The organism is Bradyrhizobium sp. LLZ17 (assembly GCF_041200145.1).
GTDB lineage: Bacteria > Pseudomonadota > Alphaproteobacteria > Rhizobiales > Xanthobacteraceae > Bradyrhizobium.
Window position 1 is genome coordinate 5,469,263 of record NZ_CP165734.1, and the last position, 115,343, is coordinate 5,584,605.

Annotated in this window: 88 protein-coding genes, 1 tRNA gene and 12 pseudogenes (2 of these 101 running past the window's edge); 46 read left to right on the plus strand and 55 right to left on the minus strand. The window is 63.7% G+C overall.

The genetic code is table 11. From position 1 onward, the window contains the following. Positions 1-353, plus strand: partial view of a transposase gene (locus AB8Z38_RS26260; protein ID WP_369720638.1) — the 3' portion only. Its footprint begins 322 nt before the window's first position; the window shows 353 of its 675 coding nt (coding positions 323-675); the start codon falls outside the window, past its left edge; its stop codon occupies positions 351-353. An 863-nt stretch (positions 354-1,216) separates the two neighbouring features. Here AB8Z38_RS26260 and AB8Z38_RS26265 read toward each other — a convergent pair. The 3 genes from AB8Z38_RS26265 to AB8Z38_RS26275 all read right to left on the minus strand — a co-directional run bounded on the left by AB8Z38_RS26265 (position 1,217) and on the right by AB8Z38_RS26275 (position 4,807). Then, positions 1,217-3,358 carry a methyl-accepting chemotaxis protein gene (locus tag AB8Z38_RS26265; RefSeq protein WP_369720639.1) on the minus strand — a complete coding sequence of 714 codons (2,142 nt, stop codon included), beginning with the start codon at positions 3,356-3,358 and terminating at the stop codon, positions 1,217-1,219. A 180-nt stretch (positions 3,359-3,538) separates the two neighbouring features. Beyond that, entirely contained in the window at positions 3,539-4,264 is a 726-nt protein-coding gene (locus AB8Z38_RS26270) for an outer membrane protein (protein ID WP_369720640.1), read from the minus strand. A gap of 222 nt (positions 4,265-4,486) precedes the next feature. Further along, complete coding sequence (locus tag AB8Z38_RS26275; RefSeq protein ID WP_369720641.1) at positions 4,487-4,807, minus strand: hypothetical protein; 321 nt, start codon at positions 4,805-4,807, stop codon at positions 4,487-4,489. 295 nt (positions 4,808-5,102) lie between these two features. Between AB8Z38_RS26275 and AB8Z38_RS26280 the strand changes: the two genes are divergently transcribed. Further along, a complete protein-coding gene (locus tag AB8Z38_RS26280; RefSeq protein ID WP_369720642.1) occupies positions 5,103-5,393 on the plus strand; it encodes a hypothetical protein in 291 nt (96 codons plus the stop codon). A 23-nt stretch (positions 5,394-5,416) separates the two neighbouring features. On the opposite strand, the gene AB8Z38_RS26285 is transcribed toward AB8Z38_RS26280, so the two are convergent. Together AB8Z38_RS26285 and AB8Z38_RS26290 are read right to left on the minus strand one after the other, a co-directional pair. Next, on the minus strand, positions 5,417-5,626 hold the full coding sequence (locus AB8Z38_RS26285; protein WP_369720643.1) for a hypothetical protein: 210 nt from the start codon (positions 5,624-5,626) through the stop codon (positions 5,417-5,419). Then, entirely contained in the window at positions 5,623-5,787 is a 165-nt protein-coding gene (locus AB8Z38_RS26290) for a hypothetical protein (RefSeq protein ID WP_369720644.1), read from the minus strand. Before AB8Z38_RS26290 ends, AB8Z38_RS26285 begins: the two co-directional genes overlap by 4 nt. A gap of 342 nt (positions 5,788-6,129) precedes the next feature. Here AB8Z38_RS26290 and AB8Z38_RS26295 point away from each other — a divergent pair. Then, a pseudogene (locus AB8Z38_RS26295) lies at positions 6,130-6,400 on the plus strand (hypothetical protein). A gap of 17 nt (positions 6,401-6,417) precedes the next feature. On the opposite strand, the gene AB8Z38_RS26300 reads toward AB8Z38_RS26295, so the two are convergent. The 5 genes from AB8Z38_RS26300 to AB8Z38_RS26320 all read right to left on the minus strand — a co-directional run bounded on the left by AB8Z38_RS26300 (position 6,418) and on the right by AB8Z38_RS26320 (position 13,429). Beyond that, entirely contained in the window at positions 6,418-8,037 is a 1,620-nt protein-coding gene (locus AB8Z38_RS26300) for an ABC transporter ATP-binding protein (RefSeq protein ID WP_369720645.1), read from the minus strand. A gap of 2 nt (positions 8,038-8,039) precedes the next feature. Beyond that, positions 8,040-8,879 (minus strand): ABC transporter permease, encoded by an 840-nt coding sequence (locus AB8Z38_RS26305; protein WP_369720646.1) that lies wholly within the window; start codon positions 8,877-8,879, stop codon positions 8,040-8,042. Then, entirely contained in the window at positions 8,876-9,847 is a 972-nt protein-coding gene (locus AB8Z38_RS26310; RefSeq protein ID WP_369726612.1) for an ABC transporter permease, read from the minus strand. The genes AB8Z38_RS26305 and AB8Z38_RS26310 overlap by 4 nt, the downstream gene beginning before the upstream one ends. A 199-nt stretch (positions 9,848-10,046) precedes the next feature. Continuing rightward, on the minus strand, positions 10,047-11,597 hold the full coding sequence (locus tag AB8Z38_RS26315; RefSeq protein WP_369720647.1) for an ABC transporter substrate-binding protein: 1,551 nt from the start codon (positions 11,595-11,597) through the stop codon (positions 10,047-10,049). Positions 11,598-11,878: 281 nt separating this feature from the next. Beyond that, positions 11,879-13,429, minus strand: coding sequence for a winged helix-turn-helix domain-containing protein (locus tag AB8Z38_RS26320; protein ID WP_369720648.1), 1,551 nt, complete (start codon positions 13,427-13,429; stop codon positions 11,879-11,881). Between the two features lie 133 nt (positions 13,430-13,562). Between AB8Z38_RS26320 and mddA the strand changes: the two are divergent. Together mddA and AB8Z38_RS26330 are read left to right on the plus strand one after the other, a co-directional pair. Then, positions 13,563-14,352, plus strand: a pseudogene (gene mddA, locus AB8Z38_RS26325) (methanethiol S-methyltransferase). A 115-nt stretch (positions 14,353-14,467) separates the two neighbouring features. After that, on the plus strand, positions 14,468-14,890 hold the full coding sequence (locus AB8Z38_RS26330; RefSeq protein WP_369720649.1) for a GFA family protein: 423 nt from the start codon (positions 14,468-14,470) through the stop codon (positions 14,888-14,890). A gap of 211 nt (positions 14,891-15,101) precedes the next feature. On the opposite strand, the pseudogene AB8Z38_RS26335 reads toward AB8Z38_RS26330, so the two are convergent. Further along, positions 15,102-16,662 (minus strand): annotated as a pseudogene (locus AB8Z38_RS26335) (winged helix-turn-helix domain-containing protein). A gap of 387 nt (positions 16,663-17,049) precedes the next feature. Here AB8Z38_RS26335 and pcaB point away from each other — a divergent pair. Both pcaB and AB8Z38_RS26345 read left to right on the plus strand, forming a co-directional pair. Continuing rightward, positions 17,050-18,411, plus strand: a complete 1,362-nt coding sequence (gene pcaB / locus AB8Z38_RS26340) for a 3-carboxy-cis,cis-muconate cycloisomerase (RefSeq protein ID WP_369720650.1) — start codon at positions 17,050-17,052, stop codon at positions 18,409-18,411. A 197-nt stretch (positions 18,412-18,608) separates the two neighbouring features. Beyond that, positions 18,609-19,780, plus strand: a pseudogene (locus AB8Z38_RS26345) (aminopeptidase); the annotation flags it as partial. 78 nt (positions 19,781-19,858) lie between these two features. Here AB8Z38_RS26345 and AB8Z38_RS26350 read toward each other — a convergent pair. Next, a complete protein-coding gene (locus tag AB8Z38_RS26350) occupies positions 19,859-20,413 on the minus strand; it encodes a hypothetical protein (RefSeq protein WP_369720651.1) in 555 nt (184 codons plus the stop codon). Positions 20,414-20,647: 234 nt separating this feature from the next. Here AB8Z38_RS26350 and AB8Z38_RS26355 point away from each other — a divergent pair, with 234 nt between their 5' ends. After that, positions 20,648-21,103 (plus strand): cupin domain-containing protein, encoded by a 456-nt coding sequence (locus AB8Z38_RS26355; RefSeq protein ID WP_369720652.1) that lies wholly within the window; start codon positions 20,648-20,650, stop codon positions 21,101-21,103. A 73-nt stretch (positions 21,104-21,176) separates the two neighbouring features. Here AB8Z38_RS26355 and AB8Z38_RS26360 read toward each other — a convergent pair. The 8 genes and pseudogenes from AB8Z38_RS26360 to AB8Z38_RS26395 all read right to left on the minus strand — a co-directional run. After that, positions 21,177-21,389 (minus strand): annotated as a pseudogene (locus tag AB8Z38_RS26360) (amidohydrolase family protein); the annotation flags it as partial. A 140-nt stretch (positions 21,390-21,529) separates the two neighbouring features. Next, positions 21,530-22,051, minus strand: a complete 522-nt coding sequence (locus tag AB8Z38_RS26365) for a hypothetical protein (RefSeq protein ID WP_369720653.1) — start codon at positions 22,049-22,051, stop codon at positions 21,530-21,532. 66 nt (positions 22,052-22,117) lie between these two features. Next, the gene (locus AB8Z38_RS26370) at positions 22,118-23,071 is read right to left on the minus strand and encodes an EamA family transporter (RefSeq protein ID WP_369720654.1); all 954 of its coding nucleotides are present in this window, start codon (positions 23,069-23,071) and stop codon (positions 22,118-22,120) included. A 72-nt stretch (positions 23,072-23,143) separates the two neighbouring features. Beyond that, a pseudogene (locus tag AB8Z38_RS26375) lies at positions 23,144-23,961 on the minus strand (MBL fold metallo-hydrolase). A gap of 59 nt (positions 23,962-24,020) precedes the next feature. Beyond that, the gene (locus tag AB8Z38_RS26380; protein WP_369720655.1) at positions 24,021-24,425 is read right to left on the minus strand and encodes a type II toxin-antitoxin system VapC family toxin; all 405 of its coding nucleotides are present in this window, start codon (positions 24,423-24,425) and stop codon (positions 24,021-24,023) included. Next, the gene (locus AB8Z38_RS26385) at positions 24,422-24,676 is read right to left on the minus strand and encodes an AbrB/MazE/SpoVT family DNA-binding domain-containing protein (RefSeq protein ID WP_369720656.1); all 255 of its coding nucleotides are present in this window, start codon (positions 24,674-24,676) and stop codon (positions 24,422-24,424) included. The genes AB8Z38_RS26380 and AB8Z38_RS26385 overlap by 4 nt, the downstream gene beginning before the upstream one ends. Before the next feature lie 79 nt (positions 24,677-24,755). Continuing rightward, entirely contained in the window at positions 24,756-26,282 is a 1,527-nt protein-coding gene (locus AB8Z38_RS26390) for a permease (RefSeq protein ID WP_369720657.1), read from the minus strand. Next, a complete protein-coding gene (locus AB8Z38_RS26395; RefSeq protein ID WP_369726613.1) occupies positions 26,279-27,028 on the minus strand; it encodes an ABC transporter ATP-binding protein in 750 nt (249 codons plus the stop codon). The genes AB8Z38_RS26390 and AB8Z38_RS26395 overlap by 4 nt, the downstream gene beginning before the upstream one ends. A 275-nt stretch (positions 27,029-27,303) precedes the next feature. Here AB8Z38_RS26395 and AB8Z38_RS26400 point away from each other — a divergent pair, with 275 nt between their 5' ends. The 6 genes and pseudogenes from AB8Z38_RS26400 to AB8Z38_RS26425 all read left to right on the plus strand — a co-directional run bounded on the left by AB8Z38_RS26400 (position 27,304) and on the right by AB8Z38_RS26425 (position 34,086). Further along, a complete protein-coding gene (locus tag AB8Z38_RS26400) occupies positions 27,304-28,179 on the plus strand; it encodes a branched-chain amino acid ABC transporter permease (protein WP_369720658.1) in 876 nt (291 codons plus the stop codon). 5 nt (positions 28,180-28,184) lie between these two features. Further along, a pseudogene (locus tag AB8Z38_RS26405) lies at positions 28,185-29,334 on the plus strand (branched-chain amino acid ABC transporter permease). After that, on the plus strand, positions 29,331-30,089 hold the full coding sequence (locus tag AB8Z38_RS26410; RefSeq protein ID WP_369720659.1) for an ABC transporter ATP-binding protein: 759 nt from the start codon (positions 29,331-29,333) through the stop codon (positions 30,087-30,089). The pseudogene AB8Z38_RS26405 and the gene AB8Z38_RS26410 overlap by 4 nt, the downstream one beginning before the upstream one ends. A gap of 4 nt (positions 30,090-30,093) precedes the next feature. Beyond that, the gene (locus tag AB8Z38_RS26415; protein ID WP_369726614.1) at positions 30,094-30,882 is read left to right on the plus strand and encodes an ABC transporter ATP-binding protein; all 789 of its coding nucleotides are present in this window, start codon (positions 30,094-30,096) and stop codon (positions 30,880-30,882) included. A 92-nt stretch (positions 30,883-30,974) separates the two neighbouring features. After that, positions 30,975-32,810: pseudogene (locus tag AB8Z38_RS26420) on the plus strand (long-chain fatty acid--CoA ligase). Between the two features lie 76 nt (positions 32,811-32,886). Then, a complete protein-coding gene (locus AB8Z38_RS26425; protein WP_369720660.1) occupies positions 32,887-34,086 on the plus strand; it encodes an ABC transporter substrate-binding protein in 1,200 nt (399 codons plus the stop codon). 174 nt (positions 34,087-34,260) lie between these two features. Here the strand turns inward: AB8Z38_RS26425 and AB8Z38_RS26430 are convergent, their stop codons facing one another. Further along, positions 34,261-35,385 carry a lysozyme inhibitor LprI family protein gene (locus AB8Z38_RS26430; RefSeq protein WP_369720661.1) on the minus strand — a complete coding sequence of 375 codons (1,125 nt, stop codon included), beginning with the start codon at positions 35,383-35,385 and terminating at the stop codon, positions 34,261-34,263. A 193-nt stretch (positions 35,386-35,578) separates the two neighbouring features. Beyond that, positions 35,579-36,331: a transglutaminase-like cysteine peptidase gene (locus tag AB8Z38_RS26435; RefSeq protein WP_369720662.1), complete on the minus strand. Its 753-nt coding sequence runs from the start codon at positions 36,329-36,331 to the stop codon at positions 35,579-35,581. Positions 36,332-37,015: 684 nt separating this feature from the next. On the opposite strand from AB8Z38_RS26435, the gene AB8Z38_RS26440 reads away from it, so the two are divergent. Together AB8Z38_RS26440 and AB8Z38_RS26445 are read left to right on the plus strand one after the other, a co-directional pair. Continuing rightward, positions 37,016-47,380: a hypothetical protein gene (locus AB8Z38_RS26440; RefSeq protein WP_369720663.1), complete on the plus strand. Its 10,365-nt coding sequence runs from the start codon at positions 37,016-37,018 to the stop codon at positions 47,378-47,380. Between the two features lie 160 nt (positions 47,381-47,540). After that, positions 47,541-49,776 (plus strand): annotated as a pseudogene (locus tag AB8Z38_RS26445) (CHASE2 domain-containing protein). A gap of 358 nt (positions 49,777-50,134) precedes the next feature. Here AB8Z38_RS26445 and AB8Z38_RS26450 read toward each other — a convergent pair. Beyond that, a complete protein-coding gene (locus tag AB8Z38_RS26450; protein WP_369720664.1) occupies positions 50,135-51,730 on the minus strand; it encodes an ABC transporter substrate-binding protein in 1,596 nt (531 codons plus the stop codon). Positions 51,731-51,942: 212 nt separating this feature from the next. Between AB8Z38_RS26450 and AB8Z38_RS26455 the strand changes: the two are divergent. From AB8Z38_RS26455 to AB8Z38_RS26510, 12 genes and pseudogenes are all read left to right on the plus strand, one after another. Continuing rightward, positions 51,943-53,596 (plus strand): annotated as a pseudogene (locus tag AB8Z38_RS26455) (ABC transporter substrate-binding protein). A gap of 193 nt (positions 53,597-53,789) precedes the next feature. Next, the gene (locus tag AB8Z38_RS26460; protein WP_369720665.1) at positions 53,790-54,743 is read left to right on the plus strand and encodes an ABC transporter permease; all 954 of its coding nucleotides are present in this window, start codon (positions 53,790-53,792) and stop codon (positions 54,741-54,743) included. Between the two features lie 162 nt (positions 54,744-54,905). Then, positions 54,906-55,808: an ABC transporter permease gene (locus AB8Z38_RS26465; protein WP_369720666.1), complete on the plus strand. Its 903-nt coding sequence runs from the start codon at positions 54,906-54,908 to the stop codon at positions 55,806-55,808. Between the two features lie 185 nt (positions 55,809-55,993). Then, a pseudogene (locus AB8Z38_RS26470) lies at positions 55,994-57,051 on the plus strand (ABC transporter ATP-binding protein). Beyond that, on the plus strand, positions 57,048-57,245 hold the full coding sequence (locus AB8Z38_RS26475; RefSeq protein WP_369720667.1) for a hypothetical protein: 198 nt from the start codon (positions 57,048-57,050) through the stop codon (positions 57,243-57,245). Before AB8Z38_RS26470 ends, AB8Z38_RS26475 begins: the two are co-directional and overlap by 4 nt. Next, positions 57,242-58,657 carry an amidase gene (locus tag AB8Z38_RS26480; RefSeq protein ID WP_369720668.1) on the plus strand — a complete coding sequence of 472 codons (1,416 nt, stop codon included), beginning with the start codon at positions 57,242-57,244 and terminating at the stop codon, positions 58,655-58,657. The genes AB8Z38_RS26475 and AB8Z38_RS26480 overlap by 4 nt, the downstream gene beginning before the upstream one ends. After that, entirely contained in the window at positions 58,654-59,643 is a 990-nt protein-coding gene (locus tag AB8Z38_RS26485; protein ID WP_369720669.1) for an ABC transporter ATP-binding protein, read from the plus strand. The genes AB8Z38_RS26480 and AB8Z38_RS26485 overlap by 4 nt, the downstream gene beginning before the upstream one ends. 201 nt (positions 59,644-59,844) lie before the next feature. Next, complete coding sequence (locus AB8Z38_RS26490) at positions 59,845-60,114, plus strand: GlsB/YeaQ/YmgE family stress response membrane protein (RefSeq protein WP_369720670.1); 270 nt, start codon at positions 59,845-59,847, stop codon at positions 60,112-60,114. A gap of 263 nt (positions 60,115-60,377) precedes the next feature. Beyond that, a complete protein-coding gene (locus AB8Z38_RS26495) occupies positions 60,378-62,126 on the plus strand; it encodes a type I secretion system permease/ATPase (protein WP_369720671.1) in 1,749 nt (582 codons plus the stop codon). After that, positions 62,123-63,457: an HlyD family type I secretion periplasmic adaptor subunit gene (locus AB8Z38_RS26500; RefSeq protein ID WP_369720672.1), complete on the plus strand. Its 1,335-nt coding sequence runs from the start codon at positions 62,123-62,125 to the stop codon at positions 63,455-63,457. The genes AB8Z38_RS26495 and AB8Z38_RS26500 overlap by 4 nt, the downstream gene beginning before the upstream one ends. Positions 63,458-63,641: 184 nt before the next feature. Next, entirely contained in the window at positions 63,642-65,111 is a 1,470-nt protein-coding gene (locus tag AB8Z38_RS26505) for an AMP nucleosidase (RefSeq protein WP_369720673.1), read from the plus strand. A gap of 80 nt (positions 65,112-65,191) precedes the next feature. Beyond that, positions 65,192-65,473: a DUF1488 family protein gene (locus AB8Z38_RS26510; protein WP_369720674.1), complete on the plus strand. Its 282-nt coding sequence runs from the start codon at positions 65,192-65,194 to the stop codon at positions 65,471-65,473. Positions 65,474-65,641: 168 nt separating this feature from the next. On the opposite strand, the gene AB8Z38_RS26515 is transcribed toward AB8Z38_RS26510, so the two are convergent. Beyond that, complete coding sequence (locus AB8Z38_RS26515; protein WP_369720675.1) at positions 65,642-66,124, minus strand: CinA family protein; 483 nt, start codon at positions 66,122-66,124, stop codon at positions 65,642-65,644. Positions 66,125-66,290: 166 nt separating this feature from the next. On the opposite strand from AB8Z38_RS26515, the gene AB8Z38_RS26520 reads away from it, so the two are divergent. Genes AB8Z38_RS26520 through AB8Z38_RS26530 form a run of 3 tightly spaced genes read left to right on the plus strand, consistent with a single transcriptional unit; the run spans position 66,291 to position 68,895 of the window. Then, positions 66,291-67,349: an amidohydrolase family protein gene (locus tag AB8Z38_RS26520; protein WP_369720676.1), complete on the plus strand. Its 1,059-nt coding sequence runs from the start codon at positions 66,291-66,293 to the stop codon at positions 67,347-67,349. A gap of 23 nt (positions 67,350-67,372) precedes the next feature. Next, entirely contained in the window at positions 67,373-68,482 is a 1,110-nt protein-coding gene (locus tag AB8Z38_RS26525) for an amidohydrolase family protein (protein ID WP_369720677.1), read from the plus strand. Continuing rightward, on the plus strand, positions 68,482-68,895 hold the full coding sequence (locus tag AB8Z38_RS26530) for a Rieske (2Fe-2S) protein (RefSeq protein WP_369720678.1): 414 nt from the start codon (positions 68,482-68,484) through the stop codon (positions 68,893-68,895). The genes AB8Z38_RS26525 and AB8Z38_RS26530 overlap by 1 nt, the downstream gene beginning before the upstream one ends. Positions 68,896-69,011: 116 nt before the next feature. Here the strand turns inward: AB8Z38_RS26530 and AB8Z38_RS26535 are convergent, their stop codons facing one another. After that, on the minus strand, positions 69,012-70,358 hold the full coding sequence (locus AB8Z38_RS26535) for an MFS transporter (protein ID WP_369720679.1): 1,347 nt from the start codon (positions 70,356-70,358) through the stop codon (positions 69,012-69,014). Positions 70,359-70,499: 141 nt separating this feature from the next. Continuing rightward, entirely contained in the window at positions 70,500-71,399 is a 900-nt protein-coding gene (locus AB8Z38_RS26540) for a transcriptional regulator GcvA (RefSeq protein WP_369720680.1), read from the minus strand. Between the two features lie 110 nt (positions 71,400-71,509). Between AB8Z38_RS26540 and AB8Z38_RS26545 the strand changes: the two genes are divergently transcribed. Beyond that, on the plus strand, positions 71,510-71,713 hold the full coding sequence (locus AB8Z38_RS26545; RefSeq protein ID WP_369720681.1) for a DUF1127 domain-containing protein: 204 nt from the start codon (positions 71,510-71,512) through the stop codon (positions 71,711-71,713). A gap of 70 nt (positions 71,714-71,783) precedes the next feature. Further along, the gene (locus tag AB8Z38_RS26550; RefSeq protein WP_369720682.1) at positions 71,784-72,407 is read left to right on the plus strand and encodes an N-acetyltransferase family protein; all 624 of its coding nucleotides are present in this window, start codon (positions 71,784-71,786) and stop codon (positions 72,405-72,407) included. 159 nt (positions 72,408-72,566) lie between these two features. Here the strand turns inward: AB8Z38_RS26550 and AB8Z38_RS26555 are convergent, their stop codons facing one another. Continuing rightward, positions 72,567-73,397 (minus strand): enoyl-CoA hydratase, encoded by an 831-nt coding sequence (locus AB8Z38_RS26555; protein ID WP_369720683.1) that lies wholly within the window; start codon positions 73,395-73,397, stop codon positions 72,567-72,569. A gap of 217 nt (positions 73,398-73,614) precedes the next feature. After that, a complete protein-coding gene (locus tag AB8Z38_RS26560) occupies positions 73,615-74,316 on the minus strand; it encodes an SDR family NAD(P)-dependent oxidoreductase (RefSeq protein ID WP_369720684.1) in 702 nt (233 codons plus the stop codon). Between the two features lie 246 nt (positions 74,317-74,562). Between AB8Z38_RS26560 and AB8Z38_RS26565 the strand changes: the two genes are divergently transcribed. Together AB8Z38_RS26565 and AB8Z38_RS26570 are read left to right on the plus strand one after the other, a co-directional pair. Next, complete coding sequence (locus AB8Z38_RS26565) at positions 74,563-76,347, plus strand: acyl-CoA dehydrogenase family protein (protein WP_369720685.1); 1,785 nt, start codon at positions 74,563-74,565, stop codon at positions 76,345-76,347. A gap of 75 nt (positions 76,348-76,422) precedes the next feature. Then, on the plus strand, positions 76,423-77,511 hold the full coding sequence (locus tag AB8Z38_RS26570; RefSeq protein ID WP_369720686.1) for a Zn-dependent alcohol dehydrogenase: 1,089 nt from the start codon (positions 76,423-76,425) through the stop codon (positions 77,509-77,511). 138 nt (positions 77,512-77,649) lie between these two features. Here the strand turns inward: AB8Z38_RS26570 and AB8Z38_RS26575 are convergent, their stop codons facing one another. The 5 genes from AB8Z38_RS26575 to mbfA all read right to left on the minus strand — a co-directional run bounded on the left by AB8Z38_RS26575 (position 77,650) and on the right by mbfA (position 81,616). Further along, the gene (locus AB8Z38_RS26575) at positions 77,650-79,122 is read right to left on the minus strand and encodes an amidase (protein ID WP_369720687.1); all 1,473 of its coding nucleotides are present in this window, start codon (positions 79,120-79,122) and stop codon (positions 77,650-77,652) included. Positions 79,123-79,211: 89 nt separating this feature from the next. Then, positions 79,212-79,742, minus strand: coding sequence for a cytochrome b (locus AB8Z38_RS26580; RefSeq protein WP_369720688.1), 531 nt, complete (start codon positions 79,740-79,742; stop codon positions 79,212-79,214). A gap of 30 nt (positions 79,743-79,772) precedes the next feature. Next, a complete protein-coding gene (locus tag AB8Z38_RS26585; protein ID WP_369720689.1) occupies positions 79,773-79,946 on the minus strand; it encodes a hypothetical protein in 174 nt (57 codons plus the stop codon). Next, positions 79,943-80,635: a hypothetical protein gene (locus tag AB8Z38_RS26590; RefSeq protein WP_369720690.1), complete on the minus strand. Its 693-nt coding sequence runs from the start codon at positions 80,633-80,635 to the stop codon at positions 79,943-79,945. The genes AB8Z38_RS26585 and AB8Z38_RS26590 overlap by 4 nt, the downstream gene beginning before the upstream one ends. Before the next feature lie 9 nt (positions 80,636-80,644). Beyond that, positions 80,645-81,616 carry an iron exporter MbfA gene (mbfA, locus tag AB8Z38_RS26595; RefSeq protein WP_369720691.1) on the minus strand — a complete coding sequence of 324 codons (972 nt, stop codon included), beginning with the start codon at positions 81,614-81,616 and terminating at the stop codon, positions 80,645-80,647. Between the two features lie 183 nt (positions 81,617-81,799). Between mbfA and AB8Z38_RS26600 the strand changes: the two are divergent. Continuing rightward, a pseudogene (locus tag AB8Z38_RS26600) lies at positions 81,800-82,523 on the plus strand (hypothetical protein). 170 nt (positions 82,524-82,693) lie between these two features. On the opposite strand, the gene AB8Z38_RS26605 reads toward AB8Z38_RS26600, so the two are convergent. From AB8Z38_RS26605 to AB8Z38_RS26630, 6 genes are all read right to left on the minus strand, one after another. Continuing rightward, on the minus strand, positions 82,694-83,050 hold the full coding sequence (locus AB8Z38_RS26605; RefSeq protein ID WP_369720692.1) for a hypothetical protein: 357 nt from the start codon (positions 83,048-83,050) through the stop codon (positions 82,694-82,696). A gap of 112 nt (positions 83,051-83,162) precedes the next feature. Next, entirely contained in the window at positions 83,163-84,320 is a 1,158-nt protein-coding gene (locus AB8Z38_RS26610) for an alpha/beta hydrolase (RefSeq protein WP_369720693.1), read from the minus strand. A gap of 116 nt (positions 84,321-84,436) precedes the next feature. After that, the gene (locus AB8Z38_RS26615) at positions 84,437-85,303 is read right to left on the minus strand and encodes an MBL fold metallo-hydrolase (protein ID WP_369720694.1); all 867 of its coding nucleotides are present in this window, start codon (positions 85,301-85,303) and stop codon (positions 84,437-84,439) included. Positions 85,304-85,319: 16 nt separating this feature from the next. Further along, positions 85,320-85,931 carry a glutathione S-transferase family protein gene (locus AB8Z38_RS26620; RefSeq protein ID WP_369720695.1) on the minus strand — a complete coding sequence of 204 codons (612 nt, stop codon included), beginning with the start codon at positions 85,929-85,931 and terminating at the stop codon, positions 85,320-85,322. Between the two features lie 110 nt (positions 85,932-86,041). Further along, positions 86,042-86,884, minus strand: coding sequence for a fumarylacetoacetate hydrolase family protein (locus tag AB8Z38_RS26625; RefSeq protein WP_369720696.1), 843 nt, complete (start codon positions 86,882-86,884; stop codon positions 86,042-86,044). Positions 86,885-87,105: 221 nt separating this feature from the next. Then, positions 87,106-87,954 carry an MBL fold metallo-hydrolase gene (locus AB8Z38_RS26630; RefSeq protein WP_369720698.1) on the minus strand — a complete coding sequence of 283 codons (849 nt, stop codon included), beginning with the start codon at positions 87,952-87,954 and terminating at the stop codon, positions 87,106-87,108. Between the two features lie 127 nt (positions 87,955-88,081). Between AB8Z38_RS26630 and AB8Z38_RS26635 the strand changes: the two genes are divergently transcribed. Next, positions 88,082-88,558, plus strand: a complete 477-nt coding sequence (locus AB8Z38_RS26635; protein ID WP_369720699.1) for a DUF3775 domain-containing protein — start codon at positions 88,082-88,084, stop codon at positions 88,556-88,558. A 116-nt stretch (positions 88,559-88,674) separates the two neighbouring features. On the opposite strand, the gene AB8Z38_RS26640 is transcribed toward AB8Z38_RS26635, so the two are convergent. The 4 genes from AB8Z38_RS26640 to AB8Z38_RS26655 all read right to left on the minus strand — a co-directional run bounded on the left by AB8Z38_RS26640 (position 88,675) and on the right by AB8Z38_RS26655 (position 93,393). Next, positions 88,675-89,457 (minus strand): SDR family oxidoreductase, encoded by a 783-nt coding sequence (locus AB8Z38_RS26640; protein WP_369720700.1) that lies wholly within the window; start codon positions 89,455-89,457, stop codon positions 88,675-88,677. Between the two features lie 135 nt (positions 89,458-89,592). Then, positions 89,593-90,105, minus strand: a complete 513-nt coding sequence (locus AB8Z38_RS26645) for a CvpA family protein (RefSeq protein ID WP_369720701.1) — start codon at positions 90,103-90,105, stop codon at positions 89,593-89,595. A gap of 123 nt (positions 90,106-90,228) precedes the next feature. Further along, entirely contained in the window at positions 90,229-91,821 is a 1,593-nt protein-coding gene (locus tag AB8Z38_RS26650; protein WP_369720702.1) for a GMC family oxidoreductase, read from the minus strand. Between the two features lie 99 nt (positions 91,822-91,920). Then, positions 91,921-93,393, minus strand: coding sequence for a coniferyl aldehyde dehydrogenase (locus AB8Z38_RS26655; protein ID WP_369720703.1), 1,473 nt, complete (start codon positions 93,391-93,393; stop codon positions 91,921-91,923). A gap of 305 nt (positions 93,394-93,698) precedes the next feature. Here AB8Z38_RS26655 and AB8Z38_RS26660 point away from each other — a divergent pair. After that, positions 93,699-93,775, plus strand: a tRNA-Met gene (locus AB8Z38_RS26660). 140 nt (positions 93,776-93,915) lie between these two features. Here AB8Z38_RS26660 and AB8Z38_RS26665 read toward each other — a convergent pair. Both AB8Z38_RS26665 and AB8Z38_RS26670 read right to left on the minus strand, forming a co-directional pair. Beyond that, positions 93,916-94,956 carry an alginate lyase family protein gene (locus AB8Z38_RS26665; RefSeq protein ID WP_369720704.1) on the minus strand — a complete coding sequence of 347 codons (1,041 nt, stop codon included), beginning with the start codon at positions 94,954-94,956 and terminating at the stop codon, positions 93,916-93,918. Positions 94,957-95,370: 414 nt separating this feature from the next. Further along, the gene (locus tag AB8Z38_RS26670) at positions 95,371-95,775 is read right to left on the minus strand and encodes a four-helix bundle copper-binding protein (RefSeq protein WP_369720705.1); all 405 of its coding nucleotides are present in this window, start codon (positions 95,773-95,775) and stop codon (positions 95,371-95,373) included. A gap of 153 nt (positions 95,776-95,928) precedes the next feature. Here AB8Z38_RS26670 and AB8Z38_RS26675 point away from each other — a divergent pair, with 153 nt between their 5' ends. Further along, entirely contained in the window at positions 95,929-96,207 is a 279-nt protein-coding gene (locus tag AB8Z38_RS26675) for a hypothetical protein (RefSeq protein ID WP_369720706.1), read from the plus strand. Between the two features lie 121 nt (positions 96,208-96,328). Here AB8Z38_RS26675 and AB8Z38_RS26680 read toward each other — a convergent pair whose 3' ends face one another. Then, positions 96,329-96,640 carry an ArsR/SmtB family transcription factor gene (locus tag AB8Z38_RS26680; protein ID WP_369720707.1) on the minus strand — a complete coding sequence of 104 codons (312 nt, stop codon included), beginning with the start codon at positions 96,638-96,640 and terminating at the stop codon, positions 96,329-96,331. A 95-nt stretch (positions 96,641-96,735) separates the two neighbouring features. Here AB8Z38_RS26680 and AB8Z38_RS26685 point away from each other — a divergent pair, with 95 nt between their 5' ends. The 3 genes from AB8Z38_RS26685 (at position 96,736) to AB8Z38_RS26695 (ending at position 99,568) form a co-directional block, all read left to right on the plus strand. Beyond that, the gene (locus tag AB8Z38_RS26685; protein WP_369720708.1) at positions 96,736-97,488 is read left to right on the plus strand and encodes an SDR family NAD(P)-dependent oxidoreductase; all 753 of its coding nucleotides are present in this window, start codon (positions 96,736-96,738) and stop codon (positions 97,486-97,488) included. A 331-nt stretch (positions 97,489-97,819) separates the two neighbouring features. Further along, on the plus strand, positions 97,820-99,037 hold the full coding sequence (locus tag AB8Z38_RS26690; RefSeq protein WP_369720709.1) for an OpgC domain-containing protein: 1,218 nt from the start codon (positions 97,820-97,822) through the stop codon (positions 99,035-99,037). A gap of 42 nt (positions 99,038-99,079) precedes the next feature. Beyond that, on the plus strand, positions 99,080-99,568 hold the full coding sequence (locus AB8Z38_RS26695) for a DUF2059 domain-containing protein (protein ID WP_369720710.1): 489 nt from the start codon (positions 99,080-99,082) through the stop codon (positions 99,566-99,568). 9 nt (positions 99,569-99,577) lie between these two features. Here AB8Z38_RS26695 and AB8Z38_RS26700 read toward each other — a convergent pair whose 3' ends face one another. From AB8Z38_RS26700 to AB8Z38_RS26720, 5 genes are all read right to left on the minus strand, one after another. Further along, the gene (locus AB8Z38_RS26700; RefSeq protein ID WP_369720711.1) at positions 99,578-101,074 is read right to left on the minus strand and encodes a sugar ABC transporter ATP-binding protein; all 1,497 of its coding nucleotides are present in this window, start codon (positions 101,072-101,074) and stop codon (positions 99,578-99,580) included. Continuing rightward, on the minus strand, positions 101,071-102,168 hold the full coding sequence (locus AB8Z38_RS26705) for a hypothetical protein (protein WP_369720712.1): 1,098 nt from the start codon (positions 102,166-102,168) through the stop codon (positions 101,071-101,073). The genes AB8Z38_RS26700 and AB8Z38_RS26705 overlap by 4 nt, the downstream gene beginning before the upstream one ends. Then, positions 102,165-104,288 (minus strand): ABC transporter permease, encoded by a 2,124-nt coding sequence (locus AB8Z38_RS26710; protein WP_369720713.1) that lies wholly within the window; start codon positions 104,286-104,288, stop codon positions 102,165-102,167. Before AB8Z38_RS26710 ends, AB8Z38_RS26705 begins: the two co-directional genes overlap by 4 nt. 79 nt (positions 104,289-104,367) lie before the next feature. Beyond that, positions 104,368-105,384, minus strand: coding sequence for a sugar ABC transporter substrate-binding protein (locus tag AB8Z38_RS26715; protein WP_369720714.1), 1,017 nt, complete (start codon positions 105,382-105,384; stop codon positions 104,368-104,370). A 36-nt stretch (positions 105,385-105,420) separates the two neighbouring features. Then, complete coding sequence (locus AB8Z38_RS26720; protein ID WP_369720715.1) at positions 105,421-106,392, minus strand: ABC transporter permease; 972 nt, start codon at positions 106,390-106,392, stop codon at positions 105,421-105,423. Between the two features lie 599 nt (positions 106,393-106,991). Between AB8Z38_RS26720 and AB8Z38_RS26725 the strand changes: the two genes are divergently transcribed. After that, positions 106,992-108,617: an acyl-CoA synthetase gene (locus tag AB8Z38_RS26725; protein ID WP_369726615.1), complete on the plus strand. Its 1,626-nt coding sequence runs from the start codon at positions 106,992-106,994 to the stop codon at positions 108,615-108,617. 165 nt (positions 108,618-108,782) lie between these two features. Here AB8Z38_RS26725 and AB8Z38_RS26730 read toward each other — a convergent pair whose 3' ends face one another. Further along, positions 108,783-109,982 carry an MFS transporter gene (locus tag AB8Z38_RS26730; RefSeq protein ID WP_369726616.1) on the minus strand — a complete coding sequence of 400 codons (1,200 nt, stop codon included), beginning with the start codon at positions 109,980-109,982 and terminating at the stop codon, positions 108,783-108,785. A 182-nt stretch (positions 109,983-110,164) separates the two neighbouring features. On the opposite strand from AB8Z38_RS26730, the gene AB8Z38_RS26735 reads away from it, so the two are divergent. From AB8Z38_RS26735 to AB8Z38_RS26745, 3 genes are all read left to right on the plus strand, one after another. After that, positions 110,165-110,968: an MBL fold metallo-hydrolase gene (locus AB8Z38_RS26735; RefSeq protein WP_369720716.1), complete on the plus strand. Its 804-nt coding sequence runs from the start codon at positions 110,165-110,167 to the stop codon at positions 110,966-110,968. Positions 110,969-111,129: 161 nt separating this feature from the next. Beyond that, positions 111,130-112,146 (plus strand): alpha/beta fold hydrolase, encoded by a 1,017-nt coding sequence (locus tag AB8Z38_RS26740; RefSeq protein ID WP_369720717.1) that lies wholly within the window; start codon positions 111,130-111,132, stop codon positions 112,144-112,146. A gap of 15 nt (positions 112,147-112,161) precedes the next feature. After that, positions 112,162-113,109, plus strand: a complete 948-nt coding sequence (locus AB8Z38_RS26745) for a fatty acid desaturase (protein ID WP_369720718.1) — start codon at positions 112,162-112,164, stop codon at positions 113,107-113,109. Positions 113,110-113,165: 56 nt separating this feature from the next. Here the strand turns inward: AB8Z38_RS26745 and AB8Z38_RS26750 are convergent, their stop codons facing one another. From AB8Z38_RS26750 to AB8Z38_RS26760, 3 genes are all read right to left on the minus strand, one after another. Then, on the minus strand, positions 113,166-113,396 hold the full coding sequence (locus AB8Z38_RS26750; protein WP_369720719.1) for a hypothetical protein: 231 nt from the start codon (positions 113,394-113,396) through the stop codon (positions 113,166-113,168). A gap of 248 nt (positions 113,397-113,644) precedes the next feature. Next, complete coding sequence (locus AB8Z38_RS26755; RefSeq protein ID WP_369720720.1) at positions 113,645-114,430, minus strand: enoyl-CoA hydratase/isomerase family protein; 786 nt, start codon at positions 114,428-114,430, stop codon at positions 113,645-113,647. A gap of 12 nt (positions 114,431-114,442) precedes the next feature. Then, a protein-coding gene (locus AB8Z38_RS26760) for a cyclic nucleotide-gated ion channel (protein WP_369720721.1) crosses the window boundary here: on the minus strand, positions 114,443-115,343 show its 3' portion. Its footprint extends 209 nt past the window's final position; 901 of the gene's 1,110 nt are visible here — the last part of the coding sequence; its start codon lies beyond the right edge, outside the window — the gene reads right to left on this strand; its stop codon occupies positions 114,443-114,445.

Genomic DNA, 115,343 nt, shown 5'->3' on the forward strand with positions numbered 1-115,343 from the left:
TGGACGAGGCGCACCTCGCTGCTGCGCTGCGCTACGTCTCCCTCAATCCGGTGAGGGCTCGGCTCGTCGAACGGGCGCGCGACTGGCGCTGGTCCAGCGTCCGCGCCCATATCGGCGGCCGCGACGACGGCATCACCGCGATCGCGCCGATCCGCGAACGCTATCCGGACTTTTCGCATTTTCTGTCCGAGGAGAGCGAGGCTGGCATGATCGCGCAGCTACGCGGTGCCGAAACCATCGGTCGCCCGGTCGGCAATCCGAAGTTCCTGGATATGATCGAGCGGAAGACAAAGCGCGTTCTCAAGCCGGCCAAGCGAGGGCCGAAGCCGCGCGTGGATCGCGAGAAAAGTTAAATGCACTGTCACCGTAATCCCTGTTCGGCGCACTGCGTGCCGCAGAGAGCATCGGCCGACCGCTGGGAGACAGCCGCTTCATCGCCCGCATCGAGCGCCAGACCGGGCGTCTCCTCAAGCCGGCCAAGCGCGGGCCCAAGCCGTCGGCACCGGAGGACGATTGAGCTCTGGCGGTAATTAAGTGCACTGTCACCGTAATTCTAACGGGTATCCTAGCAACACTACTGGACTGCACCCCGTAAGTGAGAGAGGGGTTACAGCGACAGTGCGCGCAACAATCGACAGAAGCTTTTCCTAATCAAGGCCTGCTAGGTGAGGACGGCGCGCGACTTAGAATTCGTACGCTCCCAGGATCGACGCGCGCTGGCGCCGTTTCGACATCGGGGTGTGCGATCGCTGTGCTCCCAGGCTGGATTGCAAGCGCCTCACGAATCCAGCGGGGCCAGCTATCCAAATCCGATCCTGGTTTCACTGCTAGGGTGGTGTTGCTGACTGCGGTGGATGAAGGCGATACTTTGATCATGGCAATCTGTGCTCCGACATAAAAAAACCCGCGGCGGACTGCTCCGCGCGGGTGTGACGAACTTTCGATTTTGCCATTCTGCCAGTGTTTTGCCCGACGAGTCAACGACGCACGCGCGCAGCCGATGCGGGTCGCCGGCCGAGGAGCATTAGTCCAATGAGTTCAGTGCCCCGGCTACTGTGCATGGGGTTGTTTTCGATTTTTTTGGAAGGGCGGCTCCCGGCCCGGCAAAGGAGGGAGGGAGCCCGCGGATCAACTTCGGTGTTCTCGGGCTTTTCCTGTTCTGATGTCCTTAGTCCGGATTACGCTTCGTAGCGCAATCCGGGCTGCGGAACGGCGCTTACGCCGCCCGCATGTTGTTGAGGAACGCGTCGATCTCCCCGCGCAGCATGTCGGCCTCGCGGCGGAGCGCATCCGATGCGCCCAGCACCTCGCTCGCCGCCGCGCCGGCTTCGGCCGAGGCCGTCGAGACGCCGACGATGTTGCTGGAAACCTCGCTGGTGCCGCCGGCCGCATGCTGGATGTTGCGGGCGATCTCGCGGGTGGCCGCGCCCTGTTCCTCGACGGCCGCTGCAATCGTCGTGGTCACGTCGTTGATCTCGCCGATGATGCGGCCGATGCCCTGGATGGCGCCGACGGCAGACGTCGTGACCTGCTGCATGCTGGCGATTTGGGTGCGGATCTCCTCCGTCGCCTTGGCGGTCTGGCTCGCGAGGCTCTTCACCTCGGAGGCGACCACCGCGAAGCCGCGGCCGGCTTCGCCCGCGCGCGCCGCCTCGATGGTGGCGTTGAGCGCGAGCAGATTGGTCTGCGACGCGATGGTCTGGATCAGGTCGACCACGACGCTGATGCGGCTCGCGCTGTCGGCAAGCGTCTGCATCGTGGCGTCGGTGGCGCCGGCCTCGTCGACCGCCTTCCTGGCGATCGCGGCCGAGGTCACCACCTGCTTGCTGATCTCCTCGATCGAGGACGACAGCTGCTCGGTGCCGGATGAGACGGTCTGCACGTTGACCGAGGTCTCCTCGGCGGCCGAAGCCACCGCATTCACCAGCGCGTTGGACTGGTCGGCTGTGGTCGACATGCTCTGTGCGGTCGACTGCATCGAGTTGGCCGACTGCGCGAGATTGTCGAGTGCGGACCGCATCGCGCCCTCGAACTCGGCGATTTTCGCCTCCATATGCGCGGCCCGCTCGGCCTCGGCGACACGATCCTTGTCCTGCTCGCTCGCAAGCGCCCGGGCCTCGATCATGCTGTCGCGGAACACGGTCAGCGTCTCCTTCATCGCGCCGATCTCGTCATTTTGCCTGGAGCGGACGATCTCGGTGTCGAGGTCGCCGGCCGAGAGCAATTGCATCGCGCGCTGGAGCTCGCGGATCCGCCGCAGGATGCTGCGGCCGACATAGAGCCAGACGAACAGCGCCGAGCCCACCAGCGTCAGCGCACCCAGCGCCAGCATTGCCGTGGTCGCGAGCGATATCTCCTGCCGTGCCTGGAAGGTCGACGCGTTGGTCTCCTTCTGCACGCCGTCGACGAGCTGCTGCACGCTGATGCCGAGGCCGACATTGAGCTTGCGGGTCTCGTCCAGGATGGTCTGGCCGTAGTCGATCGAGTCGAGCTCCTTCTGCCGGATCTTGAACACGCCGGTCTTGCCCTCGCCGAAGGCGAACAGCTTCTGGATGGTATCGCGCACCGCCTGCATCGAAGGTATGTTCGGCAAGTCCTCGAGGTTGGACTTGACGCGATCGCGCGTCGTCTTGAACTCCTTCTCGATCGCCTCCAGCGTATCGCTGTTGTTGGCCGAAAGCGCCGCCATCATGTCGGCGGCCATCAGATTGCCGTTGGCCGAGACCGTCGAGATCTGGGCGACCGTGCGGGCCGCTTCGGTGGCATCGTCCGCGGAGAGGTCGACGGCGCCGAGGATGGCGTTCAGCCGCGTCTGCGTATCCAGCATCGCGGGGCCGGCCGCGCCGACGAAGGCGAGCTGCGCCTTGCGCAGCGCTTCATACTGCTTGTCGTGCAGTGCGCCGGTGTCGAGCCGCTCGCGTGCGGCCGATACCAGGCTCTGGGTCGCCTCGTCGATGCTCTTGGCGTTGTCGCGGAGCGCGGTCGCGATCTGCTTGTCGGCGCCGAGCTCGATGATCTCGCCGAGCTTGGCCATGGCGAGCTGCTGGATCTCCTGCACCTTCTTGGTGCGCTCGTTCAGCGCCTCGTCGGTGGGCGACGCCAGCACGCCCGGACCCTGCGCGGCGAGCGTTGCGCTTTGCGAGGCGAGTTGAAGGCTTGCGGAGAGCCGCGGAATGTCGCGGCCGCTCAGATCCATCATGGTCGAGCCCAGATGGTTGAACACCAGGCCGGCGCCGGCTGCGATCACCAGGGCCATACCCGCGATCACCGCGAAGGCCGCGAACAGGCTACCGCGCAGGCCCATTTTCGGCATTTTGAAACGAGGCTTGAAACGACCAAGGCTCAGACGGATCGCCATCGAAATTCCCCCACACCCGCACTCTCTTGTTTTCGGCGCGGAGTATGTCCGGGGCGGGTTAAAAAATCGCAAGTTGCCCAATTGCTTGTGCCAGTTCCGCAGAACGAAAAAAGCACAACGAAAAAAGAAAGGGCCGGCAACGGGGCCGGCCCTTGATGGTGAACAGATCGTGACGCGCGATCAGTAGCGCGCGACGGTCGAGTTTGCCCAGTTGAAGCGGTAGTTGACGCCCGCCTTGATGGTGTGGTCGTCGGTGGTGAAGTTGCCGGTGCCTGCCAGCGGGCCGCCCGTGAAGTGCGCGTCGCCGAAATTGTAATACTGGTACTCGGCCTTGGCCGACCAGCTCGGGGCGAACATGTACTCGAGGCCGGCGCCGACGGTGTAGCCGTTGCGGTGATCGCCAGTGATGACGAAGGCGGTTGGCACGCCGCCGACGGTCACCTTCTCGTTGTTGTCGGAATAGGCGTAGCCGCCCTTCACGTAGAGCAGGCCCGGACCCCAGGTGTAGCCGACCCGGCCGGTGATCGAGCCGAGGCCGCGCTGGTCGTTGGTGTAGGCGACACCGCCCGGGAATACCGCGCCGACATTGCCGGAGAGCCAGGAATACTGGGCTTCGGCGCCAACCACGAAGTTCGGGTTGAGCTGCCAGTCCGCGCCGGCCTGCAAGCCGCCGAGGAAACGGCCGTTGCCGTTGTTGCCGGTGGAGAGGCCGTTGAAATTGTTGTCGCTGGAGAACGCGCCGCCGACATGCGCACCGATATAGAATCCGGTCCAGTTGTAGATCGGCGCGGCATAGGCCGGCGCAGCCTTGTTGTAATAGGGCCGGGCACCGAGATCGGCGCCGACGGCCGGCGCAGCCGCGCCCAGCACGAGCAGAGCCGCGGTCGCAAACAGAATCTTCTTCATAGTCTTGAACTCCAACACTTTGTCCCCGGCGGGCGCGCTTTCAGCGCCGTCGTTGGTTTTGCAGATAGCTCGCTTTTGACGAAAATGCTGTCACATCCATGGCACTGCGGCCCCCAACCTAACTTGTTGGGCTGCAAATGCTTTTGTGCTTAATGGCCGCTTAAGAAATGCTGAAGGAAGACTTAATTCGAGAGCCGTCGCGTAACTTGTGCGCGGCTTTCATTAACCAAGACGCCGCCGCGCCTCGTCGCGCATCTGCTCGCGGAACGCCGCGCGCTTTGCGGGTCGGTCTTCCTCGCGGACGTCGTGGCGGTCGAAGACGTCGAATTTTTCCATGATCGGATAGCGCTCGCTCGCCATCGCGAGCACTTGAAGCACTTTGGTCGCCGCCACGGTCGGGCCGCTCACTTCCCAGCGCCTGATCGTGACGGCGCCGGTCGCCGCCGGCAGGCCACACAGCTTTGCCATGTCGGCGACCGTGAGCTCCCGGCCGAGCACCTCGGACAGGTCGGCCCGCAATTGCTTCAGTTCAGTGCCCGTCATCTCACCTCGATACGCGACGTCGTCGAGGTGAATGCAGTAACGCTGATTCGGGTCGATCCGAAGGCAGACATGATCGTGCTAGTGTGTCCGCGCCGGTCGAGCGTCAGCGAGGGAAATCGCAGGCCCGTGTTCAAGCTGCCCCTGTCGGGAGATGTCGTTCAATCCATTTATCCGAAGCGGCAGTGATGCTCGGCTTGTCGGCATTCGGCACATTTCCGCACAGATGGCGTTGTAAGCTCGGCGTCTACGGAGGCTGTCCGGCCAATGGACGCCTCGCATCAGGAAAGGATGAGCCATGACGGCAACCAGGCTCGCCATCGCGGCGTGCATCACCATCGGGCTGGTGGTGGCCCCCTTTGCGGCTGAAGCCAAGCGGCACAGATCCAGCAGGCATTCGACGACGACCGTCGTGGCCCCAACCTATAGAAGCCCCGGAGTGACCGCGCCGCAGCCCGGCGCCTACGGGTCGTCGGGCCAGTCGGTCGGGACGGTTACGGCACCTTCGATCGGAACTTATAACTGGCCATCTGTCGGCGTGACCAACTCAGTCCCGACCTGGAGCAACACCAACCCGCCCGTCAGATGAGGAGAGACCCGCGGTCTCTCACCTCAGGCGCCTCGGCCGCCCTGCTGACCCATCACGCAGCGCCATCCAGCCAGCCGTTCGGCTGGATGCTGGGTCATCCACTCCGCGAGTTGCGGCGCGCCCATCAGGCAGGACTGCATCGAGACATCGGCGAAGTCCGACGTGGTGACGATCTGCTCGTGACAACTCGCCGGTGAGGCAAGATTGCAGAGGCCGGCAATGATCTTGATCACGCGAGGTTGCCCCTGTCGTTCTGGTGCGCACTGGCTCCGCCCGGCTGCTCGCCGGCCGGATCAGTCGACGGGAAAATGCTGTCATAAATCGCACGCGCTTCCTGAATGAGGCGAATGCGCTCGCGCTCGGATTTCGAGACAAACTGAATAATCTGGCCCATGTCGGCTCCAATAAATCCTCGATCCATCATGAGATGATGGAAATAATTTTATTCGCATGTGGGGTGCCGGCTCGGGCCGCGCAGCCGCGCAGGCGGTCACGAGGGATAAAAAGCTCGTGACTATTCCGTTCCTGGGGCGGAGCGGGATACCTTGATGATGCGCCGATCATCTATCCGCCCGGACTCGCTTCGCAGCATCGTGATGAAGTGTTGAGCCCCACGTCGGGGCGGCACGGGGGCACATTTTCGCGCGGGTGGAGTTGTCAGTTTACTCAGTGCACGAGTGGTTCGCCTTGACGAACGGCCGTCGCGATTGAGAGATCGCACCCGAAAGGATCAGCCATGACAGGAACGAAACGCTCCATTGCGGCACTCGTCGCGCTCGGATTCTGCTGCTGCACCGTTCGCTGTGAACGCGCAAACGTCGGGGACGCCTGCACAGAGCAGCACCAGCGGGCGCACCGGAGCACCGGTACAGCAAGGGACGTTTGGAAGTTCGGGGCAGACTGTCGGGACGGTGACGGCGCCGTCGGTCGGAACGTCCAATCAGCCCTCCGTCGGTGTGACCAATTCAGTCCCGACCTGGAACAACACGAATCCTCGGACCAAGTAGAGCCGCGACCAGCTGACCTACGCTGCCGGCGCGCGTTCCTTCTGTCCCGGCACCGCTGCCAGCAGCTCGCGTGTATAGGGATGCTCGGGCATTGCGAAGAGCTGAGCCGTCGGCTTCAGCTCGACAATAGCGCCACGCTGCATGACCGCGATGCGGTCGCAGATTTGCGCCGCCACGCGAAGATCATGGGTGATGAACAGCATCGAGAGGCCGAGGCGTGCCTTGAGGTCTTCGAGCAGCCTCAAGACCTGTGCCTGTACGGAGACGTCGAGCGCGGAGACGGCTTCGTCGGCGACGATGATCTCGGGCTCCAGCGCGAGCGCGCGTGCGATGCCGACGCGCTGGCGCTGGCCGCCGGAGAATTCATGCGGATAGCGGTCGAGCGCGCCGGCGTCCAGCCCGACCATCTTGAGGAGATCGCGGGCGCGGTCGAACGCCATTCTTGGATCTGTACCGGCCGCGATCGGGCCGTCGGCAATGATGTGGCCGATCTTGCGGCGCGGATTGAGCGAGGCGAACGGATCCTGAAAGATCATCTGGATGCGATGGCGCTCGGCTCGCAGCGCCTTGCCCGCGAGCCGGGTGAGATCGGTGTCGCCGATCCGCACCGTACCGCGGTCGGCTTCGATCAGCCGCATGACGAGACGGGCCACCGACGATTTGCCGGAGCCGGATTCCCCGACCAGGCCGAGCGTCTCACCCTTGAGGATCGTGAAATTGACTTCGCGTGCGGCATCGACGCGGCGGTCTTCGCGAAACCAGCCGCCGGAGGTGACGTAGGTCTTGTCCAGCCCGATCACCTCGACGGCCTTGGCCCGATCGTCGAGCGGCGCGCGCGACGGCGGGGCCATCGTCGGCACCGCGGCCAGCAGCGCCTTGGTGTAGTCGTGCTGCGGATTGTTGAAGACGGCGCTGGCTGGGCCTTCCTCGACGACCTTGCCATGCCGGAGCACCAAGACCTGGTCGGCGATGTCGGCGACCACGCCGAAATCGTGGGTGATGAACATCACCGCCATGTTGCGGTTGCGCTGAAGGTTGCGGATCAGCTTGAGGATCTGCGCCTGCGTCGTGACGTCGAGCGCGGTGGTCGGCTCGTCAGCGACCAGCACGGCCGGTTCGAGCGCGAGCGCCATCGCGATCATGGCGCGCTGGCGCTGGCCGCCGGAGAGCTGGTGCGGATAAGCGCGCACGATGCGCTCGGGGTCGGGCAGGCCGACCTCGCGTGCCAGAGACAGGGCCTTGGCGCGGCGCTCCTTCGGCGTGAGCAGGCCGTGGGCCTCGAACATCTCGGCCATCTGGTCGCCGATCCGCATCAACGGATTGAGTGCGGTCATCGGCTCCTGGAAGATCATCGCGAGCCGGCGGCCGCGCAAATCGCGCCAGCCGTTGTCATCGAGCTTGAGCAGGTCGCGGCCTTCGAACTGGATCTCGCCGGAGGCGATGTCGACCGTATCAGGCAGCAGGCCCATCAGCGCATGCGCGCACATCGATTTGCCGGAGCCGGACTCGCCAACGACGCAGACGATTTTGCCCGGTCGCAGATCCAGCGAGACGCCGTCGACCGCGAAAGGACGTTCGCCGCCCTTGGGCAGCGCGATCCGCAAGTTCGTGATGGAAACGGCGGGCGGCGCGGTCATGATCAGCGCCCCTCCCGTGACAAGCGCGGATTGAGCGCGTCGTTGAGGCCTTCGCCGATCAGGTTCAGGCCGAGCACCGAGATCAGGATGGCGACGCCGGGAAACACGGTGATCCACCAGGCCTGGCGGATCACGGTGCGGCCGGCACCGACCATGTAGCCCCAGGAGATCAGATTGGGATCGCCGAGGCCGAGGAACGACAGCGAGGATTCCAGCAGGATCGCGGTCGCGACCATCAGCGAGGCCAGCACGATCACCGGCGACAGCGCATTGGGCAGGATCTCGCGCAGGATGATCCAGCTGTTACTCTGGCCGGTCACCACGGCCGCCTGGACATATTCCCGCGTCCGCAGCGACAGCACTTCGCCACGGACGAGGCGGGCGACCGGCGGCCAGCTCACCACCGCGATCGAGGTCACGATCGAATAGATCGAGGGCTGCAGGATTGCGACCAGCACGATCGCGAGCGCGAAGCTCGGAATGGTCTGGAAGAATTCGGTGAAGCGCATCAGGGCGTCGTCGACCCGGCCGCCGAAATAGCCGGCCATCGCGCCGATCGGTACGCCGACGATCAGCGCCACCAACGTCGAGATGAGGCCGACCAGCAGCGACACCCGCGCACCGAAGATCATGCCGGCAAAGACGTCGCGGCCGAGCGCGTCGGTCCCGAGCGGCACGGTCGAGAGCGTGAAGGGCGGCAGGAAAGGCCGCTGCACCATCCGCCAGGGCGAGTTCGGGAACAGTAGCGGCCCGAACACCGCGACCGAGATCGCAAGCAGCAGGATGACGAGCCCGATGACGCCGCTCGGACTCTTCAGCATCGATTTCCAGAACTGTTTCATGTGGCGTATTCGATGCGCGGATCGACCAGGCGATAGACCAGGTCGGTGATGAGGTTAAAGATCAGGACCATGACCGAGCAGGTCACGAACACGCCGAGCAGCAGATTGTAATCCCGCTGCAACAGCGCGTCGTACATCAGACGCCCGATGCCGGGCCAGGCGAACACGGTTTCGGTGATGACGGCGCCGCCGATCAGCGTGCCGGCATGCACGCCGGCAAGCGTCACGACGGGGAGCAGCGCGTTGCGCAGCACGTGGCGGCGCTGGATCACGGCGTCGGAGAGGCCCTTGGCGCGCGCGGTCTTGACGAAGTCGAGCCGCTGCACCTGCAGCATCGAGGCACGCGTCATGCGGGTGTAGGTCGCCATGAAGAACAGGCCGAGCGTCATCGCGGGCATGATCAGATGCGCACCGACGTCGATGATATGGGCAAGGCCGGTGAGGTTGGCGCCGACGGTCTCGTAGCCGAAGCTCGGCAGCCAATCGACCGTGACCGAAAACAGCAGGATTCCCATCAGCGCCACCCAGAAGATCGGCATGGCGTAGAAGATCAGTGCAAACACGGTGATGGCGGTGTCGAGGAAAGTTCCGGCAAAACGCGCGGCGAAGGTGCCGAAGAGGACGCCGAGGACGAGCGAAATCGCGAATGCCGTGAGCGTCAACAGCAGCGTCGCCGGCAGCCGTTCCATGATCAGCTTCGACACCGGCGCTTGCTGGCGGAACGAGAAGCCGAGGTCGAGATTAGCGATGCCCTTGACATAGATGAAGAGCTGCTCGGGCAGCGGCTTGTCGAGGCCGAACTTTTCCCGCAATTGCTGGACGAAGACTTGGTCACTGGCGCCGGCCTCGCCGGCCATCACGACGGCGGGGTCACCGGGCGCCAGCCGGATCAGGAAGAAATTGAGAACGACGATCGCGAGCAGCACGATGATGCCTTTCACGACACGTTGAGCGACGAAGGAGAGCATGATCAAATAGGGATGAAATCGGGGTGGTCGCGGCCGCGGCGGCGGTGCGCTCCCTCTCCGGCTTGCGGGGGAGGGCAGGAGAGGGGGTGCTTCCGCAGAGGGATTGCCAGGAGGAGAGAACCCTCACCCGCTACGCTCTTCGAGCGAAGCGACCTCTCCCGCAAGCGGGAGGGGTAAGGGGAGTTCGGAGCGCACGCCCTCACTTCTCGAGCCATGCGTCCTTGAAGCCGTCATTGACCCCGATCCCCGTGGTGATCAGGTTCTTGACGTTGCAACGCATGATGGTCGGGAATTGCAGCTCCAGCATCCAGGCCACCGGCACGTCCTCGACCAGGATCTTTTGCGCCTTCTCGTAGATCTCCTTGCGCTTGGAATCCGGCGTTGCGACCGCGCCGTCGGCGAACAACTTGTCGATCTCGGGATTGGAGTAGCCCTCGACATTGTTGAAGACCTGGCCCTTGGCGATGGCGCTGGAGACGTAGTTGCGGCCGACGCCGAGGGCTGGATCGCCATATTGGTAGAGATAGGTGAAGGCGATGTCGTAGTCCCAATCGCCGATCTTCTGGTTGCCGCCGGCAACGTCGGTCGAGATCGTCTCGATGTTCATGCCGACATCCATGAGGTTCTGCTTCACGGCCTCACCCCAGCGCTGCCAGGTCTCGCCGTAAGCGAGCGGCAAGATGCGGATCTTCTCGCCCTTGTAGCCGGCTTCCTTCAGCAGCGCCTTCGCCTTCGCGGGATCGTAGGGATATTTCGGCACGTCGTCGGTGTAGTATTTGATGGTCGAGGCCGACGGGCCCGTCGCGACCTTGCCGAGCCCGTTCCAGATCACGTCCTTGGCGAAATCGCGGTCGATCGCGTACATCACCGCCTGTCGCACCCGCTTGTCCGCGAGCGGACCCTGGCGATTGTTTAGCCACAGCCAGGCCAGCGGCGAGAAGAACTCCCAGCCCGCGCCGGTGACGCAGGTGTCCTTCAGCTTCGAGAGCCGCGGCACGTCGAAATTCTCGACCGAGCCGCCGGGCAGCACGTCGACCTTGCCGGTCTCGTAAGCCACCGAGCGTGCGGCGGCGTCGGGGATGACCTGCCAGTAGATATCGTCGAGATAGGGCTTTCCCTTCTCGTAGTAGTTCGGATTCTTGACCAGGCGGATGAACGAGCCCTTCTGCCATTCCTTGAACATGAAGGGGCCGGTGCCGACCGGCGCGTTGTTGTAGGGGTTGGTCTTCCAGTCGGTGCCTTCATAGAGATGTTTCGGCACCATCGGCATCGAGCCGACCTCGAAGATGCCGAGGAACGGCCCGAACGGCTGCTTCAGCGTGAACACCACGGTGTAGTCGTCGGGCGCCTCGACCTTGTCGACCTGCACCAGATTGTTGCGGGCACGCGCGTGGGTCTGCTTCAGCATCTCGATCGAGAACAGCACGTCGGCGGATGTGAAGGGCTTGCCGTCGTGCCAGGTCACGCCCTTCCTGAGCTTGAACGTGTAGGTCTTGGCGTCCTCGCTGATGCTCCAGCTCTCCGCCAGTTCCGGCTGCGGCTCGAGCTTGGGGCTGTAGCGCAGCAGGCCTTCGAAGATGTTGCCCGACACCATCTGGATCGGGCCGTTCTGGACCATCGCAAGCATCAGGCTCGGCGGCTCGGGCTGGATCACGGCCTTGATCGCGCCTCCCATTTTCGGCTCTTGCGCCAGCGCCGAGGCGGTGACGCCGCAAGCCAGAAGGACACCAAGCAACACTCGTTTCGGCATGTCGTATCTTTCTCAAGCGAGACCAGCCGTAACCGCTTCGCAACGTCCTCGCGCGCGAAGCGACGGCCGGCCCATCCCAGTCCCCATCCAGCATCGAGGCTCACATGGTCTCGTTCCGCGTCGCAAGATGAAAGTCTCGACAGTGTTCGCACAAAAAATGTACAGCGCGTCCTGTTTTGGCCTTTCAAGGCAGCGGGACGGCCGAAAGCGGCCACAGCGCTAAATCGATCAACGCTACGGCGTCCGATCGCCCCTCATCCCGCGAGAACAAGAAAAGGTTCTCACCGCAACCCTGCCCGCCGAAACCCTTCGAGATAATGCTCGCGATCCCTGTCATTGGCCCATGGCAATTGCGTCGCGATCCAATGCAGCGAAATGTTGGGCTGGGTGCGGCGGAGTTCGTCCAGCGCTATCCCGGCGAGCGCGGTGTCGCCGGTCATGCTGGCGGAGACCGCCAGCACGCGATAGGCGCCGGTGAGGTCGCCGCGATGCCGGATCGCTTCGCGCGCGAGCGCGATGGCCTCGTCGTAACGTCGCTCCGTGAAGCGGGCATAGCCGGCAATGCCGTGATAGATCGCCAACGACGGATCGCGCGGGCTTAGCCTTATCGCCTTCTGCGCCGCCTCGAACGAATCGTTCGATCGCCCGGCATAGGACAGCGCCAGCGCGTAGTATCCCTGCGCCAGCGAGAAGTTCGGATTGAGCGCGAGCGCCTGCTCGAACTCGGACAGCGCGTCCGCGAGCCGCCGCGTCGAGAAGCAGACGCTGCCGAGCGCGGCATGGGCCCAGGCGTCCTCGTGGTCGCAACGTACCGCGGCGAGCGCTGCCCTCTCCGCGATCGGTGCCGTCGTGGCGAGCTCAGCCCAGCCGAGATGCACGCCGAACATGTGGCTGGCCGCCAGCACCGACAACGCCTGGCCGTAATCCGGGTCGATCGCGATCGCGCGCTCAAGCAGCGTCTGCGCGGCGAGATGGTCCTGCGGCGTCACCCGCCAGTAGTGCGACAGCGCGCGCATGAGCAGGTCCCAGGCATCCAGGCTCGACGGCGGCTTGCGATGGGCGCGAAAATTCTCAGCGGCATGGATCTGCGGCTCGATCGCCGCGACGATCCGCTCGGTGATCTCGTCCTGCACGGCGAAGACGTCGACCAGCTCGCGGTCGTAGCGCTCGGCCCAGAGGTGACTGCCGGTGGCGGCGTCGTTGAGCTGCGCGGTGATGCGTACGCGGTTGTCCGCCTTGCGCACGCTGCCCTCGACGATGTAGCGCACGCCGAGCTCCTCCGCGATCTGTTTGATGTGAACGGCGCGCCCCTTGTAGGTGAAGGACGAGTTGCGGGCGATCACCATGAACCAGCGCTGCTTCGACAGCGCGGTGAGGATATCCTCGCTGATGCCGTCGCCGAAATATTCCTGCGCCGGATCACCGCTCATGTTCTCGAAGGCGAGCACCGCGATTCCCGGCCGGTCGGTCACAACGCGAGCGACGGCGGGCGTGGCCTCGGCTGGCGCAAGCACGGCTGCCGCTTCTTCCCGGACCTCGCCGACGAAGCGGAAGCCCTTGCGCGGGATCGTCTTGATCAGCCGCTGCGTCGCGCCATCGTCACCGAGCGCCTTCCGCGCGGCGTTGATCCGGCTGTTGAGCGCGGAGTCCGAGACGATGCGGTCGCTCCAGATCTCGCTGATCAGGTCATCCTTGCTGACCACCCGTGCGCGCTGCGCCACCAGGTAAAGCAAGAGGTCGAACACCTGCGGCTGCAACGGAATGGCCGCGCCGTCGCATGTCAGCTCGCGCAGCTCGCCGTCGAGCACATTGTTTTCAAAGAGAAATCGCACGTTTCTGTCGTCTCAAGCTAAAATCAAAGTCGTCTCAGGCAAAAATCAACCGTCTGCAAAAGTCACGGCACGTCCGATGCGGCATGGTGCAGCAACCAATGGAGTGCCGATATTTGGCACAACGGAGCTGCTTATGACCCAAATTGATCATCAGGTTCATTCCCTGCACCCCGAGGTTTCGAGCTCGAAGGCTTTCAAGTTCATCGCTTTTTCTGTACGGAATTGCGGCATATCTCGTGTTTTTCGTCACCATTCTCTACGCCATCGGTTTCGTGATGGGGTTGGTGGTGCCGAAAAGCATCGACACCGGCACCGACACGCCGACGGCCGAGGCTGTCATCATCAATCTCCTCCTGATGGGGCTGTTCGCCATTCAACACAGCGTGATGGCGCGGCAGCGCTTCAAGGCGTGGTGGACGCAGTTCGTCCCCAAGCCGGTCGAGCGCAGCACCTATGTGCTGCTGGCGAGCCTGTCATTGCTCCTCCTGTTCTGGCAATGGCGTCCGCTGCCCACGGTGATATGGGACGTCGCGAATCCGGATCTTGCCGTAACGCTGGTCACGCTGTCGTTGGCAGGCTGGGTGTTGGTTTTCCTCAGCACCTACCTGATCAACCACTTCGAATTGTTCGGATTGCATCAGGTGACCGATCATCTCGTCGGCAAGGAGGCCGCGCCGGCGCGCTTCAAGACGCCGCTGCTCTACAACTTCGTTCGTCATCCGATCTATCTCGGCTTCATCGTCGCCTTCTGGGCGGCGCCGACCATGACCGCCGGCCATCTCCTGTTTGCGGCCGTGACCACGCTCTACATCCTCGTTGGCATCGCGCTGGAGGAGCGCGATCTGATCGACCTGTTCGGCGACGAATACCGGCAGTACAAGCAACGGGTGTCGATGCTTATTCCCTGGCGGAAGTCAGTCTAGCCGTTGAGTCCCTCGCGGCGCGTCCGCCGAACGGAGGATGCGCCGAGTGCCAAGGGCGAGGAGATGGAACTCACTCGCCGAACCAAGCTTGATGTTCATCCAAGGAGAATACTCAATGAAACACGTTGGAAACTGCTTCTGCGGCGCCGTCACCATCGAGGTCACCGGCGAGCCCGCGGCGATGGGCTATTGCCATTGCCGCTCCTGCCGCTCGTGGTCGGGCGGACCGGTGAACGCCTTCAGCCTGTGGAAGCCGGAAGCCGTGCGCATCACCGAAGGCGCAGAGCACGTCGAGACCTTTGCCAAGACGCCACTGAGCCAGCGCAAATATTGCGGCAAGTGCGGTGGTCATCTCATGACCAATCATCCGCCGCTCGATCTGATCGACGTCTTCACCGCCACCATCCCCACGCTCGCCTTCGCGCCCGGCGTCCACGTCAACTATTCCGAAACCGTGCTGCCGATGCGCGACGGCCTGCCCAAGCTGAAGGATTTTCCCGCCGAGTTCGGCGGCAGCGGCGAGATGATGCAGGAGTAATCGAGACCGTGCACGCGTGGCCAAGCGCACGGTGTTCTTCCTTCTCCCCTTGTGGGAGAAGGTGGCGCGAAGCGCCGGATGAGGGTTCTATCCGCGATTTCACTCTAAGAGTTTCATCCGCGGAGACAACCCCTCACCCGGCTTCGATGCTTCGCATCAATCCACCCTCTCCCACAAGGGGCGAGGGTGCACCGCCATCGCTGCGTGAGATCTAGCTCAACCCGGCGCGGCGAAATCCTTCCAGATAATGCGCGCGATCCTCTTCCCGCAGCATAGGCAGCTCGCGCATGATCCAGACCAGCGAGACGCCTGGTTGGGCGCGGCGCAAGCCTTCCAGCGCGGAAGCGGCGAGTGCGGGATCCCCCAGCATGCCGGTGGCGGCGGTCAGCACGCGATGGGCACCGACGAAATCGCCGCGCTGCCGCATCGATTCTGCGCGCCATCTGCACGGCGCCGTCGTAATTGTGCCCGATGAACTGGGCATAGGCGGCCACCCCGCAATAGATCGCCGCGAGTGGATCGCGCGGGCTGAGCCGTAGCGCGCGGCGCGCGGCGGCATCGCCGTCCTGCCACCTCCCTGCGTAACACAGCGTCACGCCATGAAAGGCGTGCGCCATCGCGAAATTCGGATTGAGCTCCAGCGCCAGTTCGAACTCCGCGAGTGCGTCATCGAAGCGGCGGCGAAACAGGTAGCTATAGCCGAGGCCGCAATGGGCCCAGGCGTCCTCGCGATCGGCTTCCACCGCCGCATGCGCGGCGCGCTCGGCGACCGGGAGGGTCGCGGCCAGATCGGCCCAGCCCATGTGCGCGCCGAAGATGTGGCTGGTCGCGAGCAGGCCCAGTGCCTTGCCATAGGCGGGATCGATCGCGGTCGCCTTCCCGAGCAGTGCCTGCGCGACCGCATTGTCCTCGCGCGTGATGCGCCAGTAATGCGACAGCGCCCGCATCACGAGGTCCCAGGCATCCAGGTTGCCCGGCGGCTTCTGCTGCGCGCGAAAGCTCTCGGCGGCGTAGAGCTGCGGCTCGATCGCTGCGACGATCGCCTCGGTGATCTCGTCCTGCACGGCGAAAATGTCGGCGAGCTCGCGGTCGTAGCGCTCCGCCCAGAGATGGCTCCCCGTCACGGCATCGTTGAGCTGCGCCGAGATGCGCACGCGGTCGCCGCTCCGCCGCACGCTGCCTTCGACCACGTAGCGCACGCCGAGTTCGCGCGCGATTTCGTGGATGTGCACGGCGCGGCCCTTGTAGACAAAGGAGGAGTTGCGCGCGACGACGAAGAACCAGCGCAGCTTCGACAACGCGGTGATGACGTCCTCGCTGATCCCATCGGAGAAATAGTCCTGCTCGCGGTCTTCGCTCATATTGGTGAAGGGCAGCACGGCAATCGCAGGCCGCTCGGGCAGCGCAAGCGTGACCTGCGGCGCCTTGGCCGCATGTTCGAGGCTGGTCGCGGCTGCACCGGATTTCGTCTCGACGTCGCCGACGAAGCGAAAGCCCTTGCGCGCGATGGTGCGGATCACCGCCTGGCTGGCGCCGCTGTCGCCGACTGCCTTTCGCGCCGCGTTGATCCGGCTGGTGAGGGTGGATTCGGAGACGCTGCGGCCGTGCCAGATCTTGTCGATCAGCTCGTCCTTGCTCACCACCCGGTCGCGGTTTTCCATGAGGTGGACGACGAGATCGAAAACCTGCGGCTCCACGGCAACGGGAACCATCTCGCGGCTCAGCTCGCGGCGGTCGGTGTCGAGAAGGTGATCCCGGAACAGAAACTGCACGTCGAAAACTCAGACCTCGCTACAAACATCGGGCAATGATGAAATCAAAATGGATTTCGCACCGAGTCTGTGAGTCCGCTGGGATGTCTGTCCGGTTCACGGCAATCGCGAGATGGCTGCCATGCCATTTACGGAGGAATGCAACCTGAATTAAAATGTGGCGATGTCGGTCAAATTGTCGCCGACTACGCTCGCTCTCGTCATTCCGGGGGCGCGGAAGCGCGAGCCCGGAATCCATCATGCGCCAGGCCAAACTAGAGGAATGGATTCCGAGTTCGCGCCGAGTGGCGCGCCGCGGAATGACAGAAGTAGCGGCTTTGTCCATTGCCGAACACCGCCGCCTGCGTAAGCTGTCCCCACACAAACCCCAACCACGAAGAAACGCCGATGCCCGCCTTTCCTGGTTCGACCACCGTGCTCGATTCCATCCTGTTCCGCGACGCCTTCGGCACGCCGCAGATGCGCGAGGTGTTTTCCGACATTGCCCTGGTGGCACGTTACGCCGAGGTCGAAGTGGCGCTGGCGAAGGCGGAGGCTCGATGCGGCGTGATCCCGCAGCAGGCCGCCGAGCAGATCGCGGCGCGGACTGACGTAAGCGCATTCGATTTCGAGCTGTTGCGGCAGGAGACCGACGTGGTCGGCTATCCAATCCTGCCGCTGGTGCACCAGATGGTGAAGCAATGCGGCGAGGCCGGCCGCTACGTGCATTGGGGCGCGACCACGCAGGACATCATGGACACCGCCGTGGTCCTGCAGCTGCGCGCAGCGTTCGAAATCATCGAGAAGGATCTCGCCGAGCTCCGCAACATCCTGGCTGACCTCTCCAGGCGCCATCGCGACACGCCGATGGCCGGCCGCACCCATCTCCAGCAGGCATTGCCGGTGACGTTCGGCTACAAGACCGCGATCTGGCTCACGATGTTCGACCGCCACGCCGAGCGGCTGGCGCAATTGAAGCCGCGCGTCCTGGTCGGCCAGTTCGCTGGCGCGGCGGGCACGCTTGCTTCGCTCGGCGACAAGGGGTTTGAGGTGCAGGAGGCGCTCTGCGCCGAACTGAAGCTCGGCGTTCCCGCCTCGACTTGGCATGTCGCGCGGGACGGCTTTGCCGAGGCGGTGAACTTCCTCGCGCTCGTCACCGGCTCGCTCGGTAAGATCGCGCTCGATATCATGATCATGGCCTCGACCGAATTCGCCGAGGTCTACGAGCCCTTCGTCAAGGGCCGCGGCGCCTCCTCGACCATGCCGCAGAAGCGCAACCCGATCTCCTCGGAGCTGATGCTGGCCGCGTCCAAGGCGGTGCGCCAGCACGCCGGCCTCATGCTGGACGCCATGGTGCAGGATTTCGAGCGCGCCACCGGCCCATGGCACGCCGAATGGATGGCGATCCCCGAAAGTTTCGTGCTGACCGCAGGCTCCCTGCACCAGGCCAAGTTCGCGCTTGGCGGGCTGATCGTGGACGAGACCAAGATGAATGACAATCTCGCCGTCAGCCGCGGCCTGATTGTGGCCGAAGCGGTCATGATGGGACTTGCGCCGCAGATCGGGCGGCAGGAAGCCCATGACGTGGTCTATGACGCCTGCCGGCTCGCCAATGAGAAGGGCATGAGCCTTGCCGATGCGCTGTCGGCTGATCCGCGCGTCACCGCCAGAATCGATCGCGCAGGGATCGAGGCGCTGACTTCACCGAAAAATTACCTTGGCCTTGCGCCCGCCATGGTCGACCGGGTGCTGAAATCGGCAACGCGTTGAAAACCAAAATGCGTGAAACCGCGTAGCTTCTGCACATCTCAAGGTGCTCGCGTACTTGCGCCGTGGGATGCTAGACTTAGATTGAACGAGAGATTTTCGACAAAGGACCCGGCATGACCGAGCAACGCAATTCTGCAACTCCCATCGATCCCGTGAAGCTCGACCGGCTGGCCGAAGTGGCGGTGAAGGTGGGACTGGGCTTGCGGCCGGGACAGGACCTTCTTTTGACGGCACCAGCGATTGCGCTGCCTTTGGTGCGCCGGATCGCCGCGCACGCCTACAAGGCCGGCGCCGGCATTGTGACCCCGATCCTCTCCGACGAGGAAATGACGCTGGCGCGTTACCGCCACGGTCACGACAACAGCTTCGATCGCGCCGCCGGCTGGCTCTACGAGGGCATGGCGAAGGCGTTCTCGGAGAACACGGCGCGGCTTGCGATCGTCGGCGACAATCCAATGCTGCTGTCGAACGAGGATCCCTCGAAGGTGGCGCGCGCGAGCAAGGCCAATTCCATGGCCTATCAGCCGGCGCTGGAAAAGATCGTCAATTTCGACACCAACTGGAACATCATCGCCTATCCGAGCCCGTCCTGGGCCAAGCAGGTATTCCCCGACGATTCGAAGAGGTCGCAATCGGCAAGCTCGCGGATGCGATCTTCGCGGCATCCCGCGTCGACCGCGAGGATGCGATGGGCAATTGGGCCAGCCACAACGCGGTGCTGCGTGAGCGCACCAATTGGCTGAACGGCAAGCGCTTCCGCGCGCTGCATTACACCGGTCCAGGCACCAATCTCACCATCGGACTCGCTGACGGCCATGAATGGGAGGGCGGCGCCTCATTGTCTAAGAACGGCATCAGCTGCAACGCCAATATCCCGACCGAAGAGGTCTTCACCACGCCGCATTGCCGGCGCGTCGAAGGTCACGTCGTGAGCTCGAAGCCGCTGTCCTACCAGGGCACGCTGATCGACAACATCGCGGTGCGCTTCGAGGACGGCAGGATCGTCGACGCCAAGGCGTCCCGCGGCGCCGAGGTGCTGAACAAGGTGCTCGACACCGATGAGGGTTCGCGGCGTCTCGGCGAAGTGGCGCTGGTGCCGCATTCCTCGCCGATCTCGCAGAGCGGGCTGTTGTTCTACAACACGCTGTTCGATGAGAATGCGGCGTCCCACGTCGCGCTCGGCCAGTGCTATTCGAAGTGCTTCGTCAACGGCGCGCAGCTCACGCCGCAGCAGATCGCGGCGCAAGGCGGCAACCAGAGCCTGATCCACATCGACTGGATGATCGGTTCGGTCGAGACCGACATCGACGGCATTTTGGCCGACGGCAGCAAGGAGCCGGTGTTCCGCAAGGGCGAGTGGGCGAAGTAACTTCCTTCACCTCTCCCGTAGGGAGAGGTAAGCATCCGGCGACAGTCTTTCCTAGACATTTGCTCCAGCGTGTCGCCTTCATGCCGCCGCGTTGCGCAGCATCGGATTGCTGTCGATGCTGAAGCGGTTGAATAGCGTCGTGAACGGGCTGCCGTCGGTGGTCCGCACGATGGCGTCGGACGCCGCGACCGCCTCATAGAGCGCGCCAACCGGATCGTCCGGCTCCGGCAGGTTGAGCGCACCGCGGATTTCCTCGCGGGCTTGGTTGACCTCATCCTGGTCATCAAGCGTCGCCTCCAGCGCGCGGGCCGCGCGCCGCATCTCGGCCAGGTCGCCGCCCGCGGAGAATTTAAGGATGTCCAGCCAATAGGGGCAGGCGACGACGAGCTGGATGAACGCTTCGAAATCCTCGGCGATGACCCCGGCGCGGCCTTCCGACGAGACGTAGAGAACATCCAGCGCCGGGCGCAGCACGAAGGCGCCGCCGGAGGCGTCGCTGGCGATCTGGCGAGGCTTTTCGATGCCGTCGATGGCAAACCAGGGCTCTTCATCCGGCTCGAAGGAGAGATCGAAGGTCCCAAGCCATGCGACGACCTCGCTGTTGGCGCTCAGGCTCTCCGGGCTAAGGGGCATCGGCGCGGCCTTCCTGGTTGCTTCGTGCATTTTGTCGCACCCCGGAAAAGATGGGTTCATATGCAGGAATCTGAGGCAAATCGCAGCGTTAGGCCGTCGCTACATGCAACTTGCGGCTGATTTTCGCAGCCCAGCGTAAGAAAGAATTAAAAACCGACTACTACGGTTCCGCACATCTTTTGAAATAATCCGGGCCCCCGCCCGACCGTGTTTTATCCTGTCCTGGGGAAGCAGATGTCGCGCTCATTGATTGAAATCGCCAGTTGCAATGTGGATCTGGAGCTGCGGCCGATCGAGCCGGCCTGGGTCATCGAGGGTAACCCGGTCTCGCGCTCGCACATCCTCTCGACCAGCGCCGACGGCACCGCCTCGACCATCATCTGGTCCTGCACCGAAGGCCGCTTCAACTGGTACTATGATTTCGACGAGACCATCATGATCCTGGAAGGATCGATCGTGCTCGAGAGCGACGGTATGGCGCCGAAGCGCTACGGCGTCGGCGACGTGATCTTCTTCCGCGATGGCGCGCACGCCAAATGGCATGTCGAGGGCCACGTCAAGAAGATCGCTTTCTGCCGCAAGACCAACCCGGCGCTGATCGGCTTCATGGTCCGCGTCGTCAACAAGCTCAAGCGGATGTTCCTCTCGCCCGGCGAGCGCCGTCCCGCGACGCTGATGGGTGCCGGCTAGCCATTTCCAGGACGCTTCCCAGCGGCCACGACGGAAGAGGGGGCGGGACTAACGTCCCGGCCCCTGTTTCGCGTCAAGACGGGAGCTCGAGCCGGTAGACATTGATGGCGGTCTGCGAGAAAAGCGCCGTCTTCTCCGCTTCACGCAGAGGAGTGGCGATGCGCTTGAAGGCGTTGAAGATCACCTGATAGCTGCACTGGCCCTTGTCCGGCGGGAAGTTGCTCTCGAACATCGCCCGCGTCGGTCCGAACGCCTCAATGCAGGTCTCGACATAGGGCCGCCAAGCGTTGCCAGGCAGACCGCTTGCAGCCATTGGCGTTCGCTCCCCTCATGTTCTTTGTGAAGAGAGCCTAACATCTTGTCGTCGCGCGCAGCAGCGCGCTCTGTGCAACGGCGCCTGTCACCCCGAGCACACGGGAGCGGGGGTCAGGTTTCGCACCGTTTCGCCCGCACATCGACCACCAGCCGCCAATCGGTTGCAGCGGCCGGCTTGAGCTCGCCAAGCCAATGGAAGGAGCCGTCGGTGATCTCGGTAAAGCTCCAGCGCGTCAGGTCGCCGGATTCGGTCGTCCCTTCCTGCACGACATCCTGGCCACGCGGACGGCCGATCTGCTGGCGGAACACGCTGCGACCAGGATCGAACCAGGATACTCGCCAGGCCTCGATGGCCGGGTCGTAGACCCGCAACGTCGTGCCGTACCAATTGCCGGCGAGCGGAAATGCCGGAGCGCCGGCGGTGCGCGGGATGATCCAGACATCCTGGACGGCGCGGCCTTCCAGCACCCAGCCGAAATGGATTTCGCCGGGGGCGATGTGCTTCGTCCCGTCAGGTCCGTGAGCCGTGATCTCGGCATCCCAGTCGCCGATGAAACGGCCGTAAAGCTGCAATGCCTCCGCATGCTCGGGATTCGGTCCGTCCGCGTGCAGCAATTTCGCAAAGCCTGTCATGCCAATCTCCATTGTCGAGGGAAGATCAGCACCGGTCGGCCGCGGCCGTCTTGGAGAAAATTGCCGTCAATTGCTGTCAGGTTTTGTGCAATGACAAATGCCTCGTGCCTCGGTCGACCGCCTCGTGCGCGCGCAATCGCTCGACCGTTCAGCGCGCCAAATCACGATGACGGATACGATCACCAGGCCTGCGCCAAGCAAGCTGGCCCGTGAAAACGGCTCGCCGAGCAGAAGAGTTCCGAGCATCACGGCAATGACCGGATTGACGAAGGTATAGGTCGACACCAGCGATGTCGAAACGTTCTCCAGCAGCCAATTGTAGGCCGTAAACCCGATCACGCTGCCGAAGATGATGAGCCACAGCGCGGCTGCAATTGAAATCATCGAGACATCGCCGGGCCTGAAGCTGTCGAACTCACCTGTCAGCCAACTGAGCGCGAACAAGACGACGCCGCCGATCGACAGCTGCATACCTGAAAGCAGCGTCGGCGGAGCCTGGTCCGACATCCGTCGGGACAGGACGGTGCCGATCGACCACGACAAGGCTGAGGCGAGCAGCCAGATGATGGGAAGGATACTAATGCCGGCCAGCTTGACGTTTTGCCAGGCGACCAGGCCGACACCGAAGAAGCCGGGCACCAGCGCGAACAATGCAATGGGCTTCGGACGCCGGACGGTTGGGAACACGAGATCGATCAGCAGAATCCAGAACGGGATGGTTGCCAGGACGATGGCTGCCACGCCGGACGGAACCGATTGCTGGGCGAAAGCGAGTACGCCATGGCAGCCGACGAAGAACAACAATCCGCACAGGCCCGCCTGCAACCACGTCCCCAACGAGGCGCTCGCGATCTCCCGCCCGCTGACGGCGAGCAAGACGATGCCGCCGCAGAACGAGCGAAGTGCCATCAGGATAAAGGGCGGAATGGATTTCAGGCCCAACGCGATCGCGAGGTAGGTGGAACCCCACAGCAGGTAAATGGCCGCGAACGAACCAATGACCAGGAGTTTTCTACTCATGATTGCTCCGATCCAGACGACAATCGAAGCAATCAAGTCTGCGAATGGTCTTGGGTTCCGGTCTCGTCTGGATCACACGCCGTCGAGGATGATCACCGTCGGCGTCGTCGGCAGCGCGTCGCGCGATATGCGGAAACTGCGCTCGGTGCGGCGGTCGATCTCGAACTGCTGGCCGATCAGGCGCATGAATTCGTCGAGCGGGGTGGCGAAGCGGTGCATCGGCAGCACTATCGAGGCGCGCAGCCGTTTTGTGATTTCCGAGACGCCGTCGAGCGACATTGTATACGTGCCATCGATCGGCACCATCACGATATCGAGCCGTCCGATCTGGGCGAAATGGCTGTCGTCGAGTTTGTGGTGGAGATGGCCGAGATGGCCGATGCAGAGGCCCGCGACCTCGAAGATGAAGATGGAGTTGCCGTCGCGGATCATGTCGGTGCCGGAATCGTCGCCGAAATAGCGGCGGATGTCGGTCGTGACGTTGCGGATGAAGGTGTCGCCGATGCGTTCCGAAACGACGGCGGGCTTGCCGTCTTCGCCCCAGCCATGCAGCACATGCGGAATCCGCTTGTCCGGAGACAGAGAGTAGTGGGTGCTATGGGCACGGTTCATGGTGACGACGTCGGGCAACCGCCCAACCTGATATGCCCCCCGCTATAATCTGTCGCGATCCGCACGCCGCCCGGTGTGTCGATGAAATAGGTCGAGTGGCCGGCATAGGTGATCTCGACCTCGGCCGCATTCGCCGCCTGCCGGAAGGCGGCCGGCATGGCGCGGGGTGCGGCATTCGCCATCGCCAGGCATTCGCTGCGCTGAGGTGGCTGCTGGGTGAGGGCAGGCGTAGTCAGCCAGCCGAAAAATGCAAAAGCTGTCAGCAATGATCGAAACATGCAGAACCGTCCGCCGTTCATCGACGATCTGCTGAGTGTATCTACGAATTATCCTCGCGTCATGTGGTGCCAGCCACCCGAGCCAATCCGCCGCTTGCCTCGATCAGTTTCACGGCCTTCTTGTCGAAGGACACGAAGGTATCGGCTCCTAGCCAGTTGCCTTCGTGGGCGATGACACCATCGGCGAAATCGCCTCCGGCATCGAGGAGCGCCAATCCTGCTTCGGCTGCCGGCCGGTCGACGACCGCATTGGAGGCACTGATCAAGTGCCGGATCGAAGCCGCGATATTCACAGTGGAAGTTCGGTAGCCTCGCGAGAGGACCCAGACCAATTCGCACAATGCGGAGATCGAGATAGCGACTACCTCTGCCTTCTTGAGAACGGCTTCCGCCGCCTTGCTCTGTTCGGCATTGTCCCCGACCAGAACCCGTATCAGGACGTTGGTGTCGGCTGTTATCTTCATCGCTTGCCGGCCCAGCCGTCAGCAATAATCTCATTCATCTCTTCGATCGACAGCGATCGACCGTTCGTTTTTCCCTTCAGGAAGCCGAAGGCATCCGAAATCTTTCCGGTCGGCCGAACCGCTTTCACCTCAACTCGCCCCCCAGGAAGCTTTTCTATCGAGATTTTGTCGCCCGGATGCACACCGAGGTGCTCCAGGAGGTCCTTCCGCAGCGTAACCTGTCCCTTCGCCGTGACGGTGAGCGTGCCCATGCGATCCTCCTCGCGATCTCCAATAAGTAAGGCAATCTAGCCTTACTTTCAAGAGGAGTAGACCAAGGCGAAAGCGCCCTCACTCCCGCCGCGGACTGAACTTCCAGGTGATGGCGACGAGGCCGGCGGTGATCAGGCCGCTGACGAGGCCGGCGATCGGCAGAGCGAGCAGCAGCGCGGCAGTGGCGGCCCATCCGATCGAGGAGAAGGCCTCCGCGAAGGTGGCAAGCCGTGACGAGGTCTGGCGGCGGCGGAATTGACTGCGCCGGGCCTGGACGCGGAACCAGAGCTGGATCGCGGTGGCGGAGGCCGCGCTGATGATGATTGCAGCCGCAGTGATGGCGGCCTGGAACGGCGACGCGAAGGCCAGCACCATGACCAGCGGGCAGAAGATGACGGCGATCGCGATCAGCACCACCTCGATCTTGACGCGGGTGACGCCGGACGGCGTCAGCGGTGCGGTCGCGACCAGATCGGGCGCGTCCTCGCCCGAAATCGTCAGCCAGGCGAGCCCTCCGGCGAGCTGTCCCGCCGCCATCACCATGACGGGCGAGATCAGCGTCAGCGCCGCGGAGCTGTCGGCAAAGCTGCGCCACAGCAGCAGCGCCGGCGGCACCAGATAGAGCAGCTGCATCAGGGTCTGCGAGATCAGCCACGGGTCGCGCCACAGCAGAATGAATTCCTTGCGTCGCAACGCCTGCTGCCGCGATCCGCGGCGGAACGGCCGTTCCTTCGCGCTTTGGCGACTGGACACGCCGTAGGCAGCGGCGTCGATCGCGGTATCGGCAAAGCGACCCGAGAACATCGCCATCACGCTTCCGAGCAGCACGAGCCCGAGAGCGAGAAGCAACAGCAGCGCCTCGCTGTCGCCCATCGTCGCCCGCGCGGGCCACCACCACACGCTGTCGATATCCGGAGCATGGTCGGCCACTGTACCGGAGGTCAGGATGGTGAAGCGCGACAGCGTGCCATAGGAGATGATCGCCGCGACCTGAAGTGCGATCACGAAGCCTGCGCCGATGATCGCGGCGACGATTTGCGCCACCAAGCGCGTCCGCGCCGGGCCGATCAGGCGAAACAACAGAATGGTGACGGCAATCGCGATCGCGGCCGCCGACAGGCCCATCGCGACCACGACACCGAAGGCGGCGAGCCATCGCGCGCCGCCCCCGATCACCAGCACGTCGATGAACGGCGTCGAGAACAACAGTGCCATCGCCGTGACGGTCAGTGCGATCGCGGCGATGCGCACCGAGAACAGGTTCGCCAGCGTTGCCGGCGACGACATGATGAGGTCAAGGTCGGCGCGGGCATAAAACACCCGGGTCACCGATTCGATCGCCTGCGACAGCATCAGCGTCCAGGCGAGGAAAATTGTCGCCGAGATCACGATCAACGACGACTTGTCGAGCGGCAGTTGCAGATGGGCAAAGCGGCCGATCACCGCCCAGGCCGGTACATGCAGCAATGCGGCAAAGGAGAGCAGGCCGATGATTGCGACGCGCGTCCGCCGGCGCCGGCCGCCGGTCATCATGGCGATCCATTCGCGCCAGGCGAGCCGGAGTTCGTGGCGCGCGAACCAGGAGAGCGCCGTCGCGGAGGTCACGCGGCTTCCTGGAGCGTCACCAGCGCGATGAAGAGATCCTCCAGGCTGGTGTCGGAATGGCCGTTCTGCTGGCGCAGTTCGGCGAGAGTCCCTTCAGCGACAAGACGGCCCGACGCGATCACGCCGATGCGGTCGGCCATGCGCTCGGCCACCTCCAGAATATGCGTGGTCATGATGACGGTGCAACCTGCACGGACGCGCTCGCTCAGGAGACCCTTCACATGTCGGGCGGAGACGGCATCCAACCCGGTTAGCGGCTCGTCGAGGATGATGAGCCGGGGATCGTGCACCAGCGCGCCGGCCAGCGCCACCTTCTGGCGCATGCCCTTGGAAAAGCCTTCGCAGCGTTCGTGCCGGTGCGGCTCGAGCCCGAGCGAGCTCAGCAGGTCCTGCGCGACCGGTTCCGAGATCGACGGCGCGATGCCCCAGAGGCCGGCAACGAATTCGAGATATTCGAGCGGCGTCAGCTTGTCGTAGATCATCGGCTCGTCGGAGACCCACGCCATCACCTGCTTGGCCGCGACGGGATTTGCGAGCGCATCGATGCCGAAGATCGAGACTCCGCCGGCATCGGGCCGGAGCAGGCCGGCGACCATGCGCAGGGTGGTGGTCTTGCCGGCGCCATTGGGGCCGACAAGGGCATAGAATTCACCGGCGTGAATGGTGAGATCGAGGCTATCGACCGCCAAACGGTCAAAACGCTTCGTTAACCCTCGGACTTCGAGCGCCGAGCTGTCGGGCTTCATGACGGCCACACCATCCGGTTTTGCGTTGCCCGCGACCATGGCCTGAAGATGTTTCGGCAGGGTGAATCGCGCTGCTGCAAATTCCGGCATCCGCCTTGGACCAGGGCTTGGACTAAAGGCAAGTCACCGTTTGTTGACAGCGCTTGGCGGTTCAGGCTGAATTGGCACCGGGACAAAACGCGCTGACGCAGCGAAACGACTGCGTAGCGGCTGGACACAAGATGCGGCAAGGCGGTCAGGAAGAACCGCTGGTTGCGTCGGGAGGAAGCGCGGCAATGCTGGATTTCGTTCAGCAGCTGGTCAGCGGTGTTGCGCTCGGCTGTGTCTACGGCCTGATCGCGCTCGGCTTCGTGCTTGTCTACAAGGCCACCGAGGTCGTCAATTTCGCCCAGGGCGATCTGATGATGCTGGGTGGCTTCTTCGCCTTCACCTTCATCGGCATCCTGGGCCTGAACTACTGGATCGGCTTTGCCGCTGCGGTGGCCGCGATGGCGGCGTTCGGCATGCTGGCGGAACGGATCGTAGTGCGGCCGATCCTCGGCTATCCGCAATTCTCCATCATCATGGCGACCATCGGGCTCGGCTATTTCCTGCGCTCCGTCGCCGGCATGATCTGGGGCACTGACGATTTCAAGATCGACACGCCGTTCAGCCAGGGCGTGCTGCGCATCGGTTCGCTCGTGCTCGCCCATGACAAGCTCTCGGTGATCGCGGCGACGGTTATCCTTTGTGCGATGCTCTATCTCTTCTTCAACAAGACCACGCTCGGCACCGCGATGCGCGCCAGCTCCGAGAACATGCTGGCGGCCTATTACATGGGCATCCCTGTGAAGCGCGTGGTGTCGGTCGTGTGGGCGATCAGCGCTGCGGTCGCGACCTGCGCCGGCGTGCTGCTGGCGCCGATCACCTTCATCCATTCCAATGTCGGCCTCGTGCTCGGCCTCAAGGCATTTCCGGCCGCCGTGCTCGGCGGCTTCGGCTCGATTCCCGGCGCGGTCGTCGGCGGCGTGCTGATCGGGGTGATCGAGAGCATGGCCGGCTTTTACCTGGCGGAGGGCTGGAAGGACGTCGCGCCCTACATCGTGCTGCTCGCCGTGCTCTTGCTCAAGCCCGAAGGCCTGTTCGGCCTTCACATGCGCAAGAAGGTCTGAACGCCATGCGCTTCCTGTTCAAGACCGATTATGACGACGATATCAGGCTATTTCCGCATTCTGGCTATTTTGTCTCCTACGGACTTCTGCTCGCGGTGCTCTTGATCGCGCCTTACGTGCTCTCGAGCTACCTGATGAGCCAGCTCGTCTTCGTCTGCATCTATGCGACCGTGGGCGTGGCGCTCTTGATCCTGACCGGCTTCACGGGACAGGCCTCGCTCGGGCACGCGGCATTTCTTGCGATCGGCGCCTACACCGCGGCCTATCTGCAGAAATACAATGTGCCGTTCCCGGTCTACTTCGTCGCTGCGGGCGTGCTGACCGGCTGCATCGGCGCGCTGGTCGGCTTTCCCGCGCTGCGGCTCCAGGGCATCTATCTCGTGATCGCCACCATCTCCTTCGCCTTCATCGTCGAGGAGATTCTGGCGCGCTGGGAGAGCGTCACCAACGGCAATGAGGGCATGCGGATCAAGGCGCCGTCGCTGCTCGGCGTCACGGTCTCGCGCGACAGCCCGACGTTCTATTTCATCTGCCTCGCGGTGCTGGTGCTGACCATCGTCGGCACGCTCAATCTGCTGCGTTCTCCGACCGGCCGCGCCTTCGTGGCGATCCGTGACCGAGACGGCGGCGCGCAGCATGGGCATCAACGTCGCGCTCTACAAGGTGAAGTCGTTTGCGATCTCGGCGGCGATCACCGGCTTTGCCGGCGTGCTGTTCGCCCACAAGCTCTCCTTCATCTCGCCGGAGATGTTCACGCTTCAGCTCTCGATCGAGTTCATCATCGTGATCCTGATCGGCGGCACCTTCAGCCTGCACGGCGCGGTGCTGGGCGCGATCTTCATCGTGATGATCGATCCGTTCCTGACCTACCTCAAGGACGACATGCCCGGCATCCTCGCGGGCATCGCCGCCACGTTCGGGGCCGGCACGCAAACTGCCGCCAACGTGCAGTCGAAGGTCGCGGCCTTCGCCTCGCTCAACGGGTTGAAGGGCGCGATCTACGGCATCATCATCGTGCTTTTCGTGCTGTTCGAGCCGCTCGGGCTCTACGGCCGCTGGCTCAAGATCAAGCTCTTCTTCCAGCTGTTCCCGCTCTACAAGCGCGCCACCTTCAAGCGGCAGAAGATCTACGTGAAGTCGGAGCGGAACCGATGAGCTATTTCCGCGCCGAGAATCTATCGCTGCATTTCGGTGGGCTCAAAGCAGTCGATGCAGTGTCCTTTGCGCTGGAGAAGGGCGAGATCCTCTCGATCATCGGACCGAACGGCGCCGGAAAGAGCTCGATCTTCAATTTGATCTCGCGGCTCTACCGGCCGACCTCGGGCCGCATCTTCTTCGAGGACCAGGACATCACGGAACAGCCGCCTTACGACATTGCGAGACTCGGTATCGCGCGCACCTTCCAGAACATCGAGCTGTTCGAGAATGCCACCGTGCTGTCGAACCTGCTAGTCGGCCGCCACCGGCACTCGACCACGCAACTCTGGCAGGAACTGCTGTTCCTGCCGAGCGTGAGGGCCAACGAGAAGCTGCATCGCCGCAGGGTCGAGCAAGTCATCGAATTCCTTGATCTCGAGCCCTATCGCGACAAGCTGATCTCGGGCCTTCCCTACGGCGTGCGCAAGGTGATCGAGCTGGCGCGCGCGCTCTGCTCGGAGCCGAAGCTGATCCTGCTCGATGAGCCGTCGTCCGGGCTGAACGTCGAGGAGACCGACGACATGTCGTTCTGGATCCGCGACATGAAGAGCGAGCTCGGCGTCACCGTGCTGATGGTCGAGCACGACATGTCACTGGTCAACCGCGTCTCCGATCGCGTGATCGCGCTGAACTACGGCCGGGTGCTGGCGATGGGCTCGCCCGCCGAGGTGCAGCAGCATCCCGATGTCGTCGCCGCGTATCTGGGAGCCTAACGCGATGGATGCCGGCGTCACTCCCGAGATCATCCTGAAGCTTTCCAACGTCGAGAGCTATTACGGGCCCATCATGGCGATCCGCGGCATCTCGCTGGAAGTGCCGCGCGGACGCATCGTCACGCTCTTGGGCGCCAACGGTGCCGGCAAGACTACAGTACTGAAGACGATCTCCGGCATTCTCGATCCGCAGAAGGGCTCGATCGAGTTCATGGGCAAGCCGATCCAGCGCATGGAGGCCGACAAGATCGTGCGCCTCGGCCTCAGCCATGTGCCGGAGGGACGCGAGGTGTTCCCGTTCCTGTCGGTGCGCGAGAACCTGATGATGGGCGCCTATCCGCGCCGTGATCGCGGCGGCGTCGCGGACGACCTGGAGCGCGTCTACGGCTATTTCCCGCGGCTCAAGGAACGCATCAACCAGCCGGCCGGCCAGCTTTCCGGCGGCGAGCAGCAGATGCTCGCGATCGGTCGCGCGTTGATGAACCGGCCGGCGCTTCTGTTGCTCGATGAGCCGTCGCTCGGCCTGTCGCCGATCCTGGTGAAGGAGATCTTCACGATCATCCGCCGCGTCAACGAGGAGCAGGGCATGTCGATCCTGCTGGTCGAGCAGAACGCCAAGGTGGCGCTGGAGACCGCGCACTACGGCTACGTGCTGGAGATCGGCCGCATCGTGATGAACGACAGCTGCGACCGCCTGATGCATTCGAAGGACATCCAGGAATTCTATCTTGGTGCGAAGGAAGCCGGCGCGCGCGGCGAGCGGCGCTGGAAAAAGAAGAAAACTTGGCGTTAGAGCAAGATTTGGCGTTAAATGAACCGGCCCATCCGCAACAGACCGCCGGCAAGGCAGGCAACGGAGGGGAAAGCGACAAGGAGGAAACGCGCATGGCCGGACCGGCGGTGCTGACGGTCGCCGACACGATCGCGAGGAGTTTTGCGCGCAGCAGAGCTGCGTGGGAACAGGCCCGCGATCCGCGAGAAGCAATTCGGCATCTGGCAGCCGACGAGCTGGCGCGAATGGCTGCAAATCTCAAAGGAGATCGCCTATGCCCTGCACGCGACCGGATTCAAGCCTGGCGACGTTGCCTCCATCGTCGCCAACGCAGTACCCGAATGGGTCTATGCCGACATGGGCATCCTCTGCGCGGGCGGTGTCTCCTCCGGCATCTATCCGACCGACGCGGCGGCCCAGATCGAATATCTCCTGAAGGATTCCGCGACGCGCGTGATCTTCGCCGAGGACGAAGAGCAGCTCGACAAGATCCTGGCCTGCCGCGCGCATTGCGAGAGCTTGCAAAGCATCGTCGTGTTCGACATGGAAGGCCTGAGCGGCTTCTCCGACGACATGGTGATGTCGCTCGACGAATTTCGCGCGCTCGGGCGTAACCACATGGTCGGCCGCGAGGCGCTGTGGCAGGAGATGATCGACAGCCGCAGCGCCGGCGATCTTGCCGTTCTCGTTTACACCTCCGGCACCACGGGGCCGCCGAAGGGCGCGATGCACGCCAATCGCAGCGTGACGCACCAGATGCGGCACGCCAACGACTTCATCCCGGCGCGGGAAGACGAGGACCGTTTGATCTTCCTGCCGCTTTGTCACGTCGCCGAACGCGTCGGAGGCTATTACATCTCGGTCGCGCTCGGCTCGGTGATGAACTTTGCCGAGAGCCCGGAGACGGTGCCGGACAATCTGCGCGAGGTGCAGCCGACGGTGTTCCTGGCGGTGCCGCGCATCTGGGAAAAGTTCTATTCGTCCATCACCATCGCTCTGAAGGATGCGACGCCGTTGCAGCGATGGGTGTACCGGCGTGCGATCTCAATCGGCTATCGCATGGTCGATTGCCGGATCGAGGGCAACACGCCGCCGCTTTCGCTTCGCTTGGTCAGCCATCTCGCCTACCGGCTCGCATTTCGCAACATCCGCCGCATGATGGGGCTCGACCGCTGCCGCATCGCCTTCACCGGAGCCGCGCCGATCGCGCCGGAGTTGATCCGCTGGTTTCTCGCGCTCGGCATCGACATCCACGAAGTCTATGGTCAGACCGAGAATTGCGGGGTCGCGACCATGATGCCGGCCGAGCGCATCAAGCTCGGCTCGGTCGGTACGGCCGTGCCCTGGGGCGAGGTCGCGCTCTCTCCCGACGGCGAGATCCTGATCAGGGCGAGTTCCTGTTCATGGGCTATCTCAACCAGCCGGAAAAGACCGCGGAGACGATCGATGCGCGCGGCTGGCTGCACACCGGAGACGTCGGCGCCATCGACAACGAAGGCTTCATCAAAATCACCGATCGGATGAGGGACATCATCATCACCGCCGGCGGCAAGAACATCACGCCATCCGAGATCGAGAACCAGCTCAAATTCTCGCCCTATATCTCGGACGCCGTGGTGATCGGTGACAAGCGGCCGTATCTCACCTGCCTCGTGATGATCGACCAGGAGAATGTCGAGAAGTTCGCCCAGGACCACGACATCCCCTTCACCAACTACGCCAGCCTGTGCCGCGCGATGCAGATCCAGGATCTGATCTGGCGCGAGATCGAAGCGGTCAACGGCAATTTCGCCCGCGTCGAGACCATCAAGAAGTTTTACCTGATCGAACGCCAGCTTACCCCGGAAGACGAGGAGCTGACGCCAACCATGAAGCTGAAGCGCAACTTTGTGAACAAGCGCTATGCCGCTGAGATCGATGCGATGTATCCCCAGCGCGCGGTGGCTTGAAAGAACTCGTTCGTCAACAACGAAGGAGCGATGGCCCTCGCCCTTTGTACAACACGGGCCTAAGGAGGAGACGTCAATGTCGAGATCGTTGAAAGCGTTCGGCCTTGCGGTGGGTGCAATGGCGCTCACCTGTCTGCCGGCCGCGGCGCAAACCAAGGTCACCAATGAAGGCGTCTCGGCCAACGAGATTGTCATCGGCACCCATCAGGACCTGTCGGGCCCGATCAAGGTGTGGGGCGTGCCGGTCTCCAACGGCATGAAGATGGCGGTCGAGGAGATCAATGCGGCCGGCGGCATCCAGGGGCGCAAGATCAGGATGATTCTGGAGGACAATGGCTACGATCCGAAGAAGGCGGTGCTGGCCTCGCAGAAGATGGTCGAGCGCGACAAGATCTTTGCGATGATCGGCCCGATGGGCTCGCCGACGGTGCTTGCGGCGCAGGACATCCTGTTCGACGCCGGCGTGCTCCAGCTGTTTCCGCTGACGGCCGCCGAGTTCACCTTCAAGTTCGATCCGGCCAAGCCGCAGGAGCGGCTGAAGTTCAACAACCTCCTGCCCTACGTCGAGAGCACGCGCGCGGCGTTGAAATACATGGTGGAGTGGAAGAATTTCCAGAAGCCCTGCATCATGCATCAGGATGACGAGTACGGAAAGAACGTGCTCGACGGCTTCAACCAGCAGCTCACCGCCATGAAGCTGCAGCCGGCCTCGGTGACAAGCTACAAGCGCGGTGCCTCCGATTTCAGCGCGCAGGTCGCCAAGATGAAGTCCGACGGCTGCGACCTCGTCGTGCTCGGCACCGTGATCCGCGAGACCATCGGCGCGATGACGGAAGCCAGGAAGCTCGGCTGGGACGTTACCTTCCTCGGCGCCACGCCGACCAACGTGCTGGAAGTGCCGACGCTGGGCAAGGAGGCGGTCGAAGGGCTCTATGCCGCGTCGGGCTTCGAGATTCCCTATGAGGACACCGCCAAGGGCAAGGTCCACGATTGGCTCATCAATTACAAGAAGATGTTTGGCACCGATGCCAACACGCAGGCGATCATCGGCTACAACGCGGTGATGACGTTCGCGTTCTACGCGAACAAGGCGGGCAAGGATTTGACTGGCCAGAAGATGCTGGACGCGCTGGAATCCGGCGACAAGTTCCTCGACATCTTCAACTCGCCGCCGACGAAGTTTTCCAAGACCGACCACCTCGCCAACACCATCACCCAGGTACAGCAGGTCAAGGCCGGCCGCTGGGTGCTGGTGAAGGACAATCTGATGTTTTGATTTCTCGCCGCGATGACGGTGCACCCTCGCCCCTTGCGGGAGAGGGTGGCTTCGCGAAAGCGAAGCCGGGTGAGGGGTTCTCTCCGCGCGCGATTCTCTTGTTGTGGAATTCGCTGGCAGACCCCTCATCCGGCGCTTCGCGTCACCTTCTCCCACAAGGGGAGAAGGAAGAGGTCACGACCCGCCGCTCGAGACACCTGAATTCACCGGCGCCAGTTCGTCCTCGCGGCATCGCCAGCCGTCATTGGCCTTCACGAAGGCGAAGGTGCGCTGGATTCTCACGCTGCGTGTGACGTTGAAGGCCTCTGCGGCGCGCTCTCTGTTTGCGGCTGCCGGCTGCGGACGGCCTGTCCGCAAATCCCAACACGTGCCCGTGCAGGTGGACGCGACCTTGCTACAAGCGGTGAAGGGCGCCAGCACGACCATCTCGATCTCGCCGGTGACCTGCGCCTCCTCGTCGCTAACCTGGCTGTCGAGCGCATAGACGCGGTTGATGCGGACGAAATTGCCGCAGGAATTGGCGGCGTGAATCCGCGCCGCGCAGAAATCGACGGCGTCGGTGTCGGGTGATTTGGCCGCGACCTGCCGGCCGAACACCTTCTTCGGATCGCCTTTGGCCGCGGCGATCTCGTCGGTCCGGCGCCGCAAAGAGTCGGCGAGACAACCTTCCTCGGACGACAGCTCGGCAAGCGGCACGTTCTCCTTGCCGACCAGATTGCATTTGCGGTCGCGCTCCCGCGTCCATCGACCGTATTCGGCGAAGGCAAAGCGTGCCGCGTTCGGGTCGAGCTTGCCGATCAAGCCGAGCACCTCGCCGTTGAGCTCGGTCTCGGCAAGCGCCAGCGACGGGTCCGCGCAGATCAGCGCACCAGCCGCGGTGTTGGCCGCGAGGCAGTCGAAATCGGGGTCACGCAGCACAGCAGTGCGTTCCTCGGTGACCTTGAGCAGGCAGGCCCTGATCTGGTCGACCTCGTCATAGCGGATCGCGGCCTGGCCGACGATTCCGCAGCCCAGGCTGCGCTGCCGGATCCAGATCGCATTCTCCTCGATGGCGGGCAGGCGATCGGGCAGCCGCGCGAGCCGCGCCTCGATCGCGGCGCTCAGTCTCTCGGCCGCGGCGGCAAGTTCTGGGTCACCGCAGAACAATTGGTTGGCGGGGTCACGGTTCTGCCGGCAATTGTTCTTTGCAAACAGCGGCAGCTTGTCGGCGATGGAGCGGTCGGACGCGCCGGATTGGGCGGAGCTTGGTGCCGCGGGCAGGGCCAGCAGCGCAAGCACAGACAATACGATGAACCGCATCCAGTCGTCCCTAGCATGTTTGGCGCCATGCTAGCAGTTCCAGACTGCAAGACGAAATGGGCTTGTGGCGCTCGGTTTATGCAAGCGGCGGTAGCCCGGATGGAGCGGAGCGCAAGCCGGGGCCGGCGCAAGACGCGATAGAGCTCCCGGGATTTCGCTGCGCTCCATCCGGGCTACGAAACTGGAATTCAGATCAGCGCGTCTCGGCGACCAGCGACAGAGGCGGGCTATCGAGTCCGGAGAACTGCATGGGTTCGCCGACATATTTCAGCACGGCGGATTGGTAGAGCACGAACAGCGGCTGGTAGCCGCGCGCGTTCTCATCCTCGACCATCGCCATGCGGCGGTTGTCGAGCATCAGCCAGTGCCCGTCGAGCCGTGCAGCCGCGACCGCGTGCGCTTCGCCGGCCAGGGTATCGCGCACGACGACGATGCGGAGGTCCTCGGCGGCGACGCCGGCAAGCCGCAGTGCGGCCAGTTTGGCGATGGCGTAATCCTCGCAGTCGCCGGCGCCGCGCTGGAAGGTCGCAAGCGGCGAGCTCCAGATGTCGTCGGCACCGTCATTGACGGCGCGGATGGCGAGATTGATGGCGCGGTTGGTCTCGCCCAGCCGTGCGCGGCCGTCGCGAGTGCGGGCCTGGTCGACAATGGCGAGCAGCTTGAGCGCCGCGGGCGAGGCACAATTGTCGCGGTCGCCGTCGCACAGCGCGAGCTGCACCATGTCGTCGTCGAGCTGGTCTTTCAGCGCGAACCATTTCTGCGGCAGGCCGCCGGTCGAAATGGCAAAGGCGAACACGCCGAACGGCTCAGCGGATTTGCGCACGAGAACGCCCGGTCCCGGCGACAGCAGGGTGCCGGCACGAAGATCGGCGACCGATCCGAACAGGATCAATCCGCACAAGACAAGGATCGCACGCCAGGCGCGCGTATGAGCAGCGGTTTCCATCTGACATCCCCTTCCGGCTTCGCCAGGTCCCCCTCGACCTCGACGTGCCGGCTATGTTGCTTTCGGGCAGATCATGCGAGGCGGGCCGTTTTGTTCTGCTTAAGGCGCCCGGCAGAGGTCCCAAAACCGCGAAGCAGGCTGAAGCTGGACTGGCCAGTTTGGGTAAAATTTTACGATTCGAAGGCTAGGAGTGCCTCGTCCGCCGCGAAATAGAGCCAATTGCAGGTAGAAGTTGCAGGAGGGCCGGTTCTGCGGCTTATGGCTAATGACCCGCTATTTCACGGGTTCTGTTAGTTGGGTCACAGATTTAGTTCCGTATTTGCCGCAGGATGCTGCGGGGCACCACGAAGCAGAGACGACGCAAGTATCTTCTGTCCGATTTCTAGGATGGAATACATGGGATGACGGGCAGTGCGGCCAGATAGACCAGGAATTACTCAGAGCAACGCCAGCAATTACTTCAGCTTCTGCGCAGGCGAGGCGATCGGCACGCCCGGCGACGGCCTTGTGACGCGAAATCACACAAGCGATGGATGGTTTCGCTAAGGACTTGGTAATGATATGCAAGCTTAGGCGGTCGATACTTATTTAAATATTAACCCTTTTACGGTGACCGGTTGAATTACGCTGGCAAGTTTGACGCCGCGCTCTTTTTGGATGGCCAGGGTTCTCACTCCCCCGCCCATGACCATGTCGATTCTGTTCACCGCCAAGCCCTTTATCGCCAAGGGGCATGGCCATGTGCCCGAGGGCGCTTTTGTCGTTCCCGACGCCAACCTGATCTTCAACGGCGAGTTCAAGCGCGCAGGTGTCGACCTCGTGCTGTCCCATGACGGCCATGAGTTCGTCGTCGAGGACTATTTCAGGGGCGACAAGCGCGCGGCGATCGCCTCGCCCGATGGCGCCCACCTCACCGGCGACATCGTCAACGCGCTCACGGGCCACGTTGAATATGCGCAGGCCGCGCCCGGCGCGGCGGCGGCCGCGGTCATCGGTCACGTCACCAAGCTTTCCGGCAGCGCGACCGCCGTCCGCAACGGCGTCTCGATCATTTTGAACAACGGCGACAATGTCGAAAAGGGCGACGTGGTCTCGACCGGCGGCGACTCGACGCTGGGCATCACCTTCATCGACGGCACCGTGTTCGGCCTGTCCTCCAATGCGCGGATGGTGCTGAACGAGATGGTGTACGACCCCAACGGGTCGAACAATTCCTCGCTGCTCAGCCTGGTCGCGGGCACCATCACCTTCGTCGCCGGCGAGACCGCCAAGCACGGCGACATGAAGGTCGACACGCCGGTTGCGACCATGGGCATCCGCGGTACAGCCGTGCTGACCCAGATCAATTTCGTCGTTCCCTCCGGCGGCGGCGATCCGCAGCCGCAGGCGAGCTTCCAGGTGCTGGTCGAGCCCAACGGCACCACCGGCTCCTACATCCTGTTCGACAAGGTCACGCTGCTGCCGATCGCGACGGTCAACCAGGCCGGCCAGATGATCCAGATCAGCGGCGGCAACGTCTCGATCAGCAATGCGCTGATGTCCCCCGACGTTCAGAAGCTGATCACGGACGTGTTCACGCTGAAGTTCACGGACAACGGCACCAACACCAAGCTGACCAACAACTCCACCGACACGATCACCCAGACCGCTGACGGATTTCTGATCAAGGCGCAGGCCGGCTCCACGACTGCGACCGCAGTTTTCACCAACCTCAATCCCCCGGCGACGCAAGGGCAGGGCCTCGAGACGCAATCCAGCACGCGTATTCCCGGGTCGCCCGATTCGCGCGTCCTTGACGCCAACGGCAATTTGAAGACTGCGTTCAACGTCACCGAGCACCCGAACGCGACCGGCGACCGCGCGGACACGACCGGCGACACCGTGGGTCCCGACACGTTCACCTTCCGGGTCAACTTCGTCGATCAAAATCTGGGCGACCTGCCGACGGTCTCGGTGGACCTCGCTGGCGCGCCGAACTACGTCTACATGGACGCGGGCCATCACGACGTCACCGGCTCGCTCACTACTCTCCAGAAGCTGGATATCGCGGCGACGCAGATCAAGATCAATGTCGTCCCTGATGCCGGCAACAACAACAACGGATCGGCGCTCGCGACCTTCACGATCCCCGATCACGCGTTCGACTTTCTCGGGGCGGGCGAAACGCTGACGGTGACCTACCTCGTCAGCATCAACAACAATTTCGCGGTCAATCCCGAAATCACGACCATCCCGATCACCATCACCATCACCGGCACCAACGACAAGCCGGTGATCACCACCGGCGTTCAAACCATCACTTTCGCCGGTGGCACCAGCGTGCCGGGCGGGCCGCTCACGACCCACGTTCCCACCTCGGGCACGCTGACCTTCACCGATGTCGATCTCACCGACACCCACACGGTGTCGGTGTCAAAGTTCAGCGCGGTCTTGCCCGGCGCCACCGTCCCCCAGAGCATCTCCGACTTCCTCTCGAATTCCTTGCTGGTCTCGATCGCATCCGCCGACGACAGCACCGGGACGGGCACGGGATCAATCCACTGGTCGCTGAAGGACATCCCGGTCTATCTCGCCGACTTCATCCCCGCGGGCCAAGTGCTGACCCTGACCTACACCGTGACGGTCAAGGATCCGCAAGGTGCGACCTCGGACCAGACCATTACGGTCACGATCACCGGCACCGACGCTCCTGCCGTTGTGTGGATCGCGACGAACACGCCGGCCGGCGGCTTCTGGAAGGACGGCGCGAACTGGGAAACCGGCACCGTCCCGACGATCAGTGACGACGTCATTGTCATCACCGATCAGTTGCACGGACTGACGCCCTCTTATCCCGTCACAATCGACGCCGCGGCCTACGCCAAGTCGATCACGATGAACGATTTCGGCGGGCCGCCGCCGGAAGTGATCAACAAGAGCTCGCTGACGATCGCCGGCGCGCTCAACATGAGCGCGGACTCGATCTTCAACAACACCGCGATCGGTACGATGTCGGTCGGCGGCAAGGCCGAGATCCTCGACACGGCCGTGTTCAGCAATGGCGGCTATCTCACGCTCGCGGGCGGTGGCGATTTCGCCAAAGCCATAACGATCACCAATTCCGGCACGATCGAGCTGTCCGGCGGCACGCTGAAGACGCTGGCCGGGATCCACAATGCCGGTGGCACGCTGAAGGCCGACGCCGGCACGACGCTGATCGTCGATGCCGCGACGATCGACGGCGGCACCGTAAACATTCTGGGCACGCTGGAGCTCGACGGCATCAGCCTGGTCGAGAACGGCGCGCTGCACAATTCCGGCAAGGTCAACGTTACGGGGACTGTCGCTTTCGACACGGAGACTGTCACCAACAATTCGACGATCGAAGTCCATGCCGGCGCGACGCTGACGCTGGCCCACGGGACCACGGTCGACAATTCGTCGGGCGTGATGACCGTCGACGATCATGGCCAGCTGGTGCTGGATCACGTCGAGATCAGCGGCGGCGTCATCAATAATTTCAGCAGCACGCTCGGCGGCAGCATCGACGTCACCGGCAACAGCACGATCGATGGCGGCGCGACGCTCGACAAGGGTGCAGTCACGGTCGAAAGCGATGTGACGCTGACGCTCGACGATGTGACGGTGTCGGATGCGACCATCACCGACCACGGCGGACTGGTGCTTGACGGCACGGTGATGCTGAAGGGCGGCGCCACGATCCAGGGTGCATCGATCGACGCCCAGGGTCCGATCACCAACGAAGGCACGCTGGAGATTGCCGGTCCTGCCACGCTCCTCGACGACGTTGTGATCAACAACGGCACGGTCAGCGTCGATTCCGGCCAGACCCTGACGGTGTCGAGCACCGAGATAAGCGGCGGCGTCATTAGCGGGGCGGGCACGATCGACGTCACCGGCGACAGCACGATCGATGGCGGCGCGACGCTCAACAATGCTGCGGTCACGGTCGAAAGCGATGTGACGCTGACGCTCGACGATGTGACGGTGTCGGGTGCGACCATTGCCGACAACGGCGGAGTGGTGCTTGACGGCACGGTCATGCTGACGGGCGGCGCCACGATCCAGGGTGCATCGATCGACGCCCAGGGTCCGATCACCAACGAAGGCACCCTGGAGATTGCCGGTCCTGCCACGCTGCTCAACGACGTTGTGACCAACAACGGCACGGTCAGCGTCGATTCCGGCCAGACCCTGACGGTGTCGGGCACCGAGATAAGCGGTGGCGTCACTAGCGGGCCGAACGACTTTGCCATCGGCCCCGTCCAATTCTCCGAAGGCCCCTCCGTCGGCGGAAGTGGCCCGATCGTCAATAACGGCACGCTGGAGGTCGAGGGCCCCGCGACGCTGCTCGACGACGTCGTCACCAATCATGGCACGGTGGCGGTTGATGCCGGCCAGACGCTGACGCTGTCGGGCACCGAGATTCGCGGCGGTTCGATAACCGGCGCCGGTACGATCGACGTCACCGGAGCTAGCGCGATTGACGCGGGGGCAACGCTGAGCACCAGCTTTGTCACCGTCGAGAGCCTCAAGACCCTGATGCTCGACGCGATCACGGTCGATGGCACCACGATCACCGACAAGGGCAGTGTCGAGCTCGACGACACCGTTGCCCTGAAGGGCGGCGCCAAGATCCAGGGCGGTCCGGTCACCAACAACGGCACGCTGGAGATCGCCGGTGCAGCGACGCTGCTCAACGACGTCGTGACCAACGGCGGCACGGTCAAGGTCGACGGCAGCCAGACCCTGACGCTGTCAGGCACGGAGATTTCGGGCGGCAGCATCAACGGCAGCGGCACGATCGATGTCACCGGCGCCAGCAAGATCGATGGCGGCGCGACACTGAGCACGAGCACGGTCACTGCCGATGCCAAGCTGACGCTGGATGGTGTCACGGTGTCGGGCTCGATCATCACCGACAATTCCAGCATTGAGCTCGACAACCTCGTCAAGCTTCAAGGTGGCGCCAGGATCCAGGGCGGCCCGATCACCAACAACGGCACGCTGGAGATCGCAGGCGCTGCGACGCTGCTCAACGACGTTGTGACCAATGGCGGCACGACAACGGTCGACGGCAGCCAGGCCTTGACGCTGTCAGGCACGGAGATTTCGGGCGGCAGCATCAACGGCAGCGGCACCATCGATGTCACCGGGGCCAGCACGATCGACGCCAGCGCGACGCTGAGCACGAGCTTCGTCACGGTCGAGAGCGGCAAGACGCTGACGCTCGACGATATGACGGTGTCGGGCTCGACCGTCACCGATAAGGGCAGCATTGCACTCGCTGGCACGGTGACGCTCGAAGGCGGTGCCACGATCCAGGGGACCTCAACTGCTGTCAGGGGTCCGATCACCAACAACGGCACGCTGGAGATCGCCGGCGCTGCGACGCTGCTTAATGACGTCGTGACCAACGGCGGCACGGTAAAGGTCGACGGCAGCCAGACACTGACGCTGTCGGGCACCGAGATTTCAGGCGGCGCCGTCAACGGCACCGGCACGATTGACATGACCGGCGACAGCACGATCGACGGCGGCGCGACGCTGAGCACCAGCTTCGTCATAGTGGAGAGCGGGAAGACGCTGACGCTGGACACAGCGACGGTTTCGGACACTGCGATCACCGCCAATGGCACGGGTGCCGTCAAGATCGACGCCAGCAACACCCTGTCGTTCAGCGGGGCAAGTCTCGCCGGCGGCAAGCTCAACGTCTCAGGTACGCTCAGCTCATCCGGCACCAGTACGATCACGAACACCGCCATCGTCAACAGCCATCTGATCGAGGCGGTCGGCGGCGTGCTGGCCCTTGTCGCCACGACTTCGGCCGCCATCACCAATGACGGGACGATTCGGGCCAATCTCGGCGAGCTCGACATCAATGGCGAGAACGTCGCCAACAACGACACGCTCGCTGCGATCAACGGCGGCACGCTCAAGCTGATCGCGAACAAGGTGACGAACGCGAGCGGCGCCGTCGTCTCGGTCGATAGCACGTCGACGCTCGATCTCGCCGGCGCGACCATCGACGGCGGCACCGTGACCATCGCCGGGACCTTGGAATCGACCGCCGCGAGCGCCATCACCGAAGCCGACGTCACCAACACCGGCACGATCACGGTCACCAGCGGCACGCTGACGATCGATCCCGCCGTGCTCCACACCGTCACCAATCACAAGCTGATCCAGGCGAATGGCGGCGAGCTCGACATTTCCGGCGAACTCATCGTCAATACTGCGGATATCAAGGCGATCGGCGGCGGCATCGTGAAGCTCGCATCGCTGACCGTCACCAACGGCGGCGGCACGGTCACGATCGACGGCACCTCGAAGCTGTACCTGACGGACGTTTCGATCAATGGCGGCAGCCTTGGCAATTCCGGTCATCTTTATGGGGTGTCCGGCTCGAACGCGATTACGGCCGCCGTCGCCAACACCGGCACCATCGAGGTGCAGGCCGGCACGCTGAACCTCGCCGGTGGTCTCACCGGCGCCGGCTCGTTGATCGTCGACGACAATGCGACGCTGGAGCTCGCAGGAGCCACAGCGCAGACTGTGAGCTTCGCGGGCGGCACCGACACGCTTCAACTCGACAAGGTGGCCGGCCAGAGCTTTACCGGCACCATCACCGGCCAGTCGTCGGTCGGCGGCACCTTCACCGTGACCGGCGCGGCCGACATCACGACGTCGAACGGCGACGCGCTCGATTTCACGGCGAGCGGCGGCACGCTCGCCAAGGCCGCCGATATCGTTCTCACGCCAACCGGCGCGCTGACCGGTGCGGCCAATGGCGTCCTCGTTACCCAGAACGGCGTTGGCGATATCTCGCTGACGGCGACAAAGGACATCACCGGCCTCGCCGGCAACGGCATCACGCTGCGTGACAGTGCGACTGGGGCAGGCGATATCACGATCGAAAATGTCACCGGCAAGGCGACCGGGACCGGCGCGAATTCGGTCGGCGTCTTCGTCGAGAACTTGAATGTCGCCAATGCCGGCGACATCTCGATCACCCAGCTCGGCGGAGCAGCGGGCGGCGCCTATGGTATCGACGCGACCACGCACGGCGACGGCGACATCGATATCGACGCCGGCGGCAACGTCACGGGAAGCGCAATCTATGGCATCCGGGCGCGCAGCTATGGCGCCGGGCACGAGAGCGTGAAAACCGAGGCCGGCAGTGTGATTACGTCAGGCAGCTCGGGCGTTGTTGCGGTCAATCGCGCGATTTCGCTCGATGAGTCGGCCGGAAGCACCATCACGGTCGAGAACTACGGCACGGTTCATTCCGGCAGCAGCCTCACTCAAAGCAACAGTGCGCCAGCGGGCATTCAGGCCGGCTACACCGGCGCGACGACGGGAAGCAATGCCAACACCGACGTCAACGGCACTGTCGTCGTCAACAACCATGGCGACATCAGCGCCACGGGCGGCCACGGCATCGATGCCTACAACTACGGCAATGGTGATGTCACGGTGAACGACGACACAGGCACCACCGTGCTCGGTGCCCAGATGGGTGTCAGAGCCCTGGCGCTGAGCGGCGGTACCGGAAATGTCACTGTCTCGCTCGGTGCCAGCGCATCGGTGACGGGGACGGCGGGCTATGGCATCGACGCCTTCAGCCTCGACCAGGGCAACATCAGTGTCTCGCTCTCGGGTGGGGACACCATCACGTCCGGCAGTTCGGGCATCCTCGCCGTCAACGAGGCCTCCGTCATCGCGAGCGGCGTGCAGAGCACGGTCCAGGTCACTGCCCACGGCACCATCCGCTCAGGTTCGACGCCGAACCTGAGCGGCGCGACCCCGGGCGGCATCGTTGCCGGCTACAACCCCGACCAAAACGGACAGTTCTCCAACAAGGTCTACGGCGACGTGACCGTCACCAGCGATGCGACGATCACCGCGGCTGCCGGCTACGGCATCGAGGCCTTCACCTGGGGCGTCGGCAAGGTCACGGTCACGACCGGGGAGACGTCGTCGATCACGGCCGCGGGCACCGCGATCGGCGCCTTCGACCATGGCGGAGGCGATGTCAGCGTCACCAATGAAGGCTCCGCCACGGGGGCGGTTGCCCTGGGCGTGGTGGCGACCGGCGCGGGCAACGTCACCATCCTCAATGACGGCGAACTTACCGCCACGGGAACGGCTGGTATCGTCGTCACCCAGAACGGCACAGCCGACACGAATGGTCCGGCCGCAATCGGCGACACGCACATCACCAACCACGGCTCGGTCGTGGGAGCGAGCGGCCATTACGCGATCTTCGTCCAGGGAAACACGACCGGCACCGCGCTAATCGACAATTCCGGCACGATCGGGCCGGACGATGCCGGCAGCGTAACCGCGACAACCGACGCAATCGCCGAAAGCGGCCGCCACCTCACCATCAACAACACCGGCGACATCAACGGCAACATCTCGGTTGCTACCGCCACATTCAATAACCAGGCGGACGGCACCTGGACGGTCGCCGGCACCAGCGTCTTCGGCAATGCGTCATCGATCGTCAACCATGGCGCCATCGATCTGCACGGTGCCTCGATTTCCGGCGCCGGGCTGAGCATCGAAAATGACCAGAACATCGATAGCTGGGGCACAGCGTCGATCTCGGGCACCATCGCCAACACCGGGGCCATCGAGGTCCATGACGGCGCGCTGACGTTGTTCGGCTCGCTGTCCGGTTCGGGCTCGGTCACCGTCGACGCCGATGCGACGCTCGACCTCAATGCCACGGTGTCGCAGACCATCACCTTCGCCGGCGATGGCGCCGAGCTCCAGATCGACACGTCGAGCTTCGGCGGATCGGTCGCGGGCTTCGCCGCGACCGACAAGCTCGATCTGTCGACGATCAAGTATGACGGCGGCACCTCGGCGACCTACGACGCCGCGACCGGCAACCTCGTCGTAAGCGATGCCTACGGCCACACCATCACGGTGAAACTCGTCGGCGCGGACTACAGCAACGCGCATTTTGCCGGCGGCAGCGACGGTCACGGCGGCACGCTGGTCACGCTCAATGCAATCGACGACGCGCCTCACTTCGCCGGAAGCCCGGCGCAAAGCACGGGCTTCAGCGAACTCGAGAACACCACCGGTTCACCAACTGCCGATCCGGCACCGGCCGCGACCGGCACGATCGCGTTCAGCGACATCGATCTGACGGAGCGGCCGACGGCGACCGTTGCGATTACGGATCAGACCGTGACCTGGCTCGACGCCGACCACGCCACGCATCTGACCCTGACGGCCGGCGAGACCGCCGTGATCGAGCAGGCGCTGGCGCTGCAGACCACCGGTACCAACAACGGCACGGTCGGCTGGAGCTATTCGATCGCCGACAACGCGCTGGATTTCCTCGGCGAAGGCCAGACCGCCAACGTCGTCTCCACCCTCACGCTCGACGACCACCAGGGCAAGACCGATACAGCCGAGGTCACGGTCACGATCGACGGCAAGAACGACGCGCCTGCGATCACGGCGGAAACCAACGATCATTCCGGCGCGGACCTGTCCGAGACCAATGCCGGGCTGGCCAAGCAGGGCACGCTGACTGTGTCGGATGCCGATGCCACCGACCACGTGACGGTCGCGGTCGACCATCTCGATATCTATCTCGACGGCGTGCTCCAGACCGACTATGTCGGCGAACCCTCGAGCGCGACGCTGTTGAATTTTCTCTCCGTGCAGTCCGGCGACATCCTCAACGGCACCGCCACCCACTCCCACTTCACGTGGGACTTCAATTCAGGCAGCGAGGCGTTCGACTTCCTCGCCGCCGGCCACACCCTGTCGCTGCAATACACCATCGTGCCCGACGACGGCCATGCGCCGACCGGCACCGGCAACGGCGTCGTCACCATCAACATCGCCGGCAGCAACGATGCGCCGACGCTCGACAACGCGACGCTGGGCCCGGTCGCCGGCAACGACAGCAATCCAGGCGCCAGCACCGTCGGCGATCTCTTCGCGGGTAAGTTCCACGACGCCGACGATGGTGCGAGCCTGAAGGCCATCGCGGTCACTTCGGACGCTGCCGCGGCCACCGAGGGCGTCTGGCAATACGAAGTCGCCGGCGCCCATCAATGGGTCGATATCGGATCGGTCAGCGACACGCAGGCGCTGGTGCTCGGCACCGACGCGCTGATCCGTTTCGTGCCGGCGGACGGCTATACGGGCACACCGGATCCGCTCGGCGTGCACGCCTTGGACGACACCTATACCGGCGGCATCACGAATTCAGCCTTGACGGCGGCGACCGACATCACGGCGATGAGCACCGACGGGACGGCTCCGGTGTCGGACACGGCGGCCACGATCGGCACCAGCGTGATCGCGCCTGACGGCGGGCCCGTCATCGACACGACCCATCTCCGGGTTTCGCATGACCGCGAGTTCAACACCGACACCGTCACCCATCTCTCGGTCGTCGACACCGATGCCGGCGCTTCGACCGATGCCTTTACGGTCACCGCAGTCACCGCGCATGCGCCCGACAGCAGCGTCGATCTGTCGCCGGCGTCCGGCTCGCTCGACGACGTCAACACGGCCTTGCAGCACGGCATAACCTACAATCCCGGCGAACCACCACCCGATACCGACCAGATCACGCTCACGGTGACAGATACGACCACCGGTCTCCACGACACCGTCAACTTCATCTTCGACGAGGCCGGCGACACCTCCCAGGGGATCACCCTGCAAGGCACCAGCGGCAAGGACGTCATTTTCGCGACCACGACCGGCGACACGCTGACCGGCGGCGGCGGCAAGGATCAATTCGTGTTTGCGCCGGGCAAGAGCGGGGATGACGGCACCCACACCATCACCGATTTCGCAACGGGCGACAAAATCGACCTGCGGCAGTTCTCGGATGTCAGCTCCATCGACAATCTCCACATCACCCAGCAGTCCGGCGACACGCTGGTCACGTGGTGCCAGCAGGTCAGCCAACCCGACAGCGCACCGGTCACCGAGCATGAGCAGTTGTTGTTGAGGAATGTGACCGCCACGCTCAAGACCAGCGATTTCATCTTCCACATCACCTGATGCCGCGCGGGCGCTGGCGAGCGGCGGCCCTCCCGGCGCCTCAAGCTCAACTTGACCACGGCAAAAAATCGGTAATCCTTGGCCTGAGGAATAGCCATTGGCGCGCTGACCCGCCATGATCGGCCCGAAGGCGTGATGCGCGGCAGGAAGCTCGACTGACATGAAACGTCTCAAGATCCTGCGGCGGTGGTTCACGCGAAAGTTCGGCTTTGCGCGGCTGGTGTGCCTTGCGCTGCTGGTCGTGTTTGCAGCCCTGCGCGTCTGGGATCCGCCGCCGGTGCAGGAGCTGCGGCTGCGCAACTTCGACATATTTCAGTTGATAGATCCGCGCGAAAAGGCAGCGGTGCGACCGGTCACGATCGTCGACATCGACGACAAGAGCCTCGCCAGGCTCGGCCAGTGGCCGTGGCCGCGCACGCGAATCGCGGACCTGATCCAGAACCTCACCAGCAACGGTGCAGTGGCGATCGGCTTCGACGTCGTGTTCTCGGAGCCCGATCGGCTCAACCCGGATCTGGTCGCGAACCAGATGCGCTATCTGGACGACGCCACACGCACCAAGCTGCGCGATTTGCCGAGCAACGACCAGATCCTTTCGGAGGCGATCAAGCGCTCCCGCGTCGTGCTGGGCGAGACCGGACAGCCGGCGATCACGTCGGAAATCGACAAGACGCTTCCCCTTCACCGGTGTGGCGACGGTCGGCGAAGCGGAGGCCGAGCGCTTCCTGTTCGAATTCCCCGGGCTGCTGCGCAACGTGCCTGTGATCGAGACGGTGGCGGCGGGCCGCGGGCTGTTCACGATCAGGACCGAACGGGACGGCCTGATCCGGCGCGTGCCGATGATCATGCGCGCGCAGGGCAACATCATGCCTTCGCTCAGCCTCGAGATCCTGCGGGTCGTCACGGGGACGCCGACGCTGCTGGTGCGCACCGACAAGACCGGCATACGCGGCGTCCGCCTCAAAGGTGTCGAGATCCCAACCGACGAGAATGGCCAGCTCTGGGTGCACTATGCCCGTCACGATCCCTCGATCTATGTCTCGGCAGCCGACGTGCTCGACAACACCGTGCCGCCGAGCAAGATCGCTGGAAAGCTGGTGCTGATCGGCACCTCCGCCGTCGGCCTGAACGACATCAAGACCACGCCTGTGGCGCGCGCCATGCCGGGAGTGGAAATCCACGCCCAGGTCCTCGAAAGCGTGCTGAGCGGCGCTGCGATCTCGCGGCCGAATTATGCGCTCGGCGTCGAGCTGCTTGCCGCGATGATCATCGGCATCCTCGTCATCATCTTCACGCCGAATCTCGGACCGGTGCGGCTGGTGATTGCCGGCGCGATGTTCGCTGCGGTCCTGGTCGGCACGTCCTGGTTCTTCTACTGGAAATACCGCTACCTGATCGACTTCACTTACCCGTTGTTGTCGACCACCGCGCTCTACCTGACGCTGATCTTCGCGAGCTTCGTGCGTGAGCAACGCCAGCGCGTGCAGATCCGCGGCATGTTCGCGCAATACATGTCGCCGGTGCTGGTCGAGCAGCTGGCGCAGTCGCCGGAGAAGCTCGTGCTCGGCGGCGAGGAGCGCGAGATGACGATCATGTTCTCCGACGTGCGCGGCTTCACCACGATCTCGGAGAGCTACAAGCACGATCCGCAGGGCCTGATCGCGCTGATGAACCGCTTCCTGACGCCGCTCACCGACGTCATCATCGAACAAAAAGGCTATATCGACAAATATATGGGCGACGCCATCATGGCGTTCTGGAACGCGCCGCTCGACGACGCCCAACATGAGCTCAACGCCTGCGAGGCCGCGATCCAGATGCTTGACCAGATCGACGCTGTCAACAAGGAGCGCGAGCAGGAGGCCGCCGACGGCGGCCACGTCTACATCCCGCTCAATGTCGGTATCGGCCTCAACACCGGCATCGGCGTGGTCGGCAACATGGGCTCCGATCTGAAGAAGAATTACTCAGTGCTCGGCGACAGCGTCAACCTGGCCTCGCGCCTCGAAGGCCAGACCAAGGAATACGGCTTCCCGATCATCGTCGGCTCCAGGACGGCGCTCGCCGCCAAGGACAAGTTCGCAATCCTCGAGCTCGACTTCATCATGGTCAAGGGCAAGACCGAGCCGGAAGTGATCTACGCCATCGCCGGCCGTGCGGACGTGATGCATTCGGCCGCCTTCCAGCGCCTGCGCAACATCACCATCGAAATGCTCGGCTGCTACCGCAGCCGCAACTGGCAGGGCGCCCTCGACGCCATCGAGCGCGGCCGAAACAGCGAGGACGCCGGCACGCTGGAAAAGCTGTTCGGGCTCTATGAAGCGCGCATCAAGGATTTCCAGGTTGATCCGCCGCCGGAAGGATGGACCGGGGCGTATGCACTGCTGACGAAGTAGGCGTGGGTGTGTGGTCCCGGTTGCCGCCGACACGCCCGTCATTGCGAGCTCTCGCACGGTGGGGCAAAGGCGCTCTTGCGCCGTGCCCACCCTATCGCTTCATACCGAGTCAAAATGGTGGGCACGCTTCCGCCTTCGCTCTGCGAGCTACGGCGGACAAGTCGCTTTGCCCAGCCTACGATGTCTGCTCAAGCGTCACACCAACTGTCGTCCCGGCGCAGGCCGGGACCCATACTCCGCAGCAGAAGTAGTTGCACGAGATCGGAATTGGCTTTCGTCGCCAAATCCAATTTTGTGGTTATGGGTCCCGGCCTTCGCCGGGACGACAGTGGTGTTTGACGCGGCCGAGTCTCCCGCCTCACTCCACCCCGATCGTCGTCAGATCCTGGAACCAGTGCTGCGCCTGCACGAACTGCTTGATCTTCGGCGACAGCGCGTGCGGGTTGGTGTCGTGGACGACCCAGACCAGCACGGCATCGTCGACGATCAAGGCATGCGCCTGTGCGATCAAATCGTCCTGTTTGGCGGCATCGAAGGTCTGCTTGGCTTCGTTGATCAGCGCGTCGACCTTCGGGTTCTTGTAGCCGCCCCAGTTGACGCCGACCGGCGCGATCTGGTCGGAGGCGAAGAAGCGGACGATGGCGTAGAGCGGATCTGATGTCACGTAGGCGATGTTGTTGGCGGTGATGCCGGCGTTGATCTCGTCGGCCGCGCCCTTGCGCCAGTGCGTATAGAGCGTCTCGAGCTCGACCACCTTGAACTCGATGTCGATGCCGATCTCCTTGAAGCTCTGTTGCAGGAACTCGTTCATCGGCAGCGACAGCATCTGGCCGGTGCCGCCCTGCGCGATGATGAAGGTCGCCTTCAGCGGCTTGTCCCTAGAGTAGCCGGCTTCCTCGACCAGCTTCTTCGCAGCAGCCGGATCATATTTCAGCTCGAAGCTCGGCTTGCCGAACCAGGGGCTCGACGGGTCGACCTGGCCCTTGGCGGGCTTGGCAAGCCCGTTCATCAGGCCCACCACCGCCTCGCGATCGATCGCAAGGTTGAGCGCCTTGCGCAGGCGGATGTCGGTCCAGGGCGAGCCTGGCAGCACGCTCAAATGATAATTCCAGACATGCGGCGTGACGTTGTCGACGAGCTTGATGCCTGCGGCCTTCAACTGCGGCACCGCATCCGGCGCCGGCGTCTCGATCAGGTCGACTTGCCCCGCGAGCAGCGCGTTAGTGCGCGTCAGCGCTTCCGGCATCGGCACCAGCACGATCTTGTCGACCTTTGGAATGCGCTTGGCGTTCCAGTAGTCCGGATTCTTGCTGAGCTCGGCAAGCTCGCGCGGCACCAGCTTGGTGAGCTTGAACGGGCCGGTGCCCGAGGGCTGGCTTGCGAACTTGTCCCAATCCTTGCCGAGCTTTTCATACTGCGCGGGGCTCGACACCAGGAACCACAGCATCTGATAGGGGAAGAAGGAATCGACCTTCTTGGTCGTGATCTCGATCGTGGACTCGTTGATCTTGGCGTAGCTCGCGACCGACGGCAGCCGCGTCTTCACCTGCGCGCTCTGGCGCTTGTCGAATTGCGGCGCCTTGTCGTTGAGCACCTTGTCGAGATTCCAGATCACCGCATCGGCGTTGAACTCGCTGCCGTCGTGAAACTTCACCCCCTTGCGAAGCGTGAAGCGCCATTTGGTCTTGTCGGTGTCGTCGACTTTCCATTCCGTGGCGAGGCCGGGCACCAGCTTGCCGGGGCGGTCGGCGACGTCCATCTCCCAGGCGACCAGCGGATCGTAGATGGTATAGGCTGTGAACTGATAGGCGCCGGCGCCGCGATCGGGCTGGCCGGTGGTCAGCGGAATGTCCGCCATCGAGATGCCGTAGCGCACCACGGTTTCGGCGTGCGCGGAGATTGCGGACAACGCCAGCGCGAGCACGGCGAGACAGGTCGATAATCGATGACGCATGGCCCAAAGCTCCAAGGAAAAACTCAAGACAAATTCGGGGCCAAACTTGCAAGCTTGATGCCAGAATAGGCAGTAAGGCACTTTTGCGGAGGCTTGATCACAAGGACTTGTCGTCGCAGGGGCAATTTGCAGAATAAGTTTCCCCACTGGCATAGCCATTGCATACGTTTGCATCAAAATTAATCATCGAAAGCCGGAAAAGGACCAAGGCCATGCTCATCAAGACAACTCGCGCGGCGCTGATTGCGGCGCTGGCGCTGACGACGGCCGCCGCATGGCCGCGCGCCGCCTCTGCCGAAACCGTGCTGCGCATCGGCATGACCGCTGCCGATATTCCGCGCACGCTGGGCCAGCCCGATCAGGGCTTTGAAGGCAACCGCTTCACCGGCCTGACCATGTATGACGCGCTCACCGGCTGGGACCTGTCTTCCGCGGACAAGGCCAGCGTGGTGATCCCCGGGCTTGCGACCGAGTGGAAGGTCGACGATGCCGACAAGACCAAATGGACCTTCAAGCTGCGCCCCGGCGTGACCTTCCATGATGGCTCGCCGTTCAATGCCGATGCGGTGGTGTGGAATGTCGAGAAGGTGTTGAAGCAGGACGCCCCGCAGTTCGATCCGAGCCAGGTCGGCGTTACGGCGTCGCGCATGCCGACGCTCCTTTCTGCCAGGAAGCTCGACGACATGACCGTCGAGCTCACCACCAAGGAGCCCGACAGCTTCCTGCCCATCAACCTCACCAACCTCTTCATGGCGAGCCCGGCGAAGTGGCAGCATTTCTACGACAAGGCCGAAGGCGCCGACGCCAAGGCAAAGTCGCAGGCCGCCTGGACCGCCTTCGCCAAGGACGCCGCGGGCACCGGCCCCTGGAAGATGGCGGCCTTCACGCCGCGCGAGCGGCTCGAACTGGTCAAGAACGCGAATTACTGGGACAAGGCGCGTGTGCCCAAGGTCGACAAGATGGTGCTGCTGCCGATGCCGGAGGCCAACGCGCGCACCGCGGCGCTGCTGTCCGGACAGGTCGATTGGGTCGAGGCGCCGGCGCCGGATGCGTTGCCCGAACTCAAGCAGCGCGGCTTCAAGCTCTACGCCAACGAGCAACCGCATGGTCTGGCCCTGGCAGTTCTCGCGTATTGAAGGCTCGCCCTGGAACGACATCCGCGTGCGCAAGGCGGCAAACCTCTGCATCGATCGCGAAGGCCTCAAGGACGGATTGCTCGCGGGGCTGATGGTGCCTGCGACCGGCACCTTCGAGCCAGGCCATCCCTGGCGGGGAAAACCGACTTTCGAGATCAAGTATGACAAGGCGGCCGCGCAGAAGCTGATGCAGGAGGCCGGCTTCGGTCCCAACAAGAAGCTGACGGTCAAGACCCAGACCTCCGCGTCCGGGTCGGGGCAGATGCAGCCGCTGGCGATGAACGAATATCTCCAGCAGGCGCTGGCCGAATGCTATTTCGACGTGCAGCTCGACGTCATCGAGTGGAATACGCTGTTCACCAACTGGCGCCGCGGCGCCAAGGACCCGTCGGCCAACGGCGCGAACGCGACCAATGTCACCTATGCGGCGATGGACCCGTTCTTCGCGCTGGTGCGCTTCCTGCAATCGGGCATGGCGCCGCCGGTCTCGAACAATTGGGGGTTCATCAACAATCCCAAGTTCGACGAGCTCGTGAAGAAGGCGCGGCAGACTTTCGATCCTGCCGCGCGCGACGCCGCGCTCGCCGAGCTGCACGCAGCCTCCGTCGACGATGCCGCCTTCCTCTACGTCGCCCACGACGTCGGCCCGCGCGCCATGAGCCCGAAGGTCACGGGCGTGGTGCAGCCGAAGAGCTGGTTCATCGACTTCTCGCTGGTGTCGATGCAGTAGTTCGCGCCACACGCACACTGCACCCTCTCCCCCTTGTGGGAGAGGGTGGCTTCGCGAAGCGAAGCCGGGTGAGGGGTTCTCTCCGCGAACTCCTCTCTCTGATTTGAAATGTCTGTACTCGCGGACAGAACCCCTCATCCGGCGCTTTGCGCCACCTTCTCCCACAGGGGGAGAAGGGAAGAAAAGAAACAACGTGCTCGCCTATATCGCCAGACGAATCGTCTACGTCGTTCCGATCGTCATCAGCGTCGCGCTGGTGTGCTTTCTGCTCGTGCATATCACGCCGGGCGATCCACTGGTCGCGGTGCTGCCGGCCGATGCCTCGCAGGAGCTCGCCGCCCAGCTGCGCACCGCTTACGGTTTCGACCGTCCACTGCCGGTGCAGTTCGGTCTGTGGCTGCTCCGCGCCCTTCACGGCGATCTCGGCAATTCCATCGCCACTGGCCGCCCGGTGCTCGCCGAAGTCATGCGCGCGGTCGGCAACACCGTCACGCTGGCGATTGCCGCCGGGATCATCGGCTTCACGATGGGCATCCTGCTCGGCCTGGTCGCCGGCTATTTCCGTGAGACCTGGATCGACAAGCTCGCCACATCATTTGCCATCGCCGGCGTCTCGGTGCCGCATTACTGGCTCGGCATGGTGCTCGTCATCATCTTCTCGGTCGAGCTGAACTGGCTGCCCGCTGTGGGCGCCGGGCCGAACGGCTCCAGCTCCTGGGCCTGGGACTGGGCGCATTTGAGATATCTGGTGCTGCCGGCGATCACGACGTCGGTGATCCCGATGGGCATCGTGACCCGCACCGTGCGCGCACTGACCGGCGACATCCTCTCGCAGGATTTCGTCGAGGCGTTGCGGGCAAAAGGCCTGCACGAAACCGGCGTGTTCCGCCACGTCATCAAGAACGCCGCGCCGACCGCGCTGGCGGTGATGGGGCTGCAACTGGGTTACATGCTTGGCGGCTCGATCCTGATCGAGACCGTGTTCTCTTGGCCGGGCTCGGGCTTCCTGCTCAATTCGGCGATCTTCCAGCGCGATCTGCCGCTGTTACAGGGTACGATCCTGGTGCTGGCGCTGTTCTTCGTCTTCCTCAATCTGCTGGTCGACATCGCCCAAGCCGCGATCGACCCGCGCATCAAGCGGGGCTAGCGGGATGAGGTGGCACACATTCAGGGTCGTCCCGGCGAAGGCCGGGACCCATAACCCCAGTAAGCGGCTGTGGGACGAGACGGCAACCACGAGTCTTCGCCAAACTACCTTTCGTGGTTATGGGTCCCGGCCTTCGCCGGGACGACGTTGGAAGTTGCGGTGATGAGCGAGCTCCCACTTCAAGTGACCGCCGACGCCGCGCTGCAGGCAGCGCCTGCGACCAGGGCGCGCGGCTATTGGGCGACTGTCGGCCGCCGTATCGCCCGCGACAAGGTCAGCATGGCTTGCGCGCTTGTGCTGCTGTTGATCTTTCTGTCCGCGATCCTCGCGCCGTGGCTAGGACTGGAGGATCCCTACAAGGGCTCGATGATCCGCCGCCTCCGCCACATCGGCACATCAGGCTATCCGCTCGGCACCGACGAACTCGGCCGCGACATGCTGGCCCGGCTGATCTATGGCGGGCGGCTGTCGCTGGTCATCGGCATCCTGCCCGTGATCCTCGCCTTCGGCATCGGCACCTCGCTCGGCCTCGTCGCCGGCTATGTCGGCGGCAAGCTCAACACCGCGATCATGCGCACGATCGACGTGTTCTACGCTTTTCCATCCGTGCTGCTGGCGATCGCGATCTCCGGCGCGCTCGGCGCCGGCATCCTCAATTCCATCGTATCGCTGACCGTCGTGTTCGTGCCGCAGATCACCCGCGTCGCCGAAAGCGTCACCACCGGCGTGCGCAACATGGATTTCGTCGAGGCCGCGCGCGCCTCCGGCGCCGGCCCCTTCACCATCATGCGCGTGCATATCCTCGGCAACGTGCTGGGCTCGATCTTCGTCTATGCCACCAGTCTCATTTCGGTCTCGATGATTCTGGCGGCCGGTCTCTCCTTCCTCGGCCTCGGCACCAAGCCGCCGGAGCCGGAATGGGGCTTGATGCTCAACACGCTGCGGACCGCCATCTACGTCAATCCCTGGGTCGCAGCGCTCCCCGGCGCGATGATTTTCGCAGTCTCGATCTGCTTCAATCTGCTCTCGGACGGTCTGCGCAGCGCCATGGACATCAGGAATTAGAGAATGATGAGAGCGATGCAGACAGCCAGGGCCTCGGTGCCACACCTCTCCCGAAGGGAGAGGTCGGATTGCATCGCTAGATGCAATCCGGGTGAGGGGTTAGACTGCTTCGAGTTTGCCGCGCCCCCTCACCCGCGCCTTCGGCGCGACCTCTCCCCGTTGGGGAGAGGTGGGAGACCGCCGCGATGACAACGATTGAGCCGATCGCCATGCTGAAGCCCGTCGAGGATCGCGGCGGTCTCGCGCAGCCGCTGCTCAAGGTCAATGGCCTGACCAAGCATTTTCCGGTGCGCGGGGGCTGTTCGCCGCCAAGCGCACCGTGCGCGCAGTCGACAATGTCTCCTTCTCGGTCGCCAAGGGCGAGACCGTCGGCATCGTCGGCGAGTCCGGCTGCGGGAAGTCGACCACCGCGCGGCTTTTGATGCATCTGATGCCGCGCGATACTGGCGACATCATCTATGACGGCATGGCCGTCGGTCCGTCGCTGAGCTTGCGCGAACTGCGCCGCGGCATGCAGATGGTGTTCCAGGATTCCTACGCCTCGCTTAATCCGCGCCTCACCATCGAGGAATCCATCGCGTTCGGCCCGAAGGTTCACGGCATGGCCGATGGCGCGGCGCGCATCCTGGCGCGCGAGCTGCTCGGCAAGGTCGGCCTGGTCCCGGCGAATTTCGCCAACCGCTATCCGCACGAGATTTCCGGCGGCCAGCGCCAGCGCGTCAACATCGCGCGGGCGCTGGCGCTGTCGCCGCGGCTGGTGATCCTCGACGAAGCGGTGTCGGCGCTCGACAAATCCGTCGAGGCGCAGGTGCTCAATCTGCTGGCCGATCTCAAGCGCGAGTTCGGCCTGACCTATCTCTTCATCAGCCACGACCTCAACGTGGTCCGCTACATCAGCGATCGCGTGCTGGTGATGTATCTCGGCGAGGTCGTCGAGCTCGGCCCGGTCGATCAGGTCTGGGACAGGCCTGCGCATCCCTACACGCGCGCACTCCTGGCCGCGATGCCGTCGTCCGATCCGGACCGTCGTACCGAGACGCCGCCGATCACGGGCGATCCGCCCAATCCGATCGATCCGCCGCCGGGCTGCCGCTTTCACACCCGTTGCCCGTTTGCGGAGCCGCTCTGCGCAAATGCGACACCAAAACTCACCGCGCTCGATACAATGGGCCACGAGGCTGCCTGCTACATGGCGATTCCGGGTTCAGGCCATAGCCGCGCGCCCAGGGAGAAGACCGCATGACGAGACCGACACCGAAAGAGATCAAGCCGATCGCACAGCTCGCTGGCATTCCCGTGGACGACGAGATCGCAACGCGCATTTCCAATTCCATCGGACCTGCGTTCGAAGGCTTCGCGGCCATCGCCGGAACGCTGCCCTTCGACCTCGAACCGGCTTCCTACGTGCTCGCACAGACCGCGAAGGTGTCAAAATGAGCACCGAGCCCGCCTTGATGACGCTCACCGAGGTCGCGCGTGCGATCGCGATGAAGCAGGTCTCCTCGCAGGAGGTGACGCGCGCGCTGCTGCACCGCATCGCGCAGTGGCAGCCGCATCTCAACGCCTTCATGTCGATCGAATCGGAAGCCGCGCTGAAGGCGGCCGTGGCCGCCGACGCCTGGCTTACCAAGGGAATCGTCCGCGGCCCGCTGCACGGCGTGCCGCTCGCGCACAAGGACATGTATTACGATTCGGGGCATGTCGCGACTTGCGGCTCGCTGATCCGCCGCGATTTCGTGGCGGCCACGACCTCGACCGCCTTGCAGCGGCTGAAGGATGCCGGCCAGGTCCGGCTCGGCACGCTGCATCTGGCTGAATTCGCCTACGGCCCGACCGGGCACAACCATCACTATGGTCCGGTACGCAATCCCTGGAATGTCGCGCATATCACCGGCGGCTCGTCGTCCGGCTCCGGCTCGGCGGTCGCGGCGCGCTTGACCTATGCAGCGCTGGGCTCTGATACCGGCGGCTCGATCCGCATGCCCGCGCATTTCTGCGGCGTCACCGGGCTGAAGACCACCTGGAGCCGCGTCAGCCGCGCCGGTGCGATGCCGTTGTCGCAATCGCTCGACACTGTCGGCCCGCTCGCCCGCACGGCCGAGGATTGCGCGCTACTGTTGGCGGTGATGGCCGGCCCCGATCCCGAGGACTCGACCGCGAGCCACGAGCCGCTGTCGGATTATGTCGCCGCGACCAGGGGCTCGCTGAAAGGCCTGAAGATCGGCGTGCCCGCCTCCTTCTATGTCGATGATCTCGACGGCGAGGTCGCGCGCGTGCTGGACGAGACCATCGCGGTGCTCAAGCGCGAGGGCGCCGACATCGTCACCGTCGAGCTGCCTGACCAGCGGCAATTGTCCGCGGCAAGCCAGCTCGTGCTCGCGGCCGAAGCCGCCGCCTTCCACAAGCGTTGGATGATCGAGCGGCCGCAGGATTACGGCCCGCAGGTCCTGATGCGGCTTCAGAACGGCCTTGCCGTTCCCGCCATCACCTATCTCGAGGCGATGCGCTGGCGCGGGCCGGCGCTTGCCGCGCACAATGCGGCTACAGTCGGCGTCGATGCGGTGATCGCGCCGGCATCGCCCGTGCCGGCGCCGACGATCGCGGAAAGCGACGTCGGTGGCGGACCGAATGCGCCGGCGCTGTTGCAGCGGCTGACGCTGTTCACCCGTCCGGTCAACTATCTCGGCCTGCCGTCGCTCACCGTTCCCTCCGGCTTCACCAAAAGCGGCCTGCCGATCGGCATGCAGCTGATCGGCCGCTCCTTCGACGAAGCGACCCTGCTCACCATCGGCGCCGCGTTCCAGCGCGCGACCGATTATCACGACCGGATCCCCAAATTGCCGTCATGACAAAGCTCGTCGAGATCTCAGGCCTCAACATCCGCTTCACCGGCGAGCGCGCGGTCTATGCCGTGAACGATCTCAGCCTCTCGCTCGGCGACGGCGAAGTGCTGGGGCTGCTCGGCGAGTCCGGTTCGGGCAAGAGCGTGACTCTGCGGGCGTTGATGCGGCTATTGCCGAAGAAGCGCACGCAGATTTCGGGCGCAGTCAATGTCATGGGACGTGACGTGCTCGCCATGAACGACGAGGAGCTGTCGTCGTTCCGCGGGCAGACTGTGTCGATGATCTTCCAGGAGCCGGCGCTGGCGCTCGATCCGGTCTACACCATCGGCGCACAGATCGCCGAGAGCGTGGTGCGCCACGAGGGCAAGTCGCACGCGGAGGGCCGCGCGCGGGCGCTCGATATGCTCGAGGTCGTGCGCATTCCCTCGGCCAAGCGAAGGCTCGACGCCTATCCGCACGAAATGAGTGGCGGCATGCGCCAACGCGCCATGATCGCGCTGGCGCTGGCCTGCCGGCCGAAGATCCTGCTCGCGGACGAGCCGACCACGGCGCTCGATGCCACCGTGCAGATCCAAATCCTGCTGCTGCTGCGCGAGTTGCAGCGCGAGTTCGGCATGTCCGTCATCTTCGTCACCCACGACATTGGCGTTGCGGTCGAGATCTGCGACCGCGTCGCGGTGATGTATGCCGGCCAGATCGTGGAGCAGGGGACCCTTCGCGACATCGTCCGCTCCCCCGTGCATCCCTACGCCAAGGGCCTGCTCGCCTCCACCATCCATGGCGCCAAGCGGGGGCAGCGGCTCGAGACCATCCCCGGCACCCCACCCTCGCTGGCCGAGAGGCCGCACAATTGCTCCTTCGCCCCGCGCTGCACCGTGGCGCAGCCGCGCTGCCTGGAGCAGTTGCCTGCGACTGTCGAGGTGGGACCGGGCAGGGCGGCCCGGTGCGTGCTGGCAGCCTCGGTGGCCGCGCCCTCGCCGGAGCGCGCCTGATCCCGGGAATTCCCCGCACCAGCAGCGGGTTGTCACACTCCATCGGGCGCGGTCGGCGGAGACCCGTTCTACTGTGCATGGGGTTGTTTTCGACATTTTTGCCTGCGCGGGGGCCTCCGAAAGCGCGGGAACCTGTATTCACACCCCGTTCATCCCGATTGCGGTTCCATGCTCCTCGTTCACGGAGAGGGACTTCAACTTATGTATATTTCTGGCCAAAGCTTCATCATCATCCTGTTCGTCGGCCTGGTGGCCGGCTGGCTCGCCGGCAAGGTCGTGCGCGGAACAGGGTTCGGCATCATCGGCGACATCGTGATCGGCATCGCCGGCGCGTTTATCGCCAGCTTCCTGTTCCCGCGGCTCGGCATCCACTTGGGCCTCGGGCTGGTCTCGGAGATCATCTACTCGGCCATCGGCGCGATCATCCTGCTGCTGGTGGTGCGGCTGGTGCGCGGCGGCGGCCGGTTCTAGCGCTCGCACGTCCAGTCGATCGGAACTTTGCGCCTCTCCCCAAGCCGGGGGGAGGCGTCGTTTTTTTGCTATGAAAAGCCACAAAGACTGTGGAATACCGGACTTGCGCATTAGACCATCCGGGGTAGACGTGGCCGACCAAGGTCCCGGATTCAGCCGACTGCGTTGCACGCGGAAAACGCGATATTAATCCGCGGCGAGTAGTCCTCGACGTGCCGTTGAAATCAGGGGGGTTTGCCCCTCATCCGAAAGAGATCAGACTGATGGCAGCCGTTCCCGGCCTCCGCCGTTCAGAGCTCGGTGATGCGCTGCGTGCCTGCCGCACGGCGTTGATCGGGCTCGGCTTCATGAGCTGCATGATCAACCTGCTCTATCTGACCGGGTCGATCTTCATGCTCGAAGTCTACGACCGGGTGCTACCGAGCCGCAGCATCCCGACGCTGGTCGGCCTCATCGTCCTCGCCGGCGGCCTCTATATAGCGCAGGGCGTGCTCGACATGATCCGCAACCGCATCCTGGGACGGATCGGTACGGCGCTCGACGAAGCCCTGAACAAGCGCGTGTTCGACACCATCGTGCGCCTGCCGCTCTTGGTCGGCAGCCGCAACGAGGGACTGCAGCCGCTGCGTGACCTCGACAACGTCCGCTCCTTCCTCGGCGGCATGGGACCGAGCGCGTTCTTCGATCTGCCCTGGCTGCCGCTGTATCTCGCCATCTGCTTCGCCTTCCACGTCATGATCGGCCTCACCGCGCTGATCGGCGCCGTCATCCTGGTGGCGCTGACGGTGGTCACCGAGTTTCTGTCGCGCCAGCCGGCGAAAGAGGCGATGGGCCTTGCCGCCCAGCGCAACGATCTCGCCCAGTCCAGCCGCCGCAATGCCGAAGTGCTGGTGTCGATGGGCATGGCCGGCCGGCTGAATCAGCGCTGGAGCGAGGCCAACGAAAAATATCTCGCCGGCAACCAGCGTGCGAGCGACGTCGCCGGCGGTCTCGGCGCGGTGGCAAAAGTGCTGCGCATGATGCTGCAATCGGCCGTGCTCGCGGTCGGCGCCTATCTCGTCATCCACCAGGAGGCGACTGCCGGCATCATCATCGCAGGCTCGATCCTGTCCGCCCGTGCGCTGGCGCCGGTCGATCTTGCGATCGCGCACTGGAAGTCCTTTGTCGCGGCACGCCAGAGCTGGCATCGCCTCAGCCGCCTCCTGGAGCAGATGCCGGCGCAGGCGCTGCCGACCCAGTTGCAGGCACCCGCCAGCCGGCTCTCGGTCGAAGCCGTCGCGATGGTGCCGCCTGGCGACCAGCGTCTCATCGTGCAGGACGTCACGTTTGCCCTCGAAGCCGGCAACGGCCTCGGCGTGATCGGGCCGAGCGGTTCCGGCAAATCGTCGCTGATCCGCGCGCTGGTCGGCGTCTGGCATCCGGTGCGCGGCAAGGTGCGGCTCGACGGCGCGGCGCTCGACCAATGGTCGTCCGACGCGCTCGGCCGCCACATCGGATATCTGCCGCAGGACGTCGAATTGTTCGGCGGCACCATCGCGCAGAACATCAGCCGGTTCGATCCGGAGGCGACGTCTGACGGCATCATTGCCGCGGCCAAACAGGCCGGCGTGCACGAGATGATCATCAAGATGCGCGAGGGTTACAACACCCAGGTGGGCGAGCAGGGCACCTCGCTCTCGGCAGGCCAGGCGCAGCGCGTGGCGCTTGCGCGCGCGCTTTACGGCAATCCGTTCCTGATCGTGCTGGACGAGCCCAATTCCAATCTCGACACCGAAGGTGACGAGGCGCTCACGCGCGCCATCCGTGCCTCGCGCGAGCGCGGCGCCATCGTGGTCGTGGTGGCGCACCGGCCGGTCGGCGTCGAGGCGGTCGACCAGATCCTGGTGCTGCGCGACGGCCGCATGCAGGCCTTCGGCCCGAAGGAGCAGGTGCTCGCCCAGGTGCTCCAGCCCCGCGTCGCGCCGCCGGCGCCGATCAAGATCGTCAGCGAAGGCGGAGTGGCCAAATCATGAGCACGATGACGATTGCCGGCACAAAGCCGGGCGCGAAGCGGACCGTGCGGGACTCGATCCGGTTTCACTTGATGCTCGGCCTCGGGATCGTGCTGGTTCTGGCCGTCGGCCTCGGCGGCTGGGCGTCAACGGTGCAGATTTCCGGTGCACTGATCGCACCCGGCCAGATCGTGGTCGAATCCAACGTCAAGAAGGTGCAGCACCCGACCGGCGGTGTGGTCGGCGAAGTGCGCGCGCACGATGGCGACGTGGTCAAGGCGGGCGATATCGTCGTGCGGCTCGACGACACTGTCACCAAGGCCAACCTCGCCATCGTCACCAAGAATCTCGACGCATCGCAGGCGCGCGCGGCGCGGCTTCAGGCCGAGCAGCGCGGGCTGGACAAGATCGAGTTTCCGCAATCGCTGCTCGATCGTGCCGACGATCCCGACGTCAAGGTGCTGCTCTCCGCCGAAACCAAGCTGTTCGACGTCCGCGTCAACGGCCGCGCGGGCCAGAAGGCGCAGCTTCGCGAGCGCATCCAGCAGCTCAACGAGGAGATCGATGGCCTCGCGGCGCAAGAGAAAGCCAAGGACAAGGAGATCGCGCTGGTGCAGCAAGAGCTGGTCGGTGTGCGCGACCTCTATGACAAGCATCTGGTGCAGATCTCGCGCCTGACCACGCTCGAGCGCGACAGCGCCCGCCTCAACGGCGAGCGTGCGCAGTACATCGCGTCGCGGGCCCAGGCCAAGGGCAAGATCACCGAGACCGAGCTCCAGATCATCCAGGTCGACAAGGATATGGTGAGCGAGGTCTCGAAAGATTTGCGCGAGACCAATGACAAGATCGGCGAGTTGATCGAGCGCAAGGTCGCGGCCGAGGATCAGCTCCGCCGCGTCGACATCCGCGCGCCGCAGGACGGCATGGTGCTGCAATCGACCGTTCACACGGTCGGTGGCGTCGTGACTGCCGGCGATGCCCTGATGCTGATCGTGCCGCAGGCTGACGATCTCCAGGTCGAGGCCAAGGTCAATCCGGTCGATATCGACAAGCTCCAGATCGGCCAAAAGACGCTGCTGCGTCTTTCCGCCTTCAACCAGCGGACCACGCCCGAACTCAACGGCGTCGTCACCCGCGTCTCGCCCGACGTCACCACCGACCAGCGCACCGGCCAGAGCTACTACACCATCCGCGTGTCGATGTCCGCGGAAGAGGTCGCCAAGCTCGGCGACTCCAAGCTGATCCCCGGCATGCCGGCGGAAGCCTTCGTCCAGACCGGCGACCGCACCATGCTGTCCTATTTGATGAAACCGTTGCACGATCAGTTCATGCGGGCGTTCCGGGAGAAGTGACGCGCGACGGCGCGGCGATCAAGCCGCGGCGTGACGGTCCCGTAGGGTGGGCAAAGGCGCAAAGCGCCGTGCCCACCATTTTCGTTCCCCAAGGTTGATGGTGGGCACGCTTCGCTTTGCCCACCCTACGGCACCTTGTTTCTTGCTATAGTTCGACTCACGCTCAACCATCCGCGGTCGAACCATGCAATCTCCTCCCTCCATCGCCACCGAAGCCTTTTCCGACGCGACTGCGGCCGTCGCCCGTCTCGAAGAGATCTACGAGCGCAACACTAAATTCCTGCGCGACCGGTTCGAAGCCTATGTCGGCGGCGAGGCGATCACGACGCGGGCGCGGGCTTACTATCCGTTTGTCCGCGTCACGACCGCGACGCATGCGCGGCTCGACTCGCGTCTGGCCTATGGTTTCGTCGCCCGGCCCGGCGTGCACGAAACCAGCGTGACCCGGCCGGATTTGTTCCGGACCTATCTCACCGAGCAGATCGGTTTGCTGATCCAGAACCACGGCGTGCCAGTCGAAATCGGCGAGTCCAGCGAGCCGATCCCCGTCCACTTCGCCTATCGCCGCGACATCAACATCGAAGCTGCCATTAGCACCAGCGAGAACTCGGCCGTGACGCGATCGCTGCGCGATGCGTTCGACGTGCCTGATCTGGCCACCATGGACGATGCCATCGCCGACGGCACGTTCGAGCTTCAGCCCGGCGCGCCCGAACCGCTGTCGCTGTTTCGCGCCGCCCGCGTCGATTACTCGCTGCGCCGGCTCTATCACTACACCGGCACCGACCCTGAGCATTTCCAGAACTTCGTGATCTTCACCAATTACCAGTTCTATGTCGATGCCTTCGCGCAGCTGTGCCAGCAGCGCCTCCAGTCCGGCGAGGCCGGCTTTGATGCCTTTGTTGCGCCGGGCAATGTGATCACGCGCAGCGGCGGCGCGACGACAGGCGTTGCCCCGGCGCGTGCGCCGCAGATGCCGGCCTTCCACCTGGTCGAGCCCGGCTATCGCGGCATCAGTCTGATCAACATCGGCACCGGACCGTCCAACGCGCGTAACGTCACCGACCATGTCGCGGTGCTGCGGCCGCATGCCTGGCTCATGCTCGGGCATTGTGCGGGATTGCGGAACACGCAGCGGCTCGGCGACTACGTGCTCGCGCACGGCTATGTGCGCGAGGATCACGTGCTCGATCGCGAGTTGCCGCTTTGGGTGCCGATCCCGGCACTCGCCGAGATGCAGGTGGCCCTCGAGGAGGCGGTCGAGGATGTCACGGGGCTCGAAGGCTTCGAACTCAAGCGGCTGATGCGCACGGGAACCGTCGCGAGCGTCGACAACCGCAATTGGGAGATCAGCGGGCCGGAGGTCATTCGCCGCCTGTCGCAATCGCGCGCGGTCGCGCTCGACATGGAATCGGCGGCGATCGCGGCAAACGGCTACCGCTTTCGCGTTCCCTACGGCACGCTGCTCTGCGTTTCCGACAAGCCTCTGCACGGCGAGATCAAGCTTGCCGGCATGGCCAGCGAGTTCTACCGCCGCCGCGTCGGCCAGCATCTCGAAATCGGCCTGAAGGCGCTGGAACGGCTCAAGCAGCAGGAATCGGAGCGGCTGCATTCACGCAAGCTGCGCAGTTTCGCCGAGGTTGCGTTTCAGTAGGACGAAGGCCCGTTTGCTGCTGACAAGCGGAGAGATTTTCAGCATTGTCCCGCGCGGGGGCGCTCGACCGGGACGATTAGATGCCGCTGACGCGCGACAGGATCATTGGCCATGACCTCGAACGGCTGGCCTTCCGCTTCACCATGCTGAGCGACGGCGATGGTGACATCGTGCAATGCCAGATCAGCGATGCCGCGATGGATGAGCTTGCGGGCATGCAGGGTACCGAGAGCAGCGCACGGCAGGCGCAGTTCGTGTCGCTGCGCGAGACCATCGAGCGGATCGCGTCGGACCTCTACGACGAGGCGCCGCGCTTCAAGGGTTACATCGTGCGGATTTTCATGCGGCATTTGGGAAGGTAACGTCGACCCGACCTCCGCTGTCATCGCCCGGCTTGACCGGGCGATCCAGTACTCCGAGACGGTTGTGATTCAATCGACAGGCCGCGGCGTACTGGATGCCCCGCCTTCGCGGGCATGACAGCGAGCTTTTGGGGAGGCTTTCCCGACTCACTTGAGTTGACGATGCAGTTACTCCGACAAATTCCGCAGCAGCAGCTTCAGCGCCGTCGCCGCGAACGCCTGCATGTTCGCAAGCCGGTCGTTGCTGCCGGTCTCCAGCGTCATCACCTCGGCCGCAGGCCCCGCGACGGCCATGCAGCTATGGCCGGCGGCATCGCCGTAGCGGTTGCCGGTCGGACCGGTGGCGCCGGTCTCGGACAGGCCCCAGTCGCAGCCGAATCTGCCGCACATCTGCTCCGCCAGAAGTTTCGCATAAGGCTCCGAGGACGAACGGAAGCCTTTCATTCCTTCGTCCGAAATATCCATCAGCACGCGGCGCGCGTCGCGGGTGTAGACCACGGCGCCGCCAAGGAAATAAGCCGACGCGCCGGGCACCGCGAGCAGGCTCGCCGAGATCAGGCCGCCGGTCGAGGATTCCGCGACCGCGATGGTCTGCTTGCACGCAATCAGTCTGCCTGCGATTTGTTCCGCAATGCCAACCAGCTCTTTCATCCCTGCACCTCTGATCTTCGCAACCGAGCCGCGCCTTCCTAGCATATGACAGCGCCATTGGCCGAGTTGCGGACGACGGGCAGGCCTGCTTGAATAGTGGAACGCAAGACGGCGCGAGGAAGCGCTGCGCAAGGGAAACGCGACGAGGACACGTAAGGGAGACGTCATGGCGTCCCTGATCGCTGGCGGGGTGGATTGCGATGTGCATCCGGCCGTGCCGCATCTGACCAGCCTGCTGCCGTACCTGAACGACTATTGGCGTGATCAGGTGATGACGCGCGGCATGGTCGATCTGATCTCGCAATCCTATCCGCAAAACTCGCCGATCACGGCGCGGCCGGACTGGCGGCCCGAATCCGGCAAGCCCGGCTCCGCCATCGCGGACATGCAGCGCCATGTGCTCGATGCCTTCCGGGTCGACCATGCCATCTGCAATCCGCTCTACGGCGTGCAGATGGTGTTTTCCGAGGATTTGCAACCCGCCTTCTGCCGTGCGCTGAACGATTGGCTCGCCAAGGAATGGCTCGATCGCGATCCGCGGCTGCGCGGCTCGATCGTGATCCCGACGCAAAGCGTCGAGAAGGCCGTCGCCGAGATCGAGCGTTGCGCGCCCGACAAGCGTTTCGTGCAGGTGCTGATGCTGGTGATGGGCGACACGCCGCTCGGCAAGCGCGCGCTGTGGCCGATCTACGAGGCGGCGGAACGCCTGGAGCTGCCGGTCGGCATCCACGCCGGCTCCGCCTATCACAATCCGCCGACCGCGGTGGGCTGGGGTTCCTATCACATCGAGGATTATGTCGGTCAGGCGCAGGCGTTCCAGACCCAGCTCACCAGTTTGATCGTCGAGGGCGTGTTTGTCCGGCACCCGCGGCTGAAGATGGTGATGCTGGAATCCGGAATCTCCTGGATTTCCCCCTATCTCTGGCGCCTGCACAAGTTCTGGCGAGGGGTGCGGATGGAAACGCCCTGGGTCGATCGCGCGCCGCTGGAGATTGTGCGTAGCAACATCCGCTTCTCGTTACAGCCATTTGATGCGCCGCCAGATGAAGCGACATTAATTCGCCTGTTTGATCATATGCAGTCGGACGAATTGGTCCTATTCTCCACGGACTATCCGCACTGGCAGTTCGACGGCCAGGATGCGCTGCCCAAAGGGCTCACTCCCGATCTCGTGCGCAAGATCATGATCGATAATCCACACGCCACCTATCCCCGCCTGACTTAGCCGCTGCCAAAGGAGGCAAGGCGATGAATATCCAGTTCCGCGAGAGCACCGAAGCCGCTTCCCCCGTCACCGCCAAGACCGCGATCGCGGACTGCGACATCCATCCGGCGCGCGCCACCCGAACCGAACTTTATCCCTATCTCGCCAAACGCTGGCAGCATCATCTCGAGATCTACGGCGTCCATGCCTATCAGGGGATGATGGAAGGCCCGCCCTATCCCAAGGCGCAGCCCAACGCCTCGCGCCGCGATGCCTATCCACCCGAAGGCGGCCCGCAGGGCTCCTCGCTGTCTTTCATGCAGAAGCAGTTGCTCGATCCCAATAACGTGCAGTTGGGCGTGCTCAACCCGCTCAACACCGGGCAGGGCATCCGCAACCACGAGCTCTCGGCCGCCCTGTGCTCGGCGATCAACGATTGGCAGATCGACAAATGGACCTCCAAGGACAAGCGCCTGAAGGCGTCCATTGTCGTCGGCAATGAGGACGGGATGGCGGCGGCCGCCGAGATCCGCGAGCGCGCCGGTGACAAGAACTTCGTGCAGGTGCTGTTGCTCAGCCGCAATGTCGAGCCGCTCGGGCAGCGCCGCTACTGGCCGATCTATCAGGCTGCGGAGGAAGCGGGGCTGCCGGTCGGCGTCCACGCCTTCGGCTTCGGCGGCAACCCGATCACGCCGTCGGGCTGGCCGAGCTATTACATCGAGGAGATGGTTGGCCACTCGCAGTGCCAGCAATCCGCGTTGGCGAGTCTCGTGCTCGAAGGCGTGTTCGAGCGCTTCCCGAAACTGAAGATGGTGATGATCGAGGCAGGCTTCGGCTGGGCGCCCTCACTGGGATGGCGGCTGGACAAGGTTTGGCAGCGCCTGCGCAGCGAGGTGCCGCATGTGAAGCGGCCGCCGTCGGAATATATCCGCGAGCAGGTGTGGTGGACGACGCAGCCGATGGAAGATCCGGAGCGGCGCGAGGATCTGTTCGACGTCATCAAATGGATCGGCTGGGACCGGCTGCTGTTCGCGACCGACTATCCGCATTGGGACTATGACGAGCCCTCGCGCGTGCTGCCGCCCGGCGTCAGCGAGGCCAATCGCGAGGCGTTCTACCTCGGCAATGCCAAGAAGCTCTACGGCATTTGCTGATGGCGAGACACGTTATTGGTCCGGTCGACGAGCTGCCGCCGGGCACGCGAAAATTTCTGGAGATCGACGGACGGCCGATCGCGGTCTTCAACATCAAGGGCGAATATTTCGGCCTGATGAACCGCTGCCCGCATCAGGGCGCAGCGCTATGCGAGGGCCCGCTGATCGGCCTTGCGCAATCGAGCGACCCCGGCGAGATCGAATACACCAAACTCGGGGAGATCATCCGCTGCCCCTGGCATGGCTGGGAGTTCGACGTCCGCACCGGCCAATCCTACTGCGACCCCCGCCGCTTTCGGGTCAAGGCGTATCCGGCACATGTCGAGCCGGGCGCGAGTGTGGTGAAGGGGCCGTATGTCGCCGAGACCATACCGGTGAAGGTCGAAAGGGACTACGTGGTGGTGGAGCTGTAGGGCGGCCGCTGTCATTCCGGGGCGCGCCTCTTGGCGCGGGCCCGGAATCCATCGTGCCGCAGGAATGCTCTGAGAAATGGATTCGGGCTCGCCCTTCGGGCGCCCCGGAATGACGATCAGTGTCCCGCCACCGGCTCGATCACCGCGTCATACGTTCTCACCGCCTTGCCGCCGTCGCGATAGACGACGAGCGCGCCGATGATGCCGAGCGCCGCGCCGAACATCAGCCAGTACGCCGGCGAGGCCTTGTCCCCGTTGGTCATGCCGATGAGCTTGGTTGCCACGGCCGGGGTGGACGTGCCGAAGATACCTGCAGCCAATGCGAAAGCGATGGAGAAACAGGTGGTACGGACATGTGCCGGCACGATCTCGACCAGACATCCCAGCATCGTGCCGCTGTAAACGCCAAAGTAGAACGAGAACATCATCTGGACTGCCAGCAGTTTCCCGAGAGTGGGCGCTGCCGCGAGCCAGGACAGCGCCGGGTATGCAGTCAAGAATGCCAGGATCGCGATGGTCACCAGCACCGGCTTGCGGCCGATCCGGTCAGAGACTGCGCCGCCAACCGGATTCCAGATGAAGTTGGTGACCGCGACGAGAAGGGTCACGAGCAGGGTTCCCTGCGGCGAAAGGTTGAGCTGCTTGCCGAAACCGGGAGCATACACCGTAATGAAGTAGAAGGTCGTCGTGGTCAGTACCGCGATCATCATCCCGAGAATGACGATGCGCCAGTTCGCGATCGCCGACGCGAACACCTCGCGCGCGGTCGGATGCTTTTTCATGGCCAGGAACGCCGGGGTTTCCTCGAGCGAACGCCGCAACATGAAAATGACGGGGATGATGATACAGCCGACAAAGAACGGGATGCGCCACTTCGCGATGCCCCCGATCGCATCCAGGAACGTGTCGGCCGGCACGGCTTCTCTCAAGATGAAGCCGATGATCGCTGCAACAAAGATCGCTACCTGCTGACTGGAAGATTGGAACGAGGTGTAAAAGCCGCGGTTACCTGGGGTCGCGATCTCGGACAGATAAACAGAGACACCGCCGAGTTCTACGCCGGCGGAGAAGCCCTGAATCAATCGGCCGATCAGCACAATCGCGGGGGCAGCGACACCTATCGCTGCGTAAGACGGGCAGAAGGCGATCACTACTGTGCCGAGCGCCATGAGCGCGAGCGTGACGATCAGGCCCTGGCGACGGCCAATGCGATCGATATAGGAGCCGAGGACGATCGCGCCGACGGGACGCATCAGCGCACCGAGCCAAAACACGCCATAAGCATTGAGCAGAGCTGCGGTCTCGTCTGCGGCGGGGAAGAACGCCTTTGCGATATCCTGCGCATAAAATCCAAACAGGAAGAAGTCGAACTGCTCGAGGAAATTGCCGCTGGTGGCGCGCAGGATCGCGCCGATGCGCGACTTGATCCTGGGCGGATTGGTTGATGCTGCTGGTCCAGCCATGGCGTTTCTCCCCTTCGGACGTGGCCGGACCGGAATCCATTTTCACGGCAAGGCGACAGATTGTTGCTGTGACAATCCGGCTTACCCCTCCGCGCGAGGCGCCGCGAGTCAACTTGTTTTGCTGCGGAAGCTGATGATTTTTCAGGCTTTATTCTGCGTCGCCACGATTATCCATTGGCGGAAGGCGGCGAGCTTTGGGGCTTCGCGGCGGCCCTCCGGCGAGACCAGGTAGAAGCCCGCATCGGCCGGCAACGCGATCTTGAAGGGGACAACGAGCCGGCCCTTGGTGATGTCGTCCTGCACGTAGGAGGTTCGTCCCATCGCCACGCCGATGCCGTCGATCGCGGCCTGGATGGTCATGAAGATCATGTCGAAGGTGATGCCGGGCTGTTTGGAGATGTCGACGGGCAGGCCCGCCGCCGTGAGCCACAGCCGCCAGTCGTCGCTGTTGGCGTTGGATGTGTGCAGCAGCGGATAGCCCGTCAGGTCCTCGGGCCGTTGCAACGGCTTCTCGCCGCGCAGCAGCGACGGACTGCAGACCGGAAACAACTCGTCGGCCATCAGCCAGTCGGCGCGCAGGCCCGGCCATTGGCCCCGGCCGTAGCGGATCGCAGCGTCGACGTCGTCGCGCTGGAAGTCGACGAGGCTCGTCGATGTCGTGATGCGGACGTCGATGCCGGGATGGGCCTCCTGGAAATCGGTCAGCCGCGGCAGCAGCCATTTTGCGGCGAGCGATGCCAGCGTCGAGATCGTCAGCACCTTGTCGTCGTCCTTGCGCAGCAGGCGGTCGGTCGCGAGCCGGAGGTCGTTGAAGGCGGCGCGAATGCCCGGCAGGTACTCGCGCGCCTCCGGTGTCAGCGCCAGCGCGCGGTTCTGCCGGATGAACAGGCGAATGCCGAGTTCCTCCTCGAGCCTGCGGATCTGGTGGCTGATCGCGGTCTGCGTCACGTTCAGTTCGACCGCTGCCAGCGTGAAGCTGAGATGGCGCGCGGCAGCCTCGAACGCCCGCAATCCGTTCAGGGACGGCAATCTGGCAGTCATTTGGCAGCAGGATGCATGAGCTTATTGCATGCGAAGGAGTACAAATTGTCGTTTGTCGAAGGCCGCGTATAGGCCGATATTCCGCTGGAATTTAGCTCAAGGAGCTGAAAATGTCCACTTGCACCGATAATTCGATGACAAATCATCATGCACCGGGCCTGCTCTCCCAGATCGGGGAGACGCTGCATGTCTGGCATGAGCGCTACCGCACCCGCCGCGAGCTGACCAATTGGACCGCCCGCGATCTCCACGACGTCGGCCTGTCCTGGAGCGATATCGCCGATGAAGCCGACAAACCCTTCTGGCGGGCCTGATTGGCCGCCAGGCCGGCGCCGCCTGATCACAGGGGCGCCGGCGTTCCTTTTTTCTCCTGAGGCCGATGTCATGAGCATTCTTCGCTTCGAAGACCTGAAGCAATATTCGGACACGTTGCGAACACGGCAGGGTGACGCGCTCAAGGTCCGCTTCGTCGAGCCGCGCGACACCGACGAGCTTCAGCACTATTTCCGTTCGCTCACGACCCGCTCCCGCTACAACCGCTTCTTCGGCGCGATCAGCGAATTGCCCATGGGCCTGCTGCACGACTTCCTCCAGGTCGGCGAGCGCGAACGTTTCACTGTGGTTGCGACCAGGATGATCGACGGCTTCGAGACCATCGTCGCCGAAGCCCGCTACGCTCTCCACGCGGAATCCGCGACGGTCGAATTCGGCCTGTCGGTCGCCGATCGCTGGCAGGGCCACGGCATCGCCACCGCGTTGCTCAAGAACCTGGATTGCCGTGCGGCTGCGCTGGGCGCCGCGCACATCTTCGGTGACACGCTGCGCTCCAACCAGGCCATGATCTCGCTTGCGCGCAAATCCGGCTTCGCCTTCGTCAATCATCCGGACGATTGGAAACTGGTGCGCTTCGACAAGGAGATCAATGTCGCGCCAAAGGACATTCCCTGCGCCAGCTGGCGTCTCGCCGCGCTTTCCCGTCAGACCGTAAGCCCCTCAGCCTCGGTCTGACACCACTGCAAGCCCGGCTCTGTTGATTCAGGGCCGGGCGCTTTTTTGCTTTCACGCTTGCTGCGTAGCCCGGATGGAGCGCAGCGCAATCCGGGATTCGTGCCACATTCGCAAGCGCCCCGGATTACGCTGCGCTCCATCCGGGCTACGAACGGCCAGCTACTTCCCCGTGAACACCGCCTTGCGCTTCTCGATGAAGGCCTGCACGGCCTCCTTGTGATCGGCGGTCGTGGTCAGACGGACCAGCCGCTCGGCCTCGTGGTCGCGCGCGGTTTCGAAGTCGAACTGGAGGGCTTCGTCGAGATTGTCCTTCATGTAACGCAGCGCGAGGCGCGGGCCTTCGGCGAGCGACTTTGCAAGCCCAAAAGCCTCTTCCTGCAATTTGTCGTCAGGCACCACGCGGTTGACGAGACCGATCGCCTCGCAGCGCGCGGCGTCGACCTTGTCGCCGGTGAACATCAATTCGCGCGCCCGCGCGGTCCCGACCAGCCGGGTCAGCAGCCAGGCCATGCCGTAATCGCCGCTGAGCGCGATGCGGGCGTAGCCGGTGGCGACGAAGGCCGATTGTGCGGCGATGCGGATGTCGCAGGCCATGGCAATGGCAAGTCCCGCGCCCGCCGCCGGTCCCGGCAGCGCGGCGATGGTCGGCTTGCGGACCGAGACCAGCGCGCCGGTGAGCAGCCGCTGCCGCTCCTGGAGATCGGCGACCTTGTCGTCAAAGGACATCTCGAGCTTCTTCGGGTCGCGATGCGCGCCCATGCCCTTGACGTTGCCGCCGGCGCAGAACGCTTCGCCGGCACCGGTGATCAGCAACGCGCCGATATCGGGATTCTCGCCGCAGGTGCGGATCATGGTGCGCAGCGCCGGTGTCAGCGCGTCCGACAGCGAGTTGCGCGCCTCCGGCCGGTTCAACGTGATCACCGCGACGCGGTCGCGGACGACGCAAAGCAATTCATTAGTGCCGGTGTCGATGCTGGTTTCCGTGGTCATCGTTCCTCCCTAGCCTTGTAGGGTGGGCAAAGCGAAGCGTGCCCACCATTTGTTTCTCGCCATCGATGGTGGGCACGGCGCTGTGGCCTGCCCACCCTACGGCAGCTCTTTCGTCATTACGAGCGAAGCGAAGCAATCCAGACTGTCTCCGCGGATGAAGTCTGGATTGCTTCGTCGCTTCGCGCCTCGCAATGACGGCTGTTCTTGAATTGCCGCCTCAGAACTTCTCCACCCACGGCCGCAGCTCCAGCTCCCAGCTCCAGGCGCTGCGCGGCTGCTGCAACACGTTCCAATAGCTCTCGGCGATGGCGTCGGGATCGAGCATCGAATCCGGCCTGTCCGCCGCTTCGGTCCGCGCGGCGCCACGGATGCCGCCGTCGATCACGAAATGCGCGACATGAATGCCCTGCGGAGACAGCTCGCGCGCCATGCTCTGTGCAAGGCCGCGCAGCGCGAACTTGCCCATCGCGAACGGCGCCGACTGGGCATAGCCCTTGACGCTTGCCGAGGCGCCGGTGAACAGGATCGCGCCGTGCTTGTTCGGCAGCATGCGGCGGGCCGCCTGCTGCGCCACCAGGAAACCGCCATAGCCGCTGACCGCGATCGCCTGCGCGACCTCGGCCGGGACCAGATCGACAAACGGCCCGCGCGCGCAGCCGCTGGCATTGTAGACGACGAGATCGGGCGTGCCGATCTCGCGCTCGACCAGGCCGAACAGGCGCTCGACGTCATCAGGCTCGGTGGCATTGCAGGCATAGGCCTTCGCGCCGGTCTCGGTGCAGAGCGCGCCCAGCTTCTCGATCTTGCGCGCGGCGAGCGCGACGCGAATGCCTTGGGTGGACAGCAGCCGCGCCAGCGAGGCGCTCAAGCCCTCGCCGGCGCCGACGATGAGGGCGATCTTGTATTTCGGATGTTCCATGGCGTGATCTCTCGGAGACGGGGAGCCGCTGATCTAGGCATGACGCGCGCGAACAGCCAGCGGCAGCGCCGGCAAGCTCGATCACAATTCCGCAGAGCGAATTGCTCCTTCACGGCGATCATGCCTCCCTGACGATTTGCGGCTTTATCCGCTCTCGCGGCGGGAGCATGATCGACATCATCTCAAGCGGCAAGCGCTAAAGCAGCGCAAAAACGACCGCAGGGTACGGAAACGAAGAGGACGATCATGCGACAGCCGGCCACAACGCAGCAGAAAGATGTCGCGGCCGCACCGTCCGGCCTGCTGGCGCCCGATACATCGGGCATGAATTTCTACCGGGCCGATCAGGCATTGACGGATTTGTTACGCATCCATCTGCCGGAGGCGCTGTTCCGGCATATCGAACCGCATCTCGACCGCCTGGGTGAGTTGGCCGGCGGCCCGCTCGACGAGTGCGCGCGGCTCGCCGACCGGCATCCGCCGGTGCTGCACCAGCGCGACAAGTTCGGCCGTGATGTGCAGTGGATCGAATATCACCCGGCCTATCGCGAGCTGGAGAAAGCGGCGTTCGGCGAGTTTGGCATCCATGCGCTCTCGATCCGCAAAGGCATCATGGGCTGGCCGGACAAGTATCCGGTCGTGGCCAAGCACGCCTTCACCTTCCTGTTCAACCAGACCGAATTCGGCATGGGCTGCCCGATCAACGTCACCGATGGTTGCGCCAAGCTGCTGGCGAATTTCGGCAGCGAGGCGCTGAAGGCGAAATATCTCGACGGCCTGACGCAGACCGATATGAGCAAGCTGACGCAGGGCGGCCAGTTCATGACCGAGAAGGAAGGCGGCTCCGATGTCGGCACGCTGACCACCACGGCGGTGCAGGACGGCGACCATTGGCGCCTTCATGGCGAGAAATGGTTCTGCTCGAATGCCGATGCGAAAATCGTGATGCTGCTGGCGCGTCCCGAAGGCGCCGGTCCTGGCACGCGCGGCGTGGGCCTGTTCCTGATGCCGCGCTTTCTCGACGACGGCTCGCAGAACCACTACCGGATCGTGCGCCTCAAGGACAAGCTCGGCACGCGCTCGATGGCTTCGGGCGAAATCAAGCTGGAGGGCGCGATCGCCTATGCGGTCGGCAAGCTCGACCGCGGCTTCGTGCAGATGGCCGAGATGGTGAACTCGTCGCGGCTTTCCAACGGCGTCAAATCCACCGCGCTGATGCGCCGCGCCTATCATGACGCGATGACAGTGGCGACGAACCGCGTGGTGTTCGGCAACCGCATCATCGACCTGCCGCTGGGCCGGCGGCAGATGCTCAAGATCATGCTGCCGGTCGAGCAGGCGCTGTCGATGAGCTTTCTCACCGCCGATGCGCTCGACCGCGCCGAGGACGGCAGCCAGGACGCAGCGGCGCTGCTGCGCATCCTCACCCCGACGCTGAAATTCCGCGCGACGCGCGACGCGCGCAAAGTCTGCGGCGATGCGCTCGAGATGCGCGGCGGCATCGGCTATATCGAGGAGTTCGCCACGGCGCGGCTGCTGCGCGATGCGCATCTCGGCTCGGTCTGGGAAGGCACCGGCAATATCGTCGCGATCGATGCGCTGCGGCGTGCGGTCGGCCGTCACGGCGCCGAATCCGCGCTGTCAGCCGATCTGCACGCCCGGCTCGACGACAGCCCGTCCGTGCCGCAAGCCTGGCGCGACCGCTTGCGCGATCTCACCGATCGCGCGGTCGGCTTTGCGCGCGAGGTCGCGGGCAAGGCCGACAACGAGGCCGATGCGCGGCGCGCCACCAGCGTGCTCTATCACGTCGCCAGCGCCGTTGCGCTCGCCTGGGAAGCGCACCGCATCCACGACATGCGCGGCGATGCGCGACGTCTGCTGCTGTCGCGGTTGGTGGTCGATCATCGGGTATCGCCAAGCGATCCGTTCCGGCTTACGGAAAATGCCGTGCACCAGAACATTGCCGCGCTGCTGCTCGGTGATCGTACCGCCGACATGAGCGAGGTTGGCGAACTGGTTCTGGCAGCGTAGGCTCGCGGTCACCTCTCCCGTAGGGAGAGGTGAAGACCTGCACGCAACGAAAAAAACAACAACGAGGAAACGCAAATGAAGGCCGCCGTCCTCTATGAAGTCAACAAGCCCCTGGTCATCGAGGATATCAGCTTGCCGAAGCCGGGCCCGCGCGAGGTCCTGATCCGAACGTCGGTCGCGGGCCTCTGCCACTCCGACCTGCACTTCATGGAAGGCCTTTATCCGCATCCGCTGCCCGCGGTGCTCGGCCACGAATCGGCCGGTGTGGTCGAGCAGGTCGGCTCCGACGTCACCTACGTGAAGCCGGGCGATCACGTCGTCACCTGCTTGTCCGTGTTCTGCGGCACCTGCGACAATTGCACCACGGGACGGACCGTGCTCTGCACCGACACCACCGTAAAGCTGCTGCCGGGCGTCTCCGACCGGATGCAATGGTCCAGGCCCGAGAAGCTGCACCAGTTCCTCAACCTCTCGTCATTTGCCGAGCAGATGCTGGTGCACGAGAACGCGATCGTCAAAATCAGGAAGGAGATGCCGCTCGATCTCGCCGCGCTGATCGGCTGCGGTGTCATCACCGGCTATGGCGCGGTGGTGAACACGGCGAAAGTGACGGCCGGCGAGACCGTGGCGGTGATCGGCTGCGGCGGCGTCGGCATGGCCGCGATCAACGGTGCGCAGATTGCGGGTGCAGGCCGCATCATCGCTATCGATACCAATCCGGCCAAGCGCCAGCTCGCGACCAAGCTGGGGGCCACGGACATCATCAATCCCGCCGACGGCGACGTCGTGAAGCAGGTGCGCGACCTCACCAATGGCGGCGTGCATCATTCGTTCGAGGTGCTCGGCCGCAAGGAGACGGCGGAGCAGGCGTTCGCCATGCTCGCCTCCGGCGGCACCGCCACCATCGTCGGCATGATCCCGTTCGGCCAGAAAATCGAGCTGCACGGCTTCGACTTCCTGCGCGAGCGCAGGATCCAGGGCTCCTCGATGGGCTCCAACCATTTTCGCGTCGACATGCCGCGCCTTGTCGATTTCTATCTGCGCGGCCGACTGCACTTGGAAGACTGGATCTCGGCCAAGCTGAAGCTGTCGGAGATCAACGAGGGTTTTGCCAACATGAAAGCCGGCAAGACGCTGCGCAGCGTGATCATGTTTGACAGTTGAGTGAAGCATTCTCCTCCGTCATTGCGAGGAGCTCGCGACAAAATTGCGAAGCAATTTTGCGCTGATGCGACGAAGCAATCCAGACTGTTTCGGCGGATACATTCCTGGATTGCTTCGCTTCGCTCGCAATGACGAAGACTAATCGTCAAACATCTTCGGCGGCACAAAGCCGCCGAACTCGCGCTCGATCAGTTCGGCAAGCCTCAAGGGGGTGCGGTCCTCCAGCCACGGGCCGACGATCTGGACGCCGACCGGCAGGCCGTCCGGTGCAAAGCCGGTCGGGACCGCGGTTGAGGGCAAGCCCGGCAGCGTCGCGATGCCGGGCCAGGCGAGCTGGTCGGAATAGATATGCTCCTTGCCGTCGATCTTGATGCGGCGCATCTCCTGGTCCGGCGAATGGTCGTGCGGATAGGCCGGAATCGGCATGATCGGGCAGATCACAGCGTCGAACGTCTTGAACAGCTCGCGCCATTGCGCGCGCAGCCGCGTGCGTCCGGAATTGGCGACCAGCCAATCGCGATGGCTGAGCGCGATGCCGCGCAGCCGTTCCGCGGAAAGGCTGTTGTCGCCTTCCGGCAGCGCGTCCGCCGCCGCCTTGGCGCCGGCATAGATGTCGGGCGCAAAGGACGCGGCCAGGAACGACATCAGCATGCGCATATAGAGCCGGGACGAGGCCGCGAAATCCGGCAACAGCGGACTGCTGCGTTCGATCCTGACGCCGGCCTTGGCGAGATTGTCCGCTAGCTTGTTGATGGTCCCGCGCACCGCGGTGTCGGTCGGCAGCACCGGATCCGTGTTAACCACCAGCACGCGGAAATCTCTCAGCGCGGTGTGGCGCGCCGCCGGCAAGTCGAGCCGGTAGGCGAGGCCTGCGTCGATCGGATCGGGCCCGGCCATGACATCGAGCAAGAGGGAAAGGTCGGCGGCGCTGCGGGCCATCGGGCCGATGACCGAGAGGTCACGCTCGAACGGCAAGGGCGGTAGCGGCGGGGGCGTATGACCGCGCATGGCGACGAGATTGAAGGTCGGCTTGTGCGCGTAAACACCGCAATGGAACGCCGGCACGCGCAGCGAGCCGCCGATGTCGGAGCCGATCGACAGCGGGCCATAGCCGGCCGCGAGTGCGGCCGACGAGCCGCCCGAAGAACCACCCGGCGTGCGGCCGAGATCGTAGGGATTGTTGGTGGTGCCGTAGATGTCGTTGTAGCTCTGCCAGTCGGCGAGCGCGAGCGGCACGTTGGTCTTGCCGAGCACGATGCTGCCGGCGTCCTTCACCCGCGTGACCGGCAGCGCATCTTCCTTCGCGATGAAATTCTTCTGCTCGGGAGTGCCCCAGGTCGTGGGCAGGCCGGCGATGTTGTAGGATTCCTTCACCGTCATAGGCAGGCCGAGCAGGGGCTTTCTCTCGCCGCGCGCCAATGCGGCATCCGCCTCGCGCGCGGCACTGAGCGCACGATCAAAATCCCGGACGCAGATCGCGTTGATCTTGCCGTCGTGCCGTTCGATGCGGTCGATCGCGTCTTGCGTGAGCTCGACCGACGAGACCTTCTTTGCGCTCAATGCGGCCGACAACTCGACCGCGCTTTTGAAGCTGAATTCTGATTTGGCCACCACGCTTCTCCTGTCGTTGCGGAGGGATGATGCGCAGTTTGGCCTGTTGTGGCAACCGCCGCTTGATAGAAGTTGACCCCCACAGAAAACTATCCCGGCAGCATCCGCTGCATGACCCGATCGCGGTAGACGAAAATGTGCGCGAGCGCAGATGCAACGTGAATGACGATGGTCACGAGGAGCGCCCATTCCATCGCCTGATGTAGGCCGTCGATGGTGCGTCCGGCGGCTTCGTTATCGGACGCCAGCATTGGCAGCGGCACGAGGTAGAAGAACGAAACGGACCAACCGCGGAACGACGCAAACAGCCAGCCGGAAACTGTCGTCGTCAGCACCAGCACATAGAGCAGCCAGTGCACGGCCTCCGAGCTCAGGCGCTGCCAGGCCGGGAGCGAGCTCTCCGGCGCGACAGGGTGGGTCAGCCGCCAGACGAGGCGAAGCGCGGTCAGAACCAGAATGGTCATTCCGATCGAGATGTGGAACGTCATCGCGGCACCCGGCGTCATCCCGCGGTGCAGGTCCGGCATCAGCCAGCCGATCGGATATTGAACGGCAAGCAGCGCCACAATGAGCCAGTGGAAGATCTTTGCCGGGGTCCCATAGTGCAGTTGGGCGGTCATCAATTGGTCCGATCCGACGAAAAATTCGTCCTAGGGTTGGAAGCTGCGCGCAGATGCGTGTGCGAACGGATTGACGGGGCCGCTGCTCATGCGTGTGTTGGCATCGGAGGTCGCGCCCGGGACCGGAAACGCGTAACCGATGATCGTCTTGACCACCAGCCGGTCGGATGCCGGCGTTAACCCGTAGCCGATACCAAAGTTCACATCGAAATCCCCGGCTTTGAAATCGGTGACCGCGAACAGCGGTGTTGCTGGTCCGCAAGCTTGTCGAAGCTCCCGATCTGGCCGAGGTCGCTGTAATATTCCAATCCCGCGAACAGGTTCTCGCCGAACCTGCGTGCGACACGAGCGGCCGGCGTGAAGTGCTGCTCGGCGAACTTTCCGAAATGGACGTCGACGATTGGATTGACGATGAACTCGTAGTCGCTGTTCCGGACGCCGATGATCGGGCGAATCTCCATTGAGAAGCGGGATTGGGAGAATGGCGGCGTCTCGTTGCTGAATTCAAAGTTCACGCCATAGAAGAAATTGCGCTGTTCGGCATGCGGCGAAACGAACAGCGTTCGCAATTTGAACGCGTCCGAGTAGAAGCGCTGGTCCTGAACCGAGAACGGCAGGTAGAGGCCCACCTCCCACCAGTCGGTCACGCCGTAGGCGAATTCCGGCGTGCCGTTCAGGCTGTGGTTGGAAACCAGCCCGCCGGGAAAGGCCGGGTTCTTCTGGCCGAGCGCAATGTAGTTCAGATGCTGCTGGATCGTGAACTGGCCGACATCGGCGATGCCGGCGTTGTAAACTTGGATCTCGTCGGTGGCACGCGCGGCCTCGGCCGACGCAAGCAGCATGAGCCCGCCAGACAGGCTTGCGAGCGCGGTGTATGAAAAATGCCGCTTCATTGCCGCCGCCTAAGCCGCCCCGATCAAGATGCCCACCGCGAGCACGATGGCGCCGCCGAGCACGATCTGGAACACCGCCTGGAGGAACGGCGTGTCCATGTAGCGCGCACGGATGAACGCGATCGCCCATAATTCAAAGAACACGACGACGCCGGCGATCGCGGTCGCGATCCAGAACGCATTGGGCCAGGCGTCCGGCACCAGATAAGGCATGGTGTGGCCAAGCCCGCCGAGCGTCGTCATCAAGCCGCAGGTGAGACCGCGCAGCCAGGGCGAGCCCCGGCCGGTGAGCGATCCGTCATCCGACAGCGCCTCCGCAAATCCCATGCTGATGCCGGCGCCGATCGAGGCGGCGAGGCCGACCAGGAAAGTCTGCCAGTTCTGGTGGGTGGCAAAGGCAGCCGCGAACAGCGGCGCCAGCGTCGAGACCGATCCATCCATCAAGCCGGCAAGGCCGGGCTGCACATATTGCAGCACGAACATGCGGCGGTTGGTGCGGTCTTCCTCGGCGCGCACGTCGGAGCTCAGGATCTGGTCCGTCAGCTTCGCGGCGGTCTCTTCATGGCCTTTCTCGGCTTCGGCGAGATCACCCAGCAGGCGGCGCACCCCGACATCCTCCGCCTGCTCGGCCGCCTTCACGTAAAAGCGCTCGGCCTGCATTTCCATGGTCTCGACTTCCCTGCGGATGGTGTCGAGCGGCAGGTTCTTGGTGAGCCAGACCGGGCGGCGGCGCAGGAAGCCCTTGACGTCCTCGCGGCGGATGGGAGGCAAATGCGGACCGAAGCGCTGTTCGTACATTTCCAGCAGCATGTGCCGATGGCCGCGCTCTTCCTCGGCCATCTGCTCGAAGATTTTGGCGGAATCCGGATAGCGCTCCTTCAGGTCCTCCGCGAAGCTCATGTAGATGCGGCTGTCCTCCTCCTCGGAGGAAATCGCCACGGCAAGCACCTCGCGCTCGGTCAAATCGGCAAAATTCTTCACGGATCACGCCTGCTCTAGTTTAGAATAATTCTAATCTGATATAGGCTGCAATTCGTTCAGGGTCAATTCACGCGAGCTGCGCGAACGGTTGCATCCGAAGGGCCGTCACAACGTTGTTTGGGTGCATGAACCCGGGGCCGACGCAGGTTCGAACTTTTTAAAACGTGGCTGGACGGGTGAATGATGGACAAGGTCAAGTTTCGTCTGAACGATCCGCGGCTGGCGCCGCGTCGCACCAAGCTTGAAATCCCCGGATGGGCCGGCAAGCGCGAACCTCGCGTCGATGGTTCGCGCGAGCAGGTCTGGCATTGCGTGCCGTTTTCCGAGGGCGCGCAATACGGCATCGAGCTGTTCTATCCCTATGATTTCGAGCTTCACGTTACGACCAGGGACGGTCACTTGATCCTGGAGGCCGATTGGGGTGAGCCGCCGGAAGGGGGCGCGGAATGGCCGCCGTTTCGCAAGTTTGGCGACGCCTTCTACACCTATCAGATACTGCTCGATCTCAAGGTCGAAAAAGGCCTGGCGGTTCGCACCGAGCCGCATCCGCGATCTCTATACCGATCCGACTGACACCGTGCCGATCGCCGTCCCCGCGCTGATCCGCAATTGGTGGCCCATGATGTTCTTTTGCGTCTTCAAGGCGCCCGCCGAGGGCCGAACCCACATCTTCCGGCCCAACGAGCCCTTTGCGCAGATCATCGTCATTCCCGAGGAAGCGAACTTCGATCTCGAGCCCATGGGCGAGGAGGAAGCGGCGGAGCGCGAGCTGCAGGCCCGCCGCATCTACAACAACAGGCCCAAACTGGCGGCCGGCACCGAGTGGACGTCGTCGTCCGATACGGTGTTCGACGGCACTTACCGGCACCTGCACCGCGCGGCAAAGGACAAGGCTCGCAACGGATAGGGCGGACGACCGGGTCCTGGCCCTGCGGTCCCGCCTGTTTCCTTGCTTCCGGCGTTTGCCGTTTGCGGCGATCGCGATGGGCGATTCTGCCTGGATTTCCGGATGCCCGGCCCCCCGACAGCAAAACAGGACCCGTAGGTCCTGTTCACCTCATTCCTGCCGTTGCGACCTCAGTAGCCGCGGCGATAGAAGCTGTGATGGTGGTGATGGTGATGATGATGGTGATAATAGCGCCGATATCGCGGGACCACCACGACCGGCGCGTCGTAATAGCGGCGATAGAAGCTGTGGTGATGATGGTGATGGTGGTGATGATAGAATTGGGCGACCTGAACATTTTCGCCGGCTTTTGGCGGGGTCGCTTCATCGAGGGCTTGCAGCCGGGCGCCGGCGTTTGCGATCGGCTCCAGCAGGTCGGCGTATGAATTCGCCTGCAGGACGTCCGTAGGCGCAGGCGCAGCTTGGGCGCTGCCGAGCGCTCCGAACGCGGCTGCCGCTCCCAAAATTCCAGCGATCTTCTTGTCCAATGTCGTTCTCCATGGTCGCCGGACCCAGCTCCGGTATCTCCGCAACGTCAGACATTGCCGAATGTTCCCTGAACCCCCGATTAACGCCTTGTGGCGGGAGGGTGGCGGCGCTTCAGGCGGCAGGGGCCGTGGCGGCGCGCTGGAGAAATTGAAGCAGCAATCGGCTGACCTCGGCCGGTTGCTCCTGCTGCACCCAATGGCCGGCGCCGTCGACCAGATGGCAGCCGAGCAATTGGGTGCACGCGCTCGCCTGCATCGTCTCGAACACGCCGGGGCGCTGATAGGTGCCCCAATCCTGCCTGCCCGAGATGAAACAGGAGGGAACGTCGATGCTGCGGCCGGAGAACAGCTGCAACTCGTTGTTGTAAGCAGCCGACGTGCCGCAGCGATACCATTGCAGGCCGCCCTGGAAGCCGGTACGTCCGTATTCGGCGCTGTAGTAAGCGAGATCGCTGTCCGGCAGCCATTGATTGGCGGCGATTTCGGCCGGCGAGGGCATCTCCTTCGCGACGGTCTCGGCCATCGTCTCGTCGCGGTCCATCACGTAGTAGGTCGGCAGCTTCGCCAGCTCACTCGCCGACCATGATTTCAGCGGGTACGGCTTGTTGTCGGTCCAGTCCGCGCTCTTGTGGTGATAATAGGCGCGCAGCAAATCATGCACGCCCTGCGGCGCGTGCTGCATGTCGGCGTTGGCCGCGCGTGTCGAATAATACCATTGATAATGCTTTCGCGGTCGAGGCAGGGCCGCCAGCTCACGATGCACGGGATCTTCAGCCTGCGGCTTCGCCGGTGTGTGGACCGTGTCGAACGGCAGCGGCGGCGGTCCGCCGAACGGCGCGCTCATCATCACGACCGAGCGAAACACGTCGGGCCGCATCAGCGCACACCAGGATGCGACCGGGCTGCCGAAATCATGCCCGACCAGATCCACTTGCCTGTAACCGAACGCCGACACCAGCCCGAGCGCGTCACGCACTAGGTTGAACAGACGGAACGGCGCGAGGTCGCCGTCGTAATCGGCAGTCCATCCGGTGGTGCGGCCATAGCCGCGCTGGTCCGGCACGATCACGTGATAACCGGCGGCTGCAAGCGCCGGCATCACCTTGCGCCAGGAGAACGCGAGCTCGGGAAAGCCGTGCAGCAGCAGGATGCAGGGCCGGCCTTTGGTCTCGAAGCCGGCCTCCAGCACATGCATGCGCAAGCCGTTGATGCCATCCACGTAACGCGAGCGGATTCCGGCGGGCAGGGGGATGTCAGGGAGATCGGCCATGATGTTTCCTCGTCATGGCCGGGCTTGTCCCGGCCATCCATGCTTCTTCGCTGTCGTGGATTGTAAGAACGTGGATGCCCGGGACAAGCCCGGGCATGACGGAAACGAAGGCGGCGCTACACCGCCGCGCAGACGAATCCATTCCCCTTGCGCCGGATCTTCCCGACCGACGGCGACGGAAAATGCGCGGTGCAGCACAGCGTGTCGGTGTCGCAATAGCGCTCCAGGAAGCTGCGGCGTGTGGTTGCCGCCGCTGCCTGGTCGACGTCGAACTTGATCGAGAGCTCCGGATACAGCGTCTGGATCGGCGAGTGCATGAGATCGCCGCTGAAGACCGCGTCGTCCTTGCCGCGGCCGAAGGTGAAGGCGACGTGACCGGGCGTATGGCCTGGTGTCGGCACGATGCGGACGTGATCGCCGATCTGGTGGTCGTTGCCGACGACCTCGTGGCGCTTGGCCTCGACCACGGGCAGCACGCTGTCGACGAAGGGCGCGACCTCCGCCTTCGCGTTCTGCTCGGTCCAGTAGTCGAACTCGCGCTTCGCGAACACGTAGCGCGCCTTCGGGAAGGTCGGCACCCAGCGGCCGTTTTCCAGCCGCGTATTCCAGCCGACGTGATCGACGTGCAGATGCGTGCACATCACGAAGTCGATGTCGTCGACGGAGATGCCGGCGCTCGCGAGCCCGCGGAAATAGGTGTCGTCGGTCTTCATGTTCCACTTCGGTCGCGGCCGCGGCTTGTCGTTGCCGATGCAGCTGTCGACCAGAATGGTGTGATGTGGCGTCTTGATCACGTAGGACTGGAAGCACAGGATCAACCCGTCCTGCTCGTCCAGCGCTTTCGCCTGCCGCATCCAGGTGCGGTTCTCGGCCAGCACCTCCGGCGTCAACCCGGGCAGCATCTCCAGCGCCGGCAGGAACGTGGTCTCCTGCTCGATGATGCGATGGATGGTGAGATCGCCGATCGCGTATTTCAGACTCATGACAACACTCCGCGCGCTACGCCGCCGGCGGCACCGAGATTTTCACCGAGGGCCGCTCCAGCATCTTCTGATCAAAGGCGTCGAGTTTCGGATAGGCCTTGCGCCAGCCGCAATCGGCGAAGCGGAAGTCGGCGTAGCCGAGCACGCAGACGAGGCCGATCTGCGAGATGTCGAACGGCCCGTTCAGCACGTCCGGCATGTTCTCGAAACGCGCCATGCCGGTCCAGGCCCGGTTCCAGTGGTCGTCCGACCACGCCTGCCATTGCAGGCCCTGCGGCCGCACCATCTTCTCGTAGCGGCACAGCAGCATGGAATCGAGCATGCCGTTGATGAGGGAATGATTGGTCTTGGCCTTCCAGCGCCGAGGGCCGTAGTCGGGAATGAGGCTGCCGCCCGCCATCTCGTTGAGATATTCGACGATGACGTAGGAATCCAAAATGACGTCGCCGTCATTGGTGATCAGCACCGGCAGCTTCTTCAGCGGCGTGATGCGCGAATAGTCCTCATTGACCGTACCCGGCGCCACGGTCGCGGGCATGAACTCGATGTTGTCGATCAGCCCAAGCTCGATCGCGGCGATGCGCACCTTGCGGGCGAACGGCGAGGCGGCGGAGAAGGAGAGTTTCATTTTGGATCCTTGTTGTCATTCCGGGGCGATGCGAAGCATCGAACCCGGAATCTCGAGATTCCGGGTCTGGCGCGAGAGCGCCATCCCGGAATGACAGATGAGGTCGCCGCCTAAGCCGCAACGATCTCCTGCCGCTGCTCGCCGAGGCCTTCGATGCCGAGGGTGATGACGTCGCCGACATTGAGGAAGGTCGGCGGCTTCATGCCGAGACCGACGCCGGGCGGGGTGCCGGTGGTGATGATGTCGCCGGGCAGCAGCGTCATGAACTGCGAGACATAGGAGATGCACTTGGCCATCGAGAAGATCATCGTTTTGGTCGAGCCGGTCTGGCGGCGCTGGCCGTTGACGTCGAGCCACATCGACAGGTTCTGCACGTCCTTGATCTCGTCCTTGGTGGCGAGCCACGGCCCGAGCGGGCCGAACGTGTCATGCGACTTGCCCTTCGTCCACTGTCCCAGGCGCTCGGTCTGGAAGTTGCGCTCGGAGACGTCGTTGCAGACGCAATAGCCGGCGACGTGGTTGAGCGCGTCAGCCTCCGAGACATATTTGGCGCGGGTGCCGATGATGGCGGCGATCTCGACTTCCCAGTCGAGCTTGGTCGAGCCGCGCGGCTTTTCGACCACATCGTTCGGGCCGGACAGCGAGGTGTTGGCCTTCATGAAGATGATCGGTTCGGTCGGGATGGCAGCGCCGGTTTCCTTGGCGTGGTCGCTGTAATTGAGGCCGATCGCGACGAATTTGGAAATGCCGGTGACGGGCGCGCCGAACCGCGGCTTGCCGGAGACGGCGGGCAGTGACGCGGGGTCGAGGGCCGCCAGCTTGGTCAGGGATTCCGGGGAATAGGCCTCGCCCGTGAGGTCCTTCACATGCGCCGACAGGTCGCGCAACTGGCCGGATTTGTCGACCAGGCCGGGTTTTTCCGCACTCTTTTCGCCGTAACGAACAAGCTTCATTCTCGTTTCTCCCTGGAGATGGACCGATCGGTTAAATAGCTTCATGGAACAGCGCGGCGGGAAATTCAACCGCCGACTAGCCGCCGTTCCCGCATTGCTCCCCCTCATCCTGAGGGTCCGCCGAAGGCGGGCGTCTCGAAGGATGGCCGCGGACGAGAAAGCGGGGCCTGCATGGTTCGAGACGCGCGAAGACGCGCTCCTCACCATGAGGAGCAATGTCGTCAAGCCAGCGCCTCAAACCTGAACGCGTCGCCATCGCGCTTGATATGCCCGGCCGAAAAATGCCCGCCGATCACCAGCGTCCGGGTGTCGGCAAAGCGGCCGAACAGCACTGCCCGCGTCGCGGCCGATTGTACCTGGTCGGAATCCGCGGTCGATGACCAGTCGACATGGGCCATCTGGCAGGGATGATGGGCGACGTCGCCGGTCAGCAACCCTTGTTCACCGTCCGATCGGATCAGGATGCTCATATGGCCGGGGCTGTGGCCGGGCGTCGGAATCACGCTGATCTCCTCGCACAACCGGTGATCGCTCGGGATCAGGTCGGCGCGATCGGCATCGACGACCGGCTTCACTGAATCGTTGAACACGGCCTGCTTGTCCGGCTCGGTCGAATGATCGCGCCAATATTCATATTCGGTGTCGCCGAACACATAGCGCGCTTTGGGAAAGGTCGGCACCCATTTGCCGTCGACGAGCTTCGTATTCCAGCCGACATGGTCGACGTGAAGATGCGTGCACAGCACGGTGTCGATGCTGTCGGGGGCAAACCCCGCCGCCATCATCGTCTCCAGGAACGGCGTGCTGCGGTTATTCCAGGTCGGGACGCCGCGGCCCTGCTTGTCGTTGCCGAGGCCGGTGTCGACCACGATGCGTCGGTCTGGCGTTTCCACCACCAGCGAATGGATCGACATCTTCAGCCGGCCCTCTTCGGTGGCAAAATGCGGGATCAGCCAAGGCAGCTTCCGGATCGCGTCATTGCTCGCCAAGGGCAGGATGAAGCGGGTCGAGCCGACCGTCTCCAATTCCACCACCCTGGTGATTTTGACCTTGCCGACTGTCCACTGCATTGCGGCGTGCCCTCCTTGTTCTTGCTTTGGCGGCAAAAGATGCGGGTTTCCGTCACCCAGCGCAATGGATCATCTGACGCGGTGCGGCGTTATCGCGGGAACCCAGGACAGGCCAAAAGGGGCAGTCATGCCAGAGCTTGCAATTTCCGCCGAGAAGGTCGCCTTCATCATCGAGAAGGCCCGCGAATTCGACGTCAAGGAAGCGGACTCCGATCCGGATTTGGGCTCGAACGCCGCCGATGACGATATGGTCGACGTGCTGGACGATGACGGCTCCGATCCCGCGGGGCAAGAACTCAGCAGTTTCATCGCCGCCCTCAACGAGGACGAGCAGCTGGACCTCGTCGCGCTGACATGGCTCGGGCGCGGCGAGGGCACGATCGACGATTGGGACGATTTGCGCGCCCGCGCCGTGGAGGCCCGCGCCACCTATCGCGCGCCGCGGCGCGAAACCATCCGCTATCTGCTCGGCGATCCCATGCTGGGCGATTTGCTCGCGGAGGGATTGGACGCGTTCGGCATCGACTGGACCGACGGAAACACCACCGCCGATTCATCGGCCCCGAGCCAGCGCGACGAAGACGAGATCACCAAGCAGCGGTGATCATTCTCGCTGGCTCAACGTCGTCATGGCCGGGCTTGTCCCGGCCACCCACGTCTTGCCTCGCCGTCCAAAGTACGTGGCTGCCCGGGCATAGGCGAGTGGAAGCGTAGTTGCCGCTACAGCGTTCCAGGAAACGCGCCGCCATCCAGCAGGATGTTCTGCCCGGTGATGAAGCCGGCCTTGGCGCCGCAGAGGAAAGCGCAGGCGTAGCCGAACTCGTCGGGCTGGCCGAAGCGGCCGGCGGGGTTGAGCTTGGCGCGCTCGGCCAGAAGCTGATCCGGCGTGATGCCGCGCTTGTCGGCCTCGGCCTTCGCGGTGCCGCGCAGCCGGTCGGTCTCGAACGGGCCGGGCAGGAGTCCGTTGATGGTGACGTTGTTGATCACGGTCTTGCGCGACAGGCCGGCGATGAAGCCGGTGAGGCCGGCGCGCGCACCGTTGGACAGGCCGAGAATGTCGATCGGCGCCTTCACCGCGGCCGACGTGATGTTGACGATGCGGCCGAATTTGCGCGCCATCATGCCGTCGACGGTCGACTTGATCAGCTCGATCGGGGTCAGCATGTTGGCGTCGATCGCCTTGATCCAGTCGTCGCGGGTCCAGTTGCGGAAATCGCCGGGCGGCGGGCCGCCGGCATTGTTGATCAGGATGTCGGGCTCGGGGCAGGCCTTCAGCACGGCCTCGCGGCCTGCCGGCGTCGTGATGTCGCCGACGATCTCGGTGACCGTCACGTCCGGACAGGCTTTGCGGATGTCGTCGGCCGTCTTCTTCAGGACATCAGCGCCGCGGGCGGTCAGCGTGACGTGAACGCCTGCTTCGGCAAGCGAGATGGCGCAGGCTCGGCCGAGACCCTTGCTGGATGCGCAGACGATGGCGCGGCGACCTTTGATCCCAAGATCCACTGTTTCACTCCCGTAAATAGCTGGCTGGTTTTGGATGCTCGGTACTCTAGCCAATCGTGGTGCCGCTGATAAGGGACCGGCTCGCATCAAAATGCATGCACGCTTCCGCGGCGATGCAAATGTGCGGGCATGATCCTAGATGCGCCGTTCCTGCTTGAGGCGGTCGATCGCGGCAGCCGCCTCCGGCGGCAGCGACTTGAAGCCCATCTGGCCGACGGTCGAGAACAGCGGCCGCAGCCGCGAACCGGCGAGGAAGGGTGGCTGGTGGTTGGCCGGCACGATCTGGTCGAACACCAGCACCAGCGTGGTGGCGACGAGTCCGACCCGGACGGCGCCCAGCGCAGCGCCGCCGAGGCGGTCACCGATGCCGGCCTCGCCCATGGTGTCGTTCAGCGCGACCCGGCCGATATGCCCGAACAGCATGCCGACGATCACGAAGATGGCGAAGAACCAGATCCAGTTCTGCAGCAGCGGCGAATTCGGATTGCCGGTGATCTGCGGCGCGATCAGTGGCATCAGCGCGATCGCGATCGGCGCGGCGAGCAGATAGGCCAGGATGGTCATGGCGCTGCGGAGCAGGCCGGTCCTGAAACCGAACCCGATCGCAATCGCGAGGGCCGCATAGACCGCGAGATCGAAACTGTTCATGAGCGGGAGCCTGCCATGGAACGTATGAACGCCCAACCGATCATTCCGGTTTCAGATCGCTAAAATCGTCTGTATTTTTTTGCCCCGACGGGCCCCCCGTAAGAACGGGGAGAGGGAGAAGAGCTACCGCACCTCCTCCCTGATCATGTCCGCCGCCCTCTCTCCGATCATGATCGTCGGCGCATTGGTGTTGCCGCCGATCAGCGTCGGCATGATCGAGGCGTCGACGACGCGCAATCCTTCCACGCCGTGGACCTTGAGCCTGGGATCGACCACGGCCATCGCATCCGTCCCCATCTTGCAGGTGCCGACGGGGTGATAGACGGTATCGACGCGGTTGCGCAGGACGGCGCGGATGTCGTCGTCCGTCCTCACGTCGGACGTGAACATGTCCTTCTTCTGCAACGCGCGCATCGCGGGCGTCTCCATCAGCCGTCGCGTGGTCTTGAAGCCGGCGACCATCGTCTCGAGATCCTCCGCCTCGCCCAAGAAATTCGGATCGATCATGGGGGCTGCGAGCGGATCAGCGCTTTTCAGCCAGACGCTGCCGCGGCTCTTTGGTCGCAACAGGCAGACATGGCATGAGAACCCGGCCTCCTTGTGCTTCTTGCGGCCGTGGTCGTCGAGCATCGCGATAACGAAATGAAGCTGAATGTCTGATACGTCGAGGTCGGGGCGGGTTTTCAGGAAGCCGCCACATTCGGCGAAATTGGTGGTCATCAGGCCGCGCCGCTCGCTGCGGTAGCGCTGGATCGCGCGGAGCAGGGATGGCAGCCGACCGAGCGAGGAGTGAACAAGGTGCGGATAGTCGGACGCGTACACGAACACGAAATCCGGATGGTCCTGCAGATTGCGCCCGACGCCCGGCAAATGGTGCACGACGCCGATGCCTTGTGCGGCAAGCGCATCGCCGTCGCCAATGCCCGACAGCATCAGCAATTGCGGTGACTGGAAGGCGCCGCCGGCGAGGATGACCTCGCGGCGGGCGTGCAGCCGCTTGGTGTGCTTGCCCTGCACATATTCGATGCCGACCGCGCGCCCGCCTTCGAACAGGATTTTCGTGGCATGCGCTCCCGTCTCGACGCGCAGATTCGCGCGCTTATCGATGTGGGGCTGCAGATAGGCGCGCGCCGCGCTCCAACGCTCGCCGTTCTTCTGTGTCACCTGGTAGCTGCCGAGTCCTTCCTGGTCCTCGGCGTTGAAGTCCTCGCGGACGCGGAATTGCGCCTCGCGCGCGGCCTGATGGAAGACCTCGTGGATCGGATTCTCCGAACGCAACCTGTTGACGTGCAGCGGGCCGCCCTTGCCATGATACGCGCCGTCGAAATCACTGTTGTTCTCCGAGCGCTTGAAATAGGGCAGCACGTCGTCATACGACCAGCCGGCATTGCCAAGCGAGGCCCAGTGGTCGTAATCCCATTTGTGGCCGCGGATGTAGACCATGGCGTTGATCGCCGAGGAACCGCCGAGGCCCTTGCCGCGCGGTTGATAGCCGATACGGCCGTTCAATCCCTTCTGCGGCACGGTCTCGAAGGCCCAGTTGGCCGCGCTATAGGGCAACGCAAGGCCGAATGGCGTGGTGATCCGCCAATTGTCGTTGCGTCCGCCGGCATCGAGCAGCGCCACCGATGCCGCCGAATCCTCCGACAGCCGCCCCGCCACCGCGCAACCGCCGGAGCCCGCGCCCACGACGACGAAATCGAATGTGTCAGTCACTTGTGTTTCCCCCATTATCGTCATTCCGGGGCGATGCGTAGCATCGAACCCGGAATCTCGAGGTTCCGGGTTCGCTCCGCGCCCCGGAACGACCGATTCCTACGACATGAACCGCATCAGCTTCTCCAGTCGCGCGATCTTGCCGCCATAGGGCGGATAGAGGTCGGCGAGGCGGTTTAATTTCGAGCGATGAAACACCGGCTTCAGTTTGCTGAACGTGCGAAATCCCCATTCGCCGTGATAGGCGCCGCTGCCGGATGCGCCGACGCCGCCCATCGGCTGGTTGATTTGCGCGAAATGAAACAGGCAGTCGTTGATGGTGACGCCGCCGGAGATCGTGCGCGCCAGCACCTCGTCGCGGGCGTCGCTGTTCTTCCCGAACCAATAGAGCGCCAGCGGCCGGTCGCGGGCATTGACGAAGGCGATCGCGTCTGCGGGATGGCGATAGCCAAGCACGGGCAGTACGGGGCCAAAGATCTCCTCCTGCATCACCGCCATCGCTTCGGTGGCGTTGACGATCAGCGTCGGCGGGAATTTGCGGTGCGCCTTCCAGTTGGGATCGTCGGGCGTTGCCGGTTGCAGGATCTTCGCGCCGCGTTGCGCGGCATCGGCAACGAGGCCTTCCAGTCGTGCATAGTGCCGGTCGGAAATGATCGAAGTGTAGTCCTTGTTGGCGGGATCGGTGCCGAACATGCGCCGCATCTGCGCACGCAGTTTTTCGGCAAACGCCTGCAACGCGCCCTCAGGCACCAGCACATAATCCGGCGCGATGCAGGTCTGCCCCGCATTGAGCAGCTTGCCATAGGCGATGCGCTCGGCCGCCTCCTCGAGATCGGCCGAGGCGTCGATGATCGCGGGCGACTTGCCGCCGAGCTCGAGCGTCACCGGCGTCAGATTGCGTCCCGCGGCTTCCGCGACCAGCCGGCCGACCCGGGTCGAGCCGGTGAACACCAAATGATCGAACGGCAGCGACGCAAAGGCCTTGGCGATATCGTCCTCGACGCCGGTGACGAGCAGTTCGCTCGCATCGAATTTCGCGGCGACGATCTCCTTCAGAAGGCCTGCGAAGTGCGGCACCAGTTCGCTCGGCTTGATGATGACACGGTTGCCGGCGGCGATGGCGCCGATCGCGGGCGCCAGCGTGAGCTGCAGCGGATAATTCCAGGGCGCGATGATGCCGACCACGCCGAGCGGCTGCGGGATCAGCCGGTTGCGCGCGGGCAGGAATTGCAGCGCGGTCGCCACACGCTGCGGCGCCATCCAGGCCTTCAGGTGCTTGGCGGCATGCCGGATCTCGGAGAACACCATCATCGTCTCGGCGATATTGGTCTCCACCGCGCAGCGGTGGCCGAAATCGGCCGAGATCGCCTGCCGGAAGCGCTCCTCGTTCTCGGCGACAACAGCGCGCAGCCGCGCCAGCCGGTCGAGGCGCTCGGCCAGATCAGGCGCCGGCTCGGCCCGCGATCGCGCGGTCATGGCGTGGAACGCGTCCGCGAGTGCCAGCTGCGCGGCGCTCGTCGGCGATTGGTCCAGGGTCTGGTCCAAAATCTGGTGGTCCATGGAAAGCTCCATGGCGCTCCTCCTCAAACGGCGTTTCGCCTCGTTTTGTTGCCGCAGGCTGGCCCTTTGTGGAACTTGTGGCAAGGGCGAGCCAAACAGACCCGAATTCGGTCCATCGGCCTGTCATAAAGTCGAAAAAAACGTCGCCGCAGCCCTTTCCAAAGGCAGCCCGGGTTGGTACATACCGCCCGCACCCAACGGGCTTTGCCCGGGGTTGCCTTCCAAGGAAGCCTTTGGGACGGAAGAGCAAGCCACGCGCGCAGCGCCGGCCCTCTATTCACCGTCCCCGGCATTTTTCGAAGGCGCGCAAGGATTAACGCGGGGTGGAGCAGCCCGGTAGCTCGTCAGGCTCATAACCTGAAGGTCATAGGTTCAAATCCTATCCCCGCAACCAAGATAGCCCGTCAACTCGAATGAGTTGGCGGGCTTTTTGATTCTCCCGGCTCGCCGCTGAATCATCTCCGCACTCCACGATCTCCTGCCGCCACATCCGGCTCAACACGGAAAGTTGTCACGTCAACCGCGTGTCGCCCGTCAGCGCGCGATTGGGCGGGGGCTCGGCGCTCGCGCCAATTGCGCCAAAATGGCGGCTGAGCGCCGCGCATCTCCGCCGGACGTGGGATCCGATGTGGCGGCATTGGGCTTGCCGCATCGAGTCCAGCTGTCGCCGAGATAGCGGGCGCCGAAGCCGAGCGGCACCCGGTAGGCCCAGTCGCCGGGAATTTCCTGATCGGCCTGAGCGCGTGCCGCAAGCGGCTTCGGGGCGCACAAGCTCTGCCCGATCATGTCGGCCAACCGCTTGAGCCGGGCGGTGTCGGCCGGCGTGTCGCGATAGCCGAGCCCTTCGCGCGCCGCATGCAGCACGAGCGCCGCCGAGAAGGAGAACATGTGGTAGATCAGCGCCCGTTGTCCGCGCGCCAGCTCGGCATCGATCGTTCCATCGTCGTGGATCGCCGCCATCGCCTCGTGCCAAACCTGATCCTGAAAGCTGAGCGCATCGGCATCAGGCTGGATCAGCGCGAACAATGCTGCTCCCGCCGCGGCCCAGACGCGCAGGTTGCCGCGATTGCTCGCCTTCTCGTAGAAGCTGCGATTTTCGCGGTTCAGCGTCTGCAGCCAATCGATCACCCTCGGATCGAGGGCGAATCCGGCTGCGCGGAACTTTAGCGCAAGAACGTTGAGGCCGATCAGGTATTCGCCGCGCTTGACAGTCCCATCACGATTGTATGGCTTGGACACCACAGTCAGCGCGCCAGCGGCGGCCCACTTTCTGAAATTCTCGTAGGCGCACACGGCCGCGGAATCGGTGGCGCTGACGCCGGGCCGATCGAGCGCCGATTCCAGCGAGCGTTGGAACTGGTCGACCCCGGAGGTCAACTCACTGTTCTTTTTCTCGGCGGACGGATCCGGCACCGATTGCCGCGCATCGGTGTAAATCCCGACGAGCTGAAGCGAGAGGACCGGCGGAAATTCAGGGCAGGTCGGGCCGGCGGCATGCGCCACATGCGCAAAGCTCGATGTCGCCAGGCAGAGAGCAAGGAGGGCCGTACCCCATTGTCGGACACCATACAGCACGCTCGATACTCCGTTCCGTCAAGCCCTACGCCTTGACCCTCGTTCGAGTTACGCGAGTTAGCCTGACAGAGCACTTGGTTTTTCACCCGGTTCACGCGAGCGTGCGGTCTGATGAGAACAGGCGACGTTTCGTTGGTCTGACGGGCCGCTGCCGCAATTCCAAAGCCGTTGAGGTCAAGCGGCAATGTCGGCATATCTCGGTGCTGGTGTTGCGCCTCCCTGTGACCAATTTCGGACTGCGCCGATCCGATCCGAAAATGGCCCGCATCAAGCGGGCCATTTTGTTGCAGCGTTCTACGCCGTCTTGGAGCGTGTCGACGTGCTGCTGCCGACAGGATCCCTGCATCCCGTTCGCTCGATGTACACCGCCAACATGGAAGCCGCCGCAAGCGTCACAGCCTGCTCACGGCCGGCTCAGTGCACCATGCTCCGGCCCGCCTCCTCACACGCATTCAGGCAACGACGACAGGCCTCGGCGCAGACCCGGCAGTGTTCGTGCATCTTGGCGTGCTTCTCGCATTCTTCAGCACAGAGGCGACAGGCGCTGGCGCAGGTGTCGAGCATCCTGCGGATCATCTCTTCGTCAGAACCGGTGCGGCGGGTCGCAATCCGCCCGGTGATGTTGCAGATATCGGCGCAGTCGAGGTTGAGCCGGATGGACTGCGTCAGCGACTTGACATTATCCTCCGCGAGGCAGGCGTCCGCACATGACGTGCAGGTCTGGGCGCAGGAATAGCACTCCTCGATACAGCGGATGAGCGCATCATTGGTTTGACCGCGGACGTGCGGGTGCGTGCTGATCATGTCTTGAGCGTGCATGTGGATACTCCAGGTATGTGCCCCCACCCCCCAATGATCTCGTTCTGCAAAGTTTCCTATCGCGCGACAACTCGCGCATGGCTCGTTGCAACGACAGGAACTTCAGCGGGCCGCCCCGGTTGCCTCGGCAGTCAATCGAGCAGCTAACGCCAGATGTCCACCAAAGAGCACAGCCCCAGTATCCGGGATTTCGAGACGCCGGCCGACGGCTACACGATCCTGGTCACCTGGCCGCAATATTCGGCCGGGCAGCACAAGCAGGACGTCTGGTTTCCGTATCTCTCGGAACAGGCGGCCGCCGTGCAAGCCGTCCAGAATGCGTGTGGCGCGATGAACGACGCGAAGGTCGAGATATTGGGTCAGGCGAGCAGAGACGCGCTGCTGGAACACGGTCTTTCTAGAGGAGCGGTGAAGAGAGCACCGCCGCGCTGAAGAGTGAGGGAGACACTGCGCTCAATGCCCCGAGTTACCGAGACAGTGCACTCAATGCACCATCGGAGCTGACTGCACGGTCACTGTAGTCGCGCGTAAACCCGCTGTCGTGGGCTCCCCCTTACTCCGGAAAGCTCAGGATCATCTTGAGCAGTTTCGGAAACCGCGCATTGATGTCCTCTTCGCGCAGCACATTGCGGTGCTGGACGCCTTGCTTTGAGGTTCGGATCAGGCCGGCCTCCCGCAGGATGCGAAAATGGTGCGACAGGGTCGACTTCGCCATGTCAGGGCAAGGCGCCGCCTCGGTGCACGACATGCAATCCTTCTGCGCGGCCAGGCTCTTGACGATGCGCAGCCGCATCGGATCCGCGAGGGCTCCGAGCACGCCCGCCAGTGTAATCTCCTCCCGCGCCGGGTGAACGAACTGCGCCATGCCTAAAATGTAGCATCTCCCTTGATCTACTTCAATAGTTCATTAGTATTGAACTATTGGAGTAACCGGCCTCTGCCGAATAACGGAGATATGCGATGACCAAGAGACTTGAAGGAAAAGTTGCGCTCGTGACCGGTGCCTCCAAAGGCATCGGTGCCGAGATCGCCGCCCGGCTGGCGGCGGAGGGTGCGGCGGTCGCCGTGAACTACAGCGCCAGCAAGCAGGGCGCCGACCGCGTGGTCGCCGCCATCATCGGCAAGGGCGGCAAAGCCGTCGCCGTTCAGGGCAACCTGGCCGACGCCAAAGACGTGAAGAGCGTCGTGGCCGAAACCGTGAAGGCATTCGGCGCGATAGACATCCTCGTCAACAACGCGGGGGTCTACGAGTTCGCGCCGATCGAGGCCATCACGCCGGAGCATTTCCACAAGCAGTTCGACCTCAATGTGCTCGGCCTTCTCCTGGTCTCGGCGGAAGCGGCGCGGCACTTCAACGCCAATGGCGGAAGCATCATCAATATCAGCTCTGCCGCGTCGACCATCGCGCCGGCGAACACGGCCGTCTACTCCGCGACCAAAGCCTCGGTGGATGCGATCTCCGCCGCGCTGGCCAAGGAGCTGGCGCCGCGCAAGATCCGCGTCAATGCGGTCAATCCGGGCATGATCGCCACTGAGGGCGTGGTGTCAGCCGGCCTGCACGAGGGCGACATGCGCAACTGGATCGAATCCAACACCCCGCTTGGCCGTATCGGCAAGGTTGAGGAGATCGCCGCCGCGGTCGCGTTCTTCGCGTCGGACGACGCGTCCTACGTCACGGGTGAGACACTTCACGTAGCGGGCGGCCTGCGCTGACCAGGTGCGGGCTCACTGACCCTGGTCCCCCGTGGGGCGTGCGATTGTACCGTCGGGCCGATTTTTTCGCCCGACGGGTCATTTGAGTTTCGTAGACAAAGCAAGGACTTACAAGGCCGCCTCTCCTGTGCATGGGGTTGTTTTCGACCTTTTTTGATAAGGGCCGCTCCGAGCGCGCCTCCGCGCCGTGATGACGAAGGCCCTTGCACGCACGCCAAGGTGGGCTACCGTTGCCACTGGCCGTAGGGTCAGGTGATTTTTGATTTAAGTTTTTTAGCATCCGATTTTGCCGGCGCCGCGACGGCGCCCGCCCACCGAATGAGGCGGGGTCATGATCACACGGGACCAGTCAGCACTGTTGGCGCCGGTCGAGCGCGACCTGCGGCTCGATCTGTTCCGCGGCATCGGGCTGTGGATGATCTTTCTCGATCACATCCCGCACGACGTCGTAGCCTGGCTGACGCTGCGCAATTACGGCTTCAGCGACGCCGCCGAGTTTTTCGTCTTCATCTCCGGTTATCTCGTCGGCTGGATCTACGGGCCGATCATCGCCGGCGGTTGGTTTGTCGCCGCGCTCAAGCGGCTGTGGCGGCGCGCCGCCGAAATGTACGTCGCCCACATCATGCTGTTCCTGCTGTTCACGGCGCAGATCGCGCGCACCGCGCGGCGCTTCGACAATCCCATGTACGAGCACGAGTTCAACGTGTTCAATTTCCTGGCGCATCCGGACGAGTTGATCGGACAGGCGATCCTGCTGAAATACAAGCCGGTCAATCTTGACGTGCTGCCGCTCTACATCACGCTGGTATTCGCCGCGCCCTTCATCGTCTGGTGCCTGGTGCGCCGGCCGAGCCTGACGCTCGCGGCGTCCGTGGTGCTCTACGTGCTGTCGCGCTGGTTCGACTGGAACCTCGCGTCCTATCCGCCCGGCACGACCTGGTACTTCAACCCGTTCTGCTGGCAGCTGATGTTCGTGTTCGCTGCCTGGTGCGGCATCGGCCAGATCGACAGGATCGGCAAATGGGTCTGGTCGGCGCCGGCGATGCTGATCGCCGCGGCCTGGCTCGTCTTCGCGCTTCTGATCGTGATGACCTGGCACGTCCCTGCGCTCGAGGCGCTGATCCCGAAATGGATGATCAAGGCGATTTACCCGATCGACAAGACCGATCTCGACATGCTGCGCTTCACGCACTTCCTGGCGCTGGCACTATGGACCACCCATTTCATCTCGCGCAAATGGAAGGCGCTGCATACGGCATGGCTGCGTCCCGTGATCCTCTGCGGCCAGCATTCGCTGCCGATCTTCTGTCTCGGCGTGTTCCTGTCATTCTCCGCGCACTGGATCTTGACGCAGTATACCAAGGGCGCGTGGGAGCAGCTCGCCGTCTCGCTTGCCGGCATTCTCATCATGATTGGTGCCGCGTGGCTGCTTGATCGTGCCGAGCGGGTGCCGAACCTGTTTGTGAAGGTGACCGAGGTCGAGGAACCCGAGACCGCCGTCGAGATCGCCCCTGTCGCGACCGGTACGGCGGCGCCTGCGAGCCGCTGAACCCGTCGCCTACCCTTGGCCTGCCTCTTCGTGGAGAAGTCCATGTCCAGACGTTTGTTGACGATCGCCGGCATTCTCCTGCTCCTCGTCTGCGGAGCATCCGCCGAGACGCCGTCGGCGGAGGCGATGAATGCGGCGCGCAAGCTCGTGGTCACGCTGAGGATAGCGGATCAGTACCGCGCGTTGCTGCCGCAGCTTCTGCTCAAGCTGCGGCCCGTGGTGGCGCAGGACAGGCCGGAGATCGAGCGCGATTACGACACGATGACGGCGCCGGGCGCCGAGATCTACGCACCGTTCTTCGCTTCGATGATCGACCAGATCGCGGCCGTCTATGCCGCGAGCTTCACCCTGGATGAGCTGCGCCAGATCGAGGCGTTCTATGCCCAGCCGACCGGCCGGAAGCTGTTGGAGAAGTCGGATGCACTGGCTCAAGCCAGCGCCCAGATCGGCCAGGACGTCAGCCAGAAGGCCACCGACGAACTGAAGCAGCGCCTGGTCGAGGCGCTGCGCCAGAAGGGCCACAAGCTGTAGGCGCCGCCGCTAGTGAATCGCCGCGTACATGATCTTCTCCTCCGTCGCTTCGAGCGCTGAAAACTCTTCCACGACCTTGCCCTGGCGCGACACCAGGATGCGGTCGGACAGCGCCATGATCTCGGGCAGGTAGGATGAGATGACCACGACCGCCTTGCCGTCGTCGGCGAGCCGGTTGATCAGCTCGTGGATCTCGACGATGGCGCCGACGTCGACGCCGCGGGTCGGCTCGTCGAAGATGATCAGGTCGGGTTCCTGCACCAGCGATTTGGCGATCACGACCTTCTGCTGGTTGCCGCCTGATAGCTCGACCACCTTGCCATTGTCGCCGATGGCGCGAACGTTCAGCCGTTCGATCCAGGTCCTGCCGACCGTCTCGGCTTCCCGCCGCGACAACATCATGCGTCCCTTGGAAAACTTCGACAGCAGGCCAAGATAAATGTTGCGCGCGATCGAGGATGTTTCGAAAAAGCCCTCGACCTTGCGGTCCTCGGTGACATAGGCGATCCCGTCCTTGATCGCCGGCGCGGGCACCCGGTAGCGCACCGGCTTGTCGTGCAGCAGGATCTCTCCGCCATGGAAGAAGTCGCGCTTCAGGACGCCGGCGACGATCTTGAACGTCTCGGTACGGCCCGATCCGACGAGGCCGAACACCCCGGTGATCTGCCCTGCGAACACCGACAGCGAATTGTTCTTCACCATCGGCGCCATCTTCAGGTTCTGCACCGTCAGCACACGCGCGCCGGCCGGCCGCACGGTGCTTTTCCTGGATCCGTAGAGAGTGTTGGAGAGGTCGCGTCCGACCATCGCCTGGATGATCGCGGCGCGGTCGAACTTGGCGGCATCGTCGGTCACGACATGCTTGCCGTCGCGCAGGACCGTGATGCGGTCAGCCAGCAACAGGGCTTCTTCCAGCGCATGCGAGATGAAGACGATCGAGACACCGCGCTTCTTGAGGTCGCGGACCAGGTCGAAGAAGTATTTCTTCTCCTCCGGCGTCAGCGACGCCGTCGGTTCGTCGAAGATGATCACCTTGGCGCGGTGCAGGACCGCGCGCGCGATCTCCACCATCTGCTTCTTGGCAGCGCCGAGGCCGCTCACAGTCGCGGTCGGCGTGACGTCGAAATTGAGCGATTGCAGGAACTGCTGCGCGGCGATGTAGATGCCGCGCAGACGGTTGTAAAACTTCTCCTGTCCGAGAAACAGATTCTGCGCCACCGTCATGGTCGGCACCAGGCTGTTCTCCTGAAACACCATCGCGATGCCGAGATTGCGTGCTTCCAGCGGCGTCCTCAGCGCGACCTCCGCGCCGTCGATTGTCATGGCGCCTGACGTCAGCGTCACCACGCCCGCCATGACCTTGGTCAGGGTCGACTTGCCCGCGCCATTCTCGCCGACCAGCGCATGAATCTCGCCGCGGCGGAGCTCGAAATCGATCGCCTCGATGGCGGGCACGCCGGCGTACAGCTTGGTGGCCTTGCGCAGAGAGAGCACGACGTCGCTCATGAGCAAAACTCCTCGGCAAGGCCGGCCAGCGGCAGCCTGAGAACCCGGCCCGGCCCCTTTGCGATCAGGACGAGGTCGTCGCCCATCTCGATCGCCGCAACGATGCCGTGGTTGGCACCGTCGACGCGGCTGTGCAGCGAATAGAGCGGCTGGCCTTCCGCATCGAGGCGGATGACGAGGCCATAGGAGCGCGGCGGCGCCCATGGCTTGATCACGCCCATGGTCTTGATGTGCGCGCCCTGCATCGGCTCCTTGAACGAGATGCCGGAGCGCAGGCGCGGCGCAACCCAGTACGCCGGGTCAATCTCCGCCATCATCCGACGCCGATAAGCGGGCTCGCGCAACACGAACTCGACGAGCTGTGTACGTGCTGTGAAAGCAGTGAGCCAATAGCCGCCGCCCGAGGCCTTTGTCAGTCGCGACGGATAAACGGGAAGGTGAGCGAGCACGATCCGCGGCGACGCGCCCGGCGTCAAAAAAACGAGGCGGTGGCGCCAGCTCTCGCTGACCAGCACGCCGTTGTCATGTGCGCAGGCGCCGAAGGCGTAACCAAGTCCCTGGGCCAGTCGCGTTACGGTCTTGTTCCGGGGATCCAGCCGGAACACGCGGCCGGTCCGGTTCATCTCCATCAGGTCGCGCGCCCAATCGTCCACGCTGCATGTCGCTGAGCCGTCTGTCGCAATGAGGGTGTTGTCCTCCGCCAGCGCGAGCGCATTGATCGCGTTGAACGCCGCATCGGCAAACGACACACTCGGTTGCTCAGCCGATGGGCTTGCGTAAAGCCGCACCTCGCGTCCGCCGAGCGCGACGGCGAGGCCGCCGCCGGGCAGCGCGCATAGTGCCGTGATCGACCGCTCGAAGGCGCGCACCTCCGATGCGGATCCGGCGTTCAGGCACATCAGCCGCTGTCCGTTGGCGACGAAGAGGTTGTGGCCGTCGGTGGCGAGGTCTTCCGGCGCCTCGCAGGTCAGCAAGGTCTCGGCCGATTCCAGCTTCTGGTTAGGCTTCAGCGCGCCGTCGAAGGAGGGCACGGTGATGGTGGCATCGCCGCGCCCGAGAAAGCGGTTGGCGAACTCTTTGACAGCCGCGATCACGATAGCTTCCCCCACCGCTTGTCATACTGAACGAAGTTCGCATCGGCGTTTTCGAGCTTGTAGCGGCCGATCCGGTTGTTGGCGATGCCGCCGAGATAGAGATAGCCGCGGTGTTCGCGCATCGAGGTGATCATCGGATGGTTTTCGCCGCGCAGGTCCCAGAACGATTCGAGAATCTTGCCCTGCTCGTTGAATTTGACCACGCAGCCGGTATTAATGTTGGGGAATAGCCATTCGTCGACCGGCACGCGCTTGGCCATGCGGCGCCGGAAGCCGGGCATCTTCCAGGCGAGGTCGAGCGAGGGGCTGCGCATGCCGACCAGCGCCAGCCAGTAATTGCCGTCCGAGGCGAGATTGATGTTGTCAGGATAACCTGGGAGGTTGTCCATCACCATCTCGACCGTGCCCTTCTTCGGTCCCGCGAACCAATAGCGCTTGATCGAGCAACCGAACGTCTCGGCGAACAGGATCGACTGGCCGTCACTGGCGACGCAGATGCCGTTGGGGAATTTCAGGCCGCGCAACTCGGTTCGTGTCGCACCGGTCTTGGTATCGTAGGAAATGATGCGCCCGTTGCCGCGCGCTTCCAGTCCGTCGATCGGCCATTCGTCCATCTCGTAGCGGACGGTCGCTTCGGAGAAGAAGATGAGGCCGTCGTCGGTGATGTCGAGGTCGTCGGCGAGCCTCAGGCGGCTGTCGTCGTTGACCGAACGCATGCTGCGGTTGGTTTCGTCGGTCGCCTTTTCCACCGTGCCGTCCGGCTTGATGCGATAAAGTCCCATGCCGCCGATACAGATGTAGAGGTTGTCCTGGCGATCGAACGCCATGCCGAGCGGCTGGCCGCCGATATGGGCGAACACCTCCATGGTCTGATAGTCGGGCGCGAGAAAGCGGATGATGTCGCCGTGACGCGACCCCGCATAGAGATTGTCGTGGCGATCGAGGATGACATCCTCCGGTGCCTCGATGCGGCCAAGGCCGATCAGCTCGACATCGCGCAGCTTGTCGTTCTGCTCGAACGGGCCGCCATGGCCAATTTCGGTCGACGGTGGTGGCGGCAGGGCGTGATAGGTCGGCGCCACGTAGACCTTGCTGATGATGCGCGTGCGGTTCTTCTGCCAGCGGATATCCACCATCGCCGCGACGAGCAGGATGCCGGCCAGCGCCATCCGGTTGACGCCGCCGCGGGCGTTCATGGTCGTGAGGCCATTGGTGATCAGGAGCACGATCAGCACCCCGACGGCCGATTTGGCAACCGAGCCCTTGCCGCCGCCGAGCGTGATGCCGCCCAGGACGGTCGCGGTCAGCACGATCACCTCTAGCCCGACGCCGATGTCGCCACCGACGGTTCCGAGCCGAGATGCGAAGAACAGCGCACCGATGCTGGTCAGCACGCCGCTGGCGACGTAGCAGAGCGCGATGGTGCGACGCACGGGAATGCCGGAGTTGTACGCGGAACGGCGCGAGCCGCCGATCGCGGTGATGTGCCAGCCCGGGCGTAGCCGGGTCAGGAAGATATGGCCGAAGACGGCGATCACGACATAGGCGAGCGCTACGGTCGGAACGCCGAAGACGCTGCCGCCGCCGAGAAAATCCCAGGACGGGATGTCGGGGAAGGCCGACGCGATCGCATTGGAATAGCGCTGGATCAGGAGGTCGTAGGCGGAACGGTAGATGATCAGCGTGATCAGCGTGGTGATGAATGCGCGCAGCCGCAGGTATCCGACCAGGATGCCGTTGACGGCGCCGAGCAGTGCACCGCAGAGCAGCGTGGCGGCCACCACGGCCGGCACCGGCCAGCCCAGCACCTCGAGCAAATAGAGCGCGCAGAAATCAGTCAGCGCGAAGATCGAGCCAACAGACAGATCGATGCCGCCGACGATGACGACCAGCGCCAGGCCGAGCGCGATGAAGCCAATCTCTCCGGCCTGCCGCGCCGTGTCGGCGAGGCTCGCCGGCGACAGGAAGTTATCGATGGATCGGCTGAGCGCGAAGCCGATGATCAGGAGCAGGATCACCGGAATGGCCGTCTCGGTCCATCGCTTGGACAGGATTTCGCCGAGCAGATGATCGGGCCAGTAGCGGTAACGCAGGCTTGTCAGGGTGTCGCGCATCGGCATTCCAGGACCTTGCAAATTTCGGGAGCAAGCGTCCCGGACCTGTGATGGCCCGGGACGTCTGGGTCTGGCGTCGCGACAATTATTTCTTCAGGTCGCTGAGATTCCAGCAGGTCGTCTGGCTGTCGGCGTTCTCCTTGGTGATCGGAATCAGCGTGGTGTATTCCGAGCCCTTGATCGACCCGGGCTTGGCGCCCGACGACAGCAGCCATTTGATCGTGCCGGCCATCTGCGCTGCCTGGGTCGGCACGTCGTAGCTCATGTCGAGATCGAACGCGCCGGACTTCACCAGTTCGCAGGCGCCCTTGCGCTCTCCGCCACCCGAGGTGGTGACGAACACCTTGCCCGTGAGGCCGGCTTCCTTGACGGCCGCGGCGGTGCCGATGTCCATGCCGTCCCAGAAGCCGACGATGCCGCAGAGATCGGGATTTTGCTTCAGGACCGTTTGCGTGATGGCCTTGGCTTTGGCCGCATCCCAATCGGCGGCCTGGCTGGACACCACCTTGATCTCGGGATGCTTGGCGAGCACGTTCTCGACGCCCTTCAGCGTATAGGCGCTCGCGGCGGCCGACAGCGCCCCCTGGATGATCGCGATCTTGTTGGACTTGCCCTCGCAGGCCTTGACCACGCCTTCGGTCTGCCGTTCGCCGATTTCGACCCAGTTGGCGCCGACGAAAGCGGAGCTCCGATAGGCCGAGCCCATGTTGATCTGGATGACGTAGATGCCTTCGTTCTCGGCGCGTTGCAGCAATTTGGCGTAGGTCTGCACGTCCGGATTGTGAACCACCATCACCGCCGGCTTCTCCGAGATCAGCGAGGTGACGGCTTGCGCGCCGGCGTTGGTGTTCCAGTTGGCATCGCGGATCACGAACTTGACGCCGAACGGCTCGAGCTCCTTCTTCAGCCCGGCATACCAGCCCTCGGTGAGGTCGAAGTTCATGGCGACTGGGACGTAGGCCACGGTCTTGCCGGCCAGCGCTTCCTTGAACGGCTTCTGGAACGGCTCGTCCAGGCCTTGCTGGGCAAGAGCCGGTGCAGTCATTGCCGCGAGAGCCAATGTGGCAACGATCGCCTTTGTCGGGCTACCAAAATGTTTCATTGCTTCCTCCTTGGTTATGGTTGTCGTTCTTGTCGTTCAGATGTCGCCTTGTTGTGCCGTTTCTTCGTTGCGCGGATTCAGGAAGGAGTCCGTGATGACAGCCAGCAGCAGAACCACGCCCTTGATGAGATTTTGTCCGGCGTAGGAGATATCCATAATGGTCATGCCGTTGAGCATCGTGCCGATCAGCAGCGTGCCGATGACGACGTTGAGCACGCCGCCGCGACCGCCGGACAGGCCGATGCCGCCCAGCACCACGACCAGGATCACGTCGTAGATCAGCGTCGAGTTGAACACCCGGGTCGGCATCGAATTGACGGATGCGGCCATCACGAGGCCGGCGAAGCATCCGATCAGCGCTGCGACGACATATTGCAGGACGATGATCGGACGCGACGGGATGCCGGTGACGCGCGCGGCATAGGGGTTATCGCCGATCGCGTAGATATAGGCGCCCCACCGCGTCTGGCGCAGCAGGAAGGCGACGACGACGCAGGCGATCGCAAACATCACGATCGACGTTGGGATGCCGAGAATGGTGCCCTGTCCGAGGCGCTCGAAACCGTCCATGCCCGAGCTCCATTGCACGACGTCGAGCTGAAACAATGCGGCTTGCCCAAGTCCGGCCAGCAGCAGGCCGGTTGCGAGCGTCGCAAACAGCGAGGGCACCTCGGCATAGGCGATCAGCCAACCGTTGACGAGGCCGAACGCGATCGTGAGGATCACGGCGGTCAGAAGCGAGGCCGGCAGCGAGTGACCGTTCTGCACCATTTGCAAGACGAGCCCTGGGGGCACCGCGAGCGCCGCGATCAGCGAGATGTCGATGCCGCGTCCGATCACGACGATCGCCATGGCAAGGCCGAGGATGCCGAGCACCGCCACGTTCTGGAGCAGCGTTAGCATATTGTCCGCAGTCAGAAAGCCGTTCAGGAAAATCGAGAACACGAGGAAGAGCAGCGCGAAGACGGCGAAGACGATCTCTTGCTGATTGAATCGAATGCGCGTCATGACCGGGTCTTTCCTGCGGGCTATGGATGCGGCATGTGCAGCGCGCACGGCGTTCGGCGCGGCCGACCTCGCGGTCCCGCGGTCGCGGCTTGATGCTCATGCTTGAGTGCGGCGAAAGGCAGATTCCGCAGGCGGATCGAGGCGTGACGACGTGCCAGAATGCGCGGGCACAGCGCTTCTGTCGAGAACGTATTCGTCCACGTTCGTCGGCGCGCGAGATCCACGCTGCCTCCCAAAATTCCTCCCGGACCGTTTGGCGTTATTATCGATCCAGGCGTGGGCTTTGCGCCCTTGTCGTTATTCCTAGCGCAGAGCGTGGCAGTCGGGAAAGGGGGCAAGCCAGATTTTCTGAGGGCGCGCTCGCTCGTTTTTCCGCGCCATGCAATGTCGTGGAGCTTTCCCGCAACGGGAGACCGGTCCGTAGGGTCGCTCTCTCAAATGGTCAATTCTTGCGTCATGGCGTCGCCGTCCAGGCCCATTTGACGCCGCCGGTGGCGCCGACTAGCCTTTTGGGCAAACGCGAGGACGCGTCAAGATGCAAGAGCCGGTCGAGCATCGAGGGTGACACTCACGTGAATTAGGAGTCCGGGGGAATGGACATGTTGAGCGACATCGCAGCCACTATCTCGAAAGCGCGCGAGCATTCCATCGGCGATCTCCTGCGCCGCGCAGGCAGCCGCGAGCCAGGCAAGCTTGCCGTGAGCTGCGGCAGCGTGAGCTGGACCTTTGCCGAGATGGACGCGATCTGCAACCGACTCGGGCGCGGCCTGCTCGGTCTCGGTGTGACGAAGGGCGACCGCCTCGCCGTACTCTCGCGCAACTCGCATGCCTTTGCGGCACTGCGCTTTGCCGCAGCGCGGATCGGCGCGGTGCTGGTGCCGATCAACTTCATGCTCAATCCGGACGAGATCAATTTCATCCTGAAGAGCTCGGGCGCAAAGCTGCTCGCGGTCGGCCCTGATTTCGTCGAAGCGGCGCGCGCCGCAAGCGCCAAGAATAGCGGCAAGGATTGCGCCGTTGAAAAGCTGATCTGGCTGCCGGGCGAGGATCCGGCCTCGGCGCCCGCAGGCCTCACCACGTTCGACGATCTCCTCAGCCCCGACGGCTCGTTTCTGGAGGCGTCCGTCGACAGCCGAGATCTCGCACAGATCGTCTACACCAGCGGTACGGAATCGCTGCCCAAGGGTGCGATGCTGACCCATGAAGCCGTGATGTGGCAATATGTCAGCTGCATCATCGACGGCGGCATGAGCGTGGACGACAAAGTCCTGCACGCGCTGCCGCTCTATCATTGTGCCCAGCTCGACGTCTTCCTGGGGCCGCAGATCTACCTCGGCGCCTCCGGCGTGATCACGGGCAAGCCGAGCGCCGACAACATCCTGGCGCTGATCCAGGCGCACAAGATCACCTCCTTCTTCGCGCCGCCGACGATCTGGATCGCGATGCTGCGCTCGCCGAACTTCGACAAGACCGACCTCTCGACGCTGCAGAAGGGTTATTACGGCGCATCGATCATGCCGGTGGAAGTGCTGCGGGAGCTGCAGCGCCGCCTGCCGAAGGTCAAGTTCTGGAATTTCTACGGCCAGACCGAGATCGCGCCGCTGGCCACCGTGCTGCGCCCGGAAGACCAGCTCCGCAAGGCCGGCTCGGCCGGCAAGCCGGTGCTCAATGTTGAAACGCGCGTGGTCAACACGGCGATGCAGGACGTCAAGGTCGGCGAAGTCGGTGAGATCGTACACCGCTCGCCGCATCTGTTGTCCGGCTATTATAACGATCCCGTGAAGACCGCGGCGGCGTTCGCCGGCGGCTGGTTTCACTCCGGCGATCTCGCTACGGTCGACGAAGAGGGCCACATCACCGTGGTCGACCGCGTCAAGGACATGATCAAGACCGGCGGCGAGAACGTCGCGAGCCGCGAGGTCGAGGAGATGGTCTATCGCATCCCTGCGGTCTCGGAAGTTGCCGTCGTGGGCCTGCCTGATCCGCGCTGGATCGAGGCCGTCACCGCCATCGTCGTGGTCAAGACCGGCGAGACGCTGGATGAGGCGGCCGTCATCAAGCATTGCGGCGGCCAGATGGCACATTTCAAGGTGCCCAAGCGCGTCATCTTCGTCGACAGCCTGCCGAAGAACCCGAGCGGCAAGCTGCTGAAGCGCGAGCTGCGCCAGCGCTTCCTCGGCGCCGAGACGCTCGACAAGGCGGTCCAGAAGAACTCTGGGAGGTGATGTGCGAGACAGCGCTCTACAACTTGCTTGCGGCAGCATGAAGTGACGCGGCATCCACATCGTCATTGCGAGCGTAGCGAAGCAATCCAGAGTGCCTCCGTGGTGAACGTCTGGATTGCTTCGCTGCGCTCGCAACGACGGAGAGGCCGGAGGCTCTGCTCGTCTCTAATACTTCTTCACCGCCGCTCCGAACGCCAGCCACAGCGCTATTGACGCCACCCCGAAGCCTCCGAGCAGGAGGAAGGTCGGGCTGTAGCCGATCCATTGCGCGATCCAGCCGCCGAGTGCGGGGCTGAGGCTTGCACCGACGCCTTGTACGGTAATGACCGCGCCCTGGCCGAGATTGATGCGGCCGGTACCGTTGAGCGAGCGTGCGACCATGCCGGGAACGGCGACCGTTTGAAGTCCGGTGCCGATGCCGTCGAGCACCTGCATCGGCACGACGCCCCACCATCCCGTAACGAAGAACGCGAGCACGCCGCGGATGGGCAGCATCATGAAGGAAACCAGGATCACCGGCCAATAGTTGCGCTTGCCCGCGACCTGCATGCCGATGATCGATGTCGCGATCATCACGCCCTGTGCGATTACGACCGTTGTCGCCACGAAGCTCGGACCGTTGGCTTGCGCCTGGGCCACCGCCGCGAGACCGTAGAGCGGCACGATCGCGGCATTGCCGAGATGGAAGATCGCAAGCGCGAGCGCCAGCACCAGCAAGGGCTTGTGCTTGAACAGGATGGACAGGCCGGTGGGCGGACTGTCGGGGTCATCTTCCTTGCCACCGCGCGCGGCGCGATCGTCGATCGACTTCGCCGGGATCATCAGCACGCAGGCGACCGCGATGGCGCCGAATACCGCGGCCAGAACGAACACGATGACATAGCCGAATTTATAGCCGAGATAGCCCGATAGCGCCGCGCCGACCATATTGCCGGCGTGGTTGAAGGCCTGGTTGCGGCCGTTCAGCGCATTGAAGCCCTTCTGCTTGGCGATGCCGAGGGTGATGCCGGTCACCGCCGGTACGATCGCGGCGCTCGCCAGCGATTGCGCGACTTGCGAGAACGTCACCGCCCAGAAATTCTGCGAGATCAGGATGATTGCGGACGCAAGCACCACGCAAATGCCGGGGATGACGACCCAGAGCCGCTTGTTGCGGCTGGAATCGATGAAGCCGCCGATGGGCGTCGTGACCAGCATGCCCGCGACATTGCCGATCGTCATGGCGGTGCCGATCAATCCGCTCGCCCAGCCGCGCTCCTGGAGGAACACGCCGACAAAGGGCCCGATGCCCGACTGCATATCGGCCATGAAGAAGTTGACTGCAAAAAGGGGCCAAAGGCGAGACGGGGAAGGGCGCGATGTCATCAAGATGCTGAAAGTGATGCTGCCATCCGAATGGTCGCTCTTGCGTCGGAAATTGGCGGCCAATTGTGCCGGCACGGACGGGAATCTAACTTAGGCTAACAGCATTGGTTCCGCCCCCCACTTGCGATCGTGCGAGTGCGATGTCACTTCATTCTGTCACGGTCTCATTCTGGATCACGGCCATGCCCCTCTGGACCTGCGAAACCTGCGGCGCGCAATTCCCGGATAGAGGAAAACCGCCTGCCCTGTGTCCGATCTGTGAAGACGAACGGCAATTTGTCGGCTGGAAGGGACAAACCTTCCTCACGCGCGATGCCTTGGCCGAGCGTCACCACCTGGTCTGCCGCGAAGATCTGGGCCTCACGGGAATTGCACTCGAACCCAGTTTTGCCATCGGTCAGCGCGCGCTGCTGGTGCCGCTGGGCGACGGTTACATGATGTGGGATTGCATACCGCTGGCAACGCCGGAGGCGATCGCTCAGGTCCGCTCGCTCGGCGGTCTGAAGGCGATCGCGATCTCGCATCCGCACTATTATGGCGCACTCGCCGACTGGAGCGATGCGTTCGGCGGCGTTCCGGTCTATTTGCACGCGGATGACCGTGAATGGGTGACGCGGCAGCATGCCTCGATCGTCCACTGGACCGGAGATACCCACCGCATCTCCGACGAGGTGTTGTTGCTGCGGACCGGCGGTCATTTCGCCGGCGGCACCATGCTGCATGATGCACTGGGAGCGGACGGCAAGGGTGCCCTTCTCACCGGCGACATCGCGCAGGTGACGATGGACCGCCGCTTCGTCAGCTTCATGTACTCCTACCCGAACTACATCCCGCTCAATGCCGCCGCGGTGCGGCGGATCGCGGCCATGGTCGAGCCGCTTGCCTTCGACCGCATCTACGGCGCCTGGTGGGGCCGCAATATCGCCTCAGGTGCCAAGGCCGCGTTCGCAGCATCCGTCGAGCGATATAACGCGGCTATCGCCTGAACCGCGCGAGGGGCCAGAGTCTGCGTTGCTATCATGAAATAATTGTACTATAAGTACAGTTATTGGATGTGGCACAACGGTGCGTTTGCTGGTCCGGCATGATCGATGCATCGTTGTTTCGGCGGACGCTTTCCTGTGCCGCGTGAGCGGGAGTTGGATGCATGACGGCCCAGCGCGATTATGAGACATTCGAAGCGGGCGACGTCACGCTTCAATCCGGAACCATCTTCCCCGCGCTGAAGCTGGCCTACAAAACCTTCGGTACGCTGAACCCGGCCAAGAGTAACGTCATCCTCTATCCGACCTCGTTCAGCGCGCAGCACGCGGACACCGAGTGGCTGATCCGGCCGGGCGGCGTGCTCGATCCCGAACGCTACTTCATCATTATCCCGAACCTGTTCGGCAACGGCCTGTCGTCCTCGCCGTCGAATTCCGGCGCGCCGTTCCCGCAGTTCACCTATCACGATGCCATCGCGGTTCAGCACAGGCTGCTCACCGAGCGCTTCGGCATTACGAAACTCGCGCTGGTCTATGGCTGGTCGATGGGCGGCATGCAGGCCTATCACTGGGCGGCCCTTTATCCCGACATGGTCGGGCGCGCCGCGGTCGTGTGCGGCAGCGCGCGTTGCGCGCCGTATAATCACGTCTTCCTCGAAGGCGTGAAGGCCGCGCTGACGGCAGATCCAGCGTTCCGTGACGGCCGCTTCGTCGAAAAGCCCGTCGCGGGTTTTCGCGCGATGGGGCGGGTCTATGCCGGCTGGGCGATGTCGCATACTTTTTACCGCGACGAGGTCTGGCGCGAGGCGGGCTTTACGTCGCTGGAGGACTATCTCGTCCGCGCCTGGGACTCGACTTTTGCCCGCCGCGACGCCGACGATCTGCTGGCGCAGATCGGCATCTGGCGGAACGGCGACATCAGCCGCTGTCGCATCTTCGATGGCAATCTCGATCGCGCGCTGGCCGCCATCAAGGCGCATGTGCTGCTGATGCCGGGTGCGACCGACCGTTATTTCGACGTCCGCGACAACGAGGCCGAGCTCGGAAAGCTGGTCAACGCGAAATCTGCGGTGCTGCACCCGATCCCGTCGTTGCATGGCCATCGTGCCGGCAACCCCGTCAACAATCCGCGCGACCAGGCCTTTATCAAGGCCGAGATCGCAGAGCTTCTCAGCAGGTAGGACAGGCAATCAATCATGAGCGACGCTAGCCTTTCAGAGACGGCCCATCGCCTGAAGCCGCTGACGCCGGCGATGCTGCGCGAATTGTCGGCTCGCTCCAACCTCAGGGGAGCCGCGCAAAGCCTCATCCATTACGGCTTGATCGTGCTGGTCGGCGCATTGATCTGGAAGGTCGTTTCCAGTTACGGCGTGCTCTGGGCGCTGCCGCTGGTCTCAGTGCAGGGCTATCTCGTCGCTTTCCTGTTCATGGCGGTGCACGAGACCGCGCACAAGACCGCCTTCAAAAGCCGCGGGCTCAATCTCGCGGTCGGCTACCTCTCGGGTTTCATCATCGGCTTGCCCTACGAATATTACTGCCTGTTTCACTGGGACCATCATCGCTATACCCAGGACCTGGACAAGGATCCGGAGCTTATCGTCGGCGTGAAGCCAAAGTCCGATGCGCAGCTCGCGATCGCCTTTAGCGGCCTGCTCCAGGTTGTCGGCCGGCTCTGGCTGATGCTCGGCCATGCCGTCAGCGGCAAGGTTGTCGTGCCCTGGATCCCCGAGACCAGGCGAGCCACCATCGTCACCGAGGCGCGCGCCTATCTCGGATTTTATGTGCTGCTGCTCGCGCTCTCGCTGTGGTTCGCCTCGGCCCTGCTGCTCTGGGTCTGGATCGGACCGCTGATCATAGGACAATTCTTCCTGCGGCCCTACCTCTACGCCGAGCACACCGGCTGCGAGCGCACCCGCAGTGCCTTCGAAAACACCCGCACGACCTACACCGGCGCGATCGTCAAATGGTTGGCGTGGAACATGCCCTATCACGTCGAGCACCACGCCTATCCCTCGATCCCGTTTCACGCGCTGCCAAAATTGAATGAGATCGTCGACGGCGAGATCGTCTATCGCGGCCGCGGCTACATCGCCACGACGCGCGAAACCTGGGCCTGGTTTCGCAGGCAGCGGCAGGCTGGTTAACTCAACGCAAAACCCCGATCGCGAGGCGATCGGGGTTTTGTCGTGGTGTCCTGATCTCAGTAGATCCCGTAGCCGCAGACATTCACGACGCGCACGCGTGCGCCGTGGCGAGTCTGGATGACGCGCTCCTGATAGCAGTTGCCGACGCCGGTGTTGACGTAAAGGCCGCCAAAGCCCCAGCCGGGACCCCAGTGATGGAAGCCATGGGCCGAGGCAGCGGTGGGGGCGAGAGCGGCGACGCCGAGCGAGCCGGCAGCGATCAGACCAAGTGCAAATTTGCGAAACATATTCATTCTCCAGTGTGGCGCGGGGCCGTTGTTGTGTCCCTGCATGTCGGTCGAGCCGAGGCGTGAACGCGTTCATGCCGCGAGCGGAGAATTGCGTTTCAGGATTGTTTCGTCGAACGCGGCAAAGCGCGTCGCCTTCAGACTTTTCGCGACGCTCCGCTCGATGGTGGGCAAGTGCAAGCGAAGTCCCGGGCCTCGCGCCTTGTCCGGGAGGGCCGGGAATATGCGGCGCGCGTGAACCACTGCTTTCAAAACCTCGGCGCTCGCTTCTCCGCAAACGCCTTGATGCCTTCCTTGATCTCGTCGCCGCGCATGCTGTCGCGGTGGCGTTGGTCGGCGGCTTGCTCATCGAGCTCGCCGCGGGCGAATTCGTTGATCGCGCGCTTCATGCCGCGCATCGCATGTGGCGCGTTGCCCGCGAGGATGTTGGCGAGCTTGTCGACCTCCTCGTCCAAAAATTCCACCGCGACCATGGCAGTGAGATAGCCGATGCGTAGCATTTCCGGTGCGCTGATCTTCTGCGCGGTGAGGAACAGCTTCTTCGCGTTGTCGACGCCGAGCCGTGTGACGTAGCGTTTGATGCCGCTCCTATAGTAGTGCAGCCCGAGCCGCGCCGCCGGCATGAACATCTCGGCGCTGTCGATACCGATGCGGAAATCGCAGGCGAGCGCGAGGTCGGTCGAGCCGCCATAGACGCCGCCATTGAGCCGGCAGATCGTCGGCACGCCGAGATCCTCGAGCCGGTTGACGATCACCTCGAACGCCGAGCCCGCGCTCTGCTCTTCCTTGGCGCTGACCGCACGTTCGGCGACTGAGTTGAGGTCGTAGCCCGCGGAGAAGGCGCGTCCGGTGCCGGTCAGCACCAGCACGCGGATCGCCGGATCGGCCTCGATGCGGTCGAACAGATTGACAAGCTCGCCGAGATCTTCCGCCTGCAGCCGGTTGAGATGCCTTGGCCGATTGAGGCGGATGGTGGCACGCGGTCCGTCGATTTCGAGCACGGGCGGGCTTGCCGCGTCGGCCATGTCCGACATTTTCGTCTCCATCTAGCTGTTTTCGAGCGCGCGGCGCTTGGCTTCGGCGTCGATGGTCTCGGCGAGATCCGGGTGCCGCGCCATCAGCACGCGGAAGTCGACGAGGTCGAGCACGAGGAGCCGCGACACTTTCGTGGTCGAAACGTTGGCGCCGCGCATATTGTTGCCGAGCAGCGCCATCTCGCCGAAGAAGGCACCATCGCCGAGCTGCACCTTCTTGCCGGGCAGGTCGACCTCAACCTCGCCGTTGGCGATGAAATACATGCAGTCGCCCTGCGCGCCCTTCCGGATGATCATGGTGCGCGCCGGCAGCTCCATGGTGCGCAGCATGTGGGTGACGTCGGCGATGGCCGCGGGGCCAAGGGCTGCGAAGAACGGCACCTTGCTGACGGATTCCCAAGTCTTGAGGAAATTGTCGCGGCGGGTCTCGGCCGCAAATCCGGTCGCCAGAATACCGGTCCACAAGCCGAACACGCCGAGGCCGGAGATCATCACCAGGGCCGCCACCATGCGCCCTAGCGGCGTGACCGGCACGACGTCGCCATAGCCTGTCGTCGTCAGTGTCACGACGGCCCACCACAGTGCGGCGGGGATGCTGCCAAACGTCTGCGGCTGCACATCCCGCTCCAGAAAATATTCGGCGACGGAGGCGAGGAACACCACCATCAGGAAGATCACGAGCACGCTGAGCAGTGGCCCCGATTCCAGCACGAGCACCCGGCGCAACTGCCGCAGTCCGGGAATGCCCGGCACCACCTTCAGGACCCAGAGCACGCTGAGCAGCCAGGCCGTCTTGGGTTCGGCGCCAACAATCAGCGCGACCGGAACGGCTAGGGCCCCGACCGTATCGACCAGTCCGGCGGAGGAGGACATATAGAGCGACAGCCGCCCCGTTCGCGTCATGTGGCGCAGC

What these genes read in the sequence shown, in the direction of transcription:
- AB8Z38_RS26265 (WP_369720639.1), bottom strand. Translation starts at nt 3,358, where the DNA reads ATGGCGATCCGTCTGAGCCTTGGTCGTTTCAAGCCTCGTTTCAAAATG.
- AB8Z38_RS26270 (WP_369720640.1), bottom strand. Translation starts at nt 4,264, where the DNA reads ATGAAGAAGATTCTGTTTGCGACCGCGGCTCTGCTCGTGCTGGGCGCG.
- AB8Z38_RS26275 (WP_369720641.1), bottom strand. Translation starts at nt 4,807, where the DNA reads ATGACGGGCACTGAACTGAAGCAATTGCGGGCCGACCTGTCCGAGGTG.
- AB8Z38_RS26280 (WP_369720642.1), top strand. Translation starts at nt 5,103, where the DNA reads ATGACGGCAACCAGGCTCGCCATCGCGGCGTGCATCACCATCGGGCTG.
- AB8Z38_RS26290 (WP_369720644.1), bottom strand. Translation starts at nt 5,787, where the DNA reads ATGGGCCAGATTATTCAGTTTGTCTCGAAATCCGAGCGCGAGCGCATT.
- AB8Z38_RS26300 (WP_369720645.1), bottom strand. Translation starts at nt 8,037, where the DNA reads ATGACCGCGCCGCCCGCCGTTTCCATCACGAACTTGCGGATCGCGCTG.
- AB8Z38_RS26305 (WP_369720646.1), bottom strand. Translation starts at nt 8,879, where the DNA reads ATGAAACAGTTCTGGAAATCGATGCTGAAGAGTCCGAGCGGCGTCATC.
- AB8Z38_RS26310 (WP_369726612.1), bottom strand. Translation starts at nt 9,847, where the DNA reads ATGCTCTCCTTCGTCGCTCAACGTGTCGTGAAAGGCATCATCGTGCTG.
- AB8Z38_RS26315 (WP_369720647.1), bottom strand. Translation starts at nt 11,597, where the DNA reads ATGCCGAAACGAGTGTTGCTTGGTGTCCTTCTGGCTTGCGGCGTCACC.
- AB8Z38_RS26330 (WP_369720649.1), top strand. Translation starts at nt 14,468, where the DNA reads ATGAAACACGTTGGAAACTGCTTCTGCGGCGCCGTCACCATCGAGGTC.
- pcaB (WP_369720650.1), top strand. Translation starts at nt 17,050, where the DNA reads ATGCCCGCCTTTCCTGGTTCGACCACCGTGCTCGATTCCATCCTGTTC.
- AB8Z38_RS26350 (WP_369720651.1), bottom strand. Translation starts at nt 20,413, where the DNA reads ATGCCCCTTAGCCCGGAGAGCCTGAGCGCCAACAGCGAGGTCGTCGCA.
- AB8Z38_RS26355 (WP_369720652.1), top strand. Translation starts at nt 20,648, where the DNA reads ATGTCGCGCTCATTGATTGAAATCGCCAGTTGCAATGTGGATCTGGAG.
- AB8Z38_RS26365 (WP_369720653.1), bottom strand. Translation starts at nt 22,051, where the DNA reads ATGACAGGCTTTGCGAAATTGCTGCACGCGGACGGACCGAATCCCGAG.
- AB8Z38_RS26370 (WP_369720654.1), bottom strand. Translation starts at nt 23,071, where the DNA reads ATGAGTAGAAAACTCCTGGTCATTGGTTCGTTCGCGGCCATTTACCTG.
- AB8Z38_RS26380 (WP_369720655.1), bottom strand. Translation starts at nt 24,425, where the DNA reads ATGAAGATAACAGCCGACACCAACGTCCTGATACGGGTTCTGGTCGGG.
- AB8Z38_RS26385 (WP_369720656.1), bottom strand. Translation starts at nt 24,676, where the DNA reads ATGGGCACGCTCACCGTCACGGCGAAGGGACAGGTTACGCTGCGGAAG.
- AB8Z38_RS26395 (WP_369726613.1), bottom strand. Translation starts at nt 27,028, where the DNA reads ATGAAGCCCGACAGCTCGGCGCTCGAAGTCCGAGGGTTAACGAAGCGT.
- AB8Z38_RS26400 (WP_369720658.1), top strand. Translation starts at nt 27,304, where the DNA reads ATGCTGGATTTCGTTCAGCAGCTGGTCAGCGGTGTTGCGCTCGGCTGT.
- AB8Z38_RS26410 (WP_369720659.1), top strand. Translation starts at nt 29,331, where the DNA reads ATGAGCTATTTCCGCGCCGAGAATCTATCGCTGCATTTCGGTGGGCTC.
- AB8Z38_RS26415 (WP_369726614.1), top strand. Translation starts at nt 30,094, where the DNA reads ATGGATGCCGGCGTCACTCCCGAGATCATCCTGAAGCTTTCCAACGTC.
- AB8Z38_RS26425 (WP_369720660.1), top strand. Translation starts at nt 32,887, where the DNA reads ATGTCGAGATCGTTGAAAGCGTTCGGCCTTGCGGTGGGTGCAATGGCG.
- AB8Z38_RS26430 (WP_369720661.1), bottom strand. Translation starts at nt 35,385, where the DNA reads ATGCGGTTCATCGTATTGTCTGTGCTTGCGCTGCTGGCCCTGCCCGCG.
- AB8Z38_RS26435 (WP_369720662.1), bottom strand. Translation starts at nt 36,331, where the DNA reads ATGGAAACCGCTGCTCATACGCGCGCCTGGCGTGCGATCCTTGTCTTG.
- AB8Z38_RS26440 (WP_369720663.1), top strand. Translation starts at nt 37,016, where the DNA reads ATGACCATGTCGATTCTGTTCACCGCCAAGCCCTTTATCGCCAAGGGG.
- AB8Z38_RS26450 (WP_369720664.1), bottom strand. Translation starts at nt 51,730, where the DNA reads ATGCGTCATCGATTATCGACCTGTCTCGCCGTGCTCGCGCTGGCGTTG.
- AB8Z38_RS26465 (WP_369720666.1), top strand. Translation starts at nt 54,906, where the DNA reads ATGAGCGAGCTCCCACTTCAAGTGACCGCCGACGCCGCGCTGCAGGCA.
- AB8Z38_RS26475 (WP_369720667.1), top strand. Translation starts at nt 57,048, where the DNA reads ATGACGAGACCGACACCGAAAGAGATCAAGCCGATCGCACAGCTCGCT.
- AB8Z38_RS26480 (WP_369720668.1), top strand. Translation starts at nt 57,242, where the DNA reads ATGAGCACCGAGCCCGCCTTGATGACGCTCACCGAGGTCGCGCGTGCG.
- AB8Z38_RS26485 (WP_369720669.1), top strand. Translation starts at nt 58,654, where the DNA reads ATGACAAAGCTCGTCGAGATCTCAGGCCTCAACATCCGCTTCACCGGC.
- AB8Z38_RS26490 (WP_369720670.1), top strand. Translation starts at nt 59,845, where the DNA reads ATGTATATTTCTGGCCAAAGCTTCATCATCATCCTGTTCGTCGGCCTG.
- AB8Z38_RS26495 (WP_369720671.1), top strand. Translation starts at nt 60,378, where the DNA reads ATGGCAGCCGTTCCCGGCCTCCGCCGTTCAGAGCTCGGTGATGCGCTG.
- AB8Z38_RS26500 (WP_369720672.1), top strand. Translation starts at nt 62,123, where the DNA reads ATGAGCACGATGACGATTGCCGGCACAAAGCCGGGCGCGAAGCGGACC.
- AB8Z38_RS26505 (WP_369720673.1), top strand. Translation starts at nt 63,642, where the DNA reads ATGCAATCTCCTCCCTCCATCGCCACCGAAGCCTTTTCCGACGCGACT.
- AB8Z38_RS26510 (WP_369720674.1), top strand. Translation starts at nt 65,192, where the DNA reads ATGCCGCTGACGCGCGACAGGATCATTGGCCATGACCTCGAACGGCTG.
- AB8Z38_RS26515 (WP_369720675.1), bottom strand. Translation starts at nt 66,124, where the DNA reads ATGAAAGAGCTGGTTGGCATTGCGGAACAAATCGCAGGCAGACTGATT.
- AB8Z38_RS26520 (WP_369720676.1), top strand. Translation starts at nt 66,291, where the DNA reads ATGGCGTCCCTGATCGCTGGCGGGGTGGATTGCGATGTGCATCCGGCC.
- AB8Z38_RS26525 (WP_369720677.1), top strand. Translation starts at nt 67,373, where the DNA reads ATGAATATCCAGTTCCGCGAGAGCACCGAAGCCGCTTCCCCCGTCACC.
- AB8Z38_RS26530 (WP_369720678.1), top strand. Translation starts at nt 68,482, where the DNA reads ATGGCGAGACACGTTATTGGTCCGGTCGACGAGCTGCCGCCGGGCACG.
- AB8Z38_RS26535 (WP_369720679.1), bottom strand. Translation starts at nt 70,358, where the DNA reads ATGGCTGGACCAGCAGCATCAACCAATCCGCCCAGGATCAAGTCGCGC.
- AB8Z38_RS26540 (WP_369720680.1), bottom strand. Translation starts at nt 71,399, where the DNA reads ATGACTGCCAGATTGCCGTCCCTGAACGGATTGCGGGCGTTCGAGGCT.
- AB8Z38_RS26545 (WP_369720681.1), top strand. Translation starts at nt 71,510, where the DNA reads ATGTCCACTTGCACCGATAATTCGATGACAAATCATCATGCACCGGGC.
- AB8Z38_RS26550 (WP_369720682.1), top strand. Translation starts at nt 71,784, where the DNA reads ATGAGCATTCTTCGCTTCGAAGACCTGAAGCAATATTCGGACACGTTG.
- AB8Z38_RS26555 (WP_369720683.1), bottom strand. Translation starts at nt 73,397, where the DNA reads ATGACCACGGAAACCAGCATCGACACCGGCACTAATGAATTGCTTTGC.
- AB8Z38_RS26560 (WP_369720684.1), bottom strand. Translation starts at nt 74,316, where the DNA reads ATGGAACATCCGAAATACAAGATCGCCCTCATCGTCGGCGCCGGCGAG.
- AB8Z38_RS26565 (WP_369720685.1), top strand. Translation starts at nt 74,563, where the DNA reads ATGCGACAGCCGGCCACAACGCAGCAGAAAGATGTCGCGGCCGCACCG.
- AB8Z38_RS26570 (WP_369720686.1), top strand. Translation starts at nt 76,423, where the DNA reads ATGAAGGCCGCCGTCCTCTATGAAGTCAACAAGCCCCTGGTCATCGAG.
- AB8Z38_RS26580 (WP_369720688.1), bottom strand. Translation starts at nt 79,742, where the DNA reads ATGACCGCCCAACTGCACTATGGGACCCCGGCAAAGATCTTCCACTGG.
- AB8Z38_RS26590 (WP_369720690.1), bottom strand. Translation starts at nt 80,635, where the DNA reads ATGAAGCGGCATTTTTCATACACCGCGCTCGCAAGCCTGTCTGGCGGG.
- AB8Z38_RS26610 (WP_369720693.1), bottom strand. Translation starts at nt 84,320, where the DNA reads ATGGCCGATCTCCCTGACATCCCCCTGCCCGCCGGAATCCGCTCGCGT.
- AB8Z38_RS26615 (WP_369720694.1), bottom strand. Translation starts at nt 85,303, where the DNA reads ATGAGTCTGAAATACGCGATCGGCGATCTCACCATCCATCGCATCATC.
- AB8Z38_RS26620 (WP_369720695.1), bottom strand. Translation starts at nt 85,931, where the DNA reads ATGAAACTCTCCTTCTCCGCCGCCTCGCCGTTCGCCCGCAAGGTGCGC.
- AB8Z38_RS26625 (WP_369720696.1), bottom strand. Translation starts at nt 86,884, where the DNA reads ATGAAGCTTGTTCGTTACGGCGAAAAGAGTGCGGAAAAACCCGGCCTG.
- AB8Z38_RS26630 (WP_369720698.1), bottom strand. Translation starts at nt 87,954, where the DNA reads ATGCAGTGGACAGTCGGCAAGGTCAAAATCACCAGGGTGGTGGAATTG.
- AB8Z38_RS26635 (WP_369720699.1), top strand. Translation starts at nt 88,082, where the DNA reads ATGCCAGAGCTTGCAATTTCCGCCGAGAAGGTCGCCTTCATCATCGAG.
- AB8Z38_RS26645 (WP_369720701.1), bottom strand. Translation starts at nt 90,105, where the DNA reads ATGAACAGTTTCGATCTCGCGGTCTATGCGGCCCTCGCGATTGCGATC.
- AB8Z38_RS26655 (WP_369720703.1), bottom strand. Translation starts at nt 93,393, where the DNA reads ATGGAGCTTTCCATGGACCACCAGATTTTGGACCAGACCCTGGACCAA.
- AB8Z38_RS26670 (WP_369720705.1), bottom strand. Translation starts at nt 95,775, where the DNA reads ATGCACGCTCAAGACATGATCAGCACGCACCCGCACGTCCGCGGTCAA.
- AB8Z38_RS26675 (WP_369720706.1), top strand. Translation starts at nt 95,929, where the DNA reads ATGTCCACCAAAGAGCACAGCCCCAGTATCCGGGATTTCGAGACGCCG.
- AB8Z38_RS26680 (WP_369720707.1), bottom strand. Translation starts at nt 96,640, where the DNA reads ATGGCGCAGTTCGTTCACCCGGCGCGGGAGGAGATTACACTGGCGGGC.
- AB8Z38_RS26685 (WP_369720708.1), top strand. Translation starts at nt 96,736, where the DNA reads ATGACCAAGAGACTTGAAGGAAAAGTTGCGCTCGTGACCGGTGCCTCC.
- AB8Z38_RS26690 (WP_369720709.1), top strand. Translation starts at nt 97,820, where the DNA reads ATGATCACACGGGACCAGTCAGCACTGTTGGCGCCGGTCGAGCGCGAC.
- AB8Z38_RS26695 (WP_369720710.1), top strand. Translation starts at nt 99,080, where the DNA reads ATGTCCAGACGTTTGTTGACGATCGCCGGCATTCTCCTGCTCCTCGTC.
- AB8Z38_RS26700 (WP_369720711.1), bottom strand. Translation starts at nt 101,074, where the DNA reads ATGAGCGACGTCGTGCTCTCTCTGCGCAAGGCCACCAAGCTGTACGCC.
- AB8Z38_RS26710 (WP_369720713.1), bottom strand. Translation starts at nt 104,288, where the DNA reads ATGCCGATGCGCGACACCCTGACAAGCCTGCGTTACCGCTACTGGCCC.
- AB8Z38_RS26715 (WP_369720714.1), bottom strand. Translation starts at nt 105,384, where the DNA reads ATGAAACATTTTGGTAGCCCGACAAAGGCGATCGTTGCCACATTGGCT.
- AB8Z38_RS26720 (WP_369720715.1), bottom strand. Translation starts at nt 106,392, where the DNA reads ATGACGCGCATTCGATTCAATCAGCAAGAGATCGTCTTCGCCGTCTTC.
- AB8Z38_RS26725 (WP_369726615.1), top strand. Translation starts at nt 106,992, where the DNA reads ATGTTGAGCGACATCGCAGCCACTATCTCGAAAGCGCGCGAGCATTCC.
- AB8Z38_RS26730 (WP_369726616.1), bottom strand. Translation starts at nt 109,982, where the DNA reads ATGACATCGCGCCCTTCCCCGTCTCGCCTTTGGCCCCTTTTTGCAGTC.
- AB8Z38_RS26735 (WP_369720716.1), top strand. Translation starts at nt 110,165, where the DNA reads ATGCCCCTCTGGACCTGCGAAACCTGCGGCGCGCAATTCCCGGATAGA.
- AB8Z38_RS26740 (WP_369720717.1), top strand. Translation starts at nt 111,130, where the DNA reads ATGACGGCCCAGCGCGATTATGAGACATTCGAAGCGGGCGACGTCACG.
- AB8Z38_RS26745 (WP_369720718.1), top strand. Translation starts at nt 112,162, where the DNA reads ATGAGCGACGCTAGCCTTTCAGAGACGGCCCATCGCCTGAAGCCGCTG.
- AB8Z38_RS26750 (WP_369720719.1), bottom strand. Translation starts at nt 113,396, where the DNA reads ATGTTTCGCAAATTTGCACTTGGTCTGATCGCTGCCGGCTCGCTCGGC.
- AB8Z38_RS26755 (WP_369720720.1), bottom strand. Translation starts at nt 114,430, where the DNA reads ATGTCGGACATGGCCGACGCGGCAAGCCCGCCCGTGCTCGAAATCGAC.